Origin of the sequence: Brevibacillus sp. BD137 (assembly GCF_041644655.1) — a bacterium.
Classification (GTDB): Bacteria; Bacillota; Bacilli; order Brevibacillales; family Brevibacillaceae; genus Brevibacillus; species Brevibacillus brevis_D.
Map to the genome: position 1 here is coordinate 57672 of NZ_JAOTNO010000006.1, position 115343 is coordinate 173014.

Here is a 115343-nt window from a genome sequence, read left to right on the forward strand (position 1 = left end):
TGCCTTGGGCGTTACTCTCTTTGTTACATGTGCCCAGTTGAAGCCAATTGCATCCAAAGAGGTTCCCGCTTTGTTCAATGTACACTTCAAATGATTGTCATCTCGTCCAATGGTGCGCATCCCTTGTGTTTCTACTTCTTCTAACAAAACGAGCGGTGTGGGATTCCCCATGCCATATGGGGCGAGCTGTTCGAGTTGCTCCGCTGCGGTCAAGCTGATCTCTTCCATACTCATCGCAACGTCCACTTTGGTCATCGGTGTGAAGTCTTCGGTGGACAGCCACTCTCCAGCGAGCTCGTTCAATTTTTGGCGTAATAAGTCGAGATTTTCTACAGGCAAGGTCATCCCTGCTGCCATTGTATGACCGCCATAGTGCGGTAGCCATTCCTTGCAAGCAGTCAAACCTTCATACATATCAAAACCTGCAATGCTCCTCGCCGAGCCTTTTGCCGTTCCTTTTTCCGGATCGATGCCAAGCACAATCGTTGGACGGTAAAAAAGCTCGACCAATCGGGAAGCTACAATCCCTACCACGCCCACGTTCCAGCCTTCTTTAGCCAGAACGAGAACATTGTTCTGGTCTGGCGGATACAGCTCATTCACCATCTGGACAGCTTCCTCAGTCATCGCTGCGACGATTTCCTGACGTTCGCGGTTTAAGTCGTCCAGCGCCTGTGCACATTTCTCTGCTTCGTCCATATCTGAAGTCGTCAGCAGTTTCACAGCGGATTCAGCCGTCTCCAGCCTTCCACTCGCATTCAAACGCGGTCCAAGCGCAAAGCCCACATGTCCAGCAGACAGCTCAGTATCGGCCAACCCACAAACTCGGATTAAGGCTTGCAGACCAAGGTTCCTTGTATGATTTAAGCGCTTTAATCCTGCTCGAGCAAGAATGCGATTTTCATCTACCAACGGCACCAGATCCGCTATCGTCCCCAACGCAGCCAAATCAGCCAAATGCAGAGGCGGCTCCTTCAGTAAGGCATGCCCTACTTTAAAGGCGACCCCCACTCCCGCCAACATATCAAACGGGTACGAACAACCAGGCTTCTTGGGGTTAATCACAGCAAATGCCTCCGGGATGACTGCCGGAGGTTCGTGATGGTCGGTTACAATGACGTCAAGACCCAACTGGTTCGCGTACGCTACCTGTTCGACTGCACTGATCCCTGTATCAACAGTGATGATCAGTTTATAGCCACTTTGATGCAGATGCGCCAAGGCGTCTTTATGTAACCCATACCCTTCTGTAAAGCGGTTGGGAATGTAGTAGTCAAAAACAGCGCCGAGTTGGCGCAGTAGATGTACCATTAGCGATGTGGAGCTAACCCCATCGGCGTCGTAATCGCCGTATATGCAAATCGGTTCTTGCCTTTGAATGGCTTGTTGAATGCGATGCACGCTTTGTTCCATTCCATCCAGCAAGAAAGGGTCATGAAACAATTCTGGACCGGCTTGTAAAAAATCACGAGCCTTTTGTGATGTATCAATGCCACGTATCACCAGTAGCTTGGATACGAGCGGAGTAAGCTGGCAATCTGCGGCGATACTAGCAGCAAGCTGCTCATCATAGGTGGCCAGTTTCCAGCGTGTTTTCGCTTTCAGCATGGGCTTTCCTCCAATCCTCATTCATTATAGTGGATGGAGCAGGAAGCTGACAACTGCATAAAACATACCGTTTTATGCAAAACTCTCATACGGCTTCAAACTGCGGCAAATATAGAAACAGAGAATAGAAAAACCGCAGGGTTCACCTGCGGTTTCGTCCATCTTTACATTACTTCTTTTTTCTTTTTCATATTCCGTTCTTTCAAATTCACCCATACTTGGGCTGCAATAAAGATAGAGGAATACGTACCACTCACCAGACCGAACAGCAAGGCCAAGGAGAAGTTCTGAATGCTCTCGCTTCCCAAAACAGCCAGTGCAAGAGCTGTGAAGAATACAGTCGCAACCGTGTATACAGAACGGCGCATCGTTTGCCACAGCGAAACGTTCACCAGATGTTCCAGTTCAGGAATTGTCTTGGATTTCATCGTTCTCAAGTTTTCACGAATCCGGTCAAAAATAACGATTTTATCGTTAATCGAGTAACCCAAGATCGTCAGAAGCGCGGCGATAAAGGTAATGTCTACCTCCAACCCGAGGATAGAGAACAACGCAATCGGAATAAACACGTCATGCGCAAGCCCCACGACACATGCAATACCGAACAGCCATTGGAAACGGATCGCGATGTAGATGGCAATTCCCACAGCAGCAATCGCAACCGCAATCGCCGCTTTTTGCACCATCTCTTGCGCAATACTCGGATCAACCGACGAAACCTGCTTAGAGACCTGCTCACCGTATTTTGCTTTGAGAGCCATTTCCACTTTCATCAGTGTGTCGGATGAAATGGTTTGGTCAAACCGTGTATAGGCCTGTTCATGATTGTCCCCGTACGGAGTGACCGGGCTGAAATTCACAGTAGGAACCTCTTTCTTGATCACTGCTTCTATATCTGTCGGATTGAATGTTTTTCCAATGAAAAGATCCAAGCGAGTTCCTGCCTTGAAGTCAACACCAAGGTGAAGACCTTGAAATAGCGTAAACAGAAGGCCGATGATAATAATCACAGAGGAAGCGATGAAAAACTTCCTGCGATTTTTCACGATGTCAAATCTGATTACAGTATGGTCTTTATCATAGCTCACGGATCTCACTCTCCTTTACCCCGAACCAGAACGGCTTTTTAAACATGTTGGAACGGACAACCAGCCAGAGGAGGAAGCGGGACCCAAACACGTTGGTAATGATACTTACGATAATCGTCATCGCTAATACAACAGCGAAGCCTTGTACGGAGCTCGTCCCAAAGAAAAACAGAACACCCGTTGCAATCAGTGTCGTTACATGAGCATCGATAATCGTAATCAAGGAACGACGTTCACCTGCACGGAAGGCAGAGAGGACTGTCTTGCCAGAACGGATTTCTTCCTGAATGCGCTCATAGGTAATGATGTTGGCATCCACGGCAATCCCTACCGCCAAAATAAATCCAGCAATACCTGGCAGCGTCAGCGTTGCATGCATCCAATCGAGTACGACCATACAAAAATAGGTAAATCCAGCCAATGTAATGTTTGCAATCATTCCTGGCATACGGTAAACAACTATCATGAAAATAAAGATCAGCGCAGCCCCGATATACCCTGCATACATGGTTTTCTCCAGAGCCAGAGTTCCCAAGGAAGCACCCACGGAGGTTACTTGCTTCTCAACCAGTTTGGCTGGCATCGCACCGGAATTCAGCAGATCAGCCAATTCTTGTGCCGATTCCTGTGTGTAATTTCCAGTAATTTGCGCGCTACCACCAGAAATGACCGATTGAATGGTCGGATTAGTTTGCATCGTCTCATCCAAAAAGATCGCCATTGGCTTGTGCAGGTTTGCACGTGTGGCGTCTTCTAGCTTTTTCGGGTCAGAGAATTTCAGGGTAACGAGCGGGCGTTTCAGGTCGTCATAACCAACTGCTGCCCCGTTTGGAGCCAAGTCACTTCCTTGCAAGATAATCTTGCCATTTTCATCACGGAATGTCAGATGAGCAGGCTTCCCGATCAACTCGCGAAGCTTGTCCTGATCCGCTGATTGTGATGCGATTTGAACGCGAATCCGATTTGGCAATTCGGTAGTGGTGACAGGCTCAGCTACGCCACCGATGTTAATCCGTCTTTCAATCATGTGAGCTGTTGATTTCAAAAGCTCGATATCAACTTTGTGCCCAGCCTCGAGAGGCTCTACCTCATACAGAATCTCAAACCCGCCCTGCAGGTCCAGACCGAGTGTGATGTTTCCTGCCACCTGCTTGGTCGTAGTTGCTACAAGCGTAGCCAAAAGCCCTACAACGACCAGAAACAGGAGGAATCTTCCCCATTTAACCATAGTAGTAATACCCCTCTTTCCTAACAGGGTCCCGTCCTAGACGAGAAACCAATATGCCCATTATAACGAAGTACAAAAAAACGTGTCAATTATTGCTGGGAATGTAAACCATGGTAACCAACCCCTTGCGTTTTTCGCGACATGTACGTATACGAAGAGGGCAGCCGGAAGTTTCTATAAAATCACTAAGAATTTTTGTACATTTGAATCATGAGGTAATTCATGTACTTGTTAGTCTTCAAGGATAAAATGTCGTTGACAAGCTGGTGTATCGGAGGCATTTCTTTATAGCCGTTCGTGACGCATTCCCAAACGTCTTCAGGCGCCACGTTGTCGTACCCCAAAAGAGCAAATTCCTCTGCCTTGCTTACGCAGAGACTTACAACTTGCCCATACCATTCCTGTTTTTGCGCTTGGTCCATCCCAATTTTCCCCCTCAAAGTAGTCATGCCGACAGCGGCACGTCCATATTCTTTACTGAGTGAATTTATCCTTGCAAAGGAGCCTTCCATGAAACAATCCTTCTTTTACGGAACGGTCATCCTCATTATTGCTGGTGGCATCACCAAAGTGTTTGGCTTTGCTCACAGGATCGTGTTGTCGCGCATTATCGGAGCGGAAGGAATGGGGCTTTATCAGATGGTTGTGCCCCTTTTATACTTTCTGATTACGGTGACGACATTCGGACTTCCGGTTGCCATTGCAAAGCAAGTGGCAGAGACGGAAGCAGCTAATAATCCGCGGCTGACTCGCCGATTTTTGTTACTAGCCTTATCGGTTGCCGGCGGGATTAGCCTCTTCATTTGCGTCCTGCTTCTCTTGTTCTCACAATGGATTTCTGGAATGCTATTCGCAGACCCTCGTGCACACATTGTTCTGCTTGCTGCCATTCCGGTCATCCCGATTTCCGGCATTTCCCTTGTCCTGCGAGGATACTTCCAAGGCAAGCAAAACATGATCCCTACTGCCGTCTCTCAACTTGTGGAGCAAATCGTCCGAATGGCACTGGTCGTTGTCATGACGATGTCGTTTCTTTCTGAAGGCATTGAGTACGCCACAGCAGGGGCTGTCGCCAGTATTATTTTTGGAGAAGCCGCCGGACTCTTGTACATTCTCTGGCAGTATCGCAAAGGCAGCAAAAAAGCAGCAGCTCAACTTCTAGATAAGCCTCTTCTCATGACGGTTTCAGCAAGCAAAAAGAGCTTGTCGCAACTCATCCATGTCGCACTCCCTGTCACGCTAAGCCGCGTCATCGGCTCCATTGCTTACGTACTTGAGCCGATGCTCGTACCGTACGCGCTCGTTATTGCAGGCTTTACCACCTCGACTGCTACTAGCTTGTACGGACAGTTTGCCGGAATGGCCGTTCCTTTGGTGCTTTTTCCCACTTTTTTAACGTATTCCTTGTCCGTTTCCCTCGTTCCTGCCGTAGCGGAAGCGGCCTATCAAAAAAATGCTCCACTCGTGCATCGCCGCATTTATCAAGCCATGCGGATAACACTCGTCATTGGAGCACCTTGTACCGTCTTACTCACTATTTTTGCAGAACCCTTATGTGTCCTGCTCTACGGCAATGAGTATCGGGAGGTTGGCGTGCTGCTAAAAGAGCTGGCACCGTTCTCCGTCTTCCTGTTTTTCCAAGCCCCTCTTGCTGCCGCTTTGCAAGGTCTCGATTACGCTCAGGTCGTCTTTCGAAATACACTGATCAGCGCCATCATCAAAACTGTCGCCATGTTTTTTTTCACGGCACATCCATCATTCGGTATTCACGGCGCTGTCATTGCTCTTAATATCGGCATTACGCTTGGGACGTTATTGCATTTTGCCAGCCTGATCAAAAAAATCGGTTTTACGGTCGACCTTCGGGAATTCGGCAAAATCGCGGTTGCCATGCTGCTCATGGGTTATTCCGGTTCCTACATTGCCAAGCACTGGTTTACGGACATTTCGATTGGACAGCTATTGACCGCAAGCACCTTCATTAGCATGTTGCTGTACATTGTCCTACTCGTCGCCATGCGCGTCTTGGGCAAGCAAGACGTCCGGCGCATTCCGTGGATCGGCGAACAACTCGCCGCATTCTTCCCTCGCCGTTAGCACTTGTTGCTACGGCTTGTCTTTTTTGTCCAAATACATGATGCCACGCTCGTCAATGCTGCAAAAGGAAACTTCTCGAATGTCTTTGATTCCGTATTTCCGGATTTCTCGTTTCAGCCATAGCTCGTTTTGTCCGATCTTGCTCAATGCCTCCGTTCGCACCTTGCCATCGAGAATCAGTGGGATGGGCAGGCCTTTGTATGAGACAGGACCGACCTGTTGCTTCTTCATCAACGAGAGATCTTCCCTCGTAACCTTGTCTTTTTGCTCCTTTAAAAACACACTCATCTGTCCAGTTGGCTCCAACAACGCAAATTCAACATCCGCAATGTTTTTTACGTCTTTTTGCCGCAGATGGACCATCAAATCATCCATGTTCAAGCGATTGCGACGCATCGCCTGCTCCCTGATTTGCCCATTTTCTATAATCAAATCGGCAGAGCCGTCCACAGTATCGCGGAATTTCTTGCTTTTTAATGACACATAAGCGAAGGCGACTTCCAATAAGGCAATCAACAGCATCGGCAAATAAAACCGAAGTGCAGGCTTGTCGACATCCTCAATCGCCAGTGCAGCCATTTCTGCAAGCATAATCGAGATGACCACATCAAAAACGGACAGCTTTCCCAATTCCCGCTTTCCCATTAACCGCACTAAGATCAGGAGGAAAAAATACGAGAAAAGGGTGCGAAGTAACACCATAGTAAGATTATCCACTTACGCTGCCCCCCAAAGAACATTTGATACTAGTGTTCAACAGGGGGCAGGGAAAGTATTAGCACCAATTACAGCCACTTTCGCTTGCGGAAAATGTGAAGCATGGCAAACGTCATGGCTAGCATAATTACGAGTGCCACGATCAGCATATACGGTTCTGCTTCTTCACCCAGCCACGCGAAAGTATTCATCCCGAATAGTCCGGTGATAAATGTCAACGGAAGGATGATTGTGGAGATGATGGTAAGAACCCGCATCGTCTCCGTCGTTTTGGCGCTAATGATGGTGTAGTACGTATCCAACGCACCGTTAACCAGATCACGGAAGGTTTCCGTTGAATCCGAAATCCGTTCCAAGTGGTCTGTTAGGTCGGTGTAGAACGGAACGTTTTCCTCGGAAATGTCGAAGGAGTAACGGCCGTTGACGTTCGCGAAAATTCTTTTTTGCGGCATGATCACACGCCTGATTAAAATAATCGTTCGCTTCAACGCCAGGAACTCTTCGGTAATTTCCTCCATCTGATGTTCATAAATCTCGTCCTCCAGCTCGTCAATCCGCACACTAATCCGATCAATAATGGGAAAATATTCATCGGTAATCCCGTCTACAATGGCATACAGCAAATAGTCAGGACCTCTGTTCAAGTATGAAATGTTGCGGTGACACATGGCAGCGATCCGACCGATGGTATTCATCGGGGACTTGTGGATCGTCACGATGTAGTTAGGGCCGAGAAAAACGTTCAGTTCTACCGTTGTGATCTCGTCGTCACTTTCTTCATTGTAACGCAGGGCGTGAAAAACGAAGAAATAGTAGTCATCGTACTTGTCTACCTTGGCACGTGGACTGACGTGCAGGCAGTCCTCAATTGCCAGCGGGTGAAAGTCGAAAATCTTGGCAATATAGGGCAGTTCATTGTTTCCCACATCATACAGATCGATCCAGAGCAAATCCTCTGGTGATTTCAGCCATTGATCCTTCGTTGCCAGATCAACGTCGTGAAACATCTTCTGTTCAGAGTGGTTATAAAAGTACGTTTTGATCAATCTTCCTCACCCCCGTCTCGTTCCCCATCCATCATACGAAAATTCCTTTCAATGTTCAACGCGAAGATGAATACGTGAGCCAAGCCTCTCATATAGATGTACAAACACTTCCAATAAGGGGGTACATACCGTGCGAAGTGCATCCACCTCTGTACTGACCGGTCTATTGTATACGACATGTCTTGTTTTAATTGGAGCGTTGCTCGCGACCCTGCTCCTTAGCTTCACCTCGATACGAGAAGGCACGCTGCCCTATTTTACGTACGTAATCAATGCCATTGCCCTCTTGGTCGGGGGATACGTTACTGGACGTCGTTGCGGCGGCAAGGGCTGGTATTATGGCGGACTTACCGGACTCACGTACTTCCTCTTCATTCTCTTGATTGGCTTCCTTGGCTTTGACGCCCCGATGCAATGGGGAACCTTCCTGTTCTTGTTCGGTGCTTTTGGAGTAGCTGCATTAGGTGGGATTCTCGGTGTGAATTCGGCAAATTCCAACAACAAGCATAAACCTAAAGTTATCAAGCCACGCCGCTAAAACAAGACAGAAAAAAGCAGGTGGATCACCCACCTGCTTTTCGCATGTATTATTTGGATTCTTCTTTTGTTTCTTCGCTCTTCGTTAGTTCAGTCTTAGCAGGTTCGTTGCTGGAAGAAGCTACGTTGTTGATCGCTCCACGATCGAAAGTAACGTTTACGTTGTGAGCAATACGCAACGTAACAGTATCATCAGACAGGTCTTGGATTGTTCCATGCACTCCACCGATTGTTACGATCTTGTCGCCTTTTTTCAGAGCACCAAGCATAGCGTTGCGTTGTTTTGCCTTCTTTTGTTGCGGACGAATCAGCAAGAAGTAAAAAATCGCAAACATGATGATAATCGGTAAAAACTGAGTCAAGCCATCCATGAAAAAAATCCCCCTCGATTAAAAAGATCTATCTTCACCCAATCCATATTGAGCGAAAAACTGGTCGCGGAAATCTTGCAAGCGGTCTTCGGCAATCGCCTGACGCACCTGTTCCATTAACTTCACCAAAAAGTGCAGGTTATGGTAAGTAGTTAATCGGATACCAAAGGTTTCCTCCGACTTGACCAGGTGTCGGATGTAAGCACGTGTGTAATTTTTGCAGGTGTAGCAATCGCAATTTGGATCAAGCGGGGTAAAGTCTCGCGCGTATTTTGCATTACGGATGACCAGTCTTCCCTGGCTTGTCATGCATGTCCCATTGCGGGCAATTCTTGTCGGCAACACACAATCAAACATGTCGATGCCGCGGATCGCTCCCTCGATAAGAGCATCTGGTGAACCAACCCCCATCAAATAGCGGGCTTTGCTTGTCGGAAGCAATGGAACGGTATGCTCCAGCACTTCGTACATCAAAGGAAACGGTTCTCCCACGCTCAAACCACCGATCGCATATCCTGGGAAATCCATGGAAACGAGATCTCGTGCACTTTGTGCGCGCAAGTCGTTGAACATTCCACCTTGAACGATCCCAAACAACGCTTGCTCGTTTGGACGAGTATGCGCCTTTAGGCAACGCTCTGCCCAGCGGGTTGTTCGCTCCATTGATTTTTTTACGTAATCGTACTCCGCAGGATAAGGAGCACACTCATCGAATGCCATGAAAATATCGGCACCCAACGCGTTTTGAATCTGTGTCGCCTCTTCAGGACCAATAAACAGCTTCTCTCCGTTTAGGTGGGAACGGAAGGACACTCCTTCCTCCGTGATCTTGCGGAGGTTACTAAGGCTAAATACTTGAAAACCGCCGGAATCAGTCAGAATGGCACGGTCCCAATTCATAAAACCGTGCAGTCCGCCTGCCTCGCGAACAATTTCATGCCCTGGACGAAGAAACAAATGGTACGTATTACTGAGGATGATGCCCGCACCAATTGCTTTTAACTCCTCGGGGCTCATCGTCTTTACTGTCGCTTGTGTACCGACAGGCATAAAGACAGGGGTGTCAATCGTCCCATGAGGTGTATGTAGCTTACCGAGACGTGCACCAGTTTGTTTGCATGTTTTGATTAACTCGTAGCGTACAGCCAAATCTTTGCACTCCTCAAGCTATGTATGTAAGTCTTACCTATTATAGAAAAACTTCCGGGTGAAGTAAACCCACCTGACTAATAAGTATACACTTATACAGGTGGGTTGTTCACATTTCTATAAAATTAGCATCGCATCGCCAAAACTGAAGAAGCGATACTCCTCTTCGACAGCCGTTTTGTAGGCACGCATCACATTCTCTTTTCCAGCCAATGCACTCACAAGCATGACGAGCGTAGACTTCGGCAAGTGGAAGTTTGTCAGTAGCCCGTCCAGGATGGAAAACGTGTAGCCCGGATAAATGAAAATATCCGTCCAACCAGAGGTTGCCACCAGCTTTCCTCCATTCGCGCGCCCTACTGTCTCCAATGTTCGGCAGGATGTCGTCCCGACAGCGATTACTCTTCTACCTTCTGCTTTTGCCTGGTTCACCAGCTCTACTGTTTCTTCGGGAATCTCATAGTACTCCGCGTGCATGACATGCTCTTCCACGGAATCCGCTGATACAGGGCGAAAAGTCCCAAGTCCAACATGCAGTGTCACATAAGCCAGCTGTACCCCTTTTGCAGCGATTTGCTCCAAGTATGGCTTTGTGAAATGAAGCCCGGCTGTCGGAGCTGCCGCTGAACCGCGCTCTTTCGCATAGACTGTCTGGTAACGCTCGCTGTCCTCCAGCTGCGCGTGAATATACGGAGGCAAAGGCATCGAGCCTAATTGGTCGAGAATCTCATAAAAAATTCCCTCGTACAAAAAGCGCACGATTCGTCCACCTGTCTCTGTCACGTCTTCACAAACACAACGCAAAAGGCCGTTACCAAAAACCACTTCTGTCCCCGGCTTCATCCGCTTCCCGGGCTTCACCAGCGTCTCCCAACGATCGTCACCAAGTGATTTCAACAAAAGGATTTCTATTTTCGCACCAGTGTCAGCCTTTTCACCTATCAATCTGGCAGGTAAAACGCGACTGTCATTCATGACGAGTACGTCCCCTGCTTGGAGGTGATCGATTAGATTGGTAAATTGCTGATGAACGATATTGCCTGTTTGTTTCTCTAACACGAGCAATCTCGATGAAGTTCGGTCTTCTAGCGGGTGCTGGGCGATCAAATTCTCCGGCAAATCAAAATCAAATTGTTGCACGTCCACGAAATCGTTACTCCTTTTTGCGGTAGATCTTGTGGCAAACGACTTACTTTTCGATTGTCACATCCTGGTAGTAGTGTTGCAAGATATCTTTGTAGTCATACCCTTCCTCTGCCATCGCACGTGCTCCGTATTGCGAAACACCAAGTCCGTGCCCAAAGCCAGTACCACGGAAGATGAATTGCGAACCATTAATCTTTTCTACTTCAAACTTCGTGCTACGCAGAGGGGAGCCACCTTGTTGAAAAACAGAACGGAAAGCATCTGGTGAAGAAACGACGATTGGCTTCCCGTTTGCTTCCATCGCGATTACACGTCCAGATGGACCGCGCTCTATCACTTTCAGGCTCGTTACGTTTCCTGAAATGCGTGGAGCTTTGTTCTTGTCATGCACGGCATTGATCATGGCTGCGATCTCTGTAGCGGTAAACGGACCGCGCGTCCACGAATACGCATTTTCTTCTTTTACTTCTGAGAGGATTGTTACCTCTGCACCAGTAGGGAGTACGGACAACACCCGATTCGTCGTTGTACTTGGACCCGAGCGCAAATTGGTATTCTCGGTCGAAATGACCGCTATTCTTTGTCCGGCTGAATTGCTCTGGCCTGTTTCGGTTACCAGATCATTTCGTACATAGCCGCTCGTACCATCCGCTAAAGCCACACGATACCATACGCTTGCATTATCCATTGGATAGGTGTCTTTACTCTCGACAGATCGCAAATAAGGAACGGGATTGCCCCATACTTCTGTGCCATCCGCTGTCATACCGCCTGCGTTGGAATAGAAGAGCGACTCGGCTGGTTTGCCTTGGTAGTAAATGACTTCGCCTTCCGTCTCGTCGACGGCCTCACGCACATCATCAGACTCTTTTGTATAGCCATAATACGCCTGTTCGAAAACCGTATCGGACACATTAGCAACACCATACTTATTGCCTTGCCACACAGCACGAGTTCTCGACAGGACTGCCTGCGTTTTCAATGCTTCTATTGGCCAGCCTGGAGCCATTTCAGAGCCAACGACGCCATACAAATACTCTTCCATCGGAAGCTCATTTACTAGCGTTAAGTGACCATTGTATTCCGACAGCTCCATCTCTCCGCGATATGTGCGCTGCTCTCGTTCCACAACGCCAATCACCGTTTCATCGTCTGCTTTATTCGCGTCAACTGTCAGCTTAACTTGAGGGGAGAATACATACTTCCAAATCACTTCATCCGGTGATCCGTATACATCCTGCTTTAATATAACATATGAATGGCTGTCTGGCTCCTGATAGGAGAAAGAAGGGAATGCAGCGTTTGCTCTTCGTTTCAATTCTTTCACGGCATCTGGACTAACCTCATCACCGATCCAAACGGCATACTTTACTTTATCCCCCTCTGATACCATCACGGGATAAGCAGGAATACCCGCTGCTTCAAAGGACGCTTGCCATTCTTGCGCTTCCTTTAAGCTTTTGAATTTACCCGCTTCGAGTCGATGCGGGCCTTTTACCAGCGGATTCTGCCCGATTGCTTGGGCAACTGTTTTTGCCTGATTCGCAGCAGCCTGATACGTGTCGTACGTTCCGCTTACAACCTGATAGACGGTCTGACCGTTACGTTTTGCCACCTGGATCGAACCCTCGTATTTTCGTTGGCTCATTTGCTGTGCAATCTGCTGTGCGCGATTCCAGTCACCTGTTTCGGCAACGATCAGATGATATTCATCAACTCGGTAACGAGCTGCATCTCCCTTTAATTCGGGTAAATCTGTCTTGCCTTCGGGTCCATTGAGCACGACCTCCATTCCATTTGCAGCAGTTAGCGTAATGGAAGGAATTACTCCCCGATAGCCTTGTCCTGTGTCCACAAATAGCGCAACCCTAATATTGTCGCCGGCTGCCTGCGCTGGTTCATGTCCTCCTACGAGAACTACTGATAGCAGGCCCACCGAAAGGACTTTCCCCATCCATTTCTTTCTCATGTCGTCCATTGTCCTTTCTTCACCTGATTTTCAACAAAAATTGGCATGTCTTCCCACTTGTTTTTTCGACAATCGTCGGCTGATCTCCTGCCTTTTTCGTAAAATGGGACCAAACGCCCGCACACACAAAAAAACCACCGGAACGATGAGCTCCGATGGCCTGCACACTTGCTTATTTAAACAACCGAAATAGATACATGCCAAGAGACAGGACGATGCTAATCACAATACAAGTCACAATCGGAAAGTAGAATTTGACGTTTTCCTTTTCTACCACGATATCTCCCGGCAAACGCCCCAGCGGCAAAAATCTGCCTCCTACCTGCCACAACAGACCGATTATGATTAAAGCAGCACCACCAATAATAAGTAGCTTGGCTACAGGATTCACGATTTCATCTCCCGACCAAAGTGTTGGTACGCACTTGGGGTGAGTACACGCCCCCGGGGCGTCCGCTGCATAAAGCCAATCTGCATGAGGTATGGCTCGCAAACATCTTCCACCGTCTGTGACTCTTCTCCGATTGTTGCTGCGATCGTATCAAGCCCAACCGGCCCACCGTCAAAACGATCAATAATCGCTAGCAACAGTTTGTGGTCGATATGATCGAGACCGCAGGTATCTACTTGCAATCTTTCCAGCGCTTCTTTGGCAATCTCTGTCGTAATGACGCCTTCGCCTTTTACTTGGGCAAAATCGCGAACCCGCTTTAGCAAACGGTTTGCCACCCGGGGTGTTCCCCGTGAACGTCTGGCAATCTCCTCTGCCCCGCCTTCTCGAATGACGACCTGTAGGATGTCGGCTGCCCGTGAAACGATAAAGGTCAGTTCCGGGACTGTATAAAACTCCAGACGATTGACAACCCCAAAGCGATCTCGAAGCGGCGCGGAGAGCATTCCAGCCCGCGTCGTAGCCCCGACCAGTGTAAATGGCGGCAAATCCAAACGAACACTGCGAGCGCTTGGCCCTTTACCGATAATGATGTCCAGTGCAAAATCCTCCATCGCCGGATACAGAACTTCCTCGACGCTTCGGTTGAGCCTGTGAATCTCGTCAATAAACAGGACATCGCCTTCTTGCAAATTCGTCAAAATCGCTGCCAAATCACCGGGACGCTCAATTGCTGGACCAGAAGTCGTGCGGATATTCACACCCAGCTCATTTGCAATAATTTGCGATAGAGTCGTCTTCCCCAGACCAGGAGGACCGTACAGCAGTACGTGGTCCAACGACTCTTTCCGCATTTTGGCCGCTTCAATAAAAATTTTCAGGTTTTCCTTCACATGCTGCTGACCGATGTATTCGTTTAAATAGCGAGGACGGAGGCTCAGCTCCGCCGCATCTTCTTCCAAATTCATGTGCGTCGTAATGATCCGAGAATCCAAAATCCTACCCCCTCATGAGCAACGCAAGCCCTTGTTTGATGAGCTTTTCTACACCATCGCCCTCTTTTGATTTCTCAGACAGCGTGTTTCTGATTTTTTGCAGTTCACCATCAGAGTAACCCAGTGCAGTCAACGCATCGAGTGCTTCGTTCAGTGCAGACACAGCTTGCTCGCCTGCTGTCAAATCACCCGCTGCAACAGTCAAAATCGCAGATGGTGTGTACCCTACCAATTTATCCTTCAAATCGAGGATAATGCGCTGGGCTGTCTTTTTCCCAATCCCCGGAAATTTCGTCAAATAGGTAACATTCTCCTGTTGAACCGCCATCACTAGCTGCTCAGGCGTTGCAGCGGCCAGAATAGCCAATCCGCCCTTTGGACCAATTCCGCTAACATCAAGCAGCTTTCGGAACAAATCGCGTTCGTCACGGGTAGCGAAGCCGTACAGCAGGATGGCATCTTCCCGCACGTGGTGGTGGGTAAACAATTTGGTTTTGTTGCCTTCATACCGAACGAATTGGTACGGGTTTGGGCAAAACAGTCGATAACCAATTCCACCCGTTTCGATAACTATGTATTCCGAATCGAGATAACTAAGTGTACCTTCTACAAAATCAATCATTTCTTGACCCCTTCCGAAATGGAAATGAACGCTCGAAACTGTGCGTGCGTAATCGCAATGCCCAATGCGTCCGCCACGTCGTCAGGCTTTGGTACTTCTTTTAACCGCAATAGGAGCTTCGTCATTTCCTGTATTTGCTTCTTCTCTGCTCCCCCGTATCCAGTCACAGCTTGCTTGACCTGCATCGGGGTATATTCATAGACCGGCACACCAGCCAGCTCTGCTGCAAGGATAATAACCCCTCGCGCTTGACCAACAGTAAAGGCCGTCGTCACGTTTTTATTAAAGAAAAGCTTTTCGACGGACATTTCATCGGGACGATAGGTTTCCAGAAGGCTCTGCATTGCCTCAAAAATCTGTTTCAATCTAAGCGGTACTGGCAATCCAGCTTCTGTTTGAATGCTTCCATATTGGACGGGACGCAATTGGCTGCCCTCTTTATCCACAACCCCGAAGCCAACAATCGCAATGCCAGGGTCAATTCCTAAAATGCGCATAGTCCACTCTCCGTGAGCAAAGATTCTACTCTCTACTGTAACACAAAGCACCCAAAAAGCGAACGTGTATTTCCATTTCATATCCAAGTTCAAAAAGTCGACTTTTGAACAGAAATAAAAAAACCCGCTCCCTATAAAAGGAACGGGTTATACGGCGTCTGTTAGTGTTTGTTCATTCCGAATGAATCCGACACATCATGCTGCATGTGGGCATAGTCGTCTACGCCACTTTGCATGTGCTCTTTGATCTTATTGATCTGTTGGTAATTGAGCTTGTTGTGCCCCTGGTTCAACTGAACGTACAAACGCTGATGGAACTGGTCTTTGTAGCTACCTCTAGGCATGGTAGACATGGTCTAAAGACTCCTCCTTCGATCACCGTATGAAATCAGTATGGCGTAAGCGCAATGGTGTTATGATACCAAGATTTACGCCACATATGTCAGACGTCTTATTGAAACGATAAGCTGTGGAGGTGTTGGTTATTGCGCAGCAAAGTCCTTATTTTTTGTATCTATTTTCTCGCAATCGCACTGTCCATGCCATACTATGCGCTTGCCAAGATCAAGAATGACATCAAGGTCACCGTATCGGTGTCACCCGATTCCTCCTTCCAAACGACCATGTCCTTCCCTGATCAAAAACAATTTACGAAGCGGATATTGGGCTCTGCTATCGAAGTTGCCTCCTATAACCCACATTGGGTACGCGCTACATTGACCGTAAAAAAACGAATGTATGTATATGATCACGATGGTCAGCTTTATGAAAAAGAAATGCCACGTCGCTATGTGTTGGCAAATGATGTTCGCCAGCAGATCGAAGAAATGGTCAAGTCCGTAGAGGCAGTCCATTTTGCACAAGCCATTCCTTGGGAACAGGTGAAAAAAACGTTAAAACGGATGGAGTTCGGTACGGTAATTGATTTAGAGACAGGACAACGTTTTGATGTCCAACGCAGAGCAGGTAGTCGTCATGCCGATGTTCAACCGTTGACACGCAAGGATACACAGATCATGAAGAACATTTATCAGGGAAAATGGTCGTGGAAGCGCAGAGCCATTCTGGTTGAGGTAGACGGTACTTATTTTGCTGCATCCATGCACGGAATGCCTCATGGTGCTGGTGCGATTAAGGGAAATGAATTCCCGGGGCATTTTTGCATCCACTTTTTTGGTAGCTCCACCCATCGGCGCTCAGAGCCCGATCCCAGTCACAGCATGATGATTCTCAAAGCCTCTGGAGCACTTGCGACTACACTAAAAGGGGCGTCTCCTGAAGAATTGGTCGGCTATTTCCTCACCGCTCTGCATGAGCACGACACCCATTCGATGCGAATGACAACAGACGGTTTCACACTTCCAGAAGAACTTTCCGCGATCGAATCTGTTCGAACGTCAGAAATTGTCATCCCTTCAGACGAACGTGGTCCCCTCTTGATAGAGGTTCCTGTTCGGCTCGCGTACATCGCAGAGGAAGGCGGGAATTTTCGACGAACATGGAAGTTTCTTTTGCGCCGTGAAGTCCCGGGGGAACGCTGGAGAATCATTGCGGTTGAACTAAATCCGTAGCCATGGAAACAAAAATCCCTTTCCAGTCCATACGTGCTTGTTACACGAAAGGCTCGAAAGGGATTTCTTTTCGGTTTACCCGTATTCATTGTCCGCTCCATTGGTATTCGCCATAGGTAGACAATACACTGTTATACTCTGCCAAATTCCGAATGCGAATCCCCCGTTTCAGATTCTCCCATTCCTCTTTTGGCAGACTCGCTTCCATTTTTGCCGTATCGATTCGATAAAAGGTTTGCACGACATCTTGTTCAACAGGCAGACCATGAAACAGGGCAAGCATGCCGTCCGCAGCTATTCCGATATGTCCATTCTCCTTGCACGTAGGCGCTATATCCTGCTCGCGTTTCATTAAGAGCATCTTGACGGGCTCGGCTTGTACAATTTCCCATCCATTATAGTTGCCCATGGCGTCTGCCAGTTGATTCGGACGAACCGATACATGTTCTTCATCTCGCACCCCACACAAATAATGGCGAGCTAAAACCAGTTCGTACGAATTACCTGCGACTACATCTGCTTTACCAGTATGGTTCAGTAAGCGCGTAAGACCCGAATCGTTTCCATCTTTACCCAAAAATACGATACCAGCTACAACGCCTGTAACGAAAGCTACACCCCACGTCGCGTAAACCATCCACTTTTTCTTCTCAGTCAAATAGAACCCCTTCTTTTATAGGCTTTTCTTCCTATCATTACCACAAAGAAACAGGGGCATACGCGACTAAAGTGGGATTGACGTTATATTTTTTTACTTTTGTCAATACAAAAAATTAATATACTATTTCATCTAGCTATCTATCCAGCCTTCAAATCTAATGATAAACTATTTTTGCTTGGCATTATTGTAAACTTATGGAGGTCATTTCAAACATGAAAAAAACGAACAAAAAAATGCTGACTGCTTTTCTCCTCAGCACTTCTTTGGTTGTTGGCGCACTCTCTTTTCCTCTTACTCCTGTAAGCGCGCAAACAGGTTCTGTCCTCAAGCTCCGCCTTTTGGAAACGACAGATATCCACACCAACATCGTGAACTATGACTACTATCAAGACAAAAACACAGACGAGTTTGGCCTCGCAAAAACAGCGACATTGGTCAAAAAAGCAAGAGAAGAAGCGAAAAACAGCATCCTAATCGACAACGGTGACTTGTTGCAAGGAAACCCGTTGGGCGACTACGTGGCAAAAATTGACCCGTTGAAAGCTGGAGATACTCACCCTGCTTACAAAGCAATGAACCTGATGGACTATGATGTTGCCAATATCGGTAACCACGAGTTCAACTTTGGTTTGGACTTCTTGGGCACCAGCTTGAAAGGTGCGAAATTCCCTTATATTAATGCCAATGTCTATGTAGACGACAAGGACAAAAACCCTAACAATGACAAAAACATGTTCACTCCTTACGAAATCCTGGAGCGTACTTTTAAAGATGAGAACGGCAAAGATGTAAAACTCAAAGTAGGCGTAATCGGTTTTGTTCCTCCACAAATTATGCAGTGGGACAAGGCTAACCTGGAAGGAAAAGTAATCGCGAAGGACATCGTGGAAACTGCCAACAAATTCGTACCTGAAATGAAGAAAAAAGGTGCGGACATCATTATCGCAGTTCCTCACTCCGGAATTGGCCCTATCGAGGGTGGTCCTCAATTGGAGAACGCTAGCTACCAGCTGAGCAAAGTAGATGGTATCGACGCGATCTTGTTCGGACACTCCCACTCCGTATTCCCTGGTCCTGGATTCGATAAAATTCCAGGCATTGATGCAGAAAAAGGAACGCTCAACGGTAAACCAGCTGTTATGCCTGGCTTCTGGGGTAACCACCTCGGCGTGATCGACCTGACGCTGAAACAAGAAAACGGAAAATGGAAAGTAGCTGAGTCCGCTACGAAAGTTGTTCCGATTTATGACAAAGCAAACAAAGCATCCTTGGCTGATGCAGACAAAGCTATCGTAGAAGCAGTAAAAGAAGATCACGATAAAACAGTTGACTGGGTTCGCTCCGCTGTAGGGAAAACATCTTCCCCGATCTTCAGCTACTTTGCACTCGTGCAAGATGACCCATCTATCCAAATCGTAACCAATGCACAAAAATGGTTCGTTGAAAAAAACGTGAAGGGTACAGAATACGACGGCATTCCAGTTCTGTCTGCTGGTGCACCATTTAAAGCGGGCGGCCGTAACGGAGTGAGCTACTACTCCAATATCCCAGCTGGTACAATCGCCATCAAAAACGTATCTGACCTATACATCTACCCGAACACATTGAAAGCGGTTCTGGTCGATGGTGCTACGGTGAAAGAATGGTTGGAGCGCTCCGCTGGTCAGTTCAACCAAATCGATGCGAAGAAAACAGATGAGCAACCACTCATCAACGAGTCTTTCCCAACGTACAACTATGATGTAATCGACGGTGTTACTTATCAAATCGATGTTACGCAGCCATCCAAATACGCTGTAGATGGAAAAGTAGCAAACAAAGATGCAAACCGCATCAAAAACCTGTCTTATAACGGCAAACCAGTAAAACCTGAAGACAAGTTCATCGTCGTAACCAACAACTACCGTGCAAGCGGCGGCGGTGCGTTCCCAGGTCTGGATGGCAAAAACATCGTAATCGATTCTCCAGATGAAAACCGTCAAATCGTAATCGACTACATCCTGAACCAAAAAAATATCGATCCAGCAGCAGACAATAACTGGTCTTTTGCTCCAGTAGATGCGAAGCTGAACGTTACCTTCACTTCTTCTCCTGACGCGAAACCATTCGCTGAAAAAATGTCCCATATCAAGTTCATCAACGTATTGGAATCTGGGTTTGCGAAATTCTCTATTGATCTGTCCAAGCCTGCTTCCAAGTAAGCTTGTCAACAAACACAAACATCCCTCTTGAAAGAGGGATGTTTTATTTTATCCGACTATCCAACAAAATGGTAATGCCCCCACGGAGAGCGCTGGAAGATTCGTTCTCCGTCGTTTAAAAAGCGTTGGCGATTTGCCATCACTTTGCCTTCCATTTGGATCAGCTGCATGACGCCCTTCATGTGGTAGCCTGGGCGCTGACTATACAAGCCCGTTACCTCCCGCAAGAAATTATCCGGATAGCGAAGCAATTGATGAACAGCCCAAATCTGCGTATCAGACAAATAGTTGACGTTACTATAGGCTTCCATCGCTTCTACAAAGGAATCCATGCGGTACTCCTGCATCAATAGCATCCGCGACATCAATTGTACAAGGTCAACAAGCTGAAGATCATGCCCTACGGTATCAAGGTCGATCAAATAGCAATTGCCTCGCTCCGTAAGCAAAAAGTTATGACTCGCCACGTCTCTGTGAGCGAGTGTCCCCCTCTCCATGGCTAAAAACATTTCTGGCGTCAAAGGCAGCTTGTAGGCAGATTGCAGCAGCTCCTTGCCATCCCGAAGGACATGATCTGCCTGTTGGGAAATGAGTTGCTCCAGTTTTGTCTGTGGTCCCTTCTGTTCAAGCGACCACATCAATCGCTCAAAGTATTCCAAGCGGCTCTCCCATTTATCTAAAAGAGCCGGTTTTCCTTCATACGCATAGGAATGAGCAATAGGAAAACCCTGAGCTGCAACATGAAAACGCGCCAATGTCTCTGCTGTTTTTTTCACATCGAAAAGAGAACCGTTATCTGCTTCATGCCCATCAATCATTTTCATGATGGTGTAATGGCGGTCTTCAAATGTAAAAAATTTTGCCCCTTCCTGACTCGCCACATACTGCACCGTATGATGAAAGCCCTTTTGGTATAGGGCATCTGCTAACTCTGTCACCCACACAGCTTTTTCGACCTGCTTATATCCTTTGAGTATCCAATGGCCCCGGTCTGTTTTTAACAGGTTGACGTTTCGCTTCGGCTTTACCCCGTAGATTTGACAGCGAAAAGCCTTTTCAATGGTGGATAAGATTCCTTTGTTCATCCCATACCCTCTCAGTAAGAAGAGGATTCTTCATGCCCATCTCCCCAGTTCGGCCAAACCCCTTGTTCAGGCATGGAAGCCATACACGGGGAAGGCGGGAACATCATGTTATTGTGAATCCCCTGTGGAGAACGATTGTACTTGCCTTTTCGGCCTCTGTACTCCATGACTTCAGAAGAACACTCACATGATGATGACTCCACTGGTTCCGGGCACACAGGCTTCTTCGCTCGTGGCCGCTTTAATGGCATGGGTGGAAATGGTGGTGGGCATGGATAAGGAAACGGCATCGGTCTGATCGGTGGTGGGACCATTGGAAATGGATGAATGGGTCGAATTTGTTCTGGACTCACAATCGGGCGGCGACTTGGATAAAATGGGCCATTCCACGGGTTCACGAACGGTGGGCAGGGAGGAAATGGCGGGCATGGTGGTGGGAATGGTGGCATGAACGGCGGTCGGAATGGCGGGAATGGGCGCACCTGTGGCATCAGCCTGCGCTCTTGCTCCGGACTTACCCTCGTTGTTGGTTTCTGCTTCTGTTGCGGGCTCACTTTTGAAGGTGGCTTGAGCTGCTGTTGTGGGCTCACCTTTGAAGTCGGCTTCTGCGGCCGCAACGGACTTACTCGTGGTGGGTAGGTAGGCTGCATCGGTTGTAATGGACTTACCCGCGGTGGGAAGTTTGGCTGCATCGGTTGCAACGGGCTTACCCGCGGTGGGAAGTTTGGCTGCATCGGTTGCAATGGGCTTACCCGTGGCGGTGGATAGTTTGGCTGCATCGGTTGCAATGGGCTTACCCGTGGCGGTGGATAGTTTGGCTGCATCGGTTGCAATGGGCTTACCCGTGGCGGTGGATAGTTTGGCTGCATCGGTTGCAACGGACTTACCCGTGGTGGATAGTTTGGCTGCATCGGTTGCAAGGGGCTTACCTGTGGCTGCGTGCAAGGTGGGCATACATTTGCTGGCGGTCGTATAGGCTGTAAGGGCAAGACCTGAGTCGGTGGTCTATATGGAATGTAGGGCACATTTTGATTCGGTGGAATCGCTGGTGGATAAATATACGGACTCACTCCGGTTGGAGGTGGAGTCGGTATGAGTGGACGCATAGGAACAGGTGGAACAGGAGGCAGCACATTTGGATTACCTGAAATGTTCGGTGGTTTATACGGTGTTGGCTTTTCAATCGGTTTTTCGATCGGTTTTTCACTTGGCTTCTCGATTGGTTTTTCGATCGGCTCCGTTGGTGGTGGAGGTGGTAATGTTGGTGGTAATGTTGGTGGTAGTGTTGGTGATTCCGTTGGCCTGACTATCTCTGGTGAAACAGAAGGGACTGGTGGTCTTGGCATTTCTTTGGGAGGTCTAGGCATCTCCTTGGGTGGCCTCGTAGGAATGGGAGCCGGTGGTAGAGTAGGTCTGATCTCCTCTCTGGATTCGATTTCCACTTCTCCTGATTCTTCCGGCTCAATGGGCCGCCTTTCAATTTGTTGCGGAACCTCCATCTCTTCCTCTTCCGTAATCGGTCTTTCTTTCACATAAGGGGCCGCCTCACTCATTGGATGCGGGGGCGTCGTTCTTTGTGGTGGTCGGACAGGAACTTGTTTCGCCGGAATCTTGATTCTCGCTCCAGGATAAATTGTATCGGGAGTTTTTAATTGACTATTAAGGCGTAACAGTTCTTTGTAATCGACGCCGTATCTTTTGGCGATCTTCCACATCGTATCGCCTTTTTGGACGATGTGTATTCTCAATGTTTTTCTCCTCCCTTGCACCAAACTCCCTAACATCGTATGCAGTCATGGGCGTTTTGCTCCTTGACGTCATTCCTTTGTTGGGAGGGAGTAGAAAAAGAAAAAACCAATCCTCTAGGAATTGGTCTGATGCATATAAAATGGATACGTCCCGAGCTGACGAACTTGACAACCAATGGCTTCAATCTCCGCAAACGCTCCTGGCAGCAAGACATCGTCCATCTTCTGCTCAATGTCGATGACAAAAAAATAGCTTCCGAGTGCTTTCTTCGTCGGACGTGATTCGATGCGAGACAAGTTGACCTTTCTCCAAGCAAAAGCAGCAAGTACTTGATACAATGCTCCCGGGAAATCTTCTGGTAGCGTGACCAGTATCGTCGTCTTTTCCTTGCGGGAAACCGGTAGATCAAGACTTTCCCGACCGACGAGAACAAAGCGCGTATAGTTATTCGAATAATCTTGAATTTGTTCACGCGCAAACTCCAATGGATAGATCTCTACATTTAATCGAGTACCAACGGCAGCCCATGGCTCTTCTGGATGCTCACTTACCATTTTTGCAGCCAATGCCGTACTGTTTACTGTTTCGATCGCTGCTTCCGGCAAATTCTCACGCAAAAAGTTGTGGCTTTGTGCAATCGCTTGAGGATGTGACAGCACTCTCGTAATCGCGGACAAAGGAATTGGGTGCTCTCGTTTTGCCACAAGCAAATTTTGCGTAATCGGCAAGGCGAGCTCTGCCAAAATAGGCAGCTCTACTTCGTGAATGAGCCAATCCAGTGTAGAATTGACCGTTCCTTCAATGGAGTTTTCCATCGGTACGACACCGTATGCCACTTCCTCTTTGGAAACACCGTCTAGTACTTCAATAATACCTGGGTACGGAACGAAAGATAGATTTTGTCCGAGCGACAGTATCCGTGCTGCTTCTTCGGTAAACGTTCCACGCGGTCCTAGAAAAGCAAGTTTCTTCTCCATGGCTACTCCTATCCACTATGGTCTATCTCTGATGGATTTCTACCTGTACGCCATTTTCGTCCGGTTGCAAGATCATCACGCGGTACGAGATGTCGTGTCCTTTCATCACTCTGTCCACAAATGCACGCAGCTTCTCTAATTCTTCATCCGAGGAGAAGAAACAGAGGATCGTCGGTCCAGCGCCGCTTAAAGCAGCTCCCAGTGCCCCGTGTTCAGTCGCTTTGTCCAGGATTTCGTTCAAGCCAGGTACAAGCTTTGCGCGATACGGCTGATGCAGCCGATCCGACATTGCCCGTCCCATCAGGTCGAGTCTGCCTTGTGCTAGTGCAGCAACTAGCAAACTACTATGACCCACATTATATACAACATCCTCTCTGCTGTACACCTGCGGCAAGACGTTCCGCGCTTTTTCTGTCGATAGCATGAATTCCGGGATCACAACGAGGGTCTGCAATCCAGCGGGAGCAGAAAACCGCACATAAGGAACGGGGTCTCCTGGTACTTCAGGCATCGTCGCAACAATGATACCTCCAAACATCGACGCACCCGCATTATCCGGATGCCCTTCCAGGCGTGTTGCCTTTTCAAACAACTGCTCACGCGTAAATGGTTCGCCAGCGAGATGATTAGCCGCTACGAGTGCACCTACAATCGCAGCGGCACTGCTTCCCAATCCTCTCGTCAGGGGAGCCTCACTGGAGGCACGGATCGCGAGCTCAGGAATGGCGAGACCTGCTTCTTGAAACAATCCAGCTGCAACCTTGTATAGAAGATTGTTTTTATCCGTCGGTGTTCCTTGTAGCTCCTTTCCCATCATCTCCACTGTTGTATGATCACTGATTTCCATTTCTACGACAGAATACAACTGGAAAGCCATTCCCAGCGCATCGAATCCCGGTCCCAGATTCGCTGTCGTTGCCGGTATGGTTACTTTTACACGTCGTCCATTCATGATACAAATTCTCTCCCACTTTGACGAACCAGCTCCATTACAGCTTCATGTGTCGCCGGAACAGAACGCGGCTCTTCACCTACCAGCTTCAAAGCGATATTGGGATCTTTTAGTCCGTTTCCAGTCAGTACGCACACGATCTGGCTGCCAGGTTGGAGCCTTCCAGCCTCATGCAGCTTGATAATCCCCGCCAGTGATGCTGCCGAGGCAGGCTCACAAAACACGCCTTCACTCTTCGCCAGCAAATGATAAGCATGTAAAATTTCTTCGTCTGTTACACTATCGACAAGACCGTTTGATTTGGAAATGGCATTCAAAGCGCCATCCTTGCTCGCTGGGTTGCCAATTCGAATCGCTGTCGCAATCGTTTCAGGGTTGGATACGGGTTCGCCGTGAACCAACGGAGCTGCTCCGGCTGCCTGGAATCCGTACATCTTAGGCAAGCGAGTCGATTTTTTGGCTGCGAAATATTCCTCGAAGCCCTTCCAGTATGCCGTAATGTTACCTGCGTTACCAACTGGAATAGCCAAAATGTCAGGAGCGTCTGTCAACGCATCGCACACTTCAAATGCCGCAGTCTTTTGTCCTTCGATCCGGTAAGGGTTCACGGAATTCACCAGTGTAATTGGCTCTTTCGCTGTGATTTCCCGAACAATATCCAGTGCTTCATCAAAATTACCGTCAATCGCGATGACTTCTGCACCATAGGCGATGGCCTGTGCCAGCTTGCCCAGTGCGATATTGCCGCTCGGGATCAGGACGATGCAACGCAATCCTGAACGTGCCGCATACGCCGCTGCTGCTGCTGATGTATTCCCCGTCGAAGCGCACATGATTGTGTTGCTTCCCTCTTCAACCGCTTTGGCTACAGCCATGACCATGCCTCTATCTTTGAAAGATCCGGTCGGATTGAGCCCCTCGTACTTGACGTACAGCTCCACCCCCAATTGTTTGGATAGGTTCGGGGCATGGATCAGCGGAGTGTTTCCTTCATGCAAGCTGACCAGCGGAGTTTTTTCTGTAATCGGGAGAAATTCCCGGTAACGTTCTAGGATGCCAGACTGTCTATTAAAAGCCATTATTTGTCTCCCCCTTCTACACGGTAGCAGCTCTGCACAGTTGATACGATATCCATCTGTTCCATGTAAGCCAGTACTGCATCCATGTCACTTTTTGAGGACATGTGTGTAATCATGATAATCTCTGCTTCACGTCCGTTGTTGAACGGTTGCTGGATCACCTGCTCAAGGGAAATATTTTTGTCAGCCAACAGCTGCGTAATTTGAGCAAGAACACCGCGTTTATCTGCAACGACGATACGCAGGAAGTATTTCGAGAATTTTTCACTGTCTTCTTTCAATACTTTTTCTTTGTATGGAGCAACCATTCCGCGCCCATTCACTCCTAGCTTTCTGTTTTTTACGACAGTGACCAGGTCAGACACGACGGCGGTAGCAGTCGGTAATTCACCTGCGCCCGGCCCGTAAAACATGGTTTCTCCTACCGCTTCCCCATGTACGTACACGGCATTAAAGACACCATTAACGGAAGCGAGTGGATGAGATTTCGGAATCAGAGTCGGCTGCACACTTACCTCAATCGCCTCTTCGTCACGACGAGCCAGCCCGAGCAGCTTGATTTCATAACCCAGCTGCTTGCCATAGGCGATATCTTCCTTGCTCACAGAACTGATCCCTTTTACGTCCACATCTTCGAGCTTCATCGGTACACGGAAGCCCAGCGTTGCCAGAATCGCCATTTTGCGAGCGGCATCAAAGCCTTCCACATCGGAGGTTGGGTCCTGCTCCGCATAGCCCAGTGCTTGCGCTTCTTTCAATACCTCGCTGTATTCTGCGCCCTCTTGACTCATTTTGGTCATGATGTAATTGGTCGTCCCGTTGACGATCCCCATCATTTTCGCAATACGGTCTGAGGAGAACCCTTCTACCAATGCACGTAATATCGGTATCCCACCTGCCACGCTTGCCTCGTAGAAAACGTCACAGCCTTTTTCTTGCGCTTTCTCTAAAATTTCGGCTCCGTGCAACGCCATCAGATCTTTGTTGGCTGTTACAACGTGCTTGCCTCGTTCGAGGGCACCCAAAATGTATTCCTTTGCAGGGTGAATGCCACCAATTACTTCCACAATGACCTCAATTTCCGGGTCATCCAAAAGACTTGCAGGGTCAGTGGTCAGTGTGCCCGCCATGGATGAAATATTGCGAGATTTTTCTGCATCCTGAACAAGAATACGGGAAATCTCAATGCTGAGACCGGTTTGCTTTTGCAAATCCTCCTGATGCGCTTCAATAATGCGTACGACACCAGTCCCGACTGTTCCAAACCCCATTAATCCCAATTTAATGCTCTGCTTCTCCATGTCTCTCTCCCCTGCCTTTTCTTTGATTGTTTTTTCTTAGCCCCTACCGACGATCATCGCTTTGCGAACGCCTGGGATCAGCTGCAAGCCATCCAAAAACTCCGTGCTAGATACGCGAAGATTAGCCATATCGACTGACATGGATATGGTAGCAATCCCTTGAAGTGGAATCGTCTGATTGATGGTCAATACGTTTCCACCTTGATCTGCTACATATGTGAGCACTTTGGACAAGTAACCTGACATGTGATCCAAAGAGAAAGTAAACGTCATAATTTTTTCGCTCATCATCGCATTGAACGGAAAAATGCCATCTTTGTACTTATAAAAAGCACTACGACTCAATCCCACCCGTTCAACCGCTTCATTCACGGTATCCACTTCGCCGGATTCCAGCATCTTCTTGGCTTCAATCGTTTTGGCAATCGATTCTGGCAGGATGTCAGATCGAATCAAGTAGAATTTTTCTTCCTTCTTCATGCGTTGTGTCCTCCTGAGAAAAACAGTTGTTTCTTCATAGAGGACATTATAACGGAAAGCATGGAATGTGACAATCCTTATCCGTCACTTTTTTTCATCCGATCCTATTTGGTTTACTTTGATTACATGAGGGGGAGCTTCTTCGCGCACAATAATGCGTATCGTATGGAGGAGGTGAAAGGCAAATGGCCGGACGTGGAAAGTCAGATAAATCGGAGCGCCGTAACAATCACCCAGCGGGTAAGCCAAGCAGTCTCGAACAGTTTGGCAATGACATGCGGGGCAAAAAGATGGCACAATCCCCAAACGTGATTGAAGATCCGAGCGGAAACGGATAAACAAGCACAAAAAAACCCGGGACATCATGATCCCGGGTTTTCCTGATTCGATTAGTATGCCAAAGACGACAGACCGTTGATATGAGTCAAGTAGCGAACGTTACTCGCTTCTTTCATCAAGGTTGCAGGCAGACCTTTCAGCTTCAATTGGCTTGCACCAATTGTACCGATTGCGTCTTTACGGCCCAAGCTACCCAATGTTCCGGAGAATACCGGCTTGAAGGTATCCATTTTGGTGCCGTTGAAGTGTGCGAAGAGGTTGTAACCTACTACCTCGCCCATTTGCCATGCCAGTTGAGCAGTTGGAGGGAATGGACGACCTTCTGGCCCCATTACGACCGCACTGTCACCTGCAAGGAATACATCAGGGTGAGAAGTGGATTGCAGGAATTCTGTAACAGTTGCACGTCCGCGGTTTACTTCCACGCCGCACTCAGCTACTACGCGATTTCCTTGTACGCCACCTGTCCATACCATTGTTTTGGTTTCAATGGTACCGCCATCCTTCAGACAAACTGTGGTTTCTTTCATTTCCGTTACAGGTACGCCTGTCAGGAACTGAACGCCGCGTTTTTCCAAGCTTGTTTTCGCACGCTCAACCAGGTCAGGAGCAAAACCAGCCAAAATGGATGGACCTGCTTCTACGCAGTAGATGGAAACGTCTGCAAAGTCTACGCCGTGCTTATGGCACAGATTTGGTAACATATCAGCGAATTCCCCAACCAGCTCGATACCTGTCAGACCGCCACCACCTACAACGAAGGTAGCATCTGCTTTATTTTTGCTCGTCTTGTATTCAATCACGCGCTCTTCGAGGTGTGCACGCAGACGATTTGCTTCTTCTACAGACTTCAGTGTAAAGCTGTGCTCTTGCAGACCTGGGATTCCAAAGAATGCGGTTTCACTTCCCAGCGCAATGACCAAAGCATCGTATTTGATGGACTCGCCGCTCGCCAATGTTACGCGTTGGGACTCGAGACCAATGTTTTCTACCGTGTCTACTACAAGGTTAATCTCCTTGCCACGCAGCAATCTTTCCAGAGGGAGCGCCACGTTTTGTTCAGACAGGTTTCCTACTGCCAAGCGGTGCAGTTCCGTAATGATTTGGTGAGTAGGAAAACGGTTTACTACCGTGATCGACGCTTCTTCAGCCGTCATGTATTTACGTGCAGTCAATGCGCTGAGCAAACCGCCATAACCGCCGCCTAGAATCAGAATATGCTTCGCCATGCCCAATCCTCCGTCCTTGTCTTCCATTCCATAATAAAAAAACTATCGTTTTTGTTGTTGACGTTCTGCAGTTACTTCCAGGAATGCTTGTGCGAAACGCAATGTTTTTTGTACTTGCGGATCCTTGAGCATTTTGAGAATACCGAACAAACCGATCGTAGACTCTTCTACATGAACACGGTCATTGGCTTCAATGGCTGCTTGCGCAATACCTTTTGCTTTATCAGAGATCGGTTTTACGAACTCTTCCATTCCGCCTTTGATGTCGTCGATCAATACATGATCATTTGCAACCGTTTGTACCAAATCATAGGTTTTGGTCAAAAGAGTTGTCAGTTCTGCCAATTTAGGCAGGTTCGCCACCAATATGTTCAGTGACTCTTGAATTTCTGGTTTCATCAACTGATCGAGTACATCTTGTTGCTGCGCTGGTGCCAGAGTAGCAGTGCTTGCTACTTCAGCAGCAGCTTGAGCTTGTTGCGTAGTTGTTTGAGACATAAAAAACGTCCTCCTTTGCTTTGGAATAGAGGCCTTCCATTCTCGATGCCTGTTCATACGAGTAACGGCCGCTATTCTCCCTGAAAATCCGGTAAAAAATTGCATGTAACATTTTTCACAAAGTAAAGCAAACAACGGATTCTTATAATAAAAAGTGAATGATTTCACAAATATTTATTCAGGAAAGCGCACACAACAAATCATGAAGTGAACAGGCTCGATTGAGAACTCTATGTACTCTACTATATACCTTCTTCACGGGAACATCAAAGGAAAAAAACCGCTTCCTTAGGAAGAAGCGGTAGTTGAGAGCTTTTTATAGTAATCTTTGATGAGTTCATGGTGCTTTTCATTGATATCCGTAAAGATTAATTCAATGATTGTTTGCTTGTCTTGGAACGTTTTTTCCACGATTTTCGCCATCATGACGATCTCCTGCGCTTGCTTCGGTATCTTGAAAGACAAATGGAGAAAATCGCCCTTTGACACATAACCGTCCGTTCCCAAAACAAGACGGGTAGGAGAGAATTTCAGCAACACTGCCTCGCCTTTTTCTTCGATCGGTCTAGCTCCCATCACCTTGTAAGGGACAGAAATACCGAGATCTGGGGAAATAGGATCCTGCTTGCGCTTTTGGGTAATTTCTACCCCTACACTAATCGGAATCATCCCTAAAAGCTTGATCGGCCAAATCGTTTGCTCCGAAACTACTTCCAAATCAATGGTGTTCACTGCCGCATCTGTTTCCCAACGAATGCGTACAGTTGTTCCGAGCAGCTCTGCTTTCGTTTCAGGCTTCATCTCATAGGAAACTACGAGATAATTGCCCTTTGCATGTTCAACCAAAACTTGGACAGGTGTCTGCACCTGCTTGGAGATGATTAGCGGTAGCGACGCACCGCGTTGGAGTCGTTTATCCCCCATAAATGGGTTCAGTGATGGGATATCAATCATGGTTTTTGTCACTCCACAAAGTCAAACTCTAATTTGCCGATCCGAACGGTATCCCCGTCTTTTGCTCCCAGCTTGCGCAGAGCATCATCTACACCCATGCTGCGCATTTGTCTCGCAAAACGCTGGGCTGCATCATAGCTGTTCAGATTCGTCATGCGTACGAGCTTCTCGATCTTCTCACCGCTGACGACAAATACTTCGTTATCACGCGTAATCTCGAATGCGTCTGGTTCTTTTTCTGCTCGGAACACTACGCGCTCTTCCACTTCCGCAACTTCTTCGACAGCAGGCTTGTCCGGAATCGTCGCCAAGGTATCCCCGATCGCATACATCAATTCTTGTACGCCTTTACTGGTTGCAGCGGAGATCTCGTACACCTTGACATCTGGAGCCTTTTCCTTAAAAATACGCAGGTTTTCCTCTGCTTCTGGCAGTTCCATTTTGTTCGCGACTACAATTTGCGGACGATCTTCGAGCTTCAGGTTATACAGCGTCAGCTCTCGGTTGATCTGCAAATAGTCCTCGTATGGGTCGCGTCCATCTACTGCTGCCATGTCAATCACATGGACGATCAAGCGTGTACGCTCTACGTGACGCAGGAATTGGTGACCAAGACCCACACCTTCATGCGCGCCTTCAATCAATCCTGGCAAGTCAGCCATTACAAAGCTCCGCTCCCCCAAGTCCACAACACCCAGATTCGGTGTCAGCGTCGTAAAGTGGTACGCAGCAATTTTTGGCTTCGCCGCTGTTACACTGGACAGCAACGTGGATTTCCCTACACTCGGATAACCAACCAAGCCCACATCTGCAATCAGCTTGAGCTCCATGACAATATAACGCTCTTGACCTGGCTCTCCGTTCTCCGAGATGTGTGGGGCTGGATTCGAAGAGTTGGCAAAACGATTATTGCCTCGTCCACCACGTCCGCCTTTTGCGATCACAGCACGTTGACCTTGCTCCACAAGATCGGCAATCACTTCTTTGGTATCATCATCAATGACAGTTGTTCCCGGTGGCACGCGCACGACCATGTCTTCCGCGCCTGCTCCGTGCTGAGATTTGTTGCGGCCATGCTCTCCGCGTGGTGCTTTGAAATGTCGTTGATAACGGAAATCTACAAGTGTACGCAGACCTTCATCCACGACAAATACGACATCTCCACCTTGACCGCCATCTCCACCCGCTGGACCACCCAGCGGTACGTACTTCTCCCGGCGAAAGGAGACGGCTCCGTTACCACCGTCCCCGCCTTTTACATATACTTTTACCTGATCGACAAACATGGTGTCACCTCTTTCATTCCGCGAATGGAACCACCAATTTCAGGACCCATTCCTCTTCCGTATGTATCCACTCGGTGACTTCCACCGTACTCTGTTCGCTTTTACGTATCAGCTTTTCCAATTCTTCCATTCCGGATGCACGAAGTACACCGGCCAGGTCAAAACGAAAATGAACGCCACACTCATCCATCTGCAAGCTTACTTGCATGCTGGCCGCTTCGTACCCGCTCTGGTCTACATGATCGTTCACTGTGCATAATATCTCTGACACCAACTGAAACAAGTCTTGCTCGTTCAAGACTACTCGCGTGAGATCCACATGATTGCACACGTCTACTTCTAAAAGCAATTCATTGTTCAGTGCGTTAAATGTCAAGAAGAAGACGGACAACAAGGAGCTATTCAATCGGGCAACCATCGATTCCTGCATTGCCATCTGTGCAATGCGCTTCAAATGGGCCTCTCCTTGTTCAGTACGGTTCAAATGCAAATAGCCGAGCAGAACCTGAACATGGTTCAACCAGTCATGCCGCTGCCTGTTCAGAACGGTCAGCAGTTGGTCTGTCTGATGCGTAAACAGCCTCCGCTCGTCCCCCATCACATTCACCCAAGTCGATAAGAATATCTTTCCCATCTATTGTACCACAAAAAAGAGCGGGACAAAAAGAAAACCCAGCTATATCGCTGGGTTTTTCTTAATAAATATTTACGCTTCGGAAGCAACTGGTTCGATCACAACTTGTTTGCGATCACGGCCCAGACGCTTGAAACGAACAACACCATCTGCAGTTGCAAACAGAGTGTCGTCTCCGCCTTTCATTACGTTCGCACCTGGGTAGATCTTAGTTCCGCGTTGACGAACGAGAATGTTACCAGCAGTAACGAATTGCCCGTCGCCACGTTTCACGCCCAGACGTTTGGAAATGGAATCGCGACCGTTCTTTGTGGAACCTACCCCTTTTTTCGATGCGAAAAACTGAAGGTCCAAGTTAAACAGCATGTTCATATCAGACACCTCCCTGCCATTTACGATCATTTACTTTTACGTATTTACCGTAATTCGCCTCAACTGACAAAAGAGCAATGACCATACTCTCTGCCAAAAGCTGTTGTTTCTCGCGTACAGTCTCATCATCCGAAGAAGAAAGACTCCACTTCAAGAACCCACCGCCTTCTTGTGCGACAGCGACATCAGGAGTGATGCCGGTCAAAGGTTGGATGGCGTTTAATATACCAAAGCTGATGCCTGATACAGCAGAACAAACGATGTCTGCCCCATAGGCACCCGCATTGGCATGTCCGGAAATACTAATTTCATGGATACCGTGCTGCGCACGGCTCACGATCACTTCAATCATAACAAGTCACCAATTAAGCGTTGATCTTTTCGATCACAACTTTAGTGAATGGTTGACGGTGACCTTGTTTGCGACGGTAGTTTTTCTTGGCTTTGTATTTGTACACGATAATTTTTTTCGCTTTACCGTGTTTTTCTACTTTACCAGTTACCGTAACACCAGCTACTGTAGGAGCTCCTGCAGTAACTTTGCCGTCTTTGCTTACGAGAAGAACCTTGTCAAAAGTAACTACTTCACCTTCAACGTCAGCCAATTTCTCGATGAAGAGAACTGCTCCCTCTTCAACTTTGTATTGCTTTCCACCGGTTTCGATAATTGCGTACACTGTGTGCACCTCCTATACTCAGACTCGCCTTTACAGGTGCGTCGACGAGCGACGGCTTATGTACCTGATTCGTGCGGTTACAGTATGCACGAGGCATATCTGCATGACAACCATTAGGTTATCATAGCTACAATAGCCCAGTCAAGTTATTTCGAGTGTAAACGCTCCGCCTCTGCCCGATTTCCGACGTATCCAATTCGAAACTCGTCTGGGCTCATAGAAGGAACAAGCCGCTTATAGACTTGGACAGGCCATGTAACTGCTTCTGCTTTTTCCCACGCCTCTATCATGTCCAACAATCGTGGCGGCATGTCTACGAGAGCAGCCTCCGCATCTTGGCTCTTTGCCAATGCAGTAACTTCGATGTACAAGCGCCGTAACAGCTCGTCTACTCGCCAAACTCTACCTCGACCCGCGCATGCCTCACATGGCTCCGTCAACCGCTCCATCAGGCTCGCACGAACTCTTTTTCGCGTCATCTCGACTAATCCGAGCGAAGTCATCCCAAGAACAGTCGAAGGCACAGGATCCTTTGCCAGCTCTTGTTTCAATCGCGAGATCACTCGCTCCTTATTGCCCTGCTCTTTCATGTCAATGAAATCAATGATCACGATGCCACCGATGTCCCGCAAGCGAAGCTGCCGGGCAATTTCAACTACTGCCTCCAGATTGGTCGCGGTTACTGCCTGCTCCCGCTGTTGCCCTCCCGCACCAGTGAATGAACCGGTATTTACATCGATGACTGTCATCGCTTCGGTCCTGTCAATGACCAAGGACCCTCCACTCTTAAGCGGCACCTGTCGATCACGAGCACGAATCAACTCCGCCTCGACACCCAAGAAGTCAAAGAGCGGCTGTTTCCCCTGATACCAGCGAAGCTTCTCTTGTACTTCCGGAGCAAAAGCTGCCAACGCCGCTTTTACCTGCTGATGAGTCGCCGCACCTTCTACCAACAACTCATCCATTCCGTTCGCCAAGCCATCTCGTAGGGCCACCTCGATCAACTCGGCATCCTGAAAAATCCGCCCGGTTGAGCGCAGTCCTTCCGCTGTTCGCCGCAAGTCCTGCCAACGATTGCGCAAATAGGTAAGTTCACGAATGAGTGTCTGCTCCTCTGCTTCCGCTGCTTCTGTGCGCAAAATACAGCCTTCCCCTTGCTCTACTGTCGAAGAGATCACCTGTTGCAGTCGTTTTCGTTTGGTATCATCAGATATTTTACGCGAAAGTGAAATGCTCTCTTCAGTCGGAAGGTACACCAGGTAACGCCCCTGCAAGCTGATCCGCATTGTGATTTTGGGCGCCTTCATTTCCATCGCCTCTTTACTCACTTGAACCAATACCTTTTGCCCAACGTGAACACGTTCTGCAATATTGGGTTTCGCTGTTCCACCCGACTCCACACCGACCGTGTCATCTACATACAAATAAGCATTTTGACCTGTACCAATATCAACAAAAGCGGATTGGATACCAGGCTTCACATCTGCGATCCGTCCTTGATAAATGTCACCCACGCTTGCGTGTGACCTCACATCCTGTGTACGCCATTCCTGCAATTTCCCGTTTTCCATAAATGCGATGCGGATGCTGCCACCTTGTGTACTGATCGCTACTTGCTTCACTGCCTTCACTCCTTATTCCCCGTACAAACATTGCCCCAAAGAAGGATAACCGGGCTCCTAGGAAGTAATCTAACATAGCTACCAAGTCAAGGTAAAGGAGATAAACCATGATTCATGCTGGTGATCTTACCATTAGAGCATTAACCCCCAATGATACCACTCACTTAGTCAAATGGCTTTCTGACGAACGCGTTTTGGCCTACTATGAAGGTCGCGATCGGCCACATGACGAGTCCCTCGTGCAGCAAAGCTTTTTTCCGGAAGATGACGGTGAAACCCGCTGCCTGATCTTGCATGCGGACAAACCTATTGGCTATGCGCAATTTTATCCGCTCGATGCCCCGGAAAAACAACGGTATGGGTATGTAAAGGACGATGTTGTCTACGGCATGGACCAGTTCATCGGAGAGCCTGCTTATTGGAATCGCGGTATTGGCACTCAGCTCGTTACAGCCATCCTCCACTACCTTCAAACGGAAAGACGAGCACAAAAAGTAGCGATTGACCCGCAAGCCTGGAATGAACGAGCCCTCCGTTGCTACGAAAAATGTGGCTTTCGAAAAGTAAAAGAGCTTCCCCTGCACGAATGGCACGAAGGAAGCATGCGTGATTGCTGGCTGATGGAATGGATTGCTCCTGCTGATTAAGGTCTACAGACTAAAGGAGCTTGCCCACTGCGGCATCGTGCTTTTGTTCAAACAAAAGGGCATACAAAAGCTGCTCCTCAGCCAAGAGACCCGTACCTTGGACGTAGAAAAGATGGGAGCATCCCCGTCGCAGCTTGTGCGAGACAGCTAGTACCGTTTCCTCGGGATGCACCCGTATCGCTTGAACGGCAGCTCCGTCTAGCTGCCGGTCGTATTTTTCGACCAGGAAGCGAAAAAATTGATAAGGAAATCGCAAAAATGCCTGGATGTTCAACGTCAGTAAATAAATTCCGATCACTGCTAAGTTGTACTTCAACTCCAAGCTGGACATCCCCACCATGATCCCCGCAAACAGCGTACTCCCGGTCATCGATATCATCGTCGCTTGTCTATATGACATAAACCAGCATAGAACCGCCAACAAGATTCTCCCGCCATCCAATGGCCAGATTGGCAACAGGTTAAACAGCCCAATCGTCAAATTGCTTACCAAGAAAAAGCGGGCCCACTCTTCCGTCCATATCCCCATAAACCAAAACAAGTAGGAGGCAGCCATCATCACCATATTTAAGAAGGGCCCTGCCAGTGCCACTACAATCTCATCCAATGGGTCCGTAGCGTATGAGTCTTCCATCGTCGCTACTCCACCAAAAGGCAGAAGCTGCACTTCTTTTACGGTCCATCCGAGCTCACGCGCCATCGCTACATGCCCCAATTCATGGATCAGCACGATGACAAACAAGGTAATGACCTCCAAAAAATGGCCTGTCACCACGGACAAGCCAATCACCACCCAAAATAGCAGGTGAATGCGAAACCGAATGTCGAGCCAGCCTCCCCTATTCAAATGGAATCACTTCCAAGGGATTGACAAATTGCTCATTCACTTTCGCCCCTAGATACAGTTGACGTGATGTCTGATCCATTACCCGAGCGGTTCCGATGACCTTACCAGGTGCAAGGACCTCGTCCTTCGTCACCCCTATACTATCGAGATTGCCCAGCCATATCTCCCGCCCTTTTGTTAGGCGAACAATCACTGTCGTCCCATAATCAGGCTTTTCACCGACAAAAGCAACCCAGCCAGCTTCTCCGATCGTGATTTGATCGTTCATTCCCGTATGCAGGATCACATTTGCGCTCTCTGGATCATAGGATTTAACGATTTCCCAGCTACTTGGGAGCTTCCACACAGCCGCTACACCCTTTGTTGTGCTCGTAGCTGGCACAGCAGGGGGATTGGTAGGCATCGAAGGAAGCATCGTCGGAATCGGTCCAAATCTCGCTTCATACCAGTCCGCTACCCCCGAAAAATTAAAGTCCCGTGTCATGACTTCCCTCGCGGAGCTTTTCCAAGAGGCAGGGATCAGCGTTGTTTGAAACAATACATAAGCGGCACCAATCAATAAGACAGATGCTAAAATTTGCACGCCCCACTTTTCATGAGACGGTGGCTGGTCCATCATATCGTTCTCGGGCGGCGAGTAACTGAATGGGTTTGGCGTTTCTTCGATCGGATCTTTCCAATCATCGACGTAGGGAGTATAGCCGTCTCGTGACTGTGTTCGAATTCGTTCCAAACGCTCCCTCCGTCTTTCTTTTACGCGATCTACTCTTTCAAACATGTCCATCCCTCCGCAGGCCAAGCCTTTAGTATCATCCTATGACTTGTCTACCTGCTTTATGACGACCGTCGCCCCTCTCCAACTCCCCAGCTTATCGGGGAAACATGCAAAAAAGACAGTCTCCCCATAGAGAGACTGCCTTTGAATCTGTCAATTTTACAGTTTAGTTACGCTAGCAGCTTGTGGTCCACGGCTACCTTGAACGATTTCGAACTCAACCTTTTGACCTTCGTCAAGAGATTTGAAACCTTCTGACTGGATTGCGCTGTAGTGTACGAATACGTCGTCGCCACCCTCAACTTGGATGAAACCGTATCCTTTTTCTGCGTTAAACCATTTTACGATACCTTGTTGCATGAAACAAAACCTCCCTGAACATTACGCCCCACGAGGCGAAAGAGTGTAGCGTTAACCTCTTTTTTACAGATAAGCCTTTTGCGTCAAGGAAAAAAAGTCATACGAATCGCGATTGACAATTGGTGACGTCACTCACAATACGTACGACTCCATACCAATCAATCAAACACTATAACTTGTAAAAATGGTTAACTTAGGATGATTTTAGCATAAGTATTTGCATTTGTCACGCATTTCATGAGTATCCAAAAAGTCTTCAATTCCGCACCGAGAAAGCGGGCGAACCTGAAGACTTTTTTGAACAACTATTTAATCAAAACGCAACTTGTCCTTACGCATCCCAATGTTGAGCACCACACCAATAATCAGGAAGTTGGTTATGAGTGAGCTCCCTCCGTAGCTAATAAACGGAAGCGGAATACCCGTAATCGGCATCAACTGAATCGTCATACCGATGTTCTCAAAGATCTGGAAAGTAAGCATCCCTACGACACCCGCAACAACGTAGGAGCCGAACGGATCTTTTGCCTCCATCGCGATGCGGATCATTCGGTAAATCAAGACGAAAAACAAAATCATCAGCAAGCCCGCTCCGACAAAGCCCAGCTTTTCTGCAATGACGGTAAAGATAAAATCACTTTCTCCTACCGGCACCCATCCAAAGCTCGCTTGTGTCGGCGTATCAAGCCCTTTTCCAAACAGTTGCCCTGAGCCGATAGCAATCAATGCTTGCTTGAGCTGGAACCCTCGTCCCATCGGTTCAAGATCCGGGTTCATCCAAAAGACGATCCGATCCCATTGATACGGCTTGATAATCTTGAAAAAGATATCCTGCTTGTATTGATACAACAGTGTCATAGCGGCAAAAAAACTGCCGACCAGTCCACCCATATACAATACATGCTTCATCCGTATACCACCAACGATTAGCATAGTGGCAAGCATACCCGTATAGACCATTGCGGTACCCAAATCGGGCTGAACCAAAATCAAAAGCAATGGTACGCCAACCAAGGCCATTACCGGAATCAGTTTGTAAAAGTAGTAAAAGCGGTCCGGATTGTTTGCCCTCTTGGACAAGAAGCGGGCCACTGTTATGATCGTGAACAGCTTCATCGGTTCAGAAGGCTGAAACAAGATAATACCAAGGTTATACCAGCTCGTCGTATTGTTAATGGGCTTCGTTTGAAATACCCCGATCAAAAGAATCAGACCGAGTGCATATAAGACATAAGCCATGTTGTGGAATAGGCGATAGTCAAATAGTAATGTCACACCCAGCACAATAAAGCCAATGACATACCAAAGGACCTGCTGATGCGCCTTATCTACACCTGCCGCAGAACCGGAAATCCCCAGATAACTGAATATACCTAGGCCTGCCAAAATCAAAATGATGGTCCAGTCAATTGTTTTTAAATGACGTTTTTCCAGGTCCATCCGTTTCCTCCTAGAAAACGTGACTCCCCTCTATAGAAAGAAGGGAGCCAAGTATTACCTATTTTAATCCAAAGAATTTACGCATTTTGTGGAACACGCCCGCTTTTTCTTCCAATGGTTGCAATGGAACAGCTTCACCCAAAAGGCGTCGGGCTACGTTCCGATAGGCGATGGAACCACGCGATTCATGGTTCATCACAGCAGGCTCACCTTGGTTCGCGGATTTAATGATATGATCATCATCCGGCACTACGCCAATTAAGTCAATGGCTAACAAATCCAAAATGTCTTCTACATCCAGCATGTCGCCATTTTTCACCATATGGGAGCGAACACGGTTGATCACCAGCTTCGGCATTCCGATTTTTTCTCGCTCTAATAGGCCAATAATCCTATCAGCATCACGCACAGCGGCTTTTTCAGGTGTAGTCACGACGATTGCTTGATCAGCCCCTGCCACCGCATTGCGGAAGCCTTGCTCAATACCCGCAGGGCAATCGATGATGACATAATCATATTCACGCTTCAGTTGCGTAATGATTTCTTCCATCTGCTCGGGAGTTACTGCGGATTTGTCCTTGGTCTGAGCAGCCGGGAGCAATGCCAGATTTTCAAACCGCTTGTCTTTGATCAGAGCTTGTGGCAGTCGGCATGCGCCTTCGGCAACGTCTACCAGATCATAAATAATTCGGTTCTCAAGTCCCATGACTACATCCAGATTGCGCAAGCCAATATCGGTATCTACCATGCACACTTTTTGTCCCAACAATGCGAGCGCCGTTCCCAAATTGGCGGAAGTGGTCGTCTTACCCACGCCGCCTTTACCGGAAGTTATGACAATTCCTATCCCCACGTCCGTTCCTCCTCTTTCCCTCAACCCTCACGCTTTTTCTCACCCAATTCAGGGCGGATTCGCGACAAGTAGTTCATTTTCGCTACCAGCATGATCTCATTTTCCAGATAGGCGAATTCTGTGCCTCCAGAATTATTCGTCCATTCCTCACCCGGCTTGCTAATCACTTCTGCAATCCGCAACTGGGTAGGACTCATGACTGCAGCCGCAATAATTACCTGTGAGTCACCGGAAATACCTGCGTGCGCGTACCCTCTGAGATGCCCTAGCACGTAAATGCTTCCTGTACTGCGAACCGTCCCCCCGGGATTGACATCTCCCAATAAGAGCAAATCACCGTCAAACTCCAGAACTTGCCCAGAGCGTACCGTATTTACCTGTATGGAAAAATGGGTTTTCAGGCGTTCAGCCATCGCTTCTTCCCTCGTGATCAAATCAGATTCGATTGTATGGATCACCAGGTTGCCCTTAGTTCGAATAATTTGAGTCAACTGCTCTTGTTGCTCTGGTGAGCAGTATCGTTTTCCCAATTTTATAGATACCCGAATGAGTGGCCCCGACAAAATCTGTTGGTGGCTATGCTCTATTTTTTCACGCATATCGGCCAGCAGTTCGTCGAAGGAACAGGTATCATCCATAAAGAAGACGAGACCCTCTTTAGTCCCTTTGATCGTGACCTTGCTTTTCACAGTCGTCACCGGTTTCACCTCGACCGATACCATTCGCCATGCAGAAAGATTTTTCCTGCTCTGCGTAAAAAAATTGCCGAAACAGGTCAGATAGTGGCGTTTTACAAGAGCTTGACTCAATTATTCTCTTGGGCTTCATTGCCCTGGACAACCTTCTGGTTACTTCGAGGACGTTGGATTCGGCTTCGGAACCCCACCTGTAAGGACACCTGGATTCAGTTCATTGTAAGCTTCGAGCAATCGACGCGAGATTGGACCAGTAGCATCAGAACTGGATGTACCATCTCTCAAACTGTTCGGCGCAACGACGACGAAAACCAGTTGAGGATTTTCATAAGGCGCAAAGCCGACAACCAGTGCGTTTTCCGCTGGCTGCGACGTTTGTGCCGTACCAGACTTGGCTGCAACCGTGAATGGCAACCCCTTAAAGCGTTGAACAGTACCACCTGGTTGAGTAACCAGCCGCATCCCTTCTCTTACCACCTGTATATACTTCGGATCGATATCAACCCGGTTGAGCACTTCAGGTTCAATAACGGAGAGCGTTTGACCTGGTTTCTTCGGATCGGTGGTTCCTTTGCGAATTTCTTTTACAAGATGGGGGCGTATTCGATATCCTCCATTGGCAATGGTCGAAACGTATTGACCCAACTGCATCGGCGTGAACAGATCATATTGACCAATCATCACGTCCGCCAAGTTCCCGAAGTACATGTTCTGGTTTTCCCAACCAGTATGTTCATTCGGCAGATCCACACCTGTTTTCACACCAAGACCAAACTGGGCATTGTAGTAATCATAGACAGAGAACTGCTTCTCCCAGCCATCTTTTCCTTTTCTTGCTAAGCGAAGCGCCATTTCGTACATATACGTATTGTTCGACACCTGCAAGGCACGACGAGCGTTAACAGCTCCATGACCACCCGCCTTCCAGTTGCGTTTATACGTGTTTCCGACATACAATCCGCCTCGGTCATAGATGACTTCGTTCGGTGTAGTCAGCCCCTCCTGAAGCGCAATCATGACAGACAGTGGCTTGTAGGTAGAAGCAGGTGGATACGGCGTATAGATGAATCTGTTTGATTCGTTCGGCAAAATAAGCGAGGCGTAATTCTCGTTGAATTTCTTACGGTCGTAATACAGATTCAAATTGTAATCTGGATAACTCGCCATCGCCAATATTTCGCCCGTATTCGGATTCATCACCAATACGTGTGCGTCTTTAAATGCTTTTGGTGTAGACGGGCGCTTCTTGAATGCTTCAACCTCTTCTTTCAAGATGGCCTCTACCTTGCTTTGATAACGCCAGTCCAAAGCCAAAACAAGATCGTTTCCTGGTTCAGGGGCTTGGCGCATCTGCTTCTCTACCGTCTCCGAATTTTTGTTCACGTGCACTTCCATAATCCCGTTTTTGCCACGCAAATAACGTTCATAGGAGCTCTCCAGCCCGGTTACACCAACACGGTCGATAGCATTGTAGCCTTGTGCCTGATATTCTTTCAAGCTCTCAGGACGAATCGCATTGATGTACCCGAGAAAGTGAGTACCAAATGCCGAACCATCCGGATCTTCGAAAATTTGGCGCACTGGCTCCAGCTCCACACTAATTCCCGGCAGCTCGGTGCGTCGTTCTTCGATTTGGAACATTTCCTGGTCTGTGATGTTGACCTTGACACGTCTTGGAATGTAGCTGGCCATCTGCGGTGAACGCATTTCCTGCAGCAAAGAGAGCTTGTGCCACTGAAATTGGCGTTGCTGCTCTGTCAACGGCAGTTTGACATCCATGTCGAACAACGAGGCATAGCGCAGCAAATCCATGTCAGACTTATCTGCTAAGCCTTCCGGGGTTGGCAAAGCTGAAATCTGTTCCTTCACTTTTTTGGCGAGGTCATTGCGATCTTCCTTGTCGAATTTCAGAGCGAGGGTCATATTGGCGTTTATCGCCATTTTTAACAGCTCAAAGTCCGTGGTGTTCGCTTCCGTAATAGCGGGTGTACCTGGTTTGGCAGCATTCAGTTTCTTAATAAGATCTGCTCTCTCCTTGTCATCAAAAGGAGAACGAACGCGCATTCCCAGATATACAGCGGTTTTTACCAACTGGAAGTCAGACATCTGATCAACGGTCTCGACTTTCGGAACGGCTTTTAACTTCGTCGCGACCTTTGCCTTGAGATCGTTCGTTTCTTGCCCATTGAAAGCAACAGGCAAGGTTGATCTCAATTCAATCGTCTTCTTTAACAATTCCTTATCCGTACCAATTTTGCCGCCATCGGGGATGAGGATTTTTGCCAGACGATCCGCGACTTTCTCTTCATCAATGTCCTGTCCTTGTTCTTCAACGTATTGCACAGTGTACACAGGCTTATTCGAAACGAGTACCTCGCCATTTTTATCCAAGATACGGCCACGAGGAGCGGAAATCGGCAGTTCCCGAATACTGAACTTTTCCAATTCATGCTTGTACTGTTCGCCTTCCACCAGCTGCACGATGGATAGCCGCAAAATAATGGCGGCGAAGAACAAAAATACAATCACAAACAATATATTGAGCCGAATAGGTATGTCTGATTTCGGTTCTTTGACTTCTTCCACGAACTCCTCTCCTTTGTCCTTACTGCATGTGCATTTCCTTTTTCGCCAGAATCTTGTTGCATACATTCTTGATCGGAAAGTATACCAGTAAGCCAAAAGCGAGATTAAACAGCACACTAGGCAAAATTTGATGCGTCAAAATCCATCGAACATCGAAGGGGGCGGCGGAAAACAAGCGGAACAACGAATACAAAAGCCACTCATGTCCGAACAAAATCAGGAAGCTAGTAATGAAAACCATCCCGAATCCTCTCTGGAACAAAAGAACGATCATCCCTGCAAAGTAGCTGGCCACCATCATGGACATGGTATAGATTCCAATTAGTTGCCCAAATAGGACATCTTGTAAAAAACCGAAGGCGATCCCGTAATACAAACCTTCGCGCCTGCCGAGATACATCGAAATAAAGATGCAGCAGACAAGCGCAAACCGGGGTACCGTCAACCAAGACAGACCCCATGCATCAGGTGAAAATACTTGCATCACAGTTCCTTCCAAAACAAACACAACCACGACGCCCAACGTCAATAAAAACCGAGCCATTACTGACCACCCCCGCTAGCAGGTGGAGCCGGAGGCACAGTTTTTTGTGTCTGACCAGCTGGCTGTTGCGGGATCAATTCACCATTGGGGCCAATTGTGAAGTCTCGTTCCACAACCATGACTTCATTCAATTGTGAAAAATCAGCGCTTGGCTGGATGTAGGCGGTTTGAGTCAAGCCATAATCATCTGGCTCTACGCGAACAATATAGCCGACCGGCAAATTGCGAGGGACAACTCCTCCCAAGCCGGATGAAATAACTTGCTGATCTTTTTTAATTGCCTGTCCCCAAGGGATTTTGCGCATGACGAGCAATCTCTTTTGCGCGTCGTACTCTTCAATGACACCACTAACCTGACGGTACACAGGCTTGCCGTCAACGATCTGCTCCGTCAAAATATCCGCTGAGATATGGTCACGTCGCTCGTAGCTCGTCAACAATTCAACCGTAGCTGAAAAGTTGGCAACACTTTGTATGCGCCCGACCATTCCTTTGGCTGTAATGACAGCCATATCCTTTTTAATGCCACTTTTTAATCCTTGATCGATGGTAACGACGTTGTTCCATGTATCAGGGTTTCTCGCCACGACTTCCGCAAAGTGAAGGTTGTAAGATTTAAGTGAATCTTTTGCCCCCACCATTTCTCGAAGGCGATCATTATCTGCCTTGAGTGTGTGCAATTCGGCACTTAGACGTGCGTATTGATCCAAGCTTGCCTTAAGTGCCTTGTTTTCTTCATACACGCCGTACGCTTCTTCTATTTCCTGAAAAAAGCCAGAAACAGCCTGGGCAGGACGATAGAAAAAGCCCTGCACCACGCTGAAGGTATCTTTGAAGAACATTTCTGGCCAGGTCAGGCTAACCCGTTCACGAGAAGTGAAGCCCACGACGGAGATAAGCAGGACCAAGCCTACAAGTACAATGATAAGCCGCTTATTCCCGAAAAACGACATGCCCTACCCTCCGTTTATTTACCCCGTTTTAGTCGGGAAGAGGTGATGCCTTGCTTGGATTTGAACAGGTGAATGTTCTCCAATGCACGACCTGTTCCAATCGCTACGCAATCCAGTGCGTTTTCCGCGACATGCACGGGCATACCCGTTTCCTTACTTAACAGGCGATCCATGTTGCGCAAGAGCGCACCGCCGCCTGTGAGTACAATTCCACGATCCATGATGTCCGCCGCGAGCTCAGGCGGGCTTTTTTCGAGTGTTACCTTCACCGATTCCACGATAGCAGAAATGGTTTCCGCCAATGCTTCCGCAATCTCTGTGCTGCTTACCGAGAGCGTTTTTGGCAATCCGGTTACAAGGTCACGACCGCGAATGTCAACGTTTTCGACCTCATCAGGAGCAATCGCAGAGCCGATCTCCAACTTGAGTGTTTCTGAAGTCCGTTCCCCGATCATCAAGTTGTAACGGCGCTTGATGTACTGAATGATCGCCTCGTCCATCTCATCCCCGGCCACACGAATAGAGCGGGATGTCACAATCCCACCGAGTGAGATGATTGCAACTTCTGTCGTACCGCCGCCAATGTCAACGACCATACTACCAGTCGGCTCCCACACCGGCAGGTCTGCACCGATCGCTGCTGCAAACGGCTCTTCAATCGTATATGCTTCCTTCGCCCCAGCCTGCTTCGTAGCATCTTCGACCGCGCGCTTTTCCACCGCAGTAATTCCCGAAGGTACACAGACCATTACGTTTGGACGACGTGTAAACAGCCCTTGATTTTTTTGTGCTTGATTGATGAAATAGCGCATCATTGTCGCAGTTGTATCAAAGTCAGCGATAACCCCGTCTTTCATTGGGCGAACCGCTACGATATTACCTGGCGTACGACCGATCATACTTTTCGCTGCATTCCCTACTGCTTCAATGGAATTGTTATTCGTGCGGATCGCTACAACAGAAGGCTCACGCACCACAATTCCTTTCCCCTTCACAAAAACAAGTGTATTGGCAGTGCCGAGGTCAATCCCCAAGTCACGTGTAAATCCACCAAACATAAAAAAACTCCTTCCAAATATTAATCCAAATGACAAGCATAAGAGAACCTCTTTCGAGGCCTCTTCAAGGTAGAGCGACCGCGTTTTTGGGGAAGGTTTTCAAACATGCTACAAGTACCCTTGCTCTTTGAGACTAACGTACTTGCCTTCCCCGATAATAACATGATCCAACAATGAAATCCCCACCAGTTCACCAGCGTCACGCAGTGTATGCGTAATCGCAATGTCTTCCCTGCTAGGTGTCGGATCACCGCTCGGATGGTTATGTAGGCATATCACCGATGCGCTGCTACGACGGATCGCTTCTTTAAAGACTTCTCTCGGGTGTACGATGGAAGCGTCCAGACTGCCTACGAAAATCGTCTGCTTGCCAATCACATGGTTCTTGGTATTCAGAAAGAGACAGACAAAATGTTCCTGTGTCAAATGAGCAAGCTCTGGCGACATCAAATCAGCTACGTCCCGTGGTAAACGGATAGAAGCCCTATACTCTCGAGGCACTCCCATCAATCTACGCCCAAGCTCAAACGCAGCATGCAATTCAATCGCTTTGACTGGACCAATTCCTTTTAGCTCTGTTAACTCAGCATGAGAGGCTTGGGCTAAACCACGCAGGTCTCCAAACCTGGCTAACAAGCGCTGAGCCAGCTGATGAGCCGTCTCTTGTTCCCTGCCTGTCCGCAGTAAAATGGCAAGAAGTTCAGTATCAGACAGATGGACCGCTCCTTCGCGAAGCAGTCGTTCACGTGGACGGTCATAGTAAGGGACGTTTTTCAACAGCATTTTGTTACAGGTATTTGTTGCCATTTTATATCCGCCTCCAGCCATATTCACATTATCGAAAACGGCTGACATGGAGATGTTCATGAGGCGTATGGCCGTCGCCGCTTGCTTCAAGCATGACAACTTTACAAAATTGGCATCCCAAAACGTGTCAAAAGAGTAGACGTCAGGCCTAACGGAAGACCAACAACAGTGAAGTAGTCTCCGTGTATTCCTTCCACGATCGTGGCTCCAATACCCTGAATGGCGTAAGAGCCCGCTTTATCCATCGGCTCACCTGTCGCGATGTACGACTTGATTTCTTGCTCTGTTAAAGCTCGAATTCTTACGTGCGTTAGACTATGTGAGACTTCAGTACGACCTGTCTCCACATCTATCAAGGCGACTCCACTATAAACGGTGTGCTCTTGCCCCTGGAGCATGGACAACATACGATATGCGTCCATTTCATCAACAGGCTTGCCCAGTATTTGGTCATCAAGAACGACTACCGTATCAGATCCTAAAACGACGCCTTCCGTCAAGCGAGAAGCCACTTCCTTGGCCTTGCGCAAAGACAATTCTTCTACTACTTCGCTCGCAGATAAATGCTCTGCGGTCGTCTCATCTACATCACTGGTGATGACGGTAAATGATAAGCCTAAAGTTTGCAGAAGCTCCCTTCGACGCGGCGAAGATGAAGCCAGAATGAGAGGAACATTTTTTTTCGTCATTTTTCAACCTACTTTATTCGTCGATGTATCCAAAACGCGAGGGCTAAGCCTCCGATACTGGCTAGATTTAGTTTTACCTGAAAGTTCAGTTCGTACTTCAAAATTTCTAAATCTGCCGCAGGCGACCAAGTAATCTCTTTACTCTTGGCCAAAAAAGGTAGCCAAGGACTTAAAATCTCCCCGATAATGCTACCAAACAAAAGTCCACTCACCAACAGAAACACGAGAGTAAGCGTTTCTTTCCCCATTTTCCCAACTCCCTTTTTATAAGGGATTCTCTTTTTGCCAAACATAAGTTTAGCAAATGGGGAGAAGCGAAACAATCCCTGATTGCTCCTGGTAATTACTGTATAGAAAGAAAAGGCCTCCTGCAAGAAAACCTTGCGGAAGACCATATAAACTTGTATTTATGTGGACGAACGTGCCTTTTGAATCCAACTCGCGTAGCTCTCGAAAAAAGCAAGGACACCTGCCTGTACTTGCCACGCATAGGATTCCGCGCTTTCCACCTTTTTGCCAGCGCTTGCTTCCGCCATTTTGTCCCTGGCTGCCAGCGCTTGATTCACCCCATTTACCATCCCATCAAGCAATGGCTTCCAGGCATCCTTGGCTTCCATTTTACGGCTTTCCTCCAGAAATTGGCGGTGAATTTCCTTTATTTCTGCCGTTTCTTTTGCGGTTGGCGAAAGTTGACCCGTCGTAATAATCAGCCCCGATTGTGCAGAAAGTGTTTGGACGAGTTTGACTCCGTGGGTGAAAAAGGCATTCACGTTAGGGTCACCAGTTGCGTTAGCGGCTTTTCCGACAGGGACAGACCCTTCAAATGCGGGAAAGGAGAATTCTTTGACGTATATATCCATGCCTTTGTTTTTCAAGCTGGCGGCAAAGCCTAGCACAGCATCTCTTGTGGGAGCAGCGGCTGCGAACATGTACTGCTTGCTTGCGTCTTTATAAAGCAGATGAGGAATACCCGCCTTCTCCAGTGGTTCTACTGCTGTTTGCGGCGATGCATCCGGCTGGAATACTCCCGCCTGTGCAACGTACATGTTTACGGCTGGCAGTTGTAGAGCTACCGCTGTTTGACCCACTGCGTTACCATTCGTCGCCTTACCCTGCGCTTGCTGACTTTCATCTGGTAAAACGGGGCCTGCCACGCCATTTTTCCCAGCCGTTTGTTCAGTGCCTGCACCCGGCGCGGTCAGTGTCTGAACCGTTTCACTCAGAACATTTCCGTACGACTCGGAAAACTCCTTTTGGGAAAAGACCGTCAATACAAGAAATCCGAATAAGAGGCCAATGGCTACAGCCCCACCTGTTGTTAAAGTCGTGCGCCAAAAGGGCCCCTCTGGCCATAACGATGCGAGCCGACTCATCGGACGACTCCTGTATCCCTTTTCTTCGGTATCCTCGAAGGAAAAATCGGATTCGCTGGAGTCGTTTGGCGTCTGATCGAGTTCAATACTCGGCTTCGTTTCTTTCGCGGCAGCTCCTCGTAGCTGCATCATCCGTTCCCATGCTTCGTTGCCCTTCTCCTTAAACGGGTCAGTAAACGGTAAGGGGGGAGCTTGAAAACGAACGCGTGGCGTATCGTCCTTTGGCGTGCGCTTTCTACTTGCTTCATTTGTGCTGTCCTCCCGCTTTTCATCCCAGAACCTTCCGTTCATTTTGACCGTCACACGATTCTTATTTTGTCCGCTCATACGCTTGCCCTCCTAGTCACAGGCTCTTTGTACTAGCATACGTTTTGCTCGGACGGGTTATGACTTCTATCTAGCGATTCTATCGAATTTGTTTCTACTACGATTCCACAAGCCATTTCAAGACGCTTCACTCATAAATAAAAGGACTGCTAACCCCATCGTGACAAAAGGCGCAAACGGCACTTCGTATTTTATACTTACTTTTCGTATCAGCAACAAAACGAGAGAGACGAGCAATGCAGCCAAGCTCGCAACCGTAAGAACGACTACAAAATCGCGAATCCCGAGTCCATAGCAGACTAGAGCGAATAGCTTCACATCCCCCATCCCAAGCGCAAGAGGCTTGTAATAGCTAATCCATCCAAACACCAGTAAACAGAGAATCGCAAAGAGTCCAGCCATCAGCCATTCCATTGGCGAAGAGAGAGCGAGCTCGAGAAAAGAAATTAGTACAAACCCTGCAACTAATGCGCGATTGGGTATTCGTCTATGATGAAAATCAACCCACGAAAGGTAAAGACAGAGTACGAATAATATCATAGCGTTCGCCATTTTTTGTTCCCCCAGTCGAAACCTGTCCTCCTTAAAGGATATCTACCATTCCTGGGACAAAAAAACTGCCCAGAACAATTCTGGACAGCCTCTCCATTTTCGATATAGCCACTTTTACGGATTCCAAGTGAACAAAAGACCACCGTGGACGAGACCACCGCCAAACCCATACACCAGGATGGTATCCCCTGCCTTTACTTTGCCTTCCTTGATCCCCAAGGCGAGCGACATTGGGATGGTAGCCGCTGATGTGTTCCCGTAATGGGTCAGACTGTACAATGTCTTATCGAGAGGGAACTGACTCTTCTCACAAATGGATTCGATCATGCGCAAATTGGCACTGTGCGGGATAAACCAGTCCACATCTTCGAGCGTTTTACCCGCCCGGTTCACCACCTCTAGCATCCCCTTTGGAACAGTTGTTACTGCCCACTTGTACACTTCTCTCCCGTTTTGGACCATGCATCCATTCCCGCTCAATTCTCGTCCGTCCATACGCGTGGACAAGCCCGATCGATATACATGAATCCCTCCGTCTCCCTTTGAGCCTAAATAAGCGGACAAAAAACCAGGAGCTGTAGAATCCTGCTCAACCAGCACCACTCCCGCTCCGTCCCCGAACAGGATGCACGTTGTACGATCTGTATAGTCGGTTACTTTTGTTAGCGTTTCTGCACCTACCACCAACACTTTGCGATGCAAACCAGAGCTGATGAGCGCATTTGCTGTATGGAGCGCATACGTAAATCCTGCACAGGTAGCAGAGAGGTCCATGGCTCCCGCCTGCTCGACTTGAAAATGCGCTTGGATTTGACTCGCGACGCTTGGAAATGGATAGTCTGGGGTACTAGTTGCGACCAAAATCATATCGACATCGCGGACATCCTTCCCATAATTTGCAATCATATCGTGGATAGCAGCGATGGCCAGATCACTGGTAAATTCATCTTCCCTTGCCATACGGCGCTCATGAATACCCGTTCGTTGCAAAATCCATTCATTCGATGTATCTACTAGCTTTTCCATATCTGTATTGGTAAGAACGCGACTCGGCACATACGTACCGATGGCGGTAATTCGCGACTTGAAGGGGCTTGTATTTGTCATCATCCGATCATCACCTTTCATTTTTTATTATCTGATTATAACACTAGATATTAGTATCTGGTACTAATTTTTAATAAAAATCATTTGAAGGGCATTTTGATTCGAGTCAACATAGTGGTGGAGAAGAAAAAGCACAGTTCTCTTCGACTCTGACACGCCCTCAAGCGGGATTCACTGGACGTCTCCACTTAAAAAAGGGGACCGTCGATCCAAAGCCACCCTACGGGCGGACGTTTCTCAAGGAAGAAGTGTTCGACAAGCGTGGTCTCCTTTTTTAAGTTCCGACTGGGTAGGCGTTGTCAAGGTCTACGAGCCCTGTGCTTTTTCATCTCACTAGCTTTGTTGGTAGCTCGATACTTTTTTAAATATAAATAGATCAAAATAAAAAGACTTGAAACCCATAGGTTCCAAGTCTTCATACAGCTCTATTTTTATTTCTCTAGCTTTTCAGCCAGCCAGTAAGCAGATTTCCAAATGTCTCCTGCACCCATTGTCAACACGAGGTCGCCCTCTTGCAATCCTTTGAAGACATGCTCCTGCATTTGTTCCTTCGTCGGAATGTACTGCGCACGCGGGTGGCTGTTGGTGCGGATTTTTTGAACCAGCACCTCGGAGGTAACTCCTTCGATTTTTTCTTCGCCCGCCGGGGAGTAGATGTCCGTGATGATCACTTCGTCTGCTTCTGCAAAGGCACGACTGAATTCATCCATAAGGAAATACGTGCGTGTGTAGCGTTGTGGCTGAAACACAGCGATTACACGTCTGCCCGATGCCCTTGCCCCGCTAAGTGTCGCGATAATTTCTGTCGGATGATGCGCGTAGTCGTCTACGACCAGGACGCCTCGTGCATCCCCGATGATTTGAAATCTGCGCTTGGCACCGCTAAAGGTAGACAGTGCCTGTGCAATTTTATCAAAGGAAAGGCCAATGTCCAGACATACAATGATCGCAGCTAGTGCATTTGCAATATTATGCTTGCCTGGGACTACGAGACACAATTCACCCAACCGCTCATCCTTGTGATAAATCTGGGACGTGCTGCAACGATCTCCACATTCAATCGAAGTGGCAGAAAACTGTGCTTGTGCTACAAAGTTCGGATCAACTGCATACGTCACGACCGTTTTTTCGACGGACGGCATGACTTCGCGCACATGTGAATCATCGATACACAGGACCGCTTTTCCATCCGGTTTGAGATGGCTCAAGAACTGGACATACGCCTGCTTCAAATTGTTGAAGTCGCCATCGAAATGCTCCAAATGATCTGGTTCGATGCTCGTCACAATTTCATACATCGGCCTGTATTCCAAAAAGGAACCGTCGCTCTCATCTGCTTCGGCAATAACATAATCACTGGTACCTGCCTTTGCGTTGGTACCAGCACTCATCAATTCACCGCCAATGATGAAAGTCGGGTCTACACCGCACTCTTCCAGCACGTGAGAGATCATCGATGTCGTGGTCGTCTTGCCGTGTGCTCCGGCTACTGCTACTCCTGTGCGTTCATTCAATATGCGAGCAAGCATTTGGGAACGGTGCATGACCGGAATTCCTAGTGCTTGGCCTGCGATCACCTCAGGATTGTCTTTAGAAATACTGGTGGAGTATACGATGCTGTCTGCTCCCTCCACGTGGGCAGCATTATGGCCAATATGAATGACCGCCCCTCTTGCTTCCAGCTTTTTCGCCAAATCGTTCATGGCGACATCGGAGCCGGTTACCTTGTATCCAAGGTCGATCAAGACGCGGGCAATGGCACTCATGCCATAACCGCCGATGCCCACAAAGTGGACGTGTTGGGCCTGATCCACCCTATTCACCTGCCTCTTCTACTATAGTGGGAAAGAATGCGCGTACTTGGGCGATGAAGTAGAGCGAACCGCAGACGACCAGCCAGTCATCCGCCTTCGCTAATTGCTTCTCCCGCATCCAAGAAAGGAGAAACGCCCGCCAGTCTGGGACTGCATCGAGAAACTCTTGCTCCCAGCCTCCGGCTAAAAACGACTCTTGTAAGCTATTGGCTTCGGCTGCACGCGGAAAGTCAAAGGTTGTCACATGCAGCTTTTTGATTTTTGACTTAACTGGTGCGAGCGACTCTGCCATTTTGGCGAGCGGCTTATCTGCCAATCCAGAAAAGAGCAAATGCAACTGTACTCCGTCCGGCAACAACCGATCCAGACTGCTTACAAGCGCCTCCATTCCTTCCTGATTGTGTGCCCCATCCAAGATAACCATTGGTCTTGGAGAGATGACTTCTAGACGACCAGGCCAACGCGTTTGTTGCAAACCACGAGATATTTCTTCTTCCTCCAGCAAGAAAGAGAAGTAATTTCGCAGGACATCGATAGTCATTAAAGCAACGGCTGCATTGGTTGTTTGGTGAATGCCATTCATGGTAAGACGGTAGGATGCTTCCGCACGACGGTGAATGCTTTTGTAACGAAACTGTTGATCACCCAGCTGCTCCTCTACCTGCTCTGCCCAGAAATGTTCACCTATATGATATAGCGTACTCTTCATTTGTCTCGCGCGCTCCTCAAAAACCGCGAGAAGTTCCGGCCTAACCTCACCTGTGACTACAGGAACACCCGGCTTGATAATCCCCGCTTTTTCCCGGGCAATATCTTCCAAGCTTTCTCCCAGCACTTGTGTATGGTCCATGCCGATATTCGTGATGACCGAAACAAGCGGAAGGACGACGTTCGTCGAATCCAATCGCCCGCCTAGTCCTGTTTCCCAAACGACTACCGCTGGTCTCGCCACTCTTGAAAAATAAAGAATGGCGATCAGCGTAATCACTTCAAATTCGGTAGGGGAACCATACTCTGTTTCTTGTTCGCATCGTTGCACCCACACCTTGACTTCATTCACCAGCTGCAATAGATCTTCTTCCGCGATCATGCTGCCGTTGTAACGGATGCGTTCACGGAAATCCACCAAATAGGGGGAGGTAAATGTACCTACACTATATCCGGCTTCCATCAGCATTTGCGTCAGGAATGCGCAGGTTGAACCTTTTCCATTGGTGCCAGCCACATGAATAAACGGGATTCTCCGCTCAGGATGTCCTACCTGCTCCAAAACCCACTGCATTCTCTCAAGCCCCGGCCGTTGACCGAACCTGAGCAGTCCATGCAGCCAGTCGAGCGCTTGGGTGTATTCTACAAACCCTTCTTCTGCATGCATACCACAATGCTCCATTCTCAAAAATATGCGATGGTATGGCGGATCATTCGCCCTTCAATTCAGCAAGTCGTGCAATCACCTTATCCCGCTTATCCATGTAGTCTGCCATCTTCGCTTTTTCCTCTTCGACTACTTTTTCAGGTGCCTTGGCCATAAATCCAGCATTGTTAAGCTTTTTCTCAATGCGCTCCACTTCGCCGTTGAGTGTCGCCACTTCTTTTTCCAGGCGCTTCAGCTCTTGCTCGATATCGATCAAGCCCGCCAGTGGAAGGAACAGTTCTGCTCCCGTGATCACGGAAGACATCGCTTTATCAGGCGTAGCCAGATCCAGGCTGATTTCCAGACGCTCAGGGTTGCAGAAACGAGTGAGATACTGCTCACCGCGTGTCAGTCGCTCAGCGGACAGTGCATCGCTTGGCTTGATCAAGAGCTCAATTTTCTTGGACATGGGTACGTTTACTTCAGCGCGGATGTTGCGCACGCTGCGGATGATATCCATCAACTGGTTCATTTCGCTTTCTGCTTCTGCAAACATCCATTGCTCGTTAACGGTTGGCCAAGGTGCTACTGTGATGCTCTCGCCTTGGTGCGGCAATGCCTGCCAAATTTCTTCCGTGATGAACGGCATGAACGGATGCAACAGCTTGAGCGTTTGATCCAGAACCGTTACCAGAACGGATTGGGTGGTTTTCTTCGCCGCTTCATCGGTACCGTACAATGGCAGCTTCGCCATCTCGATATACCAGTCACACAGGTCATCCCAAATGAAGTTGTAAAGCACACGGCCAGATTCACCGAATTCAAATGCATCAGACAGACGGGTTACATCTGCAATTGTTGCTTGTAGGCGGGAGAGAATCCATTTGTCTGGTGTAGACAGCTCACCGCTCAAATCGATTTCCTCGTATTTGAAGTCAGTCAGGTTCATCAAGGCAAAACGGGACGCGTTCCAAATCTTGTTTGCGAAGTTGCGGTTTGCCTCCACCTTTTCCCAATAGAAGCGTTGGTCATTCCCTGGAGAGTTCCCGGTCGCCAGTGTGTATCGTAGCGCGTCCGCTCCGTACTTCTCGATTACTTCCATCGGATCGACACCGTTGCCGAGTGATTTGGACATTTTGCGGCCTTCGGAGTCGCGAATAATGCCATGGATCAAAACGGATTCAAACGGACTTTTCCCGGTAAATTCAAGACCTGAGAACATCATACGAGCTACCCAGAAGAAGATGATATCGTAGCCTGTTACCAGGACATTCGTTGGATAGAAGTACTTCATGTCCTCGGATTCTTCTGGCCAGCCCAGCGTCGAGAACGGCCACAGACCAGAGGAGAACCATGTATCGAGAACGTCGTTGTCCTGCTCCAGCTTGTGGCTGTGGCAGCTTGGGCACTCAGTCACATCCGCGCGAGATACAATCGTTTCGTTACAATCTCCGCAATACCATGCAGGAATTCGGTGACCCCACCAAAGCTGACGGGAGATGCACCAGTCGCGGATGTTTTCAATCCAACGCAGGTAGTTCGTCTTGAAGCGCTCTGGGACAAACTTCACACTCTCTGGGCTATTTGCATTAGCCAGTGCTTCGTCAGCCAATGGCTGCATTTTTACGAACCATTGGGTAGAAAGGTATGGTTCTACGACTGCATCGCTGCGCTCACTATGTCCAACCTGATGAATATGCTCCTCAACCTTGAACATAACGCCTTGCTCCGTCAAGTCTTTGATGATTTGCTTGCGGCATGCAAAGCGATCCAAGCCTTTGTAGATACCGGCCAGCTCGTTCATCGTGCCCGTCTCATCCATGACAACGATTTGTGGCAACTGATGACGAAGACCCAATTCAAAGTCATTCGGATCGTGTGCTGGCGTAATTTTTACAGCGCCAGACCCAAACTCAGGATCAACGTAGTCATCTGCTACGATTGGAATTTCGCGTCCTACGATTGGCAAAATCACGGTTTTGCCGATCATGTCTTTGTAACGCTCATCTTCCGGATGTACCGCTACAGCCGTATCACCTAGCATCGTTTCAGGACGGGTTGTAGCTACTTCGATATAACCGGTGCCATCCGCCAATGGGTAACGCATGTGATGCAGCGCACCTTTTACTTCCTTGTAGATTACTTCAATATCGGACAAAGCCGTGCGAGCAGCAGGGTCCCAGTTAATGATGCGATTGCCGCGATAGATCAAGCCTTTTTCGTACAAGCGAACAAATACTTCGCGTACAGCTTGGGACAAGCCCTCATCCATGGTAAAACGCTCGCGGGAGTAATCCAGAGCAAGACCGAGTTTTTCCCACTGCTCACGAATATGAGAAGCGTAAATGTGCTTCCACTCCCATACCTTTTCCACGAATTTTTCGCGGCCCAGGTCATGACGAGAGATGCCTTCTTCTCGCAAGGTAGCCTCTACCCGCGCTTGGGTTGCGATACCGGCGTGGTCCATACCTGGCAAGAACAAGGCGCTGTAGCCTTGCATACGCTTGGTACGCGTAATGATATCTTGCAAAGTCGTATCCAGTGCGTGGCCCAAATGCAATTTACCAGTAACGTTCGGCGGTGGAATAACAATCGTAAACGGACGTTTATTCGGGTCACGTTCTGCCTTGAAAAATTGTTTTTCGATCCAATACGGATACCATTTGTTCTCTGCTGCTTTTGGATCATAGTTTTTCGGCAGCAATTGGTCGATGTCGGTTGTTGGCTGTGTAGACATGTACGACTCCTCCTATTAGCATGGCTTGCTTTGCAAAAAATAAAAAAACCCTTCATCGCAAAGGACGAAAGGATTATTTTCGCGGTACCACCTTTGTTAACACACGATAAACGTCATGCTTATGGCGTGTTCACTCTGACAAGATAACGGTTGCGAACCGGTCTCGGCTAGGCACATGCTTTCACCGAAAAAACTCCTGGGCGACCTTCAGCCATTCATGACCTTAGAGAATCTCGCAGCTACTGATTCTCCTCTCTGCCAAGGCGTCCTGACTTACTCTTCCCACTCATCGTTCATATCGTATGTAGTTGTCTTATTGTTAGCTTTCACTATTATATACAATCACGCTGTTTGGCGTCAAACCCGGGTTTCGCCCACTTTTCCAACTGCAATGCCCAGTGCTTCGGTAAAACCGAGAACGCCCAAAATATCGAGAATTTCTTCTCGGACATTGACGATTTCTACCTGCTTGCCCATGGCCAACAGTTCTTTCGTGGTAAAAAACAGGCTTCCAATACCGGAAGAATCTACAAAGGAGACACCTTGAAAATCGACGGTAACGGATTGATTTCGCCCTCCATACTGCTGGAGCAATTCACCCACTCGATCTCCTACAGCCATGTCCAACTCTCCGACGAAAAACAATGTAGCTTGTCCGTTCGCCTCTGTTGCGCGGTAGTCCATGCTCAAACTCCTCTCAATAGGTATCGGTACACCCAATCTGCTCGTCCTTTTACTATATTACCCATTTTCGTTCACTTGCAAACATTTGGCTTTTTGGAAATCGTTGCTTAACGCGAAAGGTTACATTCTAAAATAAGCTTTGTACCCGCCAGCGAGCTGCTCAAATATACACGATCACAGTATTGCAGGATCACGTGAAAGCCGGCTCCAAGCGAGTGGCGTGTAGAAAATCCTTGCTGTAAGGTAGCACGCGGAATATCCTCGAGCAAAATTCCTTGCCCTTCATCATGGATCACAGCCCGGCACATCTGCCTGTCGTTCGACAAGTATAACGTGACCACACCACCATTTCCGTGCTTCAACGTATTCGAAGCAGCTTCGTTGACCGCAACAAGAAACTGCAGCAATCGTTTATCAGAAATGCCTTGTGGTTCCAAGGCCTGCTTGAACATTTTACGTAGTTCTGCAAGCTGCTCCGGTAAACGGATATCAATCGCCAGGAGCTTATGCCCTTCCCGAAGCAAGAAAAATAATTCTTCATCACTAAGCAACAACAGCTTACCTTCTGTGACCACACCCAGAATATCTTTGTAGATCTCCCATTCCCGTCTTTTGCGTTTTCGTTCTTCTGCAATGACGGCGGTGACATCAATCAAGGCGATTCCACAGGTCCGATCTGGCAATACAGATGTGTATAAATCAAACACCTTTGTTCCATCCGAGGTGACAATTTGCTCCCTCACAGGTCCGCCCGTTCCAGCCGCCTCTTCGACCAGTCGTTGCATTTCTCGCTCTACTTCCACACTTGCACGAGCGTCACCCAGCGGACGCACTTCCCCTTCATCGTAAAGATAGAGGAAAATGGTCTCGATCTGACGCAGTATCGATAGCTTTTGAATCTCTTGTTTGATTAATCGCCCCCGCTCGTCGTCTCGATCCTTCCAATGTAACAAGACGTCTGTAGGGTCCAATTCGCCACTCATGTGCCACGTGTGAAATTCTTCCAGAAGCAATCGCTCCAGGACATCTTCCCGTCGCAAAACCTTTTCGATATCGATAATGTGGTAAGGATCACCTGCTATACCACGCAATCCGCTACCGATAATTCGGAAATCATAGGCGAGCTCTATTTCTATGCGTCCGTGCAAATCATGATCAGAACTGCTTAACCCAATGGTCGTCCGACTCACTGCTACCAGCTTCGCCTGGTACGATTCCATCGTTGCTAGGTTCGTCACCTTAACAGTGCGGGGCGGAACGACTTTATTCGCTGCACCGCCAGAACGTAGCGCGACAAGGCAATTATCACAAGTGGGATTGTCCGGACAACGCTCACACAAAATCACAGTTCATCCTCCTATTCACTGACGCAACTACACGAGGGCTATACTCTCTTCAGGCTCAAATTGAAGAATCAACACAGAAATATCATCCGTTTGTTGTCGTTGCTGTGTTATCTCCATTAAGTAGGACTCAACTCGATCCATCGACTCCTGCTTACTGTCACCAGGCATATGTAATAAGGAGGTTAGTTCTTCTAGCCAATGCCTGCTTCCTCGAAACACATCTTTTCTCCCTGTATCAATCAAACCATCTGTGTAGAGTAATAGCATACCCTCTTCTTCTAAGGGTACCTCCTCCATTTGGTACGTGCTATCGGGCGAAAGCCCTAGGCCTACCCCACCCTTGCAGGCTAATACGGTTGGATTCGATTTGGACAAATAAAAAGGCTGAGGATGTCCTGCCCTGCTAAATCGAATTTTGTGTTCCACCTCATCATAGACAGCAACCAGCATCGTAATGTAAGAACGGGTTTTCACCAAATCTGCATAAAGCAACTGATTGAGTCTTTCCAAAATCTCATCCGGCAAATAGCTGGACTGCAACACCTGCCGTACAGCAATCCTAATCCCCGCTGCCCAAATACTGGCCAAAAAACCGTGACCAGACACATCCGCAATGATAAAACAAGTGTAGCGATCATTAATTTGTCGATAATCGATGTAATCTCCGCCGACATAATCGACTGGTGCGTAAACCGTTCTTGTTCGCAAACTGGTCAACTGCAATTCTTCTGTGGGAATGAGCATCGACTGCATGCGTCTAGCCAGCTTCATCTCCATCTCAATTTCTCGCTGTCCTGATGACTGGTCCTGTTGACATCTGAGAATCAACGCCCGGATGTTTACGAGGAGTAACCCATAAAAAGATTTCTCCAGTTCCTTTAGCTCACGGTCGTTGACGTTACTCTGGGCGAACAAACGGACATAACGCGGTGTTTGAGCGGTATCACACTGTTCCGAGACAACAATGCGCTCCTCTACTTCGCGCTGCACTTTTGCGCTCTCTTTGTTGCCACGCTCGATTCGAAAATAAACAACACCTAAAGCCGATTCAAACGAGATCGACAGGAAGCACGGCTTGTCCATTTTCACGAACCACGTATCGACCAACTCTTCTATAAATGGCATAAGACTCTCGTAATTGACCTGGCGCTTGCTTTGCTCATTGCTGGTCATCACCAGATACTCATAATTCTGTTTTAATTCCATTAGTTTGACCAATTGATGATTCATCCCCGGGCCACTCCCATACACACTTTAGCATAATTCTTTCTTTCGGGAATTGCGCAAAGGGTTTTGGCAATTTTCAAAAACATTATGATCACCTTTATTCGTTTCGTCCTAGCCTTCCTGCCCTACACCTTCCCTTTTCAGGCGCCATTCAAACCACTATCTGCTTTCCACGAAAATGTTTTAGGCGTTTGTTCAAGGTTGTAGACACTGTCCAAAGTTAACGCGCATATGCTGGAATGAGGTGATTGTGATGAATTTTCGTTGGAAGTATAACCCCACGTATTTACGGATCAAATACGGATGCAAACAGGTGCTCTTTCCGCTGTTGGTTTTTCAGTTTGTCCGAACGGTTGTGTTTCCTACCTCTTTTGATGTCATCCTTCTTGGTTTGCTAGCCATGCTCTATGTTGCCATCTCTCTTGAATGGTTATAAAAAGAAAAACAACGCCCCACGCGGTGAGACGTTGCTCATTAAAAGGCTTGCTGGACCCAACGATGCAGGCGCATCAGGCGGTCCATATCTTTTTCAAAACGTTGGACAGCGTAAAGCTCGCTCCACTCGCGGGGATGATGATAGTAAATATCCAGGTCCCTCATGATCCTCTCCGGATAGGACAGAAACGAAGCCATCAGTTCAATTTCTTCCGGTTGCAGCGGAAATATCTCGGCGTAGCGATGGAATAGTTGAGAAGCCCCAACCTCATCCCCCGCCATTTGAAAATAAGTACGATAAAATAGCGTCAAATCGCGTACTGGTGTATCAAAACTGGCACGATCAAAATTAAGCAGCCGTCCTTTTCCCGATCGATCTGGTACAACATGCTCTGGATTCGGGTTACCATGGATCAGCGATAAGCGAAAATGAGCATGTGTCTCATGACGTTCTCGCCAATCGGTCAATAAGTCTGTCGCTGTTTGGGCCATTTCCTCAATAAACTCCTTATTTGCCAAAAACACCAGATCAAAAGGAGAAGGGTATTTGCGCTCCTGCGCAAGAGCTGCCGCCTTATTCATTTGTTCTTGCCAATATTGCCAGCGGTTCAGCAAGGAGTCGACAAGCGGCTCTACCTGTCTAGGGTCATCGTAGCGATAGTTTTGTGTCAAATGATGAAGCTCCGCCAAACGTTCCAAGGCGGGGGGCGCCCAAGACAAGGGTTGCTCGGCCCATTCCTCACTCCCTGGCTGCCAGGGGGTTACATAATAGGCAGTGCTACCCTGTTGAACAAAAGGATCATCGTATTTCGTATACGTAAAAGGAACAGCCCCATCCCATCCGCGGTGCTGCAATTGGCGCAGCATATCGCTGACGAAAACAAGACGTTGCGCGGGTACTTGCGCTCGTTTGCATACGAAGGAGCCGTAGGGAGTCGTCGCCTTAAATACATTTGGCTCCTTTAAAACGTCAATGCTCTGGGCATACATGTCATACTCTTTGAACAAAGGAGCAATGTCATCATACCGACTCATAGACTCCCTCCCTTCTCGAACGCTCGGCCCGCTCTGCAATATGTCGAAGTAGCAAGTCAACAGATTGTTGGCTCTGCAAGGCGTGCTCAATACCAGCGATCGACGCTTCTTGATTCAGTGATACCCGTTTCACGTAGGATTCGATACCCCTGTACAGTTCACGGGGACGAGCCATAAAGGCAAGTATCAACGAATAGTTTCCATAGGTGAGTGGCTTGATTTCTTCATAGCCGTCAAAAAAAGCGTCTATCTGCTTCAAATCCTTATGGGTTAAAAAATGATCGCGCAAAAAGGTGGCAACATCGCGTTGCTGGACTGATATGACCGGCCTGAAAAAGCCTCTCAAGTACAGTTTCCCGTTTATCAATCCCCAGTTGTTTCGCAAAAGGTCCCGATGGGATACAGCGACTGCCTCCGTGGTAATTCGCTCATGGGCCAACATCGTAGCGGAACGGTCCATTCTTTGCAGCATAGGGGTCATGAGTTCTGATACCCAACGATTTTCCTTAGAATTCCTCTCATATTTGGCTCGAAATGATTCGACCAGCTCTTTGGCACGTCTTCCTTTTTCTTCTACTTGCTGCTTTTCCTGCTTGAGCAAATCACTTCCGGACAGTAAAGGACTCTCCTGCTGAGACTGATGCATCATCGCGATCACCCGTCCGCATTGCCTCGCAGTGTCCTGGCCAGGCTGATAGTCTTCGATTTGTCTGTGGTGGTCCGTCATAGTAACGCCGCGTTTACCCAAAATCAAAAATGGCTTGGTGTCTCTCGTCCGAATAAACCGCTCCACTTCTCGAAACCCCTGACGAGCCAGTCGTTCGCGCCAGGCAAACGACCAGCGCATCACATCTACACGCGGCCAAACGTGGAGTTCTTTGGGGCCCCGGTTTGTCTCCAATAAATAGCAATCATCAAGGGGCGTAATTCGGATTACGCGGGCCCGATATTGCTGGAAAACCTCGGAGAGATCAATTTTATCCACGGTCCCCCACTCCTCTATTGTGGGATGTACAGAATCTGCCCTGCTACGAGCTGCTCAGAAGTTAATCGGTTAACTTCCACGATTTTTGAAACTGGCAAGGAGTATCGCTGTGAAATATGCTCTAACGTCTCATCGCGCTGAATAATGCACATTTTCAGCTGACTGGAGCGCTCTTCTTTTTTCCGGACAAACGATGTGAGATTTTGCATGGCCTCCACCGTAGAAGGGCTGGCATTCGCCGTAGACCCATATCGTGAAGAGCTAGAGGAAGATTCCGCCTCCTGTGCCATCGCTTCCTGCTTGGCACGACTCGCTTGAGAGAAGATGGAAGTAATGTTCACGCTACTTTTTTCTTCCTTGGAGGGTTTCCCTGAAATCGCCACTCGTACTTCTACATCTTCCGCGGCAGCCTCTGGTTCTGCTACGACTGCTTCTGCAACGACTGGTTCTGCTTCTTGCTCAGGTTCTGGCTCAGATACTACACTAGCTTCCACCGCTTCTTGCACAGCTTCATGCACAGCTGCTTCCTGCACAGCTTCCTGTGACTCTGCTTCGACTGATGAGCCAGTAGGTTCATTAGAAACTGGTTGGTATCCGATTGCCTGTTGATCGTGTAGAGCCAGTATTGGCTCCTCATGTCCCTGTTCTTTTTCGGCTATTTCTCTCATCTGTTCTTGCTCATCTGCCAATACCGGCTGCTCGGAATAGGAGTCAGAAGAATCGTACGAAGCAGTTTGTTGGGAATCGAAGTCATACGAAATCGGAGCAGTCTCCCAAGATTCTTGTTGATCGGGCTGAGCCACTTCCAGTACATCCCCATATTGCTCGTAGTATTCATCTTCATTGGATTGAGCAATAGCCGGGGTATCGAACATGGAAGGAGATTCGGTTGATTCATAGGATGCTGGCAATGCCTGCCGCTCCAATTCCTCCTCCAGCGCACTCAGCTTTTGATCAATGTCATCGAGGGACGTCTGCTCCGTATATTCCTGCCCATCATCCCCAGCAGCGAAGGTGTATTCCCATGCTTCTTCGTCTGGACCGGCAGCCTGCGTTTCGATCTGCTCTGCTTGTTCATTTCGATTCCCAAGGACTATCCCTAAAATCTTCAGATCGGCATCGATTAGCATTTGATGCGGTGATTCCAGTTTGTAGTCAAAGCTGTCCACAATCGCGTAGATGTCGCCGATCTCCGTAATCCGATCCAATGGAATGGTGATATTCAACGGAATGCGATGACCGATCTGTTCCTCCCAGCCATAAAAGGCTTGATCCGATGCTTCCTGGCGAAAGGGAGTAAAAGTCATGGCCTCAACCAGCGATTCTCCTTCGCCGCCTGTCGCTTCTGCGGCTTCCCTGATTGGCTCGTACTTCCCTACTAATTGCAAGCAACCCGTGATCGAAATGAAGGAGTCGTTTTCCAACACCTCCACATCTGGAACCAATTCCAGCTCTTGCAATTCACCTATTCCAGCTCTATCGGATGAGAGGAAAATGGTCTCCTTGATGGCAAAAGAGAGTTGCCCATCCTGTAATGCCATTCGTGCTCCTCCTTTCAAGTGCAGGACATTTCCCTATACTATATGGACAGGACGAGCCGTTTAGCACCGAAAAAAAAGGAAAAACCGGGGTTATCTATCTCCCCGGTTTTACTGAAGCTATCCATTCTGCTATTGCTTTTTTCCCCTGATCAATACAATCTGGTACACCTACGCCACTGTACGACGCACCTGCCACGATAACACCAGGGAGTTTTTCTTTTAATTGATTGTTCACATCCTGCACCCAAGCCTGATGTCCCACAACGTATGGAATGGCATTTTGCAAGCGTGATACGTTATAAAAATCCGGCTCTGCTCGAATCGTCATAATCTTGCGCAGATCGCGGAGGACAACCTCCAGAATTTCCTCGTCCGTTTGCTCCATGAAGGATTGCTCTCCTGCTCTCCCTACAAAGCTACGCAGCAAGGCTTTGTTTTTCGGCGTCGTATGCGGCCATTTGCGATGCGCCCACGTACACGCCGTAATTTTTGCACCAGAATTCCGCGGTACAATAAATCCTGTCCCTTCCATCCCTAAATCAATGGCTGACTCTGGAAACGCCATCGCGATGGTTGCCACCATATGCGGCTTCGCTTGTGGCAGGGTAGGAACTTGTACATACGGACGGAACAATGGCTCTGCCACAGCATGTGGTACGGTAAACAGCACCGTATCCGTCTCAAGCGTTTCTCCATTTTTCAATACCAAGGTGTACTTCCCGTCTGGCCGTTTTACCAGTTCTTTGACACCGGTATTCTTCGAAATGACTTCTTCAGGCAAGCTCTTCTCGATTGCCTCAACTAAAGACTGCAAGCCGTTGTTCAACGTCAGGAAGATGCCTTTTGGCTTTCCCTGCGTTTTTGCTTGCGGGCGAGAATGCTTCATCGCTACAATCAAGCTGCGATGCTGCTCTTCCATTTTAGCGAATTGAGGAAAACTCGCAAGCAAGCTGAGATTGTCGAGATCCCCGGAGTAGACACCGGACAATAAGGGCGCTATAAGATTATCAATAACTTCATTACCTAGCCTACGCCGAAAAAAGTCACCCACGGAGATATCGCCGTCTCCTTTTGAGGCAGGAAGAACGAGATCCAAAGCAGCCCGAAGCTTGCCCGGCCAAGAAATGAGATCGGTCGTGACAAAAGGCATGACCTTTGTCGGTACACCCATGACCGCTCCTTCTGGTATAGCCTTCAGGCGATCCTGATGCCAAATATAAGCTTGGCCTGTACTGTTGCGAACGAGATCATCCCCAAGCCCCAAGTCCACTGCCAGCTCAGCCGCGCTTGTTTTCCGCTCGAGAAACGAATCGGGACCTTGCTCAATGACAAATCCTTCGTGACGCCATGTCTTGATTTTCCCACCAAGTCGTCCCTGCTCTTCAAGCAGTAGAAAACGGATGGGCAAGCCTTTTGCTTCGATTTCCTTTTGTAAGTAAAAAGCAGCGGCCAACCCTGTTATGCCGCCGCCTATAATTGTAATATGATAGGTATTATCGCTCATATGATCGATCCCCTAATTCGCCAGCTTCTTTCCGACTGCATCAGCCAGACAGGAAATGAACGCAGGTCTGGCGTTAGGCATCGCTGGACGATAGTAATGTACCCCTAGCTCATCTGTAACCGCTTTGCATTCCACATCATTATCAAACAGAACTTCCAAATGTTCCGCAACAAATCCGACCGGACAGTAAACAAATGCTTGGTAGCCTTTTGCTTCGTACAGCTCTCTGGTCAAATCCTGTACATCTGGTCCCAACCACGGATCAGGTGTATTTCCTGCGCTTTGCCATCCGATTGCATAGGAAGTGACCCCTGCTTGCTCGGCAATGAGCTTTGCTGTCTCTTCCAGTTGCATTGGGTACGGATCACCTGACTTCAAGATTTTTTCCGGCAGGCTGTGAGCGGAGAAGATTACGACTGCTTGTCCACGCTCTTCATCCGTCATCGCGGCAAACATCTCTTGAATAGCGTCCGCCCAATATCCGATGAAGCCTGGTTCCAGATACCAGCTCTCAATGCTGTGGATGACAGGTCCGCCAATTGCAGCGGAATGCTCTTGTGCTCGTCCATTGTATTCTTTGACGCTGTAGCTGGAATAATGAGGCGCCAGAACAAGACTGATCGCTTCCGTAATTCCATCGCGTTTCATTTGCTCTACTGCGTCTTCGACAAACGGAGCGATATGCTTCAAACCAAGGTACCCTACAAATTCACGGTCTGGGTAACGTTTGTTCATTTCCAGCTCGAGCGCGCGCACCTGCTCATCTGTAATGTCTGCAAATCGATTCAATCCATCTACAGCCTCGTAACGTGCCATTAAATCATCGAGCAGTTCTTGTGGTGGCTTACGACCACGGCGAATGTGTGTATAGTATGGTTCAATCTGTTCAGGACTGCGTGGCGTTCCATACGCCATTAACAAGAGTCCGATCTTCTGCTTTGACATGTAAGCGCCCCTCCTGATTAGATGTCCCTTTTGTAACGATGGATGAACTTCGTGAGTTGTTGCAGCGTTTCTACTTTAGCGTCTGGGAATACACCGTGTCCCAGATTAAAAATGAAGCCTGGCTGTTTTGTGCCCTCATCCAAAATTTCCTTCGCCTTTGCTTCGAGCTTTTCCCACGGAGCCAGTAGAAGCGTTGGATCCAAATTGCCTTGCAGCGTCTTCGTCACACCCATTTCACGAGCAGTTGTAATCGAAGTACGCCAGTCCAGACCAACCACATCAACAGGCAAGCGGTTCCAATCCATCAAAAGATGACCAGCGCCGATACCAAAATAGATCGTTGGCACACCAGTATCTTTTAGTGCGTTGAAGATACGGGTCATGACTGGTGTAATGTACTCGCGGTAATCTTCGTCATTCAATGCACCGACCCACGAATCAAATACTTGAACAGCTTGCGCACCTGCATTAATTTGCGCTTTGAGGTAGGTAATCGTCATATCGCCCAGTTTTTCCATCAGCGCCTGCCAAGCAACTGGCTCGGTATACATGAATGCTTTTGTCTTATGATAGTGCTTGGAAGGGCCGCCTTCGATCAAATAGCTAGCCAGTGTAAATGGTGCTCCTGCGAAACCGATCAATGGAACAGATAATTGCTGACGCAAGATCTTAATGGATTCAAGTATGTACGGCACATGTGTTTCCGGATCGAGCTCAAGCAAACGCTCAACATCCTTCAAGGATTCGATTGGGTTTGCGATTACAGGACCAATCCCCGATTCGATATTCACATCTACGCCAATCGGTTTTAGTGGCGTCATGATGTCTGCAAACAAGATTGCAGCGTCAACACCCAGTTGCTCAACGGGCAGACGTGTCACTTCCGCACAAACTTCCGGTATGTAATTCATTTCAAAAAAGCTATGCTTCGCGCGGATGGCGCGGTATTCTGGCTGATAACGCCCCGCCTGACGCATGTACCAAACCGGAACATGCTCTGTCGCTTCACCGCGACATGCTTTCAAAAACGTATCGTTAAAAGTTTTTGCGGTCATGAATAAACCTCGCTTTGCACAATTATGTTTCCTTCAATATGATACCATTCGTCATTCGACAAGGAATGTCTCTTTTGTGTCAAAATCTTTTCGTTTCTTCCATTTCCAATCCTATCCATCAGTGTTTCCAAACTCCTCCTATTGAATGCGAACGTCCCCAGTAGAACTTCGCACAGTCATTTTGGGTCCACCCGATCCAATCGATGCCTTCACTCTGTATTCCTCGTCTTTTTCATAGGTAAGGTTCGACCAGGTGGTTTCGATGGAACCTGTATCTGTCGTCACTTCCAGCTGTGCTGCAGAAGGCTCCTTGGTTACTGTCACTCGAATATCCCCCGTATCCGTTCGGATGGAAACGTCATGGGTCAGCTCTGGCATTGTCAGTTTATCAATCTCGCCAGTAGAGCTTACAATGGCAACGGCCGAGCGAACATTCGCCAAATTGATATCTCCTGTAGCTGTCTGGACGTCAAGCGCTTCTCCTTCATAACCCGACACGTTCACATCTCCATTGCCGGAGGATATTTTCGTGTTCTTTGCATGCAGCATTCCACTCTTGATATCCCCTGTCATCGTTTCAAGCTGGACATTTTCATACACCTTTTCCGGCAGGAAGAGCTCCAGCTTTACCTTCCCATTGCGAGGATAAAACATATTGACGTGAGGACGTTCACGCAGTTCTACGAGCAGCGTACCATCTGGTGAGATTACACTCCGAAACTCCAGTCGCTCCTGCTGTTGTTCGGATACTTCCCCAACCATCCGTACGCTCGCTTTTGGTTGCTTGCTTGCCAAGATTTCCACATCAGACGCTTCCGTCCGCACCTCAATCGCTTTGACCTCTTGTTCGATCACGCGCTCTTCATTCACTTGTTTTAACGAAAAGGAGAAATTTTCTTGCTTCGTAAAGAGCCAGATGATTCCACATACACCAATGATGAATAAAAGAAGACTTATGCCAAAGAGTCTTTTCCCTAAGTTTCGCATCTTATTTCCCCCTGATCATCTTCACGTTGAACTGGAGATAACGCAAGAACTGGCGATACAGCCATTTTGTCAATCGCAGCAAGCCGATGGCAAGCATACCGCCCAAGCCTACGGAAACCATGCTGGAGAACAACAAGAAAAGTCGCTCTTGAGATGGAGCAGGAATCCCGTAATCCAAGAATATTCCGACTGGCGCGACCAACAGTGCGGCAGTCATCGCATACAACCCCATCAGTATACCGATCAGGCCTAGAAATGGCCCCAAAACAAAGACGAGATTGAAAAAACCCAAGCTGATCGTCGCGACAATCGCTCTCGTCATATTCCCTACCGATGCGGTGGACTGAGCTTGATCAATTCGGTAGCCAGCCAAAAGCTCGCGTGCCACTAGCTTCGGACTTCCCAATCCTTCCGCTATCTCGTGCTCCGTCTTCCCTTGATTCATACCCGAGAGAAAATGCTCTGTATAATCGGCAAGGATGTCTAAGCGTTCTTTATCGGGCAAAGCGCTAAGTAATGCATTTAACTCATCCATAAACTCACGCCTTGTCATATCCGAGTCCCTCCTCTATGATCTCATTTACCCCGCGGTTAAATATTCGCCACTCCAAGATAAGGTCATTCATGTATTGACGTCCGCGATTTGTCAGCTGGTAATATTTCCGTGGGGGTCCCTCTTGTGATTCCGCCAAATAGGTCGTAAAAAATCCTTCCTGGGTCAATCGGCGAAGCAAGGGGTAAACCGTTCCTTCAGAGATATGGAATTTTTCAGAGATGCTCGCAACTAGTTCGTATCCGTATCTGTCCTGCTTAGCTGTCAAGACGAGAACACACAGCTCCAGAACCCCTTTTTTAAACTGTACGTTCATCAACATCACCCATGTAAAAGCTTACCAAATGGCTACTCTATATTGCAAGGTACTTCATAATAAAAGACGGACAGGGAGGTTTTTCTCCACCCCTGTCCGGTCAAACCTTATTTTTTCACTTCAACAATGCGGTCTTCTACTTTTGGATTGACAGTTTTACGCTTGACCAGACCTTCCTCCACAATGCTGTACATGGACAGGCCTGTGTTGAAGAATGGCTTTTTCAACGATTCGTAACCATCTCCACCTGCTGCCAGGAAGTCGATCGTTGCCAATTTATACGTTTTCGTCAGGTCAAGCGGCTTGTCGCCAACTTTTACTTCTACTACGCGCTCACCAGCTGGCTTGGTTGGGTTGTAAGTGAAGCTCATGCCGCTCACTTGCGGGAAGCGTCCTGCTCCCTCTTCTACCTTGCTCACGCCGTTTTCGAGGGCTTGCTTCAGCTCTTCGCCTGTTACTTCTACGACTGCCAGTGTATTGTTCTCGAATGGCAGGAGCGTGTACAGACCTTTTTTCGTGATATCGCCTGCTGGCAGCTGTGTACGAATTCCGCCGCCGTTCGCCAGTGCTACATCTGCCTCATAGCCTTTGATGGACTTCGTGCGCTCCAGCATGATATCTGTGATCAGGTTACCAACGTTTGTTTCTTTCGTACGTACCAGTGCACGGTCACCATCGAGTGGCACTTCGGATTTCGCAATGACAACATTCATAACCGTATCGATCTTGCTCACGATCTCTTTAACCATCTTATCTACATCTGGATCAGCCACAACTGCTTCATCGTACTCTTTCAAACCGCCGCTGAATGCTACCAGTTCTTTTCCGAGGTAGTAGAGGTCAGCGCGTCCGAGAGACTTGCCGTACTCCCAGTCTTGTACGATGTATGTGCCGTTTACAAGTTCAGGTTCTTTCAGCGGAGTATGGGAGTGACCACCAACGATCAGGTCAATACCAGGAACGTTTTTCGCGATTTCACGGTCTACGTTCACGCCGATATGGGAAACAACAATCACGTGATCTGCTTCTTTTTTCAGCTCAGGTACAAGCGCTTTTGCCACTTCTACCGGGTTTTTGAATGTCAGTCCTTTTACGTTGTCAGGGTGAGTCAATACAGGTGTGTCTTCCGCTACGAAACCAACAAAGGCGAATTTCTTCCCGCCAATCTCTGCTTTGAAAACAGGTGGCAGCAATTCTTTTCCATCTGACTTGAATACGTTAGCAGAGATAACCGGATGCTCGAGCATGTCACGCAGCTTGAGCAATTGCTCATAACCGAAGTCAAACTCGTGGTTACCTGCAGCCATTACGTTGTAGTCAAGGCTGTTGAGGATCGGAACAACAGATTCGCCTTTGAATTGGTTCACGAAAACGGTACCTTGGAAGGTATCACCAGCGTCCAAGAGCAAGAAGTTTTCGTTCTCTGCACGCCATTCCTTGAGCAAGGTTGCGATTTTGGCAAAGCCGAATTCTTTTTGGTTCTTGTCTTCTTGAATATGACCGTGTGTATCGTTGGTATGGGCAATCGTTACATGTGTGGTAGCCGCATCACCCAATGCCTGGAAAAATTCACCGCGCGTTACAGTCGCCTTGTTGTCGAGCTTCACTTTGTAGCCCAGTTTGTCAGCCATTTGTGTAAGCTTCGCAGATGTTACCGCTTGCGCAGGGTTTTTATAGTCATCTTGAGTAAGAGCACCTTTGCTCTTTGCCCAGTCGAAGTAAGGAGTAGACCAATGAGCACCTTTAGCGGCAGCTCCCACTTTTGCCTCTTTCAATTTGGAGAAAACAACAGTAGCTTCTGCGAGAGTCACGGCACGATCCAAAGCAAGATCGCCATTTTGACCCGCTGATACAATTGCCTTTTTCACCATCCAGTCAACGTGCTGTACGGGATGCAATGGTGCTGCAAATGCTGAGGAAGACATCAGCGATGCAAATACGATAGATGCAAACGCCGTCATCGTAATCCGACGTGCCTTTTTCATGATAATTTCCCCTCTCGTCTATGTATAAATAAATAGGATAACGTTTTCATTATAGCAAAATCTGCTAGGACTATGGTGTGATATTTGTTTAGTTTCTGTTTAGAAAGCTCTTGAAGGCTTCAGCCATTTTCTCTGGCGATTCAACCATGCCCATATGCCCAGCATCAGGCAACAGCACTTGTTCGACGTTATTTTTATCTACCGTAAAAGTTTTTTCAGCAGGAATGATCTGGTCCTCTGTTCCTGCGACTAATAGTACAGGTAATGTCGTTTCTTGCAGCACATGATTGCGATCCGCTCGATCACGCATAGCGATTAATGTTTGGACGGCTCCAACCGGGCTCGTCAAAAAGCCAATTTCTTTTGCCAGCTGGACTTCTTCTCTCATCGTGTCGATATGGGAAGGGGCGAACAGCTTCGGTACGAGGGCTTTGATAAACGGCTCCATTCCATTTTGGCGGATGTTGTCTGCGCCTTTATCCCGATTGGCTTTAGCAGCATCGTCATCCGGATATGGCGTCGAATGGACCAAGCCAAAGCTCGCCAGCTTGTCCGCGTATTGATTAGCAAATGCCAAGGTCACATAGCCACCGAGTGAATGTCCAAACAGATGAATCTTCGCTAAACCAAGCTCCTCTACAAGCAAAGCCAGATCGTCTGCAAAGCGCTCGATCGAATACGGTTCATCAGGCGCCGAGCTGTCTCCATGCCCACGCAAATCGATTGCAATGACACGATGCGTTTTAGACAAGAGCGGCACTAGCTTATGCCAGTAAGCTGAGCTCCCGCAAAAACCGTGGATCAAAACAAGCGATTCCCCCGTTCCTTCTTCTACATAGGCTATTTTGATGCCGTTACTTAGTTGGACTTCCTTTTTCATCGGTTATACTCCTTTATTGTTTGTTTACTTCTTGTCAAGAAGTGCTACTGACCCTTAGGATTGGACAATAACCCTTGTTCCAAAGAACATGAAAGAGGTGCAGCTAGTAGATGGTATACCCAAAAACAGGTTCCGTGATCGTCAGGGACGGCAGAGAAATGACGTACACGCACATTCAGGCAAATCAGACGCCATCTCGCTCCGTCTGTTTTTTCTTTCCCGGAGCCAGCTATTCGTTCGACAGGCCTTATCTGTATTATTCTACCATGCTTTTTTTGAACAAACAGATCGATCTGGTCCATGTACACGCTTCGTATGGAAAAGACATCCCTGATTTCGAAACCAGCTCATTCGCAAAACGCAGCGCTTTGATCAGCGAGGATATGCAAACGGTTGTCTCCCAGGTACTAGATAAGCAGGAGTATGAACGTGTTTTCTTTCTCGGGAAATCACTCGGAACAGTTCCGATTGCATGTTCTTTGCTCAAAGAACCTCGTTTTTCCCGTTCGTCTGCGATCTTGTTGACTCCGTTGCTGAGGGAGGATTTGGTCGTGGCAGACTTGCTTGCGCTGGAGCAAAATGTCTTTCTCGTCTCAGGTACTGCCGATCCCCACTACCATCAGCCTACTCTCGAAAGAATCATTACTTACAAGCCAAATATTCATCGATGTTTGCCACAAAACGCAAAACACTCCCTAGACATCGGTCTACAGGTTGACCTTTCCTTACAAGTCTTACAAACTATCATGGATAAACTTGGTTGTTTTTTGGACAAGTCGCTGGACAATTAAGCATAACGCTTCGATACCCGCTTCAACACTTTTTTCATTTGCTTGCGTCTGCATTGCAACACTTTTTGGATGAATTTTTTTTCGGACTTTTTCAGACACCCTTTCGGTACCCTTTTGATCGCTTTTTTGATTTCTGAAGTAGGCAAAGATTGGATTTTTTTCACCATCTTGTCAAGCTGCTTTCGATTTTCCCGTGTGAACCGTCTCAATCCGCAGGGAATTCGTTGCTTCTTTTTGTCTCCGGTATGCAAGCAAAATTTGTACGCTTTTTTACAGGAGAACCTATTCTTTGCTCTACGAAGATTCCATTTAGCAGGATTGCCAAACAATGACATGCCGTGATCGATGCCATACCATTTGTATTTCTTCCATGATTTTCTTCGGTAGAGAATCAAGTTGCGATTCGAACGGTCCGGGTTAAGAATCCATGCATCGAAAGCCACCAAACGTGCTAATTTTTTGGCATTCCTGATATATTTGTGCGGTTTTTTCTTTACGTATAACTTCGCCTTTTTCCAAGGAATAACCTTCCTGGCATTGGCTTTAACAGAGACAAGACCGCGCTTAATATACCCTCGTGGTCCTCTTACACGAACCTGTAATACTTTTGCAACGGGTAACTCGAGTTTTTTGGCTAAGTATGCAGCAATGTATTCGTTCGCGACAAGAATACGATAACTCTTGCGATGATGTGCCCGGACATTTGATTTAAAATATCCTTCCCGATTGTTCCGTTTGTGAACACTCCAAATCAACCGACCGTAACGCTTGCGCAAGTGCTTTCGATAACGCCATTTCAATTTCACCACACTTGTCACCCCTGTCCTGTTTTATACAGTATACGAGTCTGGATTCCAATTGGTGAAACCAAACGGCCAACACCTCCCGCTTTTGGGTATAAAAGGTGTTGGCCGATTAGTGATGCTGCTTCCTGTTCTTTTACCGAAGCGGGATAAAAATTTCATACGCATTGTCGACGCGAGCAGACTCATGCACAGAGGGAACATAACGCTGGTCGTAGCGCTCCATGCGAAGAGCTTGGTCGTCCACTTGATGACCATTCTCGTTGAGCCAGCCAAACAGACTGTGGTATGTGTTTTGGACCTGTTCCATCGGTCCTGTATGAGTAAAACGAGCGTATGTCTTCGCTGGGATGGTGAACCCCACCATGCCCTCAGGGATATGCTCAAAACGCTCTACCTCTACCACAATGTACTCGGTATACATTTTGTGCGTCCGATTCTCGTCGCTGATGTCGTAACGTACATCTGGTGAAATCGCGAGAGGGATCTCATCCTGACGCTTCAAAAAAGTCTCCCATAGTTTGGGCATGTATTCGACAAGCATTGGAAAAGAACCGGAGAAGCTAAGCCCAATCAGATGTTTTTGCGGTACGTGAACAATCGTCCCTTCCATCTCTCCACCTCATTCATCTGCGTTTTACCTCGTATTTTGACAATTGGTGGAAAAATCCTGCAAGAATGCAAAAAAAGCACCTCCCGCCAATAAGACAGGAAGTGCTTTCTCCATTTCGTTGCTTTTATTCAAACGCTTTTTTCATCGCTTGGTAGCTTGCTTCAATCGTCCGTTCGATATCTTCATCCGTATGAGCCAAGGAAACGAACATACCCTCAAACTGGGACGGCGGGATCATGACGCCTTCCTCCAGCAGATAGCTAAAGTATGCCGAGAAACGCTCCAGATCGGATGTTTTCGCTGTTTCATAGTTGATCACCGGCGTCTCTGTGAAGAACAGGCAAACCATGGAGCCTACGCGATTGAGCGTGTGCGGAATGCCCAGCTTCTTAGCATTGTCAGCCAAGCCTTCAGCCAAACGAGCGGACATCTTCTCCAAGCGCTCGTAAGCGCCTGGTTTGCTGAGCTCTTGCAAGGTAGTCAAACCAGCAGCCATCGCCAAAGGATTTCCTGACAGCGTCCCTGCCTGATAGATTGGCCCTGCTGGAGCCACTTGCTGCATGATCTCCCGTTTGCCGCCGTATGCACCTACTGGCAAGCCTCCACCAATGACTTTCCCCATCGTTGTCAAATCCGGAGTAATGCCGTACAGCTCTTGTGCACCGCCCAGTGCTACACGGAAGCCAGTCATGACTTCATCGAAAATGAGCAGTGTCCCATGTTTCTCCGTAATTTCACGCAGCCCTTCGAGGAAGCCTGGCTGTGGAGGAACAACCCCCATGTTGCCCCCGATTGGCTCCACAATAACTGCTGCCAGATCATCACCAAACGCTTCAAATGCCAGTTTGACGCTTTCCAGATCATTGTAAGGAACCGTAATCGTGTTGTGTGCTGTTCCTTCTGGTACACCTGGGCTGTCTGGAAGTCCTAATGTAGCCACACCGGAACCAGCTTTGATCAACAGGCTATCGGCATGACCGTGGTAGCAGCCTTCGAACTTCATGATTTTGTTGCGTCGGGTATAGCCACGCGCGAGGCGCAGAGCGCTCATCGTCGCCTCTGTACCGGAGTTCACCATGCGCACAACTTCCACAGATGGCACGATCTCACAAACGAGCTTTGCCATTTCTGTTTCCCGCTCAGTCGGTGCGCCAAAGCTGGTTCCAAGCGCAGCTACTTCCGTAATCGCTGCAAGGACACGCGGGTGCGCATGACCCAAGATCAACGGACCCCACGAGCCGATGTAGTCAATGTAGCTGTTTCCATCTACATCAAAAATGCGGGAGCCCTCTCCTTTTTCGATGTAAACAGGATTGCCTCCCACGCTCTTAAAGGCACGAACCGGACTGTTTACTCCGCCTGGTATGTAATGCTGTGCTTCTGCAAATAACTGAGTAGATTTTTCTCTATTCATCTCGTGCTCACCTCGCCAGCCATTTTGCAACATCTTTTGCATGGTACGTAATGATCATATCTGCACCTGCGCGTTTGAAGCCAACCAATGTTTCCATAACGATACGCTCTTCATCGATCCAGCCATTTAAAGCTGCCGCTTTTACCATGGAATACTCGGCACTCACATTGTAAGCCACGATCGGCAGGTTGAAGTTCTCACGCAGACGAAGAACCATGTCCATGAACGCAAGACCTGGCTTGACGATCAAGAAGTCCGCGCCTTCTTTAACATCGGAAGCTGCCTCGCGCAGACCTTCACGTGCATTGGCCGCGTCCATTTGGTAGCTTTTGCGATCGCCGAATTGTGGAGTGGAGCCTGCCGCATCGCGGAACGGCCCGTAGAAGGCAGAAGCGTATTTCACCGCATAGGACATGATCGGAATGTGCTCAAAACCAGCCTCGTCCAAAGCTTCACGGATTGCAATCACGAAACCGTCCATCATGTTGGAAGGTGCAATAATATCTGCTCCAGCTTTTGCTTGGGAAACGGCAGTCTGCCCCAAAAGCTTCAAGGTTTCATCATTCACAACTTCGCCTTCGTGAATGACACCACAGTGACCATGGTCGGTGTATTCACACAGGCATGTATCTGCAATCACGATCATTTCCGGATGGGCTTCCTTGATCAAACGCATCGCCTGCTGGGTAATCGCATCATCATTGTACGCCTCTGTTCCGCATGCGTCTTTATTTGTTGGTACCCCAAACATCAGAACAGCTTGAATTCCCAGAGCTACGATTTCCTTCATCTCTTCGGCCAGCGTGTCCAAGGAGAGCTGATACACACCTGGCATGGACGGAATCTCGTTCTTAATACCGGTTCCTTCCACTACGAACAACGGATAAATCAAGTCTTCCACCCGTACGTGGTTCTCCCGCACCAGATTGCGCATAGCCGCACTTTTGCGAAGGCGGCGATGACGGTCAAATGTTTGTGCCATGTCGATTCCCTCCCAGATTCTCTATGATAGCTGCTAGTAATCCTTCCACGGTGTACTCACTTGCTACTGCATGAACAGAAAGTCCGTTTTGCTTTGCTGTATCTGCCGTTATCGGTCCGATACAGGCTATCTGAACGTGCTTGAGCCAGTCTAACGATGCATAGGGCTCCATCGCTGCCATGAAATGCGTCACCGTTGAAGAGCTGGTAAACAAGATGATATCAATGAGACCTTGCTGTAGTTTTTCCGCTGCTTCTGGAGCGTGCTCTGCATCAATGACAGTGTGATACACGTCTACCTCTGTCACAGCAAGCCCCAAGCGAGCCAACTCCTTTGGCAATGTCTTGCGCGCAATATCTGCACGAGGCAGCAGAACGCGCTGACCAGAGTGCAACTGATCATACAAGCTCGACAGCAAGCCCTCCGCGACGTAATCAGACGGGATGACAGCTACTTCGAGCCCGTGATGCTCAAGCGCCTTGGCCGTCTTCGGACCGACCGCAGCAATTTTGCCAGTGAACGCTTCAAGGCCAACCCCGACCTCGCGCATGCGCTCCAAGAAGAAGCGCACGCCATTCACACTTGTGAAGACCACCCAGTCGTATGTTGGCAACTGGGTGATGGCTTCGTCGATCTTGGCAGTGTCCGTCGGCGGCATCATTTTTAGCAGGGGAAATGCGTATGCTTCTCCACCCAACCGCTCGATCTGTTCAACAAGCTCGCGAACTTGACTTCTTGCCCGGGTGACCATGATGCACTTGCCAGTCAGCGGCTTGTGCGATCCGTGGACAATCATTGCTCATTCTCCCGCAATACTTCCGCAAGTACGTCTCCCGCTCCTTGCGCCAGAAGTGCTTCTGCTACTTGAATGCCCAGCGCTAACGGATCCTGGCCAGTCGCCGTGTTTTTGAACATTTGCTTCCCATCTGGGGTGCCAACCATTCCGGTCAACGTAATTTCATTGTTCTCTCCAACTGTCGCATATGCGCCAATCGGCACCTGACAGCCCCCTTGGAGCTTGTGCAGGAAGCTCCGCTCTGCCGATACGGCCAAACGCGTCGGTGCGTCATCAAATTGCTTCAAGAGAGCGAGTGTCTCCTCATCGTCTGCTCGGCATTCGATGGCAAGCGCACCTTGACCGACTGCTGGCAAGCTGATTTCAACAGGCAGGAACTGCGAGATTTCCCCTTCAAAATTCACGCGCTCAAGTCCAGCTGCAGCAAGGATGATCGCATCAAAATTTCCTTCTGCAAGCTTACGCATGCGCGTATCAATATTTCCACGCAAAGATTCGATTTGAATATCAGGGCGATATGCGAGAATCTGTGAAGAACGGCGCAAGCTACTGGTCCCTACCAAAGCTCCCTGTGGTAATTCATCCAACGTCTTGCCGTCCTTGGAAAGCAGGACATCTCGAGGATCAACACGCTTCGGAATCGCGCCGATTACCAAGCCCTCTGGCAATTCAGCAGGCATATCCTTCAAGCTGTGTACCGCAAAATCGGTTTCCTTATCGAACAACGATTGCTCGATTTCTTTGACAAACAATCCTTTTCCGCCAACTTTGGACAAGGTCACATCGAGGATTCGATCGCCTTTCGTCACGATTTCATGCAATTCAAAATCAGCCTCAGGTGCAAACCCCTTCAGTTTATCTACGACCCATTTCGTTTGAGTGAGCGCCAATTTGCTGCGACGCGTTCCCACTTTCCATTTTCCCATGACAGCCTCCTTGATGAACAGCTCCTACCACCAGTCGTGAAATGTAGAAGTAGTGAAGCCTAAAAAATTGATAAGCAGTAACAAAAACGCCACGACGTTCCACTGCGCGAGTCTGCGCATCTGCATCGTATCCCGATAGCGCTGGTACAGCCACAGCGAATAGATCGCAACAACCAGCACGGAGAGCACTACTTTTGAATCTAGCAGAAATTTCTCCGGCAAAACCATTTTACCCCAAATAATCCCTAATACAATCGAGAGCAAGAGCATCGGTACACCCAGCATGTTCATTCGGTACGCGTAGCCTTCCAATTGATCGAGGCTAGGCAAACGCCTGAGCAACGGTGACCACCGTCTTCCCTTGAGCATTTTGTGCTGGAGCAAGTACATGGCCGAGAAGATCATCGAGAGCGAGAACGCCCCGTAGCTGAACATGGCCAGTGTCACATGCGTCAGCAATAGCTCAGAGGTCAAAATGCTCGATACAGCCTCAATCGGCGTTTCCGGTAAAAACATCGACATGACGAGCACGACAAACCCGATAATATTGGTAAAAAAGACCAGCAAATCAATCCGAAAAAAATAGTGAATGGCAAGCGACAAGCCTACCAGCACCCATGAATAAAAAAAGAGTGTCTCAAACAGCGTAATGACTGGAAAATATCCCTTCATGACTGCTTGCGAGACAAAAAATGCGGTTTGCAAGGCCCAAACGACAACAAGCAACCCGAAAGCCAGACGATTGACTTTCCGGTTGCTTTGCAAGAAGTCGTTAAAATAGAAGAGAACACTTGCAGCGTAGAGAAAGATCGTCAAGTCGTAGATCCATCTCACCTCGGCCATGCACTCTCTCCCCCACTTTCCCAATCGGTTTCTAACAGTGCGTGTTCAAAAAGTTGGCTTTTTGAACAACCTCTAGTAGCAGATAGATTGTAAGGTCAGCTTAGTCAGGGAACCGGGAAACCAATACTTGCTCCCGAGAAGAAGATGTCTGTTTATTTTTATCGTTAGCCCAGATTGCTTCCTGTTCTTTTCGTTCCAGGATCTCCTCCAACGCAAACATTTTCTCGAAAATATCCAGTACTTCTTCCCCATCTTTGGTAGCTGCCATTTCTTTTAAACGCACGACCGGATCGTGCAACAGTTGATTGACAATGCCCTTGGTTGTCTTGCGGATGATGTGCATATCCCGCTCAGACAGGTTCGGCAGCTTGTTTTCGATTTTTCGCATCGCTTCGCTTTGGATCGCATTTGCCTTGTCGCGCAATGCGGCGATCAGTGGTGCTACGCCAAGCGTCTGGTACCAGGTCGTAAATGCCACGATCTCTTCTTGAATCATGACATCCAGCCGTTCCGCTTCACGAGAACGTTCCGCAACATTACTCGCAACGATGCCTTCCAGATCGTCAATATCATATAAAAATACGTTATCAAGATCATGCAAGTCAGGATTCAGATCGCGAGGAACTGCGATATCCACCATGAACAACGGACGATGCTTTCGTTGTTTCATGATCGGAGCCAGTTCTTTTTTGCCGAGGACATAACCTGTCGCTCCGGTCGAGCTGATGACGATGTCTGCTGTGAGCAGTGCCTCAGGCAGCTGCTCCATCGTACAGGAGTCACCCTTGAACTTCTCTGCCAAAAGCTGCGCTCGCTCCAATGTACGATTCGCAACCATGACGCGTTCCGATCCATTTGCGTGCAGATGCTTGGCGGTCAGCTCGCTCATTTTGCCCGCTCCGACGATCAGGACAGACTTCCCTGCAAAGGAACCGAAGATCTTTTTCCCCAGTTCGACAGCAGCGTAGCTCACAGAAACCGCATTTTGTCCAATCGCTGTCTCTGTATGGGCACGCTTGGCAAACGTAATCGCTTGCTTGAACAAGGTGTTGAAGACAGTCCCTGTCGTTTGATGCTCCTGCCCCAACAGGAACGCATCCCGGACTTGTCCGAGGATTTGTGTTTCTCCCATTACCATCGAATCAAGACCGGAAGAGACGCGGAACAAATGCTCGATTGCCCGTTCGTTCTCTTTTATATAGAGATGATCCTTAAATTGTTCTTTCTCCACGCCGAACCATTCAGCCAAAAAACGGCGGGTATAGTCTCGGCCTATATTTGCCTGGTCGCAAACGACGTAAATTTCCGTCCGGTTGCACGTCCCCAGGATGATACATTCTGCGATACTCTTCGTCTGGGAGAGTAGATGAAGAGCGCGTGCTGTCCCATCGTCGCTGAATGTAAACTTTTCGCGAATTTCGACAGGAGCTGTTTTATAGTTTAAACCCAGCAAAAGAATATCCATAATGTCCTCCCAGAATAACAAACCTGTTAACGGCATATGTAAAATGCACTATTATTATATCATTATGTCCCGAATCGGATAGGAGTAATTGTGAAAAGTTTTTTAACGGAGCGCACTTTGCGTATCTCCTATATAATCCGCTTGCGTTCCTTCCGGGAATCCCTTATGATGTCGCCTATACATGAAAACCGAAGAAAAATTGTGAAAATGTCAGAAAGGAGAGGAAAGAAGCTTTGAGAAAACCTTGGATGGCAGATATAACGCTGCTCCTCGTCGCAGTTATCTGGGGAACTACGTTTTTGATCGTACAGCAGGCAATCGCATCGCTGCCTCCCAATACGTTTAACGCTGTTCGTTTTACCATTGCTGCGTTATTTTTATTGATCATCTATTTCATCCGCAATCGTCATCGTGGGCAAACCCCTGAATGGAGAGGGCCACTGCTTCGTGCAGGCGTCATTCTCGGCTTTTGGCTCTGTCTGGGATACGCCTTACAGACAGTAGGACTATTATATACTTCGCCGTCCAAAGCTGGCTTTATCACTGGATTAGCCGTCGTATTGGTGCCGCTCTTCTCGTTTTTGCTCTTGCGTGAGCGCGTCAAGCCTTTCGCTATCTTCGGTGTGATTCTGGCAGCATTCGGCTTGTATTTGCTGACGCAGAACCAGTCATTCTCCTTTAATCTCGGTGATGCTCTGATCTTCGTCGCTGCCATCTGCTTCGCCATGCAAATCGTCTTTACCGGTAAATACGCACCTCGTTTTGCAGCATTGCCCCTTGCCATCACGCAATTAGGCACAGTTGGTGTGATGAGCTGGCTGTACGCCTTTTTCTTTGAGGATTGGAGTCGTGCTTTTGATCCGGCGATTTTGTTCATACCCGAGGTGGCCTTTGGTTTGATCGTCACTTCTATTTTCGCCACGGCACTGGCCTTTCTCGCGCAAACGGCCTTGCAAAAGCAAACCAGCTCGACGCGGGTCGCTCTCATTTTCGCTTTGGAGCCCGTATTTGCTGCAGTCACCTCCTACGTCTTTATTCATGAAATATTAAGTGGAAGACAGTTAACCGGATGTCTCCTGATTTTCACCGGCATGATTCTCGCTGAGCTGCCGATTCAAGAATGGGTGCGGAATTTCCGTCAGAGAAAGCCAAATGACGGTCGTGAATCCGCCTGATGCGAAAAGCAAAAAAGTTCCTTCTCCCCTGCGGGAAAGGAACTTTTTTTTATGAGCTCTTCTTAACCTCTAGCATTACGGCATCCACAAAAAGCTGCATAACGGGTCCACACACTTCTTGCGGGTAACGCTCCGTTCGTTTGAGCCACTGTTTGAGACGGAGCAAATGATAGACTGCTTGTGGCAGTCGCCCTCTTGTCCCATGATCGATGAGAGCAACTGCCGACAGACCGACTTTGGTCCACAGATGGAACTTCTCCACCCACGGCCTCGTTTCTGCTGCAAGCTTCTCATTCGCCATCCCTGCCAACAGCTTGTTTGCCGCCGCCTCCATCTTCTGAAAAAGAGCCGTCAAGTCCGCAATGGCCTTTTGTCGATCTCCTTCCAAGAAATGAAAGCGGAAGGTCAGAATCGCTTCTAGCAATCGCGGCGATTCCACCTCGCATAAAAACGAGCTTTGCACGTTATTCGCAAAGGTGAAGAAAGCATCCGCATCCTTTTGTCCCGCTACTTCTTCGACCGCTTGTTTCCATACCGTCTCAGGGTCGTAGCCGATCGGATCTCGCAAATAGGCTGCCGTCGTAATCAAAGGAATCTTCGAGCATTCTGGTCTAGACATCGCATTCGCCACATAGCCTGCTGCGTATTGCCACAGGTCAGGGTCTCGGTGACGCAATGGACCGATATGTAGTTCGTTCGCCATGGCCAAATCATTCACCGGGTAGTTGTCCCAATAAAATGGCTGATGACCGGTGTACTCTTGAAAGCGAATCGCATCACCGTCCGTCAGGTAAGGCGAGCAGACGAATCGTCCCGTCCAGAACAAATCGATTTCTGGCGGCAAATGCTTGCCGAGGTACATGATATACGCTTCTTTTCCTATCCCGTTGTATTGTGTAGGACAGACAACCAGCTTGACTGAATCGCCCCAGCTGCGTATCAAATCCCACACATAAAGCGTCGTATGGGCATGCGCCTCCGCCAAATGGGCAAACTCGGCTACATCTTTCTCATGCAACAGGTGCATGGGGATATCATCGAACAATAGCGCAAAATAACGCACACCGCGATCATACAAATCCCGATACTTCTTACCTAACAGCTCCAAGTGCTGACGATTCGTATATTCCATGCTAAGTCCGGGACCCAGACAATAAATAAACTGCATGTTGTAAGTCTTTGCCCGCTGGATTAGCTCATCTAACTGTTGATTGGCTTTCACAGGAAGCGGCTCCATCCAGCGTTCCCTCAGATACTCGTCATCTTTGGGAGCGTAGAAATACGCGTTGTAATCATATCGGTGCAAAAAGTCGATCATATCCAGCCGCTCTTCATGTGTCCAAGGTGTTCCATAGAAGCCTTCGATCACACCACGTACAGCAAAGCAAGCAACCCCGCTCACTTAGATGCTCCCTTCCCCACGACGAATTGGGTCTAAGAATTACTCACTGGCTGGAGCAATCTCTTCTGCCCTGGCAGCCGTCTCCCTTGCCATTTCCTCACCAGCACGGATACGACGCATGATTTCTGCCCACAGCTCATCCTTGCCTTGACCTGTCTCCGAGGAAAATACAATGATCGTATCATCCCCGCGCAAATTCAGGCTTTGACGGATGATCTTTGTATGCTGTAGCCAACGCCCGCGAGCGATTTTATCACCTTTCGTCGCTACGACTACGGTAGGGAGCCCGATTTGCTTGCACCAATCGTACATCGCAATATCGTCTTTACTCGGAGCATGGCGAATATCGACCAGTTGAATAATGAAGCGAAGCTCATTCCGGTTTTTCAAATAACCCTCGATCATTTTTCCCCATTGTTCCTTGATCGTCTTCGCTACCTTTGCATACCCATAACCCGGGAAGTCAACGAAGTAGAGCATTTGATTGACACGGAAATAGTTCAATGTCTGGGTTTTACCCGGACGAGAACTAATCCGGGCAAGCCCTTTGCGATTCATCATTTTATTGAGCAACGATGATTTTCCTACGTTAGAGCGTCCTACCAGCGCGATCTCATGGAGGCCATCTGTCGGATACTGCTTCGGTCCAACCGCACTGATAATAAACTCTGATGATGTTACTTTCATGCTTTGTCACCTACTGGCTGTTTAGTTAGCGCGTGACGCAGCACTTCATCTAAATGGTCAACTGGATAGAATGTCAGTTCACCGCGTACGCTCTCCGGGATATCCTCGATATCTTTCTCGTTGTCTTTTGGCAAAATGATCGTGGTTAAACCTGCACGGTGAGCGGACATGCACTTTTCTTTCAGCCCGCCAATTGGCAGTACCCGACCTCGCAGTGTAATCTCCCCAGTCATCCCCACCTCTTTTTTCACAGGGATTTTCGTGAGGGCGGATACGAGTGCGGTTGCCATCGTAATCCCAGCAGACGGACCGTCTTTTGGAATCGCCCCTTCCGGAAAGTGGATGTGGATGTCGTTCTTCTCGTGGAAGGCAGGATCGATTCCCCACTGTTCTGCACGGGAGCGAATATAACTGAATGCAGCCTGCGCAGATTCCTTCATGACGTCACCCAGTTTCCCTGTCAGGGTGAGCTTTCCTTTTCCAGGCAAAATGCTGACTTCTACATTCAGCGTATCTCCGCCTGCTTGTGTCCAAGCCAGACCCGTAACGGAGCCGACTTGATCTTTTATCTCCGCCAGACCGTAGCGGTAGCGCGGTTTGCCGAGCAGCGTCTCCAACGTTTTGACCGTAACCACGACACGCTTTTTCTCACCGCCCACAATCAGCTTGGCAGCTTTGCGGCATACGTTTGCTGCTTCGCGATTGAGGTTTCGAACTCCCGCTTCCCGCGTGTACAAACGAACGAGCTTCAGCATCGCATCGTCGTTCATCTTCAGCTTATCTTTGCCCAGACCGTGATCCTGCATTTGCTTCGGCAAGAGGTAATCACGCAAAATGTTCAGCTTTTCCAGTTCGGTATAGCTGGAAATCGAGATGACCTCCATCCGGTCCAAGAGCGGACGCGGAATCGTATCGAGACTGTTTGCGGTCGTAATAAACATGACGTTCGTCAAATCATAGGTCTCTTCGATATAGTGATCACTGAATTTATCATTTTGGTTTGGATCTAGCACTTCAAGTAGGGCAGACGCAGGGTCTCCGCGGAAATCGGACGCGAGCTTGTCGATCTCATCCAGCAAAAAGACAGGATTAACCGTGCCAGCTTGCTTCATTCCTTGGATGATCCGTCCTGGGAGAGCTCCTACATACGTACGACGGTGACCGCGAATTTCTGCTTCATCTCGCACTCCCCCCAAGGAAATGCGAACAAATTCACGCCCGATTGCACGCGCTACAGAACGGGCCAGAGATGTTTTCCCGACACCCGGAGGACCAACCAGACAAAGGATCGGTCCACGCATGGAGTTTACCAGCTTTTGTACTGCCAAATACTCCAAGACACGCTCTTTTGGTTTATCCAAGCCGTAATGATCTTCATCGAGAACTTGCTGTGCATGATGAATATCCAGATTGTCTTCTGTCGTCTTCGTCCACGGTAGCGCAAACAAGGTATCGATATATGTGCGGATGACTGAGCCTTCCGCAGAAGTCGCCGGCATCTTTTCCAGACGCTCGAGCTCCTTCTCGATCTTCGCTTTGATCCGTTCAGGAGCGTCCGATTTTTCGAGCCCGGCACGCAACTCATCTACTTCACCTTGGCGGCCATCCTTGTCGCCCAGCTCTTTTTGGATAGCTTTCATTTGCTCACGCAGGTAGTATTCCTTTTGCGTGCGCTCCATCTGTTTCTTCACGCGGTTGCCGATCTTGCGTTCCAGCTCTAGTACCTCGCGCTCGTTGTTCAAAATGGTCAAAAGAATTTCGAGACGTTCCTTGATGTTGGTCGTCTCCAGAATTTCTTGTTTGTCCTTCATCTTGAGTGGCAAATGGGAAGCAATGACATCGGCCAAACGTCCTGGTTCCTCAATATCCTGCACAGAGGTCAGTGCCTCTGGCGAAACCTTTTTGGACAGCTTGATGTACTGCTCAAAGTGGCCCAGCAAGGAACGCATTAAAGCTTCCACTTCGTTTTGCTCTGTTTTTTCATCTTGCAAATATGTAATCGACACGACGAAATAATCTTCCTGCTGAAGATACTCCTCGATCTTCGCGCGTTGCAAGCCTTCTACCAAAACACGGATTGTCCCATTTGGCAGCTTCAGCATTTGTTTCACACGCGCAACGGTACCAATCTTGTAAATTTGCTCAGCATCTGGCTCTTCTATGTGGACCTCTTCTTGTGTCGCAAGCAAAATCTTGTTATCGTCTACCATGGCTTGCTCCAATGCGCGGATGGACTTTTCCCGTCCAACGTCCAAATGGAGTACCATTGTCGGATAAACAAGCAATCCTCGCAACGGGAGAAGCGGTAATTCTCGTTTACCGGAACGTTCGCCCAAGCGGATGCACCTCTCCTTGTTGATCTACCCTCTTACAAAGAGCCTTATAACAGACAAAAACGGCCCTCAAAGCCGTTTTTTAAACGCCCACCCGGCCCAAAAAACGAGACAAAAAAGATCATACACAATCATTTTTTGTGGAGCTCGTTTCAGGCCGGGCAAGGCCTCTGGCTCTTTGCAAGCAGAAGCTTTTTTCCATTGTAGCGCAAACACAATCCGATGTCTAATCCGCGAGCATACCCGACTGTTACAGGGATAGCGGAGAGGAAGCGAGATCCTCTTCTGGGATTTGCAAAGTAAATCCCGTCGCCTCCTCTTCTTGCATGGTAGCTTGCGGTACAGCTAGCTCGATTACTTCAGAGACTGTAGACACCGGAATGACTTCGATCCCTTTCATGTCCGTAAAAATACTTTGCCAGTTTTCCTGTGGAATGAGGACTCTGGTCGCTCCCGCCTGTTTGGCGGCTTCCACCTTTGCCACTACACCCCCAACTGGCTTTACCTTCCCATGTATACTCACTTCGCCAGTCATCGCCAGTAAATTATCGACAGGCTGATTCACAATCGCCGAGTAGATCGCAGTGGCAATGGTAATGCCCGCAGAAGGCCCATCGACAGGGATGCCTCCCGGAAAATTGATATGCAGATCATAATCATACGGACGAACGCCCATTCTGCTCAAGACAGTCAAGACGTTTTCGATCGAGCCTTTTGCCATCGACTTTCGGCGAATCGTCCGGCTGCGGCTGCCCATCTCCTCTTCCTCTGCCATTCCTGTCATCGCCATTCGACCTTGACCAGAAACAGCTGCGGGTGAAGCAGTCACTTCAAGCTCCATCACACTACCCATGTTTGGACCGTACACAGCAAGACCGTTGACCAAACCGACCTGCGGTGTATCATGCACCTGTTTTTCGGGGCGAGGTGATTTTTGACTGCTGTGCATTACCCATTCCACATCGGCAGCCTGGATGTCTTGGCGTTCTTCCGTCAAGGCAATTCCCGCGGCGATTTGCAAGGTATTGATCGCTTCACGTCCATTGGTCGCGTAGCGCTCGATCACAGAAACAGCGCTATCTTCTATATTCATATTCATTTTAGGCACGGCTGTACGCACGATACACCCAATTTCCCCAGCCTTTAATGGACGGAAAAAGATTTCCAGGCAACGGGAACGAAGCGCAGCAGGCAGTTCTTCTGGCAGCCTCGTCGTCGCTCCAACCAGACGAAAGTCGGCGGGTAAACCGTATTTGAAAACGTCATGAATATGCGAAGGAATTTGGTTGTTTTCCTCGCTGTAGTAAGCACTCTCCAGCATGACTTTACGGTCTTCGAGAACCTTTAGTAACTTATTCATCTGAATCGGATGAAGTTCCCCAATTTCATCAAGAAAAAGCATGCCACCGTGCGCTTTCGTCACAGCACCTGGCTTTGGCTGCGGAATCCCTGCCTGCCCAAGCGAGCCTGCCCCTTGATAAATCGGATCATGTACGGAGCCGATTAACGGGTCAGCAATCCCACGCTCATCAAACCGCGCAATCGTCGCATCGATTTCAATAAACTTGGCATCAGAAGAAAACGGTGATAGCTGATTTTTCTTCGCTTCTTCCAGTACGACCCTAGCCGCTGCGGTCTTGCCTACACCTGGTGGTCCATAAATAATGACATGCTGTGGGTTGGGACCGCACAAAGCGGCACGCAACGCGCGAAGCCCATCTTCTTGTCCTACAATTTCTTCCAAAGTCGCTGGTCTTGTTCTCTCTGACAGAGGTTCTGTCAACGCAACCATTCTCATTTTACGAATGGAATCAAGATCCTTGCGCGATTCCTTTTCGGTTGAGGTTTTCGTGTTTCTCTGCGCTCGCAGCAAGTTCCAAAAGTAGGTGCCGATCACGATACCAACAACCACTTCAATGACAGCAATGACCAATGTCGTATAGTCCATATGCAGTCCCTCCCATGCGTCTTCGCTTGCGGTCAACTTTTGTCCTCCGAAGAGAGAGGAGCACGTTCATGACCGTATTGTGCATATGTAAAGCTTCTCTTGAACGATATCAAGTAGTATTGCCCCGCAAGCGTAGACGTAAACCACCAACAAAAAACCACCTCGCTGATAACGAGATGGTTTTTGTAGACAATGCTTAGGCTGTTTCTTCGTGCAATTCCTGGCCTTCTTTGGTCAACAGTTGCGGCTTCACTTTATCGCGTACCGTTTCTTCGGTAATGACACACTTGTTGACGTCTTCTCTGGAAGGAAGCTCATACATCATATCGAGCATGATTTGTTCGATAATCGCACGCAGTCCGCGCGCACCAGTGTTGCGCTTAATCGCCTCTTTGGCGATTTGCAGCAGCGCACCGTTATCGAACTCCAGCTCAACACCGTCGAGACTCAGCAGTTTTTGGTACTGTTTCACCAAAGAGTTTTTCGGCTCTGTCAGGATACGCACGAGCGTCTCCTCATCCAGCGGCTCCAAAGTAGCCAGCACTGGCAAACGACCAACGAACTCCGGAATCAGACCAAATTTCAGCAGGTCTTCCGGCAAAATGTATTTCAGGTATTCTCCGGCTTTCAGATCGCCTTTTACGCCATCGCCGAAGTCTGCACCGAAACCGATAACTTTTTTACCCAAGCGACGCTTGATAATCTGCTCGACGCCATCAAATGCACCGCCGCAGATGAACAAAATGTTCGACGTGTCGATTTGGATGAACTCTTGGTGAGGATGCTTGCGTCCGCCTTGTGGTGGAACACTCGCAACGGTACCCTCCAAAATTTTCAAGAGCGCTTGCTGAACGCCTTCACCAGATACATCACGCGTGATGGATGGGTTTTCCGATTTGCGGGCTACCTTATCAATCTCGTCGATGTAAATGATTCCTTTTTCAGCCTTCTCCACATCATAGTCAGCAGCTTGAATGAGCTTGAGCAAGATGTTTTCAACGTCTTCGCCCACATAGCCTGCTTCTGTCAGAGAAGTTGCGTCCGCAATCGCGAAAGGTACATTCAGAATGCGCGCCAATGTTTGCGCGAGCAACGTTTTCCCGCTACCAGTCGGACCGATCAGCATGATGTTGGATTTTTGCAGCTCCACATCCTCGATCTTCGCCCCGGAATTAATCCGTTTGTAGTGGTTGTACACCGCTACAGACAAGGATTTCTTCGCCATATCTTGACCGATGACATAGTCGTCCAAGATTTTGCGAATTTCCACTGGCTTTGGAATTTCTTTCATATCGATTTCTTCTTCAGTGCCCAGTTCTTCCTGTACAATTTCATTGCACAGTTCGATACATTCGTCACAAATGTAAACACCAGGACCAGCTACCAGCTTGCGCACCTGTTCCTGGGACTTGCCGCAGAAGGAACACTTCAGTTGGCCTTTGTCGTCGTTAAACTTAAACATGCGCTTCACCTCACAACGGGTCAGTTTTTGCGTTCGATAATAGAGTCAATCAATCCGTAGGCCTTTGCTTCTTCTGCACTCATGAAATTGTCGCGGTCTGTATCTTGCTCTACGCGTTCATAAGGCTGACCTGTCCGCTCAGACAAAATCTCATTCAGCTGGCGCTTCGTTTTCATAATCCATTCCGCATGAATGCGGATGTCTTCTGCTTGCCCACGCACACCGCCGAGCGGTTGGTGAATCATCACCTCGGCGTTTGGCAGAGCAAAGCGCTTGCCTTTTGCACCAGCAGCCAACAGGAAAGCACCCATACTGGCAGCCATGCCCACACAAATCGTGGACACATCCGGTTTGATGTACTGCATGGTGTCATAAATGGCCATTCCTGCTGTAACAGAGCCACCTGGAGAGTTTATGTATAGCGATATGTCTTTGTCCGGATCTTCTGCCTGCAAGAATAGCAGCTGAGCGACAACCAGATTGGCGATTTCATCATCAATCTCGGTGCCCAAAAGAATAATCCGGTCTTTCAGGAGGCGCGAGTAAATATCGTAGGAACGCTCTCCCCTGCTTGTTTGCTCGATGACCATAGGGATTAACATTATGTATTTTCCTCCTTTGCCGAAAAAAGTCAATGGTGGAAAAACAAGGCACGATACACTCGTGCCTTGTGGTCTTGACAGCCAGCGTCAGGGTTAGCCTGCCCTCTGACCAATCATGCGTTCTTCTAAGCTTATGCTGTTACTTTGCTTTCTGCAACCAGCAAATCTACTGTTTTGCGAGTTTGCACATCGCGGTACAGAGCAACCATGCCATCTTGTGCGGAGAAGATTTTGCGCAGCTCATCTGCTGGGCGGCCGTATACGCCAGCCAGTTTATCCAGTTCTGCGTTTACGTCTTCTTCTGTTGCTTCGATGTTTTCCGCTTTGCCAATTGCTTCCAAAGTCAAGGAAGTGCGAACACGGGATGTTGCGTCTGTACGCAATTGATCACGCAGTTGGCTCTCATCCATGCCGGAGAACTGGTAGTACAGTTCCAGCGTCATGCCTTGGTATTGCAGACGTTGACCAAATTCATTAACCATTTGATCCAATTCATGCTCAACCATTACTGCTGGCAAATCGATCTCAGCGTTTTCAGCTGCTTTCAGAACGAGTTGCTCACGAACATATTGATCTTTTTCTTGCGCTGTTTTTTCTTCGAGTTTTTTCTTGGTGTCTGCTTTCAGCTCTTCCAGCGTGTCGAACTCGCTCACGTCTTTGGCAAACTCATCATCCAAAACAGGCATGTTTTTGCGCTTCAGGCTGTTCAGTTTCACTTTGAATACCGCTTCTTTACCAGCGAGGTTAGGAGAGTGGTACTCTTCAGGGAAAGTTACGGTAATTTCTTTTTCTTCGCCGATGTTCAAGCCAGCCAGTTGCTCTTCGAACCCTGCGATGAAAGTACCGGAACCCAGTTCCAGAGAATAATCTTCCGCTTTACCGCCTTCAAAAGCTACTCCGTCTTGGAAGCCTTCGAAATCGATTACAGCGATATCGCCTGTTTGTGCGGCACCCTCTTCTACTGCTACGAGCTCAGCATGACGCTCTTGCATGCGCTTCAGTTCAGCGTCAACGCTCTCTTCTGTTACAGAGAAGTCTTTTTCTTCGATGGACAGACCTTTGTAGTCGCCCAGCTTCACTTCAGGCTTCACAGTTACAGTCGCTTTGAAGATCAGGTTTTTCCCTTGTTCCATTTGCGTTACGTCTACTTCTGGACGATCTACTGGCTCGATACCAGCTTCACGAACAGCTTGTCCGTATGCAGTTGGAAGCAGAATGTCAAGAGCGTCTTGGTACAAAGATTCTACACCAAAACGGGATTCGAACATTTTGCGTGGTACTTTTCCTTTGCGGAATCCTGGAACTTGAACTTTTTGAACCACTTTTTTAAACGCTTGATCCAATGCTGCGTCTACTTGCGTAGCATCTACTTCAATCGTCAGGACTCCCTGGTTATTCTCTACCTTTTCCCAATTTGCTGCCACGTAAACTTCCCCTCCTAAATCGAATAACAGAACATCGCCAGCCGCGCCATGGTATCTTCGCAGGCTCGGATGATAATATTCTAGCCATTATAACCATTCTAGTATAGCACAAATCTTTTAGTTTTCAAGAAGACCTCATTGGTCGACGAACAGAATAGTTCCCTCCCAATTGTGGAACCGGGTTGCCTGCATGATCATAAAACGCCACGGATATGTAAGTTTCTGTCGGGCTCGTTCCTGTCTCTTCTAAAAGAGCGTATGTCGGTACGTGAAAACCTCGTGGCATTTGCAGGCTACCTGGATTTAGAAACAAAATGTCTCTTTCTACTCCACAGACAGGTACATGGGAGTGACCGAATACGACTACATTTGCCCCGACCTCTTCTGCACGGTAATGAAGGCGCAGAAGAGAGCCTTTCACTCCGAAAAGATGCCCGTGCGTTTGCAGGATGTGAAGGTCGCGCCATTTGGTCTCTTGCTCAGTCGGCACCTCTTGTGTCGAATCGCAATTGCCTCGGACAAGCGTCATGTTGGAAAACGGCTCGCGCTTATGGTCGACACAAAAATCGCCACAATGCAGAATTTTTTCGACATGATGTCGGTTGACGACCTGGCTGACTTCCCGAACCAAGCCGTGGCTATCGCTCATGATGAGAATTCCCATCACGCTTCACTCTCCTGTTTTCTCTCTTGTCTACTTGAGGATTGCAAGCAGTTGCTGCATGGCACGAGCGCGGTGGCTAATCTGATTCTTTTCTTCTGGCATGAGTTCGGCCATCATTTTCTCCATCGATGGGACGTAGAATACCGGATCGTAACCGAAGCCATTTGTCCCTTTTGGTTCACGCGCGATCACACCCTCACAAGCGCCAGTGGCAATAATTGGCTCTTCGCCCGGAATCACCAACGCCAACGTACAACGGAAGCGAGCTGTGCGTTCCTCTGTCGACACCTCTTCCAGCTCATTCAACAATTTACGCCAATTCTGCTCGTCTGTTGCATCTTCCCCAGCGAAGCGTGCAGAGTAAACACCCGGGCGTCCTTCCAGCGCATCTACTTCCAGACCGGAATCGTCACCGAGAGCTGGCATGTTCAAGTATGTAGAGATTTCGATTGCTTTTTTCAGCGCGTTCCCTTCGAAAGTGTCCTTGTCTTCTACTACCTCAGGCACACCATCAAATTCAGCGAGGCTAATCCCTTCCCAACCTGCATCTGCGAACAGCCTGTTGAATTCTTTCACTTTTCCTTGGTTCCGTGTTGCGAGAACGACTTTTTTTCGATTAGGCATGACTTTCCTCCGCTACCGATTGTGCAAAAGAGAGCGTAACATCAGCCAGCGCCTCTTTTTGACTGTGGATCAAGTTGTCAATGCCGACTTTTGCAAGGGCAATCATTTCTTGTAGCTGTTCAGGCGAAAACGGAGCATCCTCCCCCGTTCCTTGCAGCTCGACAAACTTTCCTTTTCCCGTCATGACGACATTCATGTCGACAATTGCTGTAGAATCCTCTTTGTAGTTGAGATCGAGCACGGCTTCCTCGCCGACTACCCCTACTGAGGTCGCTGCCAGGAAATCGTTTAACGGAAGCTGTTTCCAGGTGCCACTATCCACCAGCTTTTGCATCGCGTCTACCATTGCCACAAACGCTCCTGTAATCGAAGCTGTCCGTGTACCTCCGTCTGCCTGAATGACATCGCAATCCAGCCAAATGGTGCGTTCCCCCATTGCTTCAAGGTTTACAACGGAGCGCAGAGCACGTCCGATCAGACGCTGAATCTCCATTGTTCGTCCACCGACTTTTCCTTTCGACGACTCACGCGCGTTGCGGGTCGCTGTTGCTCGGGGAAGCATGGAATACTCGGCTGTGATCCAGCCCTTCCCGCCACCACGCATAAAAGGCGGTACCCGGTCCTCCAAAGTCGCCGTACAAATCACCTTTGTGTCTCCGACTTCAATCAGGCAAGATCCTTCTGCGTGTTTAATGTAATTGCGCGTAATGGTTACTGGGCGCAATTGGTCATGGGCACGGCCATCCACTCTCATTCCAAGTTCCTCCTAAATCGCTTTGTTACACTCCGATCATTATACCAGAGGCGGGAAACGATCTGCCACTGCACAAACGCCTCTTCCCTATTTACGTGAATTGCAAATATTCTTGTCACTTCCTTCCTCATAAAAAATTTCTTGCAGTCACTCAGCTATTTAAAATATTATCTAATTAGATATTTAATTAATTTGATGGTAGGTGAATTTCTTTATGAGCTTCTTGTTTCTTTTGAAAAAGCCGAATCTGCGGCGCCTTTTAACCGCCAATTTCTTAAGCGGAATCGGAGATTGGTTTAACAGCGTTGCTGTACTCGCACTGCTGCTCGAAATAACGGGAACAGCTATCGCGGTCGGCATTATCCTCGCACTACGCACACTGCCTCACTTAATTTTTGGTCCCTTGGGCGGTCTGATGGCAGACCGTTTTGATCGAAAAAAAATGATGGTCGCCTGTGATCTCGTTCGCGGATTCGTTGCTCTTTCGTTTTTGTTTGTATCTGAAAAATCAGATTTATGGATGGTCTATGCAGGTACTTTTTCGTTAGTTGCCTTTTCTTCCCTTTACAATCCTGCACGAATGTCCTTGCTCCCCAAAATCGTTGACCCTGAGGAATTGGCGACTGCGAACGCACTTGATCAAAGTATCTATGGAATCGTCATGGCCATCGGTTCGTTGATCGGCGGTATTTTTATTGCACTATGGGGAAGTGATTTCGCTTTTCTTTTCAATGCCCTCTCCTTTTTCGCCTCAGCTCTGTTTTTGGCTAGGCTGAAGGTGCCTGCCTCCCCAAACGACTCCGTTTCTAACGTACAGTTGCAGCAGGCTGCTAAAGTCTCTTCCTACGGAGAGGTAATTCGCGCCATCACATCCACACCGATTGTTTACGCCATCCTTTTGCTAAAAGCCGTGTGGCCAATCGGCGGGGGGATCATCAATGTCTTGATCAGTGTCTATGCCTATCAAGTGTTTACTGCCGGTGAATGGGGAATTGGTCTGTTGTACGGAGCGATCGGAATTGGCTTCATTATCGGAGGAGTACTTGCTCAGCGCTTTCAACGATACTTTTACGAAGTGGCTGCCAGCAGCTTTGCAGTGGAAGGCTTTGGAATGCTTTTGACCAGCTTTTCACCCACGATTTATGTAACGGCACTGTTCTTTGCGCTATCCACCGTGGCGGGAGGAATGGGGAACGCCAGCCTGAATACGTTGATTATGCGGCATGTCACTCCCAGCTACCACGGCAGAGTATTTGCTTTGGATGCGACGATCTCAAATATTCTGATCGGTCTGTCCATGCTCCTTGGCGGCTGGATTTTGACGATGGCAGACCCACGTATAGTCGGCTTTGTGGCAGGTCTTTTGATCACGTTCCCTTCGCTTGGGCTCGGGTTCGTTATTTGGAGAACCGTACGTGCTGGTGACAACGAACCATTGACGAACAAAAACCACGCTCGTTAATACGGGCGTGGCTCGTTCCTTACATCTGTATGGGATTGAGTTGAACCGGGCGGCTCACTGGCTTGGTAAACGCGCCACTCGCGAGCGGTTTTCCTTCCACCAGCAGCTGCACTTGCTTGGCTCCTGTCGTCTCTGTCAATGACAAGACGAGCGATTGCAGAGCTTCTGGGCTTGCTTCCTTGCCATCGTCATACTTGAGGATGTCACTGCTCAAATTGACTGTCACCAAATCTTTTTCCTGCTTCACATTCAGAACACGTGTCGTACGCAGCAAGGAACTGAAGAGCTGAGATCCTTGTTTCGGTCCTTTGATCAACTCTTCGACCGTTGCCTTGGCGATGTCAGTTGTTTCAGGAACCAGACGAGTGACCGGGACATAATACGTACGTGTATCATCCAGCTGACCTTGGAAATAAACCGTTACGCTGGAGGTATCTCCTGGCACTGCCCCATCGCCCAGTTCGAGATTGACTCCCTGATTCCGGTCTAATAGCGTGATGGGTGTTTTGGTTGCTGGCATTTCTGTTAACGGTGTTCCGTTCACCCAAATTTGCACAGTCTTGACGGTGCTAAATTCCGTCAACGCCCGTGTGACTGCATCGACAATTTTCTTCTCGTCTTTCTCTTCGTACGTTTTGAAGTCTTTGGAAAAATCGACAGTGGCTACGCCGTTCTTGATGACAAGTCCTTTTACTTCTGTCCCTTTCGGCAAGACAGCAGAGAAGCCACCCTGGAGCATGCTCTCAACCGGTCCACCTTTTACCATGTAGCTCAATACTTGTTTGGCAGGACCGTCTGATTTCGGAAGAGTCATCGAGACAGGAACGATATATCCGTTAGCATCCTGCAAGTACACCATTCTCTCTCCAGTCTCCTGAACGACCGGTTGTGCGCCATCTTTTGCAGCATCCGGGGACGGCGTGCCGTTGGGCAAATCCACAGATACCTCTGACTGTGGTGGTGCATCAATACTAATCGTTTCCTTTTCCGGGCCAAAGAGACCGCAGCCCGACAAAAGCACTGCGCTAACTCCCAGCACGGCCGTCATTTTCCCGATGTGCCTTATCTTCATTTCCCCAGCCTCCTCCACACACTTTGTACTACCATGTATACGAGCTAGGCTTGGGTTTATGCGTTGAAAGTTTGTCTCGCCAGACAAGGTCTTCCATCAGGGCTGGACAGTTTTTTCCAGTGAGTTGTGCTGGACGTTCACTTTGCAATCCAGCCATTCTTCTGCAATGGTCCGGAATTTGTTGGCATCCCCACTCGTCACAAACAGATGCTCCGGGCGTTCTATTTGCTTGCGTTCGGTGTCCTTCGCGATTTGCAGGGACAATTCTCGCGCTGTCTCTTCTGCGGAGTTAATCAGGCGTACTCGATCTCCCATCACTTCCGAAATAATTGGTGCTAGCAACGGATAGTGTGTACAACCCAAAATTAACGTGTCCAAATCTTCGTGCAAGAACGGGGCGAGCGTTTCTTTTACAACTCTTCTCGCTTCCTCCGTATTTGCCATGTGGCTCTCCACCAGTGGCACAAATGCGGGACAAGCCATTCCTGCGACGTACAGATCCGGCTGAATCCGTAAAAGCGCACGTTCATACGCCTTGGTACGAATGGTCGTTTCCGTCCCGATGACACCGATCCTTCCGTTTTTCGTTACTTGAACAGCCGCACGCGCCCCTGGCTCAATCACTCCGATGACGGGTAGCGGCAAATCCCCTATCGCTTCCTCCAGCACGACGGCAGTCGCAGTATTACAGGCGATCACCAATGCCTTTAACGGTGTACGCATCACATAGTCGATCATTTGAAAGCTGTAGGTACGAATCTCTTCCGGCGATTTGGAGCCATACGGACAACGGGCATTATCGCCTACATAAACAATCCGTTCTTCGGGTAGCTGACGCATGACTTCCTTCGCAACAGTTAATCCTCCCACTCCTGAATCAATAACGGCAATCGCTCGTTCTCTACTCATACGAATGTGTCTCCCCTGTTGAAATGAATATAGTACAGCATACCACTCAAACATTTGTGCTACTACCATATGCGTAGATGAAATTTCTTGTACTCCGCAAATGTCGCACCTTCTCTAGGCGCCTTTCATAATGTGAGGAGTGATGATGTGCCCACGAGGAGGAGAATCTTTTGGTAGAAGAAGCCAAGAATTTGCTGGACTGGAGCCAATGGGGGCGACAATGGATCGAGCATTTGCGAAAACATAAGACCCTCAACCGAGAACTCGAACGGCATCTGCACAAATTCGAAGAAACATTTACACGGATCGGAAGGCAAGCATCCAAGCTTGATACAACAAGAGACAGCGACGAACTCCCTGCTCTCATCACTCGCGCAGAACAAGTGCAGGAGCAATTCCATCACTTTTTACGACTGGCACAGTTGAGTGAGGATGACCAACTGGAAGAAGAAGCGAAGGAACCTGTTGCGGAATCAATACATGCACAGCCAACGGTGGCAGAAGAAGTACAAGTGCCTGTTGTGCCAGAACCCGTTTCCTATCCCGGTGCACGTGAGCCAGTCCGTGCGGCACGCCCCGTGGCTGTCGGCCGGCATACCCTCCCCCCGCTCCCTTATGCTTACAATGCTTTAGAGCCGTACATCGATGAAGCTACCATGCAAATCCATCACAACAAACTGCACCAAAAGTATGTAGACGATCTCAATGCAGCAGAGAGGAAGCTATCGGATGCTCGAGAAAGTGGCAACTTCGATCTCATACGCCATTGGGAACGCGAGCTAGCCTTTAATGGGGCCGGTCATTACTTGCATACGATCTTTTGGTCATCCATGAGTCCAAATGGGGGTGGCACTCCCTCTGGTGATCTCACAGCGGCAATCAATCGGTATTTCGGTTCCTATGACGCCTTTCAAAGACAATTTAGTCAGGCGGCAGAAAAGGTAGAAGGTCCGGGGTGGGCGATCCTCGTTTGGGCCCCGCGAGCACATCATCTGGAGATTCTTACAGCCGAAAAACACCAGAACCTGTCACAATGGGATGTGATTCCGTTACTGGCTCTGGACGTATGGGAGCATGCCTATTTCCTGGCGTATCAAAACCAGCGAGACAAGTATGTAGAGAACTGGTGGAATATCGTCAACTGGCCCTATGTGGAAGAGCGATTCGAAAAAGCACGAAAACTGCGCTGGGAGCCGTATTGACTTGTCTCTCCCCTTCATTGACAAACCCCCTCCTCATCCCAAATGTCAGGAATGAGAGGGGGTTTTTGTTGGCAAAACTTATTCGCTATACGGGACAAATTCGATCTTTTGTACCTTGATCGGATTTTGGATGGGCTTTGCATTCTCATCTGTTTTCTGGGCTGCGATCTTGTCTACGACCTCCATCCCGGCAAATACATGACCAAAAACAGTGTGACGATTGTCGAGGTAAGCTCGTCCGCCAATTTCTTTATACTTCGCTTCTGCATTCAGCGGCAGCGCCGACAAATCGAGGTACTCCTGATCTACCTTCGGGCTTTGTACAATGTAGAAATGCGTGCTATTGGTATTAGGTCCAGCGTTCCCCATGCTGAGTGCTCCTCTGAAATTGAACAGATCCCGGTTAAACTCGTCCTCAAACGACTCGCCGTAAATACTCGGCAGCTCCTTGCCATCCGGCCCTTTCAAATCTCCCGCCTGAATCATGAAGTCGTTGATCACACGGTGAAAAATCATATTGTTGTATTGCCCTTTTTTCGCAAGTGTTTTAAAGTTTTCCACCGCTTTTGGAGCTTTGTTCGGGAACAGCCTCAGCTTGATCACACCCGCATCTGTCGTGATCACGCATACTTCTTCACCTTTGCGCGGTTTCTCTAACTGAATCAGCTTCACATCTGACACATCGATGCCAGAGTCCTGCCAAATGACGCCCCACGCCTTCCAGTTTACCGGGTCTGTCCCGAGTCTGGCCAAGCCGAGATAATCCGTTTTTTCAATGGCCTTGTTATCGGCGGTATACCCGACGTATTTGAATTTTACAATCGCGCGATAATTATTGAAGGCGTCCTCTTTCGTGACGGTGTACAGCTTGTCTACCTTTGCTTCGATCACCTGAATGTTTTTGTATTGCGCCAATCCTTCCATATAGGTTTTCATCGCAAAATTCGTCAAGGAGTCATCTGCTACCAGCTTTGCTACTTCAGCAGGATTGGATCGTTGCTTCACCAAGGACGCGATGAAATCATTCACTTCCTGCTTATCTCCCCCATGTGGGCGGAACTGGTTGACCTGAACTTCATTCCGATAGTCATGAATAGCGTTTGCAGCTGCTTGTTGGACAAAAGTTGGACTTAGTAACGGGATCGCAATACTTGCAACGACTGCCAAAGAAACGAGTTTTTTCATTCTTTCCGCCCCCACTAATTAGAAGATTGTTCCATAAAGACAGTATAGCTCAATCCGAGAATTGATGTCCGAAATATTTTAAAAATTCTGCTAAATAAAGCGAGAAAATCCCGTTTTTTCCATGAAACATCTCGTATCTTTTTGCACCCTTCCCCCTTTTTAGTTGTCAGATTATTCTGGGAGGATAGAAAAACTGTGAACAAGATAGGAAAGTTCCTGGCGACTCTATATAATAGGCTCTCAAGAGCGCTCTTTTTTGTTTGTTAGTTTGAATCAGGGGGGTTCATGATGAATACCAAAACTGTTGTTTATGAAGCCAGCTATCGTGATCAATTGGTAGATATTTGGTATCGTGCCGTTTGCCGTACGCACCATTTTTTGACAAAGGAAGATATTTCGTTTTACAAAAACATGGTAAAAAATGAAGCACTATCTGCCGTTGAGGTATGGATGGAAATAAACGAAATGAAAGAGCCTGTAGGCTTCATTGGGCTTGATGGAACGAAAATTGAAATGCTGTTCGTTGATCCAGAATATCACGGAAAAGGGATTGGGAGCAGATTACTTGAACATGCAGAGCGTAAGTATGGCCCTCATTTGAAAGTAGATGTCAACGAGCAAAACGAAGGGGCTTATGCTTTCTACAAACGGTATGGATTTGTGCAAACAGGACGATCTGAACTGGATGGTTCCGGAAGGCCCTTTCCTTTACTTCATTTAGATTTAGAACGTTAATTTTCGGTTTAGCAAAAAAACAAGACTGCCTCATGTAGTAGAATTCTCTACTTGCGAGACAGTCTTGCTCTACTTATGTGTCTGAAAAACTACCAAGGGCATTCACACAATGGACCATTTTTTATGCATCCTTTTTGGCATCCTGCAAATCCACTTGCTCCGAGCTTTTGGAGTAATTTCTTGAACATTCTTATCGCCCCTTTGGTATAAATTGTATTTACAGGTATATAATACAATGATTATACGAAAATTGAAAGCGTTTTCTGAAATTTCAGGAATTCATATGTTTGTCGCTTCTTCTACTGTACTCTTCTGCTGCCTCCATTTTATTAATGAACGTCCCGACCACCTTTAATACTTGAAACAAGACGACTAAAATTGCGATGACCGTCACCCATAATACCCCGAACCCAATCATCCAGCCTGTAGACATGTTCATCCCTACCTTTTTCGCAAAATATGTTTGAACGTACTAATTTCTCCGCTAATAGCCATGAGCAGTGAGATGCATACACTCGAAAAGAAGATAGCCATAACTCCGTTGGTGATTTCGAAACTGCCGGACAATAAATAATGGTCAACACTCGCCCAACCCCCGCTCCATTGCCCCACACAGACTGCCAGACTGATGAATACGAGGTTACGCAAAACAAGCTTCCACGATAAAAAATGGTTTCCCGCCATTCCGCCGCATCCGCATGAAATCTTCTTTCTCCCTTTTGCTAGATTGATACTGATCGCAAGCGTGTACACCCCTAGCAACAGAATCGCCAGGGACAGTCCCAGCGTTGTAAACAGTCCGATTAGCAAGGATACCGCTACGATGGCCTGCAACCCCAGATCCAGATACGTAAAGCTTTTTGACCACGAGTAGGGTATGATCTGATAGGCTCGCACAATGGACAAATGCGTGCCCATATCCCTTATTTTTGAAATAAACGTGCTGAGAAATAAAAACGCAAGAATCAGCCGAAACAGCAGCCCAAGCTCCTCCATAACACCCCTCCTTTGTTATGCAAACCATTTCGCCTGCATGCGGTACATACGCGAATATTCTCCGTTTGCATCCATGAGCTCATCATGATGCCCGACTTCGATCAACTGGCCTTGCTTCATGACAAAAATCCGATCCGCCATTCGTGCCGCAGCCATCCGATGGGAAATAAAAATCGCCGTCTTATTCTGGGTGAGGGCATCAAACTGCTGAAATACTTCCAGCTCTGCCTGCGGATCAAGTGCCGCCGTAGGCTCGTCCAGAATAAAAATCTCACCTCTTCTGTATAAAGCCCGCGACAACGCGATCTTCTGCCACTGTCCACCTGATAAGTCTTCCCCATCCTGTAGCGTCCGCCCCAAAATCGTATCGTATCCACTGGGGAGACGACGAATAAAGGTATCTGCACCGGTTTCAACCGCTACTTGCCTCATATTGGCGGGATTGACTTCCTGCGTCACTCTCCCAATGGTGATGTTCTCTCCAGCAGTGAAGTTGTACCGTATGAAGTCTTGGAAAATGACCGTGATATTTCGTTGCAGGTCGGAAATATCGAGCTCACGAATCGACTGATTGTCGAACAGAATATTTCCTGAATGGATAGGATAAAGACCCATCAGGCATTTGACGAGCGTCGTTTTTCCAGAGCCATTATCCCCGACAATCGCAATACGCTCCCCCCGCTTGATCGTAAAGGAAACTTCATGGATCACATTGCGCTCCATTTTGGGATAGCAAAACGAAACCCGATCAAACGTAATACCAGACTGCAGCTTGGTGGGAAACTCAGCTTTGCCAGTGAGTTGCGGAATCGTTTTATCCTCGTATTCGAGAAAGTCAAACAGATCAGCGATGTACAAGCATCTGTTGACGATATGTGCGAGGTTAAAGGTCATTTGCGAAAGCAGCTGCTGCGTATTCTGTACCGCTTGTGCAATCGCTACAAAATCCCCTATCATCAGGGCGCTCGCACGAAGCAGCGATACGACCAATCCCAAGCAGCCAATATACATCGAGGAGGTAAATATCCCTGAGAGAATCAGTGCTTTTTCTCTGCGGTGGAGCAGACGAAGTACCTCTTTCATATTTTTCAAAAACAGGCGAGACCATCTGCCTAGCAAAAAGTCCTTGAGCTGAAACAGTCGGACCTCTTTGGAGCTGTCGCGCTCATTCAGGATCGAGCTGATGTAGGAGGCTTCGCGAATCTCTGGCGTCTGTAGCCTTGCGAGATAGTATTCCGACATACCAAATTTGATTTGGACAATTAACAGCGGGATCACGGCCAGCAAGCTCATCACAGCTAATCCCCAGTGAATGCTAAACAAAAATACCGCAAATGAAATCAGAGTAATCAGATTTTTCCCGAGATCCAATACCCTTTCCAGAGGGTCCAGGAAGCGTTCCCCCATGGCTTCTGCCCGAATGCGATGATGATGATTGTAAAATTCCGGATCATCGAAATAGGAGAGCGGAACAGATGCTGCTTTCTTTGCTACCATATGCTCCAAATGATATTCCAGTCGTTGCTCCGTATGGGCATTGAGAACACGCAAGACCGTTTCCAACGCATTCGTCACCAACGTCACGGAAAACAATCCAGCAAGCAGCCAAAGCAATGGCTGGTAATCATCCGTGTGGTCCAGCGCAATGGCTGTAACCTCGTTCACCATTTCTTTCATGATCCAGATCGTAGCTAACGGGGAAAATGCCAGGATGATTCTGAGGGCAATAGAGCAAATGAGCCATAGCTTGCCATGTGTCCAAATTAATCGAACGGTTTTTGCAAAATAGGAGCGAATCATGCTGGTTCACCTGCTAGCGCCAGGAGCTTCTTTTTGGTTTCCACGGCGGTTATCGGCTTGGCACGAATGACGTCCTGTTCATCGATTACGAAAACGCTGGGGAAATGGTTGATCTGGTATGCTTCCAGCATGGGTTCGTTACCGATCAAGACAGGGATGCCAGATATGTTGTTTTCTTTCAGCCATTGGGAAGTGGATATGTGCTCGGATTCTGTCGAGATGATAACGGATGCATCTGTGAGCACCCTTCCCTGGGATAATAGTTCGTGTACATGATTGGCACAGTGCCCGCAGCCTGTATGTGTGAAGTTTACGATGAGTGGACGAGGCAGGTGATTTAGTTGTTGCTCTAGACCGTTTAGCGTGCGGAAAGGTAGTGATTGTAGTTTGGTGCCGATTGCTGGTCCGGTTTCCGGGATGAATGGGTGGAAGTGATGGACCTGATCTTGTGTTTGTTTTAGTAGGGTGAGAAGTTTTGCCAGTATGAAGGCAAAGATAAGTAGAAAGATCATGTTTATGGCTATGAGCAAATCTATCGATCTCCTTTCGTGCGACTCGAGATTATGCGAGAGGCGTGACGTATTTTTACAGAGAAAATACCATAATATTCAAGTTTTGTCATTGTTTTATGGTTCAAATATGTTTATTGGTAGAAAAAAATTGGTGGTTGCAACTGGCTTTTGACGAAGGGGGACTTGGGGTTAATTGCTCGCGTGGATCGGCAGACGATCCTCGTCTTAGTAAAAACAACGGGTAATTGCTTTCGGGACAATTGCTCCATCCATTCGGCACGGCACTGGATGACATAGAAAAAGCCTTGGAGTATTCTCAACCCCAAGGCTAACCTATTAATCCATGGTTCTTCCTAATTCGAGAATAACGTCCTCTACTTCATGATTTGTAGGATTAATAAATATCCTTAAATTATAATCCAACTGGACATTTTCGCGTCCGCGTAACCTACAATAGCGAAGCCCATGCAGTTCTTTCGCATCTGCAAAGCTTCGCTCCATGGTTTGGTATCTTAATCTATATAAATATTTCCCCGATTTACTTAAACGGTTCTGTCGAACCCATCCCTTACTCTCTTCCTCAATAAGCCTTGGACAAGTTTTACATATTTCTTTATTGGACGTATACATTCTGTATCCGTTTTGATCGGTAGTCGAATAAGTAAGCTTATGTTTTTGAGGGCATGTTTACACATCGCACTCCGAATCATATTTAAAACGCCATTTAACAGGTGTAAAGGCACGATGACCGATGACAGCAAATACATTTATATCGTGAAGTGCCTTGCAGATTGGAGTAGTTAAATAACCAACATCTCATGCAATAGCTTCAATTGTATCCTGAAACCCAAACTTCTCAATTTGGAGATTCAGCCTATCTATGTAAGGAACGGAATCATGGACATTGCCAGCAGTGACATGGACATCGGTAATAATATTGTACTTATGATCGACAGTCCGGTGATCGAGATAGAAAAAGCCTTCGGGCTTGCTGTCTCGAACCATGTAGCCACTTTCCGGATCAGTGGTAACCTTGATTTCCTTTTCTTCCATCACACCCTCTCTAGGCTTCAATCCTTTTATCTATGTACCTCACGGTCTTCATTAATTGCTACCTCTAAATCTTTTGAGATAGGCACGACTCGTTTTCTCGCTGACATGCTTCTTAAATTTTCGTTTATTCGCATTTGCTTTAAGATGTGTGGAATCACTTATCAATACACGTCCAGCGACCATTCGATACTGAATCGCCAAGCGCACAATTTCATCAAAAATCTCCTGAAAAACATTTGATTTTTAAAACGGGTTCGACGATTCCAACTGATTGTTGTGTGATCTGGAACTCCATCTGTTAAAGAAAGGCCAAGAAACCAGCGACAGGTGATATTAGTTTGGATTTCTTTTTCGAGCTGCCTCTCTGAGCGGATACCGTAAAGGTATCCAATGAAAATCATTTTAAATAAAACAATAGGATCAATCGACGGTCCACCGTTATCCTCGCAATAATATTGACGTACTTTTTCTCGGCTGAAGGAGAAATCTATATGTTTCTGGATGACTCTTAATAAATGATCCTCTGGGACCAATTCATCAAGGCACACCAATTCGTAATGCATTTGCGGATTTTTATCATTAATTATAAGAAATACAACAAATTAACGCGGTGTCGTATTAAAACTAGGTGAAATAAAAATGGCTGTCGACTTTCTCGACAGCCTGACGTTCTTAGACAAGAACGCCTTTCTTTTTTCCTTATTTATCCTCTCATTTGCCCCGCAATCGTCAAATGCGCCTCACCTGCTACACGAATAACAGGCTCCACTCCAGATCGATCAACCGTTACGTAGAGCTTTCCTGGCCGACCAACCGCATGTCCTTGCCCTATGACGAGCGCTGTCACTTTTCCAGCGGGCAGCAACTCTTCCAATGCCAGATAGCCAGCCAAAGCCCCGTTTGCAGCACCTGTTACAGGATCTTCCGCAATCCCAATCGCAGGCGCAAAATCTCTCGTATACAAGTCATAGCCTTCAGGAGCATCCCACGTAAACAAATGGGTGGTTGTGATGCCGTGCTGCCTATTCATTTCTGCGAGGGAAGCGAGCAATGGCTGAGCTGCATCGATTGCCTGACGGGTGCGGACTGGAACGAGTAGATGCCTATTTCCAGCGGAAGCGAGTTTCATCGGATAGCGATCATCCAGATCGGCCAATGTTATGCCAACAAGCCTTGCTACCTCTTCGCTGTCTACATCAATCTCCTTCACAGAAGGCCTGATTTGCGTCATTTCCACTCGCTGTAACTGGCCATCCTCCATCATCAATTGAACAGGAATCAAACCAACGTTTGTCTCAAACACGATACGGCTTCCCTTTTCCAACCATCCACGCTCTGTTGCCAATAGCCAAGCAGAACCCACTGTCGCATGGCCGCAGAAATCGATCTCAACCGAAGGAGAAAAATAGCGAATGCGAAAATCAGCTTCTGGATGGTCGGATGGCATCAAAAAGGCAGACTCAGGAAGATTCAACTCATTGGCAATTTTCTGCATTTGGTGTAAAGTCAAAGTACCTGCTTCCGGGATGACGCCCGCGGGATTGCCTGCAAACGGCTCTCTCGTAAAGGCGTCCACATGATATACGCTCACATGATTCATGGTTATTTCTCTCCTTTTGTTAAACGAATGCTTCTCTTGCTTTTCATCTTAAAGTGGTGCAAGCGCGCTGTAAAATGAAGCTTTCGCATACCAACCATGATAAAAACTTCATGAAAGGAGAAGCTCTATGACTTTGTTTCAAATGGAAGTCCTTGTGGCTGTCACCAACGCTGGCAACTTCACGCGAGCTGGGGAACAAATCGGATTGAGCCAGTCGGGTGTAAGTCATACGATCGGCGCACTGGAGAAAGAGCTCGGTATTTCCTTGTTCACCCGCAATCGCAGCGGTGTTAAGCTGACCGCAGCTGGTGAAAAAATCGTCGCCTCTGCCCGGATCATATTAGAAAACGTCTCAGTGATTAAACAGGTGGCTACCGAATCAGGCGAGCATGTGGAGACAACGCTCCGGATTGCTTCTTTTCCCAGCGTAACCGCTCAGCTTCTACCCAAATTGCTAAAGTCGATAGAAAGTCACTATCCGCATATGCAAACAAAGCTATATGAAGGTAGCTATCAAGAAATAAAAGAATGGATTCGCTCGGGAGTTGTCGATGTCGGTTTTCATGTGTGGCCCGATGACGAGCTAGAGGGAATTCTGCTGACGACAGACGCCCTGCATGCTGTCGTGCCAGCCCAGCATCCTTTGGCAAAAGAGCAATCTCTCACCTTGGAGCAATTAGCCAGCGAATCGTTTCTCATGCCCATGGCGGGTTGTCACTTGTTGATTGGCGCGGAGTTTGCCAAAGTTGGGCTTACGCCGAATGTTGTCTATGAGATCGCTGATAATACAACGATACTAGCCATGGTAGAAAGCGGTGTTGGGGTGACAGTCGTTCCGTCACTGACTCTACCAGCGCAACTACCCGATGTCGCTGTCATAGAAATCACACCGCCTCTCTCTCGGCAAATCGGCTTGGCTGTACGTTCGCTTCGTGAAGCCCCACCTGCCGTTCAAGCATTTTTGCGAGAAGCAGAGCGTATTGCACCCACACTATAAAAAGGATGTGCTTCTTCGTTGAAAAAATGGCTCATTCTCCTACTCGCTCTCTCCGTGATCAGCAGTGTGATTTTAGGAATTACCATTCAAGCTGGTACGTTGGTGCCATTGATTAACCAGAGTTTTTTAATCGGTCTTTTCCTGTTGATCGTAGGGAGTATTGCCGTCGTGACACGCTCCGGATTTTTCACGATTTTTCTGCGTGGATTCAAACAGTTGAAAGGGATGTTCTTTCGCAAGCCGCGCATGATGGACAGTGACATCGTTCAAGCTAACGACCCTGCTTTCGAGGAAAAGAAGGAGTCGTTCGTGCGAATCGGAACCTCGCTTTTTCTTACATCGGGTACTGGACTGATTGTCTTCTCAATCGTTCTTACCTGTTTCTACTATTTATAATCTCACAAGAAAGGGCTGTCCCATCGATCGGGAACAGCCCTTCTTCCTCTCTTACGACTCTATCAAATGGCATGCCACCCAATGCCCGGGTTGTACCTCTTGCCACCTCGGCACTTCTTCCGCACAACGAGGTTGAACAAGTGGGCAGCGTGTGCGAAAACCGCAGCCACTCGGCTTGTTCGCTGGACTTGGCAAATCTCCCTGCAAAACGATACGCTCTCGCTTTACCGTCGGGTCAGGCACTGGCACAGAAGAGAGCAAAGCCTGCGTATAGGGGTGCAACGGACGAGCGTACAGTTCATAGCTCGACGCCAGCTCGACCATTTTGCCCAAATACATGACGCCAATCCGGTTGGAAATATGTTTGACCATGGACAGATCATGCGCGATGAACAAATAAGTCAATCCACGATCATGCTGCAAATCCTCCAATAAATTAACGACTTGCGCTTGAATCGAGACGTCGAGTGCGGAGATCGGCTCGTCCGCAATGATAAATTCCGGTTCCACTGCCAACGCACGCGCGATTCCGATCCGTTGGCGCTGTCCCCCACTGAATTCATGCGGAAAACGCTGCGCATGGTCCTTATGCAAGCCCACTAGATGGAGTAGCTCCGCCACACGCTCTCGTCTCATCCCGCGGTTCAAATGGTGGATGTCCAAGCCCTCTGCAATGATATCCTCTACGGTCATACGCGGGTTCAGACTTGCTTGCGGGTCTTGGAAAATCATCTGGGCATCCCGATTGAACTGCCCCGCTTCTTTTCCCCGAAGCTGATGAACGTTCTTCCCTTTGAACAGCACTTCGCCATCTGTATGGTCATACAGGCGAATAATCGTCCTGCCCAGCGTAGACTTCCCGCAGCCACTTTCGCCGACCAGACCGAATGTCTCCCCTCTGTTGATCGTAAACGAAACACCATCGACTGCTTTCAAATCAAATCCCGTTCCAAGCGAAAAATACTTCTTCAAATCGCGAACATCAAGCAATGCTTCTGTCATACTCCCTGCCTCCCCGCTGCCACGAGCTCCTCTATTCGCGGTGCCCGTGGATCGTGAAGCCAGCAAGCAGCCTGATGTCCACGACCGAATTCGCTCGTCACGGGCATCTGTTGTTCGCATATCTCCATCGCAAAATCACAGCGGGCAGCAAACGGACAGCCGACTGGTGGATTGAACAAATCCGGCGGACTGCCTTCGATGGGAATCAGCCGTTGCTTTTCGCCTTCATCCAGACGAGGGAGCGAGCGCATCAGTCCCCATGTATACGGGTGACGAGGATTTGCAAAAACATCTTCAACCGTCCCAGTCTCTACTACCATCCCCGCATACATGACAACCATGCGATGAGCAATCTCGGCTACGACTCCCAAATCATGCGTAATAATCACCACCGATAACGCCTGTTCCTCTTGCAGTCGCTTGAGCAAATCCAAAATCTGCGCCTGAATCGTCACATCCAGTGCTGTCGTCGGCTCATCCGCAATCACCAGCTTGGGTTGACAAGCAAGAGCTATTGCAATGACCACACGCTGACGCATCCCTCCGCTGAATTGGTGCGGGTATTGATCGATTCGCTTTTCCGGATCGGGAATTCCTACGAGGGAAAGCATCTCGATCGCTCGCTTTCGCGCTTCCTCTCTCGATACTTGGTGACTGCGAACAAACCCCTCTACGATTTGTGTCCCTACCTTCATCGTCGGATTGAGCGCTGTCATCGGGTCTTGGAAGACCATGCCGATCTGCGTTCCACGAATACCCAGCAGCTCTTTTTTGGGCAGGTGGCTGATTTCGGCTCCTTCAAATACAACCCTTCCCCCGACGATTTTTCCAGGTGGATGAGGGATTAATCCCATGATCGCTTGAGCCGTAACGCTCTTGCCACATCCACTCTCCCCTACGATGGCAACCGTCTCCCCTTTGTCCACATAAAAGGACACGCCCCGCACGGCCTGAACCTCTCCGCCATACGTCTTGAAATTCACCCGCAAGTCATCGATTGTCAGCAAATGCTGATTCATCCTCATTCCCCCTGTCGTCTCTAATCGCGTAGACGCGGATCAAGCGCATCCTGCAAACCGTCGCCGAATACGTTGAAGGCGAACATCGTCAGCGAGATCATCAATGCCGGGAAAAACAGTCGCCACCAATCACCCGTCAAAATAACGCCCAAGCCATCGTTTGTCATCGTCCCCCAACTGGCGACGGGAGCTTGTACACCGAGTCCAAGGAAGCTGAGAAACGACTCCGCAAAAATGGCCGATGGAATCGTAAAGGTCAAATTGACGATAATGACGCCAAATGTGTTGGGAATCAGATGCTTGAGCAAAATTCGTGAAAACTTCGCTCCCAGTACTTGGGCAGCCAAAATGAACTCTTGATTTTTCAATTGTAGGATTTGTCCGCGCACCAACCGCGCCATGCCAACCCAACCCGTAGCAGACAGGGCAATAATAATCGTCAGCATTCCCGGCTCCATCACCACCATGAGCAAAATGACGACCAGCAAATACGGCAGCCCATACAAAACCTCGATAATACGCATGATGATCGTATCGATGCGATCCCCTCGTTTGCCTCGTCCTGCCATATAGCCTGCAATGCCCCCGACTGTCACCCCGATGACCAGGTCGATCAATGCCGCGACAATGCCAATCGTCAAAGAAATCCTCGCCCCATACCACGTACGGGCAAACATGTCACGTCCCAGCTCGTCCGTACCGAACCAATGCTCTGCTGAGATTTCCTGATTTTTTGTCAGCAAGCTCTGATCGGAATAACTATACGGCACGAGATTCGGGCCAATGATCGCCATGCCAACCAAAGCGAGAATAATGAACAGCCCGAGCATAGCCAGCTTGTTTTTCAGCAGCTTCCGAATGACCTGCTGCCCATTGCTGAGACTGGGTCGCGCAATGACATTCGCCTGCGTATTTTTCGCCAACGGACGAAATAACGGGTCTACTTTGTGCTCCATCGCCACAGTTTATCTCTCCTTGTTGGTCAGCTTGATCCGCGGATCAATCAGGGTGTATGCGATATCAATCAGGAAAATGGTAAAAATCAGAATCGCACTGTAAAAAATCGTCGTACCTAAGATGACCGGATAGTCACGGTTGAAAATGCCGTCTACGAAATACTTGCCAATGCCGGGAATCGCAAAGATTTTCTCCACGACAAAGGTCCCCGTTATCAAACTAGCAATCAAAGGTCCTAGAAAGGTGACAACAGGCAGAATCGCATTGCGAATTCCATGTCTGACGACGATGATAAACATCGGAATCCCCTTTGCTTCTGCTGTTCGAATGTAGTTCTGGTTCATGACTTCAATCATGCTGGCACGCATGTAGCGGGTAATGACCGCAACTGGACCAAAGGCGAGCGCCAGCGAAGGCAGTATCGTATGCATCCAGGTACCCCATGTCGCAACGGGAAAGAGCGGTAGCTTGATCGCGAAAAAATTGATCAGAAGCGGTGACATAATGAAGCTCGGAATCGCTACCCCCAATACGGCAAGTGCCATGGCAACGTAGTCTAGCCATTTGTTGCGATTAAGCGCTGCGATAATGCCCAATGTAATGCCGAAAAGGAGTGCGACCCCGATCGCTTGCGCACCCAACCAAGCAGATGCAGCAAAGCCATCAGAAATCATGTCATTGACTCCACGAGAGTCTGACTTGATGGATGGGCCCAAGTCGAGCATTAACAGATTTTTCAGATATAAAATGTATTGAACAGGCAACGGCTCGTCCAGGTTGTATTTGGCACGTAAATTATTGAGAATTTGCTCGGGCAACTGATCCGACTCGGAGGCAAACGGGTTCCCCGGAATGGCATGCATCAAGGCAAACGTCAGCGTCACGATAATCCACAGGGTGACGAACATCATCAAAATACGTTTTACCAGATAGTTCGACATGGAAGTCCTCCTCGTTTACTTAGCCAGCTCGTAAATGGCATGCGCGTAAATCGCCATGGCACGCAGCAGGTCGTCAATCTCGGCATATTCATCAGCGAGATGGGCCATAGATTCCTTCCCCGGAAAGAGCGGACCGAAAGCAACACCATGCGGCATGATTTTGGCGTAAGTTGCTCCTCCTGAGGAAAGAAGGGTCGCTGGCTCTCCCGTGTGCTCCTCGTACACGCGCGACAAGGTTTGGATCACAGGATGATCTTTGGGTACAAAATGCGACTTGGAAGTCCGCAGAGCGGAAAGCGTCCAGCCCAGCTCAGCAGTCCTTTGCTTCAATTTCTCAACGTATTCTTCACAAGAAATGGTCGCCGGATAGCGGATATTGAGCCGAACTGTCCCCCCTTCGCTGGAATCGTAATGTAAAATCCCCGCGTTGACCGTCAACTTACCTGACACTTCATCCTCGCAAGCCATATGTAGATGGTGAGCAAAATAATCTTCATGCAAGACATCAGCCAACATCGTAAGAAAAGACAAACAGGAGCCACCAAACGGGTACGCTCGTAAAAAAGTAGCCAACAAGGTTCCCGCATTCACGCCTTGGAATGGCGCCATCCCATGAGCTGGCTTTCCTGCGAGCGTGAATTGCAGCTGTCCCAGCCCTACCAGCTCCATACGACCAGTTGTGTGATTTTTATTCAGAAACATCTCCCATTCTTCCGCCAATCGGGAAAGGACGACCTCCTGCCGTGCCTCGGAGTCCAGTCGTACTAGAGCGACTGCTTTTTCGGGTACACTGTTGCCTTGATCACCGGAGACAAACGACGCTAACTGCCATGCTCCATTTCGTTCGATTGCTTCCATCACGGGAATCGTCAATGTCGGATTGATCTGTCCCTTCTCGGCATGTGTCATCGGAAAGGAGGAATCAGGTGAGAAGCCAATCGGTGGGATGCGATCATGCTGGGCAAAATGCTTCATGCACAGCCAGCCGCTCTCTTCATCCGTTCCGATGATCATGCGCACGCGTTTTGTCAGTGGCAAGCCTGAATCCTTGACCAGCTTCAGCGCATAGTACGCAGCCATCGCTGGGCCTTTGTCGTCAATCGCTCCCCGTGCATAGATGCGACCGTTGCGAATGCTCGGTTCAAAAGGCGGGGTCGTCCAGCCTTCTCCCACAGTGACAACATCGATATGAACGAGCACACCGATCTCTTCTTTCCCATCGCCGAACTCGATTGTCCCAGCGTAACCATCCAGGTTTTTGATCTGGAAGCCATCCAGCTCACCGCGTCCGAGCATGGCTTCAAGCGCCGCGGCAACACCTTCACCAAATGGCTTTCCTTCTTTTGCCGTCGTCATGTCTTCGATGCTGTTAATGGAAAGAAAGGATTTCAAATCATCCAGGTACTGCTCTCTGTGCAGAAGCGCTTGCTGCCTCCAGTAATCGCTCATATACGTTCCCCTGCTTTCATCCGATGTAAATAGGCAAGAAACGATTCACCTTTCGAGGAAATCTGACTTCCTTGTCTTCCTTTTCCCACTTGAATCAGCTCATCCTGCTGCAAAAGCTTCAGGCGATAGCGCAGCTGTTGCAACGTAACCGAGTGACCTTGTTCTTGCAACTGCGCAAGTAGCGTATAGCGTCCACCGCTTCCTTGTCCCAGCTCCTGCAAAATAGCGGTCATTTCATTTAGAAATCCTCGCTTTTTATATTCAGTAACGATGCTTTCACATTCATTGTGTAGACCATCTACAGGCAACGGCGCTTCCGGTATTTCCCGTAGAAACGGCAAATGATACGGATACGCTTCCTCCTCCACGACATGCGCTAAATACTCGATTACATTTTCAAGCTCGCGAATATTTCCAGGCCAATCGTACTCATGGAGCGCTCGCATCGCTTCATTGGTCAACGTAAACGGCGGGCGGCGCAAATCATAGGAATATTTTTTTATAAATTGTTGGGCCAACCACGGGATATCCTCCCGTCTGTTCCGTAGCGGCGGCAAATGAATCGGCAAGATATTCAGGCGATAATACAAATCAGCACGGAAGGCTCCTTCCGCAATCATCCGCTGCAGGTCTTGATTCGTTGCGGCGATGACGCGAATATCTGTCGGAATGATCTTACTCCCTCCTACGCGCATAATCTGACGTTCTTGCAATACACGCAGCAATCGGTTTTGAATAGCGGTGCTGGCATCCCCGATCTCATCAAGAAAAATGGTCCCTTTGTGGGCCAATTCAAACCAGCCGATATGTCCACCTTTACGCGCTCCGGTAAAAGCCCCTTCTTCATAGCCGAATAGCTCGCTTTCCAAAAGAGATTCCGATATAGCAGCGAAGTTGACCCCAACAAATGGCTCTCTTCTGCGTGGCGACGCATTATGGATAGCCTGGGCGAGCAATTCCTTCCCTGTCCCTGTCTCTCCCAACAACAGCACGGTGGAGTTGCTTCTGGCGATTTTGCGGGCAATCTGAATGACTTTTTGTACAGGGGCACTCTCCCCATAAAAATCATCAAACTGGTATTTGGCTATCAATCCTTTGCTGTAAAGGCGCATGCGGTAATCATGCTCCAGCTTTTCAATTTCTGCCGCCTGACGAAACAAGAGCAGACTCCCCAGAAAGCTGCCTTCCATGACGATGTGCATTTTGCGGAAAAAGTAGGTCTTGTTCGCCCAATCTACCAAAACATCCTTGTTCTCTTCACACTGCCGGATCAACTGATAAAAACTCGCGGGCAAGCAATTGGACGCCCGCTCACCGACGACTTCATTCCCTTCCATTTGCAACGTATCGATTGCTTTCTGATTGACAAAACGGATGTTTTCTTTTTCATCCATGGCAATCACTGCGTCCTCGATTCGATTGACGATGGCCTCCAAATATTTGCTCAACAGATGCGCATGCTGAATCTCGTTGTTCAGCTCTTTGGTGATATCGACCAACGATTGCATAGCGCGTGCGGTCACCTTTTGAAAATTACCGTTTTTAAAATGAGAGTAGATGGCAAGCCATGTAGATAAATCGATGATCCGATACCCAATATCGACGACTTTACGAATGTGGGCGGGGACATGCTCTGCCTCTCCTGGCGTAACCGCAATCTCGATGTCAGGTGGATAGTCAGCACCTGGATAATAGGGATACAGCTCAAAATCCATCCCTGAGGCACGCAGCAATTCCACATTTTCTTCAGCAGTTTCCTTGGTGTCACTGACGAGAAGCACTTTCACGCCTTTCGGGATTTCCAGCATGCCGCGTAAATTATGATACGGCAGCATTCGCTTGGCAATGATGATGCTGGATTCTTTCGGCATATACGGTTGTACAAGAGGGACGATCCTTTTGGTGGATACAATGACGAGAGCACCAGGCGTGATCGGGCGTAACGGAAGCTGGTCGACTCGCATCGCCTCGACATGGATATCATCGCCGATTCCCAATTCATGGTATTGACTAACGACAGACTGTAGAAACTCATCCATTCTCGCAATAAATATGATCGATTTTTTGTCCATTTCAGCCGCTCCAAGATGTAAAGTGAAGACAAGAACGTTTCGAATATTCGCTCTTGTCTTCGCTTATTTTACTTACTACTTATTACCGATTTCTACCCATTTGTAGTCAATCGTACCGACTGGATGGCGAATAATTCCTTTTATGTTTGGCT

Annotated in this window: 114 protein-coding genes, 2 pseudogenes and 2 other annotated features (2 of these 118 cut by a window edge); of the genes and pseudogenes, 17 read left to right on the forward strand and 99 right to left on the reverse strand. The window is 48.3% G+C overall.

The genetic code is table 11. The features are described 5' to 3' along the window. From recJ to ODZ53_RS15135, 4 genes are all read right to left on the reverse strand, one after another. Window positions 1–1608 carry the 5' portion of a single-stranded-DNA-specific exonuclease RecJ gene (recJ, locus tag ODZ53_RS15120; RefSeq protein WP_372678038.1) on the reverse strand. It extends 741 nt beyond the left edge of the window, so the window shows 1608 of its 2349 coding nt (coding positions 1–1608); the start codon lies at window positions 1606–1608; its stop codon lies beyond the left edge, outside the window. 164 nt (window positions 1609–1772) lie between these two features. After that, the gene (gene secF / locus ODZ53_RS15125) at window positions 1773–2696 is read right to left on the reverse strand and encodes a protein translocase subunit SecF (RefSeq protein ID WP_372678040.1); all 924 of its coding nucleotides are present in this window, start codon (window positions 2694–2696) and stop codon (window positions 1773–1775) included. Then, complete coding sequence (gene secD / locus ODZ53_RS15130) at window positions 2686–3924, reverse strand: protein translocase subunit SecD (RefSeq protein ID WP_372678042.1); 1239 nt, start codon at window positions 3922–3924, stop codon at window positions 2686–2688. Before secD ends, secF begins: the two co-directional genes overlap by 11 nt. A 185-nt stretch (window positions 3925–4109) precedes the next feature. Further along, on the reverse strand, window positions 4110–4346 hold the full coding sequence (locus tag ODZ53_RS15135) for a post-transcriptional regulator (RefSeq protein WP_012685592.1): 237 nt from the start codon (window positions 4344–4346) through the stop codon (window positions 4110–4112). A gap of 88 nt (window positions 4347–4434) precedes the next feature. Between ODZ53_RS15135 and spoVB the strand changes: the two genes are divergently transcribed. Then, entirely contained in the window at window positions 4435–6021 is a 1587-nt protein-coding gene (gene spoVB / locus ODZ53_RS15140) for a stage V sporulation protein B (protein WP_372678044.1), read from the forward strand. 9 nt (window positions 6022–6030) lie between these two features. On the opposite strand, the gene ODZ53_RS15145 is transcribed toward spoVB, so the two are convergent. Both ODZ53_RS15145 and corA read right to left on the reverse strand, forming a co-directional pair. After that, window positions 6031–6738, reverse strand: coding sequence for a DUF421 domain-containing protein (locus ODZ53_RS15145; protein WP_199929004.1), 708 nt, complete (start codon window positions 6736–6738; stop codon window positions 6031–6033). A 68-nt stretch (window positions 6739–6806) separates the two neighbouring features. Further along, on the reverse strand, window positions 6807–7784 hold the full coding sequence (corA, locus tag ODZ53_RS15150; protein WP_007717563.1) for a magnesium/cobalt transporter CorA: 978 nt from the start codon (window positions 7782–7784) through the stop codon (window positions 6807–6809). 130 nt (window positions 7785–7914) lie between these two features. On the opposite strand from corA, the gene ODZ53_RS15155 reads away from it, so the two are divergent. Then, window positions 7915–8322, forward strand: a complete 408-nt coding sequence (locus ODZ53_RS15155; RefSeq protein ID WP_012685589.1) for a TIGR04086 family membrane protein — start codon at window positions 7915–7917, stop codon at window positions 8320–8322. A gap of 49 nt (window positions 8323–8371) precedes the next feature. Here the strand turns inward: ODZ53_RS15155 and yajC are convergent, their stop codons facing one another. The 9 genes from yajC to ODZ53_RS15200 all read right to left on the reverse strand — a co-directional run bounded on the left by yajC (window position 8372) and on the right by ODZ53_RS15200 (window position 15814). Then, a complete protein-coding gene (gene yajC, locus ODZ53_RS15160) occupies window positions 8372–8692 on the reverse strand; it encodes a preprotein translocase subunit YajC (protein WP_016739221.1) in 321 nt (106 codons plus the stop codon). A gap of 18 nt (window positions 8693–8710) precedes the next feature. Further along, a complete protein-coding gene (gene tgt / locus ODZ53_RS15165; protein WP_012685587.1) occupies window positions 8711–9841 on the reverse strand; it encodes a tRNA guanosine(34) transglycosylase Tgt in 1131 nt (376 codons plus the stop codon). Window positions 9842–9958: 117 nt separating this feature from the next. Beyond that, entirely contained in the window at window positions 9959–10987 is a 1029-nt protein-coding gene (queA, locus tag ODZ53_RS15170; RefSeq protein WP_372678047.1) for a tRNA preQ1(34) S-adenosylmethionine ribosyltransferase-isomerase QueA, read from the reverse strand. Between the two features lie 43 nt (window positions 10988–11030). Beyond that, window positions 11031–12965, reverse strand: coding sequence for a SpoIID/LytB domain-containing protein (locus ODZ53_RS15175; protein ID WP_372678049.1), 1935 nt, complete (start codon window positions 12963–12965; stop codon window positions 11031–11033). Window positions 12966–13128: 163 nt separating this feature from the next. Beyond that, on the reverse strand, window positions 13129–13347 hold the full coding sequence (locus tag ODZ53_RS15180) for a DUF2905 domain-containing protein (protein WP_047072769.1): 219 nt from the start codon (window positions 13345–13347) through the stop codon (window positions 13129–13131). Next, on the reverse strand, window positions 13344–14342 hold the full coding sequence (ruvB, locus tag ODZ53_RS15185) for a Holliday junction branch migration DNA helicase RuvB (RefSeq protein ID WP_199929008.1): 999 nt from the start codon (window positions 14340–14342) through the stop codon (window positions 13344–13346). Before ruvB ends, ODZ53_RS15180 begins: the two co-directional genes overlap by 4 nt. A 4-nt stretch (window positions 14343–14346) precedes the next feature. Next, window positions 14347–14964: a Holliday junction branch migration protein RuvA gene (gene ruvA, locus ODZ53_RS15190; RefSeq protein WP_012685581.1), complete on the reverse strand. Its 618-nt coding sequence runs from the start codon at window positions 14962–14964 to the stop codon at window positions 14347–14349. After that, window positions 14961–15461, reverse strand: a complete 501-nt coding sequence (ruvC, locus tag ODZ53_RS15195; RefSeq protein ID WP_012685580.1) for a crossover junction endodeoxyribonuclease RuvC — start codon at window positions 15459–15461, stop codon at window positions 14961–14963. The genes ruvA and ruvC overlap by 4 nt, the downstream gene beginning before the upstream one ends. A 161-nt stretch (window positions 15462–15622) precedes the next feature. After that, entirely contained in the window at window positions 15623–15814 is a 192-nt protein-coding gene (locus ODZ53_RS15200) for a hypothetical protein (protein WP_007724527.1), read from the reverse strand. Between the two features lie 132 nt (window positions 15815–15946). Here ODZ53_RS15200 and ODZ53_RS15205 point away from each other — a divergent pair, with 132 nt between their 5' ends. After that, window positions 15947–17032 carry a hypothetical protein gene (locus tag ODZ53_RS15205; RefSeq protein ID WP_372678052.1) on the forward strand — a complete coding sequence of 362 codons (1086 nt, stop codon included), beginning with the start codon at window positions 15947–15949 and terminating at the stop codon, window positions 17030–17032. An 85-nt stretch (window positions 17033–17117) separates the two neighbouring features. On the opposite strand, the gene ODZ53_RS15210 is transcribed toward ODZ53_RS15205, so the two are convergent. Continuing rightward, on the reverse strand, window positions 17118–17690 hold the full coding sequence (locus ODZ53_RS15210; RefSeq protein ID WP_372678054.1) for a BofC C-terminal domain-containing protein: 573 nt from the start codon (window positions 17688–17690) through the stop codon (window positions 17118–17120). Window positions 17691–17905: 215 nt separating this feature from the next. Here ODZ53_RS15210 and ODZ53_RS15215 point away from each other — a divergent pair, with 215 nt between their 5' ends. Next, window positions 17906–19894: a bifunctional 2',3'-cyclic-nucleotide 2'-phosphodiesterase/3'-nucleotidase gene (locus tag ODZ53_RS15215; RefSeq protein ID WP_012685577.1), complete on the forward strand. Its 1989-nt coding sequence runs from the start codon at window positions 17906–17908 to the stop codon at window positions 19892–19894. Window positions 19895–19950: 56 nt separating this feature from the next. Here ODZ53_RS15215 and ODZ53_RS15220 read toward each other — a convergent pair whose 3' ends face one another. Continuing rightward, window positions 19951–20979, reverse strand: coding sequence for a phosphotransferase (locus tag ODZ53_RS15220; protein WP_372678056.1), 1029 nt, complete (start codon window positions 20977–20979; stop codon window positions 19951–19953). 313 nt (window positions 20980–21292) lie between these two features. On the opposite strand from ODZ53_RS15220, the gene ODZ53_RS15225 reads away from it, so the two are divergent. The 3 genes from ODZ53_RS15225 to ODZ53_RS15235 all read left to right on the forward strand — a co-directional run bounded on the left by ODZ53_RS15225 (window position 21293) and on the right by ODZ53_RS15235 (window position 22515). Then, entirely contained in the window at window positions 21293–21430 is a 138-nt protein-coding gene (locus tag ODZ53_RS15225; protein ID WP_372678058.1) for a hypothetical protein, read from the forward strand. Window positions 21431–21637: 207 nt separating this feature from the next. Then, window positions 21638–21955, forward strand: coding sequence for a hypothetical protein (locus tag ODZ53_RS15230; protein ID WP_372678060.1), 318 nt, complete (start codon window positions 21638–21640; stop codon window positions 21953–21955). A 116-nt stretch (window positions 21956–22071) separates the two neighbouring features. Beyond that, window positions 22072–22515 (forward strand): hypothetical protein, encoded by a 444-nt coding sequence (locus ODZ53_RS15235; RefSeq protein WP_238351926.1) that lies wholly within the window; start codon window positions 22072–22074, stop codon window positions 22513–22515. Between the two features lie 125 nt (window positions 22516–22640). Here ODZ53_RS15235 and ODZ53_RS15240 read toward each other — a convergent pair. From ODZ53_RS15240 to ODZ53_RS15265, 6 genes and pseudogenes are all read right to left on the reverse strand, one after another. Continuing rightward, window positions 22641–22763: pseudogene (locus ODZ53_RS15240) on the reverse strand (LysM peptidoglycan-binding domain-containing protein); the annotation flags it as partial. A 78-nt stretch (window positions 22764–22841) separates the two neighbouring features. Beyond that, complete coding sequence (gene pheA / locus ODZ53_RS15245; RefSeq protein WP_199929012.1) at window positions 22842–23705, reverse strand: prephenate dehydratase; 864 nt, start codon at window positions 23703–23705, stop codon at window positions 22842–22844. A gap of 22 nt (window positions 23706–23727) precedes the next feature. Then, window positions 23728–24657: a homoserine kinase gene (gene thrB / locus ODZ53_RS15250; protein WP_064200766.1), complete on the reverse strand. Its 930-nt coding sequence runs from the start codon at window positions 24655–24657 to the stop codon at window positions 23728–23730. After that, entirely contained in the window at window positions 24654–25736 is a 1083-nt protein-coding gene (gene thrC / locus ODZ53_RS15255; protein ID WP_372678063.1) for a threonine synthase, read from the reverse strand. The genes thrB and thrC overlap by 4 nt, the downstream gene beginning before the upstream one ends. Next, the gene (locus ODZ53_RS15260) at window positions 25736–27037 is read right to left on the reverse strand and encodes a homoserine dehydrogenase (RefSeq protein ID WP_372678065.1); all 1302 of its coding nucleotides are present in this window, start codon (window positions 27035–27037) and stop codon (window positions 25736–25738) included. Before ODZ53_RS15260 ends, thrC begins: the two co-directional genes overlap by 1 nt. 36 nt (window positions 27038–27073) lie before the next feature. Further along, entirely contained in the window at window positions 27074–27517 is a 444-nt protein-coding gene (locus tag ODZ53_RS15265; RefSeq protein ID WP_012685570.1) for an ACT domain-containing protein, read from the reverse strand. 185 nt (window positions 27518–27702) lie between these two features. Between ODZ53_RS15265 and ODZ53_RS15270 the strand changes: the two genes are divergently transcribed. Beyond that, window positions 27703–27855: a hypothetical protein gene (locus tag ODZ53_RS15270; protein WP_007728640.1), complete on the forward strand. Its 153-nt coding sequence runs from the start codon at window positions 27703–27705 to the stop codon at window positions 27853–27855. 51 nt (window positions 27856–27906) lie between these two features. Here ODZ53_RS15270 and ODZ53_RS15275 read toward each other — a convergent pair whose 3' ends face one another. From ODZ53_RS15275 to ODZ53_RS15315, 9 genes are all read right to left on the reverse strand, one after another. Then, on the reverse strand, window positions 27907–29085 hold the full coding sequence (locus tag ODZ53_RS15275; protein ID WP_064200763.1) for an NAD(P)/FAD-dependent oxidoreductase: 1179 nt from the start codon (window positions 29083–29085) through the stop codon (window positions 27907–27909). A 42-nt stretch (window positions 29086–29127) separates the two neighbouring features. Further along, window positions 29128–29583 (reverse strand): helical membrane plugin domain-containing protein, encoded by a 456-nt coding sequence (locus ODZ53_RS15280; protein ID WP_012685568.1) that lies wholly within the window; start codon window positions 29581–29583, stop codon window positions 29128–29130. Between the two features lie 288 nt (window positions 29584–29871). Continuing rightward, window positions 29872–30537, reverse strand: coding sequence for a PilZ domain-containing protein (locus tag ODZ53_RS15285; RefSeq protein WP_173604938.1), 666 nt, complete (start codon window positions 30535–30537; stop codon window positions 29872–29874). 8 nt (window positions 30538–30545) lie between these two features. Then, on the reverse strand, window positions 30546–31823 hold the full coding sequence (obgE, locus tag ODZ53_RS15290; protein ID WP_012685566.1) for a GTPase ObgE: 1278 nt from the start codon (window positions 31821–31823) through the stop codon (window positions 30546–30548). A 13-nt stretch (window positions 31824–31836) separates the two neighbouring features. Further along, window positions 31837–32457: a Spo0B C-terminal domain-containing protein gene (locus ODZ53_RS15295; protein ID WP_234127594.1), complete on the reverse strand. Its 621-nt coding sequence runs from the start codon at window positions 32455–32457 to the stop codon at window positions 31837–31839. Window positions 32458–32529: 72 nt separating this feature from the next. Beyond that, window positions 32530–32823 (reverse strand): 50S ribosomal protein L27, encoded by a 294-nt coding sequence (rpmA, locus tag ODZ53_RS15300; RefSeq protein ID WP_005832382.1) that lies wholly within the window; start codon window positions 32821–32823, stop codon window positions 32530–32532. Between the two features lie 7 nt (window positions 32824–32830). Next, window positions 32831–33181 (reverse strand): ribosomal-processing cysteine protease Prp, encoded by a 351-nt coding sequence (locus tag ODZ53_RS15305; RefSeq protein ID WP_087349655.1) that lies wholly within the window; start codon window positions 33179–33181, stop codon window positions 32831–32833. Window positions 33182–33194: 13 nt separating this feature from the next. Next, on the reverse strand, window positions 33195–33506 hold the full coding sequence (gene rplU / locus ODZ53_RS15310) for a 50S ribosomal protein L21 (protein WP_007728661.1): 312 nt from the start codon (window positions 33504–33506) through the stop codon (window positions 33195–33197). 10 nt (window positions 33507–33516) lie between these two features. Beyond that, window positions 33517–33595, reverse strand: a sequence feature (ribosomal protein L21 leader region). Between the two features lie 57 nt (window positions 33596–33652). Further along, entirely contained in the window at window positions 33653–35128 is a 1476-nt protein-coding gene (locus tag ODZ53_RS15315; protein ID WP_372678070.1) for an Rne/Rng family ribonuclease, read from the reverse strand. A 107-nt stretch (window positions 35129–35235) separates the two neighbouring features. Here ODZ53_RS15315 and aac(6')-35 point away from each other — a divergent pair, with 107 nt between their 5' ends. Further along, complete coding sequence (aac(6')-35, locus tag ODZ53_RS15320; protein WP_372678072.1) at window positions 35236–35775, forward strand: aminoglycoside 6'-N-acetyltransferase AAC(6')-35; 540 nt, start codon at window positions 35236–35238, stop codon at window positions 35773–35775. 10 nt (window positions 35776–35785) lie between these two features. Here aac(6')-35 and ODZ53_RS15325 read toward each other — a convergent pair whose 3' ends face one another. The 22 genes from ODZ53_RS15325 to ODZ53_RS15430 all read right to left on the reverse strand — a co-directional run bounded on the left by ODZ53_RS15325 (window position 35786) and on the right by ODZ53_RS15430 (window position 59906). Continuing rightward, the gene (locus ODZ53_RS15325; protein WP_372678074.1) at window positions 35786–36622 is read right to left on the reverse strand and encodes a M50 family metallopeptidase; all 837 of its coding nucleotides are present in this window, start codon (window positions 36620–36622) and stop codon (window positions 35786–35788) included. Then, on the reverse strand, window positions 36615–37400 hold the full coding sequence (locus tag ODZ53_RS15330; protein ID WP_064200758.1) for a M23 family metallopeptidase: 786 nt from the start codon (window positions 37398–37400) through the stop codon (window positions 36615–36617). The genes ODZ53_RS15325 and ODZ53_RS15330 overlap by 8 nt, the downstream gene beginning before the upstream one ends. Before the next feature lie 156 nt (window positions 37401–37556). Continuing rightward, complete coding sequence (locus ODZ53_RS15335) at window positions 37557–37757, reverse strand: cold-shock protein (protein WP_005832370.1); 201 nt, start codon at window positions 37755–37757, stop codon at window positions 37557–37559. A gap of 309 nt (window positions 37758–38066) precedes the next feature. Beyond that, a complete protein-coding gene (locus tag ODZ53_RS15340; RefSeq protein ID WP_372678077.1) occupies window positions 38067–39197 on the reverse strand; it encodes an FtsW/RodA/SpoVE family cell cycle protein in 1131 nt (376 codons plus the stop codon). Window positions 39198–39255: 58 nt separating this feature from the next. Beyond that, on the reverse strand, window positions 39256–40050 hold the full coding sequence (gene minD, locus ODZ53_RS15345) for a septum site-determining protein MinD (protein WP_012685557.1): 795 nt from the start codon (window positions 40048–40050) through the stop codon (window positions 39256–39258). A 20-nt stretch (window positions 40051–40070) separates the two neighbouring features. Beyond that, entirely contained in the window at window positions 40071–40748 is a 678-nt protein-coding gene (gene minC / locus ODZ53_RS15350) for a septum site-determining protein MinC (protein ID WP_026133905.1), read from the reverse strand. A gap of 150 nt (window positions 40749–40898) precedes the next feature. Beyond that, the gene (locus ODZ53_RS15355) at window positions 40899–43331 is read right to left on the reverse strand and encodes a peptidoglycan D,D-transpeptidase FtsI family protein (protein WP_372678080.1); all 2433 of its coding nucleotides are present in this window, start codon (window positions 43329–43331) and stop codon (window positions 40899–40901) included. Window positions 43332–43350: 19 nt separating this feature from the next. After that, on the reverse strand, window positions 43351–43875 hold the full coding sequence (mreD, locus tag ODZ53_RS15360) for a rod shape-determining protein MreD (protein ID WP_012685554.1): 525 nt from the start codon (window positions 43873–43875) through the stop codon (window positions 43351–43353). Continuing rightward, window positions 43875–44828 carry a rod shape-determining protein MreC gene (gene mreC / locus ODZ53_RS15365; RefSeq protein WP_372678082.1) on the reverse strand — a complete coding sequence of 318 codons (954 nt, stop codon included), beginning with the start codon at window positions 44826–44828 and terminating at the stop codon, window positions 43875–43877. Before mreC ends, mreD begins: the two co-directional genes overlap by 1 nt. Before the next feature lie 14 nt (window positions 44829–44842). Continuing rightward, on the reverse strand, window positions 44843–45886 hold the full coding sequence (locus ODZ53_RS15370; protein WP_012685552.1) for a rod shape-determining protein: 1044 nt from the start codon (window positions 45884–45886) through the stop codon (window positions 44843–44845). 108 nt (window positions 45887–45994) lie between these two features. Continuing rightward, complete coding sequence (gene radC / locus ODZ53_RS15375; RefSeq protein ID WP_012685551.1) at window positions 45995–46693, reverse strand: RadC family protein; 699 nt, start codon at window positions 46691–46693, stop codon at window positions 45995–45997. Window positions 46694–46794: 101 nt separating this feature from the next. Beyond that, the gene (locus tag ODZ53_RS15380; RefSeq protein ID WP_372678085.1) at window positions 46795–47382 is read right to left on the reverse strand and encodes a Maf family protein; all 588 of its coding nucleotides are present in this window, start codon (window positions 47380–47382) and stop codon (window positions 46795–46797) included. 8 nt (window positions 47383–47390) lie between these two features. Next, on the reverse strand, window positions 47391–47705 hold the full coding sequence (locus tag ODZ53_RS15385; protein ID WP_012685549.1) for a DUF4321 domain-containing protein: 315 nt from the start codon (window positions 47703–47705) through the stop codon (window positions 47391–47393). Window positions 47706–47789: 84 nt separating this feature from the next. Next, window positions 47790–49082, reverse strand: a complete 1293-nt coding sequence (locus ODZ53_RS15390) for a hypothetical protein (RefSeq protein WP_372678087.1) — start codon at window positions 49080–49082, stop codon at window positions 47790–47792. 117 nt (window positions 49083–49199) lie between these two features. Next, on the reverse strand, window positions 49200–49634 hold the full coding sequence (locus ODZ53_RS15395; protein ID WP_372678089.1) for a prepilin peptidase: 435 nt from the start codon (window positions 49632–49634) through the stop codon (window positions 49200–49202). A 114-nt stretch (window positions 49635–49748) separates the two neighbouring features. After that, window positions 49749–50744 carry a ketoacyl-ACP synthase III gene (locus ODZ53_RS15400; protein WP_372678091.1) on the reverse strand — a complete coding sequence of 332 codons (996 nt, stop codon included), beginning with the start codon at window positions 50742–50744 and terminating at the stop codon, window positions 49749–49751. Between the two features lie 428 nt (window positions 50745–51172). Then, window positions 51173–52555 carry a UDP-N-acetylmuramate--L-alanine ligase gene (murC, locus tag ODZ53_RS15405; RefSeq protein WP_372678093.1) on the reverse strand — a complete coding sequence of 461 codons (1383 nt, stop codon included), beginning with the start codon at window positions 52553–52555 and terminating at the stop codon, window positions 51173–51175. Between the two features lies 1 nt (window position 52556). Continuing rightward, on the reverse strand, window positions 52557–53930 hold the full coding sequence (locus ODZ53_RS15410; protein ID WP_289677160.1) for a bifunctional folylpolyglutamate synthase/dihydrofolate synthase: 1374 nt from the start codon (window positions 53928–53930) through the stop codon (window positions 52557–52559). Between the two features lie 43 nt (window positions 53931–53973). Then, window positions 53974–56646 carry a valine--tRNA ligase gene (locus ODZ53_RS15415; protein ID WP_012685543.1) on the reverse strand — a complete coding sequence of 891 codons (2673 nt, stop codon included), beginning with the start codon at window positions 56644–56646 and terminating at the stop codon, window positions 53974–53976. Window positions 56647–56703: 57 nt separating this feature from the next. Then, window positions 56704–56945, reverse strand: a binding site (T-box leader). Between the two features lie 58 nt (window positions 56946–57003). After that, window positions 57004–57330, reverse strand: coding sequence for an STAS domain-containing protein (locus tag ODZ53_RS15420; protein ID WP_007726674.1), 327 nt, complete (start codon window positions 57328–57330; stop codon window positions 57004–57006). 107 nt (window positions 57331–57437) lie between these two features. Continuing rightward, window positions 57438–58676 (reverse strand): ATP-binding protein, encoded by a 1239-nt coding sequence (locus tag ODZ53_RS15425; RefSeq protein WP_372678096.1) that lies wholly within the window; start codon window positions 58674–58676, stop codon window positions 57438–57440. Between the two features lie 27 nt (window positions 58677–58703). Then, complete coding sequence (locus tag ODZ53_RS15430) at window positions 58704–59906, reverse strand: PP2C family protein-serine/threonine phosphatase (RefSeq protein WP_372678098.1); 1203 nt, start codon at window positions 59904–59906, stop codon at window positions 58704–58706. Window positions 59907–60156: 250 nt separating this feature from the next. Here ODZ53_RS15430 and ODZ53_RS15435 point away from each other — a divergent pair, with 250 nt between their 5' ends. Then, the gene (locus ODZ53_RS15435; RefSeq protein ID WP_026133903.1) at window positions 60157–60339 is read left to right on the forward strand and encodes a hypothetical protein; all 183 of its coding nucleotides are present in this window, start codon (window positions 60157–60159) and stop codon (window positions 60337–60339) included. A gap of 38 nt (window positions 60340–60377) precedes the next feature. Here the strand turns inward: ODZ53_RS15435 and ODZ53_RS15440 are convergent, their stop codons facing one another. The 11 genes from ODZ53_RS15440 to ODZ53_RS15490 all read right to left on the reverse strand — a co-directional run bounded on the left by ODZ53_RS15440 (window position 60378) and on the right by ODZ53_RS15490 (window position 72124). After that, window positions 60378–61373: a phosphotransferase gene (locus ODZ53_RS15440; RefSeq protein WP_199929030.1), complete on the reverse strand. Its 996-nt coding sequence runs from the start codon at window positions 61371–61373 to the stop codon at window positions 60378–60380. Next, a complete protein-coding gene (locus tag ODZ53_RS15445) occupies window positions 61360–62358 on the reverse strand; it encodes a phosphotransferase (RefSeq protein ID WP_372678101.1) in 999 nt (332 codons plus the stop codon). Before ODZ53_RS15445 ends, ODZ53_RS15440 begins: the two co-directional genes overlap by 14 nt. A gap of 14 nt (window positions 62359–62372) precedes the next feature. After that, window positions 62373–63899: a LysM peptidoglycan-binding domain-containing protein gene (locus tag ODZ53_RS15450; protein WP_372678102.1), complete on the reverse strand. Its 1527-nt coding sequence runs from the start codon at window positions 63897–63899 to the stop codon at window positions 62373–62375. Window positions 63900–63993: 94 nt separating this feature from the next. Then, window positions 63994–65403, reverse strand: coding sequence for a protoporphyrinogen oxidase (gene hemY / locus ODZ53_RS15455; RefSeq protein ID WP_372678104.1), 1410 nt, complete (start codon window positions 65401–65403; stop codon window positions 63994–63996). A 12-nt stretch (window positions 65404–65415) separates the two neighbouring features. Next, a complete protein-coding gene (gene hemH / locus ODZ53_RS15460; RefSeq protein ID WP_372678106.1) occupies window positions 65416–66348 on the reverse strand; it encodes a ferrochelatase in 933 nt (310 codons plus the stop codon). Window positions 66349–66365: 17 nt separating this feature from the next. Beyond that, window positions 66366–67403, reverse strand: coding sequence for a uroporphyrinogen decarboxylase (gene hemE / locus ODZ53_RS15465; RefSeq protein ID WP_372678108.1), 1038 nt, complete (start codon window positions 67401–67403; stop codon window positions 66366–66368). A 138-nt stretch (window positions 67404–67541) separates the two neighbouring features. Then, window positions 67542–68390 (reverse strand): DUF4097 family beta strand repeat-containing protein, encoded by an 849-nt coding sequence (locus ODZ53_RS15470; RefSeq protein ID WP_064200741.1) that lies wholly within the window; start codon window positions 68388–68390, stop codon window positions 67542–67544. 1 nt (window position 68391) lies between these two features. Beyond that, window positions 68392–68943 (reverse strand): HAAS signaling domain-containing protein, encoded by a 552-nt coding sequence (locus ODZ53_RS15475; protein ID WP_012685532.1) that lies wholly within the window; start codon window positions 68941–68943, stop codon window positions 68392–68394. Continuing rightward, complete coding sequence (locus ODZ53_RS15480) at window positions 68930–69259, reverse strand: PadR family transcriptional regulator (protein WP_012685531.1); 330 nt, start codon at window positions 69257–69259, stop codon at window positions 68930–68932. The genes ODZ53_RS15475 and ODZ53_RS15480 overlap by 14 nt, the downstream gene beginning before the upstream one ends. Window positions 69260–69366: 107 nt before the next feature. Further along, entirely contained in the window at window positions 69367–71244 is a 1878-nt protein-coding gene (locus ODZ53_RS15485; RefSeq protein ID WP_372678111.1) for a bifunctional metallophosphatase/5'-nucleotidase, read from the reverse strand. 88 nt (window positions 71245–71332) lie between these two features. Further along, window positions 71333–72124 carry an alpha/beta fold hydrolase gene (locus ODZ53_RS15490; RefSeq protein ID WP_372678113.1) on the reverse strand — a complete coding sequence of 264 codons (792 nt, stop codon included), beginning with the start codon at window positions 72122–72124 and terminating at the stop codon, window positions 71333–71335. Window positions 72125–72234: 110 nt separating this feature from the next. Between ODZ53_RS15490 and ODZ53_RS15495 the strand changes: the two genes are divergently transcribed. Next, window positions 72235–72915, forward strand: coding sequence for a nitrogenase component 1 family protein (locus ODZ53_RS15495; protein WP_372678115.1), 681 nt, complete (start codon window positions 72235–72237; stop codon window positions 72913–72915). Here ODZ53_RS15495 and ODZ53_RS15500 read toward each other — a convergent pair. From ODZ53_RS15500 to hemA, 8 genes are all read right to left on the reverse strand, one after another. Next, the gene (locus ODZ53_RS15500; protein WP_372678117.1) at window positions 72912–73721 is read right to left on the reverse strand and encodes a hypothetical protein; all 810 of its coding nucleotides are present in this window, start codon (window positions 73719–73721) and stop codon (window positions 72912–72914) included. The two genes, ODZ53_RS15495 and ODZ53_RS15500, sit on opposite strands and share 4 nt — an antisense overlap. A gap of 133 nt (window positions 73722–73854) precedes the next feature. After that, on the reverse strand, window positions 73855–74331 hold the full coding sequence (locus ODZ53_RS15505) for a GyrI-like domain-containing protein (RefSeq protein ID WP_372678119.1): 477 nt from the start codon (window positions 74329–74331) through the stop codon (window positions 73855–73857). A 124-nt stretch (window positions 74332–74455) separates the two neighbouring features. Beyond that, complete coding sequence (hemL, locus tag ODZ53_RS15510; protein ID WP_142495654.1) at window positions 74456–75745, reverse strand: glutamate-1-semialdehyde 2,1-aminomutase; 1290 nt, start codon at window positions 75743–75745, stop codon at window positions 74456–74458. Between the two features lie 7 nt (window positions 75746–75752). Further along, on the reverse strand, window positions 75753–76727 hold the full coding sequence (gene hemB / locus ODZ53_RS15515; RefSeq protein WP_372678121.1) for a porphobilinogen synthase: 975 nt from the start codon (window positions 76725–76727) through the stop codon (window positions 75753–75755). Further along, entirely contained in the window at window positions 76711–77523 is an 813-nt protein-coding gene (locus ODZ53_RS15520; RefSeq protein WP_372678123.1) for a uroporphyrinogen-III synthase, read from the reverse strand. The genes hemB and ODZ53_RS15520 overlap by 17 nt, the downstream gene beginning before the upstream one ends. Then, window positions 77520–78449 carry a hydroxymethylbilane synthase gene (hemC, locus tag ODZ53_RS15525; RefSeq protein ID WP_372678125.1) on the reverse strand — a complete coding sequence of 310 codons (930 nt, stop codon included), beginning with the start codon at window positions 78447–78449 and terminating at the stop codon, window positions 77520–77522. The genes ODZ53_RS15520 and hemC overlap by 4 nt, the downstream gene beginning before the upstream one ends. 24 nt (window positions 78450–78473) lie before the next feature. Next, window positions 78474–79292 carry a cytochrome C assembly family protein gene (locus ODZ53_RS15530; RefSeq protein WP_012685522.1) on the reverse strand — a complete coding sequence of 273 codons (819 nt, stop codon included), beginning with the start codon at window positions 79290–79292 and terminating at the stop codon, window positions 78474–78476. A gap of 100 nt (window positions 79293–79392) precedes the next feature. Next, on the reverse strand, window positions 79393–80757 hold the full coding sequence (gene hemA / locus ODZ53_RS15535) for a glutamyl-tRNA reductase (RefSeq protein WP_372678128.1): 1365 nt from the start codon (window positions 80755–80757) through the stop codon (window positions 79393–79395). A 233-nt stretch (window positions 80758–80990) separates the two neighbouring features. Here hemA and ODZ53_RS15540 point away from each other — a divergent pair, with 233 nt between their 5' ends. Then, window positions 80991–81932 (forward strand): DMT family transporter, encoded by a 942-nt coding sequence (locus tag ODZ53_RS15540; RefSeq protein WP_372678130.1) that lies wholly within the window; start codon window positions 80991–80993, stop codon window positions 81930–81932. A gap of 49 nt (window positions 81933–81981) precedes the next feature. Here ODZ53_RS15540 and ODZ53_RS15545 read toward each other — a convergent pair whose 3' ends face one another. From ODZ53_RS15545 to rph, 10 genes are all read right to left on the reverse strand, one after another. Next, the gene (locus ODZ53_RS15545) at window positions 81982–83334 is read right to left on the reverse strand and encodes a protein O-GlcNAcase (RefSeq protein WP_372678132.1); all 1353 of its coding nucleotides are present in this window, start codon (window positions 83332–83334) and stop codon (window positions 81982–81984) included. 39 nt (window positions 83335–83373) lie between these two features. After that, complete coding sequence (yihA, locus tag ODZ53_RS15550; protein WP_012685518.1) at window positions 83374–84021, reverse strand: ribosome biogenesis GTP-binding protein YihA/YsxC; 648 nt, start codon at window positions 84019–84021, stop codon at window positions 83374–83376. Beyond that, the gene (lon, locus tag ODZ53_RS15555; protein ID WP_199929045.1) at window positions 84018–86357 is read right to left on the reverse strand and encodes an endopeptidase La; all 2340 of its coding nucleotides are present in this window, start codon (window positions 86355–86357) and stop codon (window positions 84018–84020) included. Before lon ends, yihA begins: the two co-directional genes overlap by 4 nt. 247 nt (window positions 86358–86604) lie before the next feature. Continuing rightward, window positions 86605–88302 (reverse strand): ATP-dependent protease LonB, encoded by a 1698-nt coding sequence (gene lonB / locus ODZ53_RS15560; RefSeq protein ID WP_372678135.1) that lies wholly within the window; start codon window positions 88300–88302, stop codon window positions 86605–86607. Window positions 88303–88498: 196 nt separating this feature from the next. After that, the gene (gene clpX, locus ODZ53_RS15565; RefSeq protein ID WP_012685515.1) at window positions 88499–89764 is read right to left on the reverse strand and encodes an ATP-dependent protease ATP-binding subunit ClpX; all 1266 of its coding nucleotides are present in this window, start codon (window positions 89762–89764) and stop codon (window positions 88499–88501) included. 20 nt (window positions 89765–89784) lie between these two features. After that, the gene (gene clpP, locus ODZ53_RS15570; RefSeq protein ID WP_007722241.1) at window positions 89785–90366 is read right to left on the reverse strand and encodes an ATP-dependent Clp endopeptidase proteolytic subunit ClpP; all 582 of its coding nucleotides are present in this window, start codon (window positions 90364–90366) and stop codon (window positions 89785–89787) included. Between the two features lie 131 nt (window positions 90367–90497). Further along, on the reverse strand, window positions 90498–91790 hold the full coding sequence (gene tig / locus ODZ53_RS15575; RefSeq protein WP_372678137.1) for a trigger factor: 1293 nt from the start codon (window positions 91788–91790) through the stop codon (window positions 90498–90500). A gap of 124 nt (window positions 91791–91914) precedes the next feature. Then, window positions 91915–92454, reverse strand: a complete 540-nt coding sequence (locus ODZ53_RS15580; protein WP_012685512.1) for a metallophosphoesterase family protein — start codon at window positions 92452–92454, stop codon at window positions 91915–91917. A 30-nt stretch (window positions 92455–92484) separates the two neighbouring features. Further along, on the reverse strand, window positions 92485–93078 hold the full coding sequence (locus ODZ53_RS15585) for an XTP/dITP diphosphatase (RefSeq protein WP_372678139.1): 594 nt from the start codon (window positions 93076–93078) through the stop codon (window positions 92485–92487). Beyond that, the gene (gene rph / locus ODZ53_RS15590) at window positions 93071–93832 is read right to left on the reverse strand and encodes a ribonuclease PH (protein WP_087350686.1); all 762 of its coding nucleotides are present in this window, start codon (window positions 93830–93832) and stop codon (window positions 93071–93073) included. Before rph ends, ODZ53_RS15585 begins: the two co-directional genes overlap by 8 nt. A 214-nt stretch (window positions 93833–94046) precedes the next feature. Here rph and ODZ53_RS15595 point away from each other — a divergent pair, with 214 nt between their 5' ends. Continuing rightward, a complete protein-coding gene (locus ODZ53_RS15595; protein ID WP_372678141.1) occupies window positions 94047–95294 on the forward strand; it encodes an MFS transporter in 1248 nt (415 codons plus the stop codon). A gap of 19 nt (window positions 95295–95313) precedes the next feature. On the opposite strand, the gene ODZ53_RS15600 is transcribed toward ODZ53_RS15595, so the two are convergent. Further along, on the reverse strand, window positions 95314–96366 hold the full coding sequence (locus ODZ53_RS15600; RefSeq protein ID WP_188067693.1) for a GerMN domain-containing protein: 1053 nt from the start codon (window positions 96364–96366) through the stop codon (window positions 95314–95316). 96 nt (window positions 96367–96462) lie between these two features. Then, the gene (gene racE, locus ODZ53_RS15605; RefSeq protein ID WP_199929050.1) at window positions 96463–97275 is read right to left on the reverse strand and encodes a glutamate racemase; all 813 of its coding nucleotides are present in this window, start codon (window positions 97273–97275) and stop codon (window positions 96463–96465) included. Between the two features lie 170 nt (window positions 97276–97445). Between racE and ODZ53_RS15610 the strand changes: the two genes are divergently transcribed. Beyond that, window positions 97446–98477 carry a superoxide dismutase gene (locus ODZ53_RS15610; protein WP_372678144.1) on the forward strand — a complete coding sequence of 344 codons (1032 nt, stop codon included), beginning with the start codon at window positions 97446–97448 and terminating at the stop codon, window positions 98475–98477. A gap of 78 nt (window positions 98478–98555) precedes the next feature. On the opposite strand, the gene ODZ53_RS15615 is transcribed toward ODZ53_RS15610, so the two are convergent. Continuing rightward, window positions 98556–99662, reverse strand: a complete 1107-nt coding sequence (locus ODZ53_RS15615; RefSeq protein WP_372678146.1) for a peptidylprolyl isomerase — start codon at window positions 99660–99662, stop codon at window positions 98556–98558. Window positions 99663–99950: 288 nt separating this feature from the next. On the opposite strand from ODZ53_RS15615, the gene ODZ53_RS15620 reads away from it, so the two are divergent. After that, window positions 99951–100397, forward strand: coding sequence for an acetyltransferase (locus ODZ53_RS15620; RefSeq protein WP_372678379.1), 447 nt, complete (start codon window positions 99951–99953; stop codon window positions 100395–100397). Between the two features lie 271 nt (window positions 100398–100668). On the opposite strand, the gene ODZ53_RS15625 is transcribed toward ODZ53_RS15620, so the two are convergent. The 6 genes and pseudogenes from ODZ53_RS15625 to ODZ53_RS15650 form a co-directional block, all read right to left on the reverse strand. Then, window positions 100669–100830 (reverse strand): hypothetical protein, encoded by a 162-nt coding sequence (locus ODZ53_RS15625; protein ID WP_173604971.1) that lies wholly within the window; start codon window positions 100828–100830, stop codon window positions 100669–100671. 8 nt (window positions 100831–100838) lie between these two features. After that, on the reverse strand, window positions 100839–101393 hold the full coding sequence (locus tag ODZ53_RS15630; protein ID WP_372678148.1) for a MauE/DoxX family redox-associated membrane protein: 555 nt from the start codon (window positions 101391–101393) through the stop codon (window positions 100839–100841). Between the two features lie 15 nt (window positions 101394–101408). Next, window positions 101409–103193 carry an ABC transporter ATP-binding protein gene (locus ODZ53_RS15635; protein WP_372678150.1) on the reverse strand — a complete coding sequence of 595 codons (1785 nt, stop codon included), beginning with the start codon at window positions 103191–103193 and terminating at the stop codon, window positions 101409–101411. Further along, complete coding sequence (locus ODZ53_RS15640) at window positions 103190–103723, reverse strand: TlpA family protein disulfide reductase (RefSeq protein WP_372678152.1); 534 nt, start codon at window positions 103721–103723, stop codon at window positions 103190–103192. Before ODZ53_RS15640 ends, ODZ53_RS15635 begins: the two co-directional genes overlap by 4 nt. Before the next feature lie 411 nt (window positions 103724–104134). Further along, a pseudogene (locus ODZ53_RS15645) lies at window positions 104135–105321 on the reverse strand (IS1182 family transposase); the annotation flags it as partial. 140 nt (window positions 105322–105461) lie between these two features. Beyond that, window positions 105462–106358, reverse strand: a complete 897-nt coding sequence (locus ODZ53_RS15650; protein WP_372678154.1) for a PhzF family phenazine biosynthesis protein — start codon at window positions 106356–106358, stop codon at window positions 105462–105464. Between the two features lie 127 nt (window positions 106359–106485). Here ODZ53_RS15650 and ODZ53_RS15655 point away from each other — a divergent pair, with 127 nt between their 5' ends. Both ODZ53_RS15655 and ODZ53_RS15660 read left to right on the forward strand, forming a co-directional pair. Then, on the forward strand, window positions 106486–107355 hold the full coding sequence (locus ODZ53_RS15655; protein ID WP_372678156.1) for a LysR family transcriptional regulator: 870 nt from the start codon (window positions 106486–106488) through the stop codon (window positions 107353–107355). Window positions 107356–107373: 18 nt separating this feature from the next. After that, window positions 107374–107751: a DUF3899 domain-containing protein gene (locus tag ODZ53_RS15660; RefSeq protein ID WP_056497658.1), complete on the forward strand. Its 378-nt coding sequence runs from the start codon at window positions 107374–107376 to the stop codon at window positions 107749–107751. Window positions 107752–107802: 51 nt separating this feature from the next. On the opposite strand, the gene ODZ53_RS15665 is transcribed toward ODZ53_RS15660, so the two are convergent. The 7 genes from ODZ53_RS15665 to ODZ53_RS15695 form a co-directional block, all read right to left on the reverse strand. Further along, window positions 107803–108753 (reverse strand): ABC transporter ATP-binding protein, encoded by a 951-nt coding sequence (locus tag ODZ53_RS15665; RefSeq protein WP_372678158.1) that lies wholly within the window; start codon window positions 108751–108753, stop codon window positions 107803–107805. After that, complete coding sequence (locus tag ODZ53_RS15670) at window positions 108750–109772, reverse strand: ABC transporter ATP-binding protein (protein WP_372678160.1); 1023 nt, start codon at window positions 109770–109772, stop codon at window positions 108750–108752. The genes ODZ53_RS15665 and ODZ53_RS15670 overlap by 4 nt, the downstream gene beginning before the upstream one ends. Before the next feature lie 20 nt (window positions 109773–109792). Then, on the reverse strand, window positions 109793–110728 hold the full coding sequence (locus tag ODZ53_RS15675) for an ABC transporter permease (protein WP_039960745.1): 936 nt from the start codon (window positions 110726–110728) through the stop codon (window positions 109793–109795). A 9-nt stretch (window positions 110729–110737) separates the two neighbouring features. After that, window positions 110738–111670, reverse strand: coding sequence for an ABC transporter permease (locus ODZ53_RS15680; protein ID WP_372678162.1), 933 nt, complete (start codon window positions 111668–111670; stop codon window positions 110738–110740). Between the two features lie 15 nt (window positions 111671–111685). Continuing rightward, window positions 111686–113119, reverse strand: coding sequence for a dipeptidase PepV (gene pepV / locus ODZ53_RS15685; protein ID WP_372678164.1), 1434 nt, complete (start codon window positions 113117–113119; stop codon window positions 111686–111688). Next, window positions 113116–115191 carry a sigma-54 interaction domain-containing protein gene (locus tag ODZ53_RS15690; RefSeq protein WP_372678166.1) on the reverse strand — a complete coding sequence of 692 codons (2076 nt, stop codon included), beginning with the start codon at window positions 115189–115191 and terminating at the stop codon, window positions 113116–113118. Before ODZ53_RS15690 ends, pepV begins: the two co-directional genes overlap by 4 nt. Before the next feature lie 75 nt (window positions 115192–115266). Next, window positions 115267–115343, reverse strand: partial view of a peptide ABC transporter substrate-binding protein gene (locus ODZ53_RS15695; RefSeq protein WP_064200885.1) — the final stretch only. 1594 nt of this gene lie beyond the right edge of the window; only the last 77 of its 1671 coding nucleotides appear in the window; its start codon lies off the right edge, out of view; its stop codon occupies window positions 115267–115269.

Excerpts from the sequence above, each read along its gene's own strand:
- ODZ53_RS15630 (WP_372678148.1), bottom strand. The coding sequence starts at position 101,393 with ATGGAGGAGCTTGGGCTGCTGTTTCGGCTGATTCTTGCGTTTTTATTT.
- ODZ53_RS15305 (WP_087349655.1), bottom strand. The coding sequence starts at position 33,181 with ATGATTGAAGTGATCGTGAGCCGTGCGCAGCACGGTATCCATGAAATT.
- ODZ53_RS15330 (WP_064200758.1), bottom strand. The coding sequence starts at position 37,400 with ATGTTTGAAAGAGTAGATCGCGTAAAAGAAAGACGGAGGGAGCGTTTG.
- secD (WP_372678042.1), bottom strand. The coding sequence starts at position 3,924 with ATGGTTAAATGGGGAAGATTCCTCCTGTTTCTGGTCGTTGTAGGGCTT.
- ODZ53_RS15280 (WP_012685568.1), bottom strand. The coding sequence starts at position 29,583 with ATGTCTCAAACAACTACGCAACAAGCTCAAGCTGCTGCTGAAGTAGCA.
- ODZ53_RS15675 (WP_039960745.1), bottom strand. The coding sequence starts at position 110,728 with ATGGAGCACAAAGTAGACCCGTTATTTCGTCCGTTGGCGAAAAATACG.
- ODZ53_RS15435 (WP_026133903.1), top strand. The coding sequence starts at position 60,157 with ATGAATTTTCGTTGGAAGTATAACCCCACGTATTTACGGATCAAATAC.
- ODZ53_RS15480 (WP_012685531.1), bottom strand. The coding sequence starts at position 69,259 with ATGAACGTACAGTTTAAAAAAGGGGTTCTGGAGCTGTGTGTTCTCGTC.
- racE (WP_199929050.1), bottom strand. The coding sequence starts at position 97,275 with ATGAGTAGAGAACGAGCGATTGCCGTTATTGATTCAGGAGTGGGAGGA.
- hemH (WP_372678106.1), bottom strand. The coding sequence starts at position 66,348 with ATGTCAAAGCAGAAGATCGGACTCTTGTTAATGGCGTATGGAACGCCA.
- clpP (WP_007722241.1), bottom strand. The coding sequence starts at position 90,366 with ATGTTAATCCCTATGGTCATCGAGCAAACAAGCAGGGGAGAGCGTTCC.
- hemA (WP_372678128.1), bottom strand. The coding sequence starts at position 80,757 with ATGGATATTCTTTTGCTGGGTTTAAACTATAAAACAGCTCCTGTCGAA.
- ODZ53_RS15260 (WP_372678065.1), bottom strand. The coding sequence starts at position 27,037 with ATGGAGAAGCAGAGCATTAAATTGGGATTAATGGGGTTTGGAACAGTC.
- ODZ53_RS15585 (WP_372678139.1), bottom strand. The coding sequence starts at position 93,078 with ATGCCTAATCGAAAAAAAGTCGTTCTCGCAACACGGAACCAAGGAAAA.
- ODZ53_RS15340 (WP_372678077.1), bottom strand. The coding sequence starts at position 39,197 with ATGGACCTGGAAAAACGTCATTTAAAAACAATTGACTGGACCATCATT.
- ODZ53_RS15450 (WP_372678102.1), bottom strand. The coding sequence starts at position 63,899 with ATGGCATTACAGGATGGGCAACTCTCTTTTGCCATCAAGGAGACCATT.
- ODZ53_RS15470 (WP_064200741.1), bottom strand. The coding sequence starts at position 68,390 with ATGCGAAACTTAGGGAAAAGACTCTTTGGCATAAGTCTTCTTTTATTC.
- ODZ53_RS15415 (WP_012685543.1), bottom strand. The coding sequence starts at position 56,646 with ATGTCTACACAGCCAACAACCGACATCGACCAATTGCTGCCGAAAAAC.
- hemY (WP_372678104.1), bottom strand. The coding sequence starts at position 65,403 with ATGAGCGATAATACCTATCATATTACAATTATAGGCGGCGGCATAACA.
- thrB (WP_064200766.1), bottom strand. The coding sequence starts at position 24,657 with ATGAATGGACGACGTGTAAAAGTAACCATACCGGCAACGACAGCGAAT.
- hemL (WP_142495654.1), bottom strand. The coding sequence starts at position 75,745 with ATGAATAGAGAAAAATCTACTCAGTTATTTGCAGAAGCACAGCATTAC.
- ODZ53_RS15270 (WP_007728640.1), top strand. The coding sequence starts at position 27,703 with ATGGCCGGACGTGGAAAGTCAGATAAATCGGAGCGCCGTAACAATCAC.
- ODZ53_RS15665 (WP_372678158.1), bottom strand. The coding sequence starts at position 108,753 with ATGACAGAAGCATTGCTTGATGTTCGCGATTTGAAGAAGTATTTTTCG.
- ODZ53_RS15505 (WP_372678119.1), bottom strand. The coding sequence starts at position 74,331 with ATGGAAGGGACGATTGTTCACGTACCGCAAAAACATCTGATTGGGCTT.
- ruvC (WP_012685580.1), bottom strand. The coding sequence starts at position 15,461 with ATGCGCATTTTAGGAATTGACCCTGGCATTGCGATTGTTGGCTTCGGG.
- ODZ53_RS15380 (WP_372678085.1), bottom strand. The coding sequence starts at position 47,382 with ATGACGAAAAAAAATGTTCCTCTCATTCTGGCTTCATCTTCGCCGCGT.
- ODZ53_RS15215 (WP_012685577.1), top strand. The coding sequence starts at position 17,906 with ATGAAAAAAACGAACAAAAAAATGCTGACTGCTTTTCTCCTCAGCACT.
- spoVB (WP_372678044.1), top strand. The coding sequence starts at position 4,435 with ATGAAACAATCCTTCTTTTACGGAACGGTCATCCTCATTATTGCTGGT.
- ODZ53_RS15135 (WP_012685592.1), bottom strand. The coding sequence starts at position 4,346 with ATGGACCAAGCGCAAAAACAGGAATGGTATGGGCAAGTTGTAAGTCTC.
- ODZ53_RS15475 (WP_012685532.1), bottom strand. The coding sequence starts at position 68,943 with ATGACAAGGCGTGAGTTTATGGATGAGTTAAATGCATTACTTAGCGCT.
- ODZ53_RS15680 (WP_372678162.1), bottom strand. The coding sequence starts at position 111,670 with ATGTCGAACTATCTGGTAAAACGTATTTTGATGATGTTCGTCACCCTG.
- ODZ53_RS15655 (WP_372678156.1), top strand. The coding sequence starts at position 106,486 with ATGACTTTGTTTCAAATGGAAGTCCTTGTGGCTGTCACCAACGCTGGC.
- ODZ53_RS15690 (WP_372678166.1), bottom strand. The coding sequence starts at position 115,191 with ATGGACAAAAAATCGATCATATTTATTGCGAGAATGGATGAGTTTCTA.
- rph (WP_087350686.1), bottom strand. The coding sequence starts at position 93,832 with ATGAGAGTGGATGGCCGTGCCCATGACCAATTGCGCCCAGTAACCATT.
- ODZ53_RS15390 (WP_372678087.1), bottom strand. The coding sequence starts at position 49,082 with ATGAGCGGACAAAATAAGAATCGTGTGACGGTCAAAATGAACGGAAGG.
- ODZ53_RS15395 (WP_372678089.1), bottom strand. The coding sequence starts at position 49,634 with ATGGCGAACGCTATGATATTATTCGTACTCTGTCTTTACCTTTCGTGG.
- ODZ53_RS15410 (WP_289677160.1), bottom strand. The coding sequence starts at position 53,930 with ATGCATGCAGAAGAAGGGTTTGTAGAATACACCCAAGCGCTCGACTGG.
- ODZ53_RS15265 (WP_012685570.1), bottom strand. The coding sequence starts at position 27,517 with ATGAAGAAGGAAGAAAAATTCTACTTGATTCGATCTGACATCCTGCCA.
- pepV (WP_372678164.1), bottom strand. The coding sequence starts at position 113,119 with ATGAGCGATTACTGGAGGCAGCAAGCGCTTCTGCACAGAGAGCAGTAC.
- pheA (WP_199929012.1), bottom strand. The coding sequence starts at position 23,705 with ATGGAGAAGAAACTTGCTTTTCTAGGACCGCGTGGAACGTTTACCGAA.
- ODZ53_RS15530 (WP_012685522.1), bottom strand. The coding sequence starts at position 79,292 with ATGGCCGAGGTGAGATGGATCTACGACTTGACGATCTTTCTCTACGCT.
- ODZ53_RS15220 (WP_372678056.1), bottom strand. The coding sequence starts at position 20,979 with ATGAACAAAGGAATCTTATCCACCATTGAAAAGGCTTTTCGCTGTCAA.
- ODZ53_RS15420 (WP_007726674.1), bottom strand. The coding sequence starts at position 57,330 with ATGGACTACCGCGCAACAGAGGCGAACGGACAAGCTACATTGTTTTTC.
- ruvA (WP_012685581.1), bottom strand. The coding sequence starts at position 14,964 with ATGATTGATTTTGTAGAAGGTACACTTAGTTATCTCGATTCGGAATAC.
- ODZ53_RS15295 (WP_234127594.1), bottom strand. The coding sequence starts at position 32,457 with ATGGGAAAGATATTCTTATCGACTTGGGTGAATGTGATGGGGGACGAG.
- thrC (WP_372678063.1), bottom strand. The coding sequence starts at position 25,736 with ATGGCTTTTAATAGACAGTCTGGCATCCTAGAACGTTACCGGGAATTT.
- ODZ53_RS15620 (WP_372678379.1), top strand. The coding sequence starts at position 99,951 with ATGAATACCAAAACTGTTGTTTATGAAGCCAGCTATCGTGATCAATTG.
- ODZ53_RS15235 (WP_238351926.1), top strand. The coding sequence starts at position 22,072 with ATGAGTGGACGCATAGGAACAGGTGGAACAGGAGGCAGCACATTTGGA.
- ODZ53_RS15615 (WP_372678146.1), bottom strand. The coding sequence starts at position 99,662 with ATGAAAAAACTCGTTTCTTTGGCAGTCGTTGCAAGTATTGCGATCCCG.
- hemB (WP_372678121.1), bottom strand. The coding sequence starts at position 76,727 with ATGGCACAAACATTTGACCGTCATCGCCGCCTTCGCAAAAGTGCGGCT.
- radC (WP_012685551.1), bottom strand. The coding sequence starts at position 46,693 with ATGGCAACAAATACCTGTAACAAAATGCTGTTGAAAAACGTCCCTTAC.
- ODZ53_RS15520 (WP_372678123.1), bottom strand. The coding sequence starts at position 77,523 with ATGATTGTCCACGGATCGCACAAGCCGCTGACTGGCAAGTGCATCATG.
- ODZ53_RS15595 (WP_372678141.1), top strand. The coding sequence starts at position 94,047 with ATGAGCTTCTTGTTTCTTTTGAAAAAGCCGAATCTGCGGCGCCTTTTA.
- ODZ53_RS15440 (WP_199929030.1), bottom strand. The coding sequence starts at position 61,373 with ATGAGTCGGTATGATGACATTGCTCCTTTGTTCAAAGAGTATGACATG.
- ODZ53_RS15670 (WP_372678160.1), bottom strand. The coding sequence starts at position 109,772 with ATGAATCAGCATTTGCTGACAATCGATGACTTGCGGGTGAATTTCAAG.
- ODZ53_RS15485 (WP_372678111.1), bottom strand. The coding sequence starts at position 71,244 with ATGAAAAAGGCACGTCGGATTACGATGACGGCGTTTGCATCTATCGTA.
- ODZ53_RS15175 (WP_372678049.1), bottom strand. The coding sequence starts at position 12,965 with ATGGACGACATGAGAAAGAAATGGATGGGGAAAGTCCTTTCGGTGGGC.
- ODZ53_RS15580 (WP_012685512.1), bottom strand. The coding sequence starts at position 92,454 with ATGGGAATTCTCATCATGAGCGATAGCCACGGCTTGGTTCGGGAAGTC.
- hemE (WP_372678108.1), bottom strand. The coding sequence starts at position 67,403 with ATGACCGCAAAAACTTTTAACGATACGTTTTTGAAAGCATGTCGCGGT.
- clpX (WP_012685515.1), bottom strand. The coding sequence starts at position 89,764 with ATGTTTAAGTTTAACGACGACAAAGGCCAACTGAAGTGTTCCTTCTGC.
- rpmA (WP_005832382.1), bottom strand. The coding sequence starts at position 32,823 with ATGCTGTTTAACTTGGACCTTCAGTTTTTCGCATCGAAAAAAGGGGTA.
- ODZ53_RS15200 (WP_007724527.1), bottom strand. The coding sequence starts at position 15,814 with ATGTCTACCATGCCTAGAGGTAGCTACAAAGACCAGTTCCATCAGCGT.
- ODZ53_RS15285 (WP_173604938.1), bottom strand. The coding sequence starts at position 30,537 with ATGATTGATATCCCATCACTGAACCCATTTATGGGGGATAAACGACTC.
- obgE (WP_012685566.1), bottom strand. The coding sequence starts at position 31,823 with ATGTTTGTCGATCAGGTAAAAGTATATGTAAAAGGCGGGGACGGTGGT.
- ODZ53_RS15335 (WP_005832370.1), bottom strand. The coding sequence starts at position 37,757 with ATGCAACAAGGTATCGTAAAATGGTTTAACGCAGAAAAAGGATACGGT.
- ODZ53_RS15370 (WP_012685552.1), bottom strand. The coding sequence starts at position 45,886 with ATGTTTGGTGGATTTACACGTGACTTGGGGATTGACCTCGGCACTGCC.
- ODZ53_RS15430 (WP_372678098.1), bottom strand. The coding sequence starts at position 59,906 with ATGAATCATCAATTGGTCAAACTAATGGAATTAAAACAGAATTATGAG.
- mreD (WP_012685554.1), bottom strand. The coding sequence starts at position 43,875 with ATGGCTCGGTTTTTATTGACGTTGGGCGTCGTGGTTGTGTTTGTTTTG.
- ODZ53_RS15230 (WP_372678060.1), top strand. The coding sequence starts at position 21,638 with ATGGACTTACCCGCGGTGGGAAGTTTGGCTGCATCGGTTGCAACGGGC.
- ODZ53_RS15275 (WP_064200763.1), bottom strand. The coding sequence starts at position 29,085 with ATGGCGAAGCATATTCTGATTCTAGGCGGCGGTTATGGCGGTTTGCTC.
- mreC (WP_372678082.1), bottom strand. The coding sequence starts at position 44,828 with ATGTCGTTTTTCGGGAATAAGCGGCTTATCATTGTACTTGTAGGCTTG.
- ODZ53_RS15400 (WP_372678091.1), bottom strand. The coding sequence starts at position 50,744 with ATGATGACAAATACAAGCCCCTTCAAGTCGCGAATTACCGCCATCGGT.
- ODZ53_RS15625 (WP_173604971.1), bottom strand. The coding sequence starts at position 100,830 with ATGTCTACAGGCTGGATGATTGGGTTCGGGGTATTATGGGTGACGGTC.
- lonB (WP_372678135.1), bottom strand. The coding sequence starts at position 88,302 with ATGGACTATACGACATTGGTCATTGCTGTCATTGAAGTGGTTGTTGGT.
- hemC (WP_372678125.1), bottom strand. The coding sequence starts at position 78,449 with ATGGGAAAATGGAAAGTGGGAACGCGTCGCAGCAAATTGGCGCTCACT.
- ODZ53_RS15495 (WP_372678115.1), top strand. The coding sequence starts at position 72,235 with ATGGTATACCCAAAAACAGGTTCCGTGATCGTCAGGGACGGCAGAGAA.
- ODZ53_RS15600 (WP_188067693.1), bottom strand. The coding sequence starts at position 96,366 with ATGAAGATAAGGCACATCGGGAAAATGACGGCCGTGCTGGGAGTTAGC.
- ODZ53_RS15650 (WP_372678154.1), bottom strand. The coding sequence starts at position 106,358 with ATGAATCATGTGAGCGTATATCATGTGGACGCCTTTACGAGAGAGCCG.
- ODZ53_RS15635 (WP_372678150.1), bottom strand. The coding sequence starts at position 103,193 with ATGATTCGCTCCTATTTTGCAAAAACCGTTCGATTAATTTGGACACAT.
- yajC (WP_016739221.1), bottom strand. The coding sequence starts at position 8,692 with ATGGATGGCTTGACTCAGTTTTTACCGATTATCATCATGTTTGCGATT.
- yihA (WP_012685518.1), bottom strand. The coding sequence starts at position 84,021 with ATGAAAGTAACATCATCAGAGTTTATTATCAGTGCGGTTGGACCGAAG.
- ODZ53_RS15490 (WP_372678113.1), bottom strand. The coding sequence starts at position 72,124 with ATGAAAAAGGAAGTCCAACTAAGTAACGGCATCAAAATAGCCTATGTA.